Annotated in this window: 98 protein-coding genes, 1 tRNA gene and 1 pseudogene (2 of these 100 running past the window's edge); 38 read left to right on the forward strand and 62 right to left on the reverse strand. The window is 69.9% G+C overall.

The window, feature by feature from the left end; all coding sequences use genetic code 11:
* The 6 genes from TMZ1T_RS17170 to arsS form a co-directional block, all read right to left on the reverse strand.
* On the reverse strand, positions 1 to 879 hold the 5' portion of the coding sequence (locus TMZ1T_RS17170) for an ABC transporter permease (protein ID WP_004323227.1). Its footprint begins 105 nt before the window's first position; 879 of the gene's 984 nt are visible here — the first part of the coding sequence; its start codon is at positions 877 to 879; its stop codon lies beyond the left edge, outside the window.
* Between the two features lie 167 nt (positions 880 to 1046).
* Positions 1047 to 2642, reverse strand: coding sequence for an ABC transporter substrate-binding protein (locus TMZ1T_RS17175; RefSeq protein WP_004323225.1), 1596 nt, complete (start codon positions 2640 to 2642; stop codon positions 1047 to 1049).
* Between the two features lie 215 nt (positions 2643 to 2857).
* On the reverse strand, positions 2858 to 3319 hold the full coding sequence (locus TMZ1T_RS17180; RefSeq protein WP_004323223.1) for a CopD family protein: 462 nt from the start codon (positions 3317 to 3319) through the stop codon (positions 2858 to 2860).
* An 82-nt stretch (positions 3320 to 3401) separates the two neighbouring features.
* Entirely contained in the window at positions 3402 to 4034 is a 633-nt protein-coding gene (locus TMZ1T_RS17185) for a TIGR04282 family arsenosugar biosynthesis glycosyltransferase (protein ID WP_012586010.1), read from the reverse strand.
* Positions 4031 to 4735 carry a TIGR04283 family arsenosugar biosynthesis glycosyltransferase gene (locus tag TMZ1T_RS17190; protein WP_245537197.1) on the reverse strand — a complete coding sequence of 235 codons (705 nt, stop codon included), beginning with the start codon at positions 4733 to 4735 and terminating at the stop codon, positions 4031 to 4033. Before TMZ1T_RS17190 ends, TMZ1T_RS17185 begins: the two co-directional genes overlap by 4 nt.
* Positions 4732 to 5745 (reverse strand): arsenosugar biosynthesis radical SAM (seleno)protein ArsS, encoded by a 1014-nt coding sequence (gene arsS, locus TMZ1T_RS17195; protein WP_004327695.1) that lies wholly within the window; start codon positions 5743 to 5745, stop codon positions 4732 to 4734. Before arsS ends, TMZ1T_RS17190 begins: the two co-directional genes overlap by 4 nt.
* A gap of 176 nt (positions 5746 to 5921) precedes the next feature.
* Between arsS and TMZ1T_RS17200 the strand changes: the two genes are divergently transcribed.
* From TMZ1T_RS17200 to TMZ1T_RS17210, 3 genes are all read left to right on the forward strand, one after another.
* Positions 5922 to 7070, forward strand: a complete 1149-nt coding sequence (locus tag TMZ1T_RS17200; protein ID WP_012586011.1) for an FAD-dependent oxidoreductase — start codon at positions 5922 to 5924, stop codon at positions 7068 to 7070.
* 69 nt (positions 7071 to 7139) lie between these two features.
* Positions 7140 to 8249, forward strand: coding sequence for a methyltransferase domain-containing protein (locus TMZ1T_RS17205; RefSeq protein ID WP_012586012.1), 1110 nt, complete (start codon positions 7140 to 7142; stop codon positions 8247 to 8249).
* 46 nt (positions 8250 to 8295) lie between these two features.
* Complete coding sequence (locus TMZ1T_RS17210) at positions 8296 to 10464, forward strand: FAD-dependent oxidoreductase (protein ID WP_012586013.1); 2169 nt, start codon at positions 8296 to 8298, stop codon at positions 10462 to 10464.
* 13 nt (positions 10465 to 10477) lie between these two features.
* On the opposite strand, the gene TMZ1T_RS17215 is transcribed toward TMZ1T_RS17210, so the two are convergent.
* Positions 10478 to 11731: an MFS transporter gene (locus tag TMZ1T_RS17215; RefSeq protein WP_012586014.1), complete on the reverse strand. Its 1254-nt coding sequence runs from the start codon at positions 11729 to 11731 to the stop codon at positions 10478 to 10480.
* A gap of 156 nt (positions 11732 to 11887) precedes the next feature.
* On the opposite strand from TMZ1T_RS17215, the gene TMZ1T_RS17220 reads away from it, so the two are divergent.
* From TMZ1T_RS17220 to TMZ1T_RS17230, 3 genes are all read left to right on the forward strand, one after another.
* Positions 11888 to 12721, forward strand: coding sequence for a class I SAM-dependent methyltransferase (locus TMZ1T_RS17220; RefSeq protein WP_012586015.1), 834 nt, complete (start codon positions 11888 to 11890; stop codon positions 12719 to 12721).
* A gap of 157 nt (positions 12722 to 12878) precedes the next feature.
* Positions 12879 to 13874 carry an ankyrin repeat domain-containing protein gene (locus TMZ1T_RS17225; RefSeq protein ID WP_004326275.1) on the forward strand — a complete coding sequence of 332 codons (996 nt, stop codon included), beginning with the start codon at positions 12879 to 12881 and terminating at the stop codon, positions 13872 to 13874.
* Positions 13875 to 14147: 273 nt separating this feature from the next.
* The gene (locus tag TMZ1T_RS17230) at positions 14148 to 15326 is read left to right on the forward strand and encodes a multidrug effflux MFS transporter (protein ID WP_004326277.1); all 1179 of its coding nucleotides are present in this window, start codon (positions 14148 to 14150) and stop codon (positions 15324 to 15326) included.
* Between the two features lie 13 nt (positions 15327 to 15339).
* Here TMZ1T_RS17230 and TMZ1T_RS17235 read toward each other — a convergent pair whose 3' ends face one another.
* Positions 15340 to 18411, reverse strand: coding sequence for an ATP-binding protein (locus TMZ1T_RS17235; RefSeq protein WP_012586016.1), 3072 nt, complete (start codon positions 18409 to 18411; stop codon positions 15340 to 15342).
* A gap of 101 nt (positions 18412 to 18512) precedes the next feature.
* Positions 18513 to 19277: a peptidoglycan DD-metalloendopeptidase family protein gene (locus TMZ1T_RS17240; protein ID WP_261789038.1), complete on the reverse strand. Its 765-nt coding sequence runs from the start codon at positions 19275 to 19277 to the stop codon at positions 18513 to 18515.
* A gap of 319 nt (positions 19278 to 19596) precedes the next feature.
* On the opposite strand from TMZ1T_RS17240, the gene TMZ1T_RS17245 reads away from it, so the two are divergent.
* The 3 genes from TMZ1T_RS17245 to TMZ1T_RS21640 all read left to right on the forward strand — a co-directional run bounded on the left by TMZ1T_RS17245 (position 19597) and on the right by TMZ1T_RS21640 (position 21986).
* Positions 19597 to 21042, forward strand: a complete 1446-nt coding sequence (locus TMZ1T_RS17245; RefSeq protein WP_012586018.1) for an alanine/glycine:cation symporter family protein — start codon at positions 19597 to 19599, stop codon at positions 21040 to 21042.
* Between the two features lie 83 nt (positions 21043 to 21125).
* Positions 21126 to 21473 (forward strand): class I SAM-dependent methyltransferase, encoded by a 348-nt coding sequence (locus TMZ1T_RS21635; RefSeq protein ID WP_261789040.1) that lies wholly within the window; start codon positions 21126 to 21128, stop codon positions 21471 to 21473.
* A 6-nt stretch (positions 21474 to 21479) separates the two neighbouring features.
* Entirely contained in the window at positions 21480 to 21986 is a 507-nt protein-coding gene (locus TMZ1T_RS21640) for a spermine/spermidine synthase domain-containing protein (RefSeq protein ID WP_261789041.1), read from the forward strand.
* Positions 21987 to 22016: 30 nt separating this feature from the next.
* Here the strand turns inward: TMZ1T_RS21640 and TMZ1T_RS17255 are convergent, their stop codons facing one another.
* The 12 genes from TMZ1T_RS17255 to TMZ1T_RS17305 form a co-directional block, all read right to left on the reverse strand.
* Positions 22017 to 22292 (reverse strand): hypothetical protein, encoded by a 276-nt coding sequence (locus TMZ1T_RS17255; protein ID WP_004311276.1) that lies wholly within the window; start codon positions 22290 to 22292, stop codon positions 22017 to 22019.
* A 163-nt stretch (positions 22293 to 22455) separates the two neighbouring features.
* Complete coding sequence (locus TMZ1T_RS17260) at positions 22456 to 22731, reverse strand: hypothetical protein (protein ID WP_004311278.1); 276 nt, start codon at positions 22729 to 22731, stop codon at positions 22456 to 22458.
* A 146-nt stretch (positions 22732 to 22877) separates the two neighbouring features.
* Entirely contained in the window at positions 22878 to 23426 is a 549-nt protein-coding gene (locus tag TMZ1T_RS17265; RefSeq protein WP_004311279.1) for a DUF3617 domain-containing protein, read from the reverse strand.
* A 216-nt stretch (positions 23427 to 23642) separates the two neighbouring features.
* Positions 23643 to 24755 carry an ADP-ribosylglycohydrolase family protein gene (locus TMZ1T_RS17270; RefSeq protein ID WP_012586019.1) on the reverse strand — a complete coding sequence of 371 codons (1113 nt, stop codon included), beginning with the start codon at positions 24753 to 24755 and terminating at the stop codon, positions 23643 to 23645.
* Positions 24755 to 25483 (reverse strand): peptidoglycan recognition protein family protein, encoded by a 729-nt coding sequence (locus tag TMZ1T_RS17275; protein ID WP_004311283.1) that lies wholly within the window; start codon positions 25481 to 25483, stop codon positions 24755 to 24757. The genes TMZ1T_RS17270 and TMZ1T_RS17275 overlap by 1 nt, the downstream gene beginning before the upstream one ends.
* A gap of 97 nt (positions 25484 to 25580) precedes the next feature.
* A complete protein-coding gene (locus TMZ1T_RS21645) occupies positions 25581 to 25706 on the reverse strand; it encodes a hypothetical protein (RefSeq protein ID WP_004311285.1) in 126 nt (41 codons plus the stop codon).
* Between the two features lie 111 nt (positions 25707 to 25817).
* Entirely contained in the window at positions 25818 to 26441 is a 624-nt protein-coding gene (locus TMZ1T_RS17280) for a hypothetical protein (protein ID WP_012586021.1), read from the reverse strand.
* A 12-nt stretch (positions 26442 to 26453) separates the two neighbouring features.
* Positions 26454 to 27596 carry a chitosanase gene (locus tag TMZ1T_RS17285; RefSeq protein WP_004311289.1) on the reverse strand — a complete coding sequence of 381 codons (1143 nt, stop codon included), beginning with the start codon at positions 27594 to 27596 and terminating at the stop codon, positions 26454 to 26456.
* Between the two features lie 24 nt (positions 27597 to 27620).
* Entirely contained in the window at positions 27621 to 28541 is a 921-nt protein-coding gene (locus TMZ1T_RS17290; RefSeq protein WP_004311291.1) for a hypothetical protein, read from the reverse strand.
* On the reverse strand, positions 28538 to 28849 hold the full coding sequence (locus tag TMZ1T_RS17295) for a hypothetical protein (protein ID WP_004311293.1): 312 nt from the start codon (positions 28847 to 28849) through the stop codon (positions 28538 to 28540). The genes TMZ1T_RS17290 and TMZ1T_RS17295 overlap by 4 nt, the downstream gene beginning before the upstream one ends.
* A 178-nt stretch (positions 28850 to 29027) precedes the next feature.
* Positions 29028 to 31211, reverse strand: a complete 2184-nt coding sequence (ovoA, locus tag TMZ1T_RS17300; RefSeq protein WP_004311294.1) for a 5-histidylcysteine sulfoxide synthase — start codon at positions 31209 to 31211, stop codon at positions 29028 to 29030.
* A 335-nt stretch (positions 31212 to 31546) separates the two neighbouring features.
* The gene (locus tag TMZ1T_RS17305) at positions 31547 to 32845 is read right to left on the reverse strand and encodes an MFS transporter (RefSeq protein ID WP_004311296.1); all 1299 of its coding nucleotides are present in this window, start codon (positions 32843 to 32845) and stop codon (positions 31547 to 31549) included.
* Positions 32846 to 33129: 284 nt separating this feature from the next.
* Between TMZ1T_RS17305 and TMZ1T_RS20685 the strand changes: the two genes are divergently transcribed.
* The 4 genes from TMZ1T_RS20685 (at position 33130) to TMZ1T_RS17325 (ending at position 37632) form a co-directional block, all read left to right on the forward strand.
* Complete coding sequence (locus tag TMZ1T_RS20685; protein WP_012586022.1) at positions 33130 to 33309, forward strand: hypothetical protein; 180 nt, start codon at positions 33130 to 33132, stop codon at positions 33307 to 33309.
* 230 nt (positions 33310 to 33539) lie between these two features.
* Positions 33540 to 34412, forward strand: coding sequence for a hypothetical protein (locus tag TMZ1T_RS17315; RefSeq protein ID WP_012586023.1), 873 nt, complete (start codon positions 33540 to 33542; stop codon positions 34410 to 34412).
* 14 nt (positions 34413 to 34426) lie between these two features.
* Entirely contained in the window at positions 34427 to 35239 is an 813-nt protein-coding gene (locus tag TMZ1T_RS17320; RefSeq protein ID WP_012586024.1) for a hypothetical protein, read from the forward strand.
* Positions 35240 to 36999: 1760 nt separating this feature from the next.
* Complete coding sequence (locus TMZ1T_RS17325) at positions 37000 to 37632, forward strand: LysE family translocator (protein ID WP_012586025.1); 633 nt, start codon at positions 37000 to 37002, stop codon at positions 37630 to 37632.
* 77 nt (positions 37633 to 37709) lie between these two features.
* Here the strand turns inward: TMZ1T_RS17325 and TMZ1T_RS17330 are convergent, their stop codons facing one another.
* Entirely contained in the window at positions 37710 to 38612 is a 903-nt protein-coding gene (locus TMZ1T_RS17330) for a LysR family transcriptional regulator (RefSeq protein WP_012586026.1), read from the reverse strand.
* A gap of 117 nt (positions 38613 to 38729) precedes the next feature.
* Between TMZ1T_RS17330 and TMZ1T_RS17335 the strand changes: the two genes are divergently transcribed.
* The 3 genes from TMZ1T_RS17335 to pdxH all read left to right on the forward strand — a co-directional run bounded on the left by TMZ1T_RS17335 (position 38730) and on the right by pdxH (position 42251).
* Positions 38730 to 39968, forward strand: coding sequence for a benzoate/H(+) symporter BenE family transporter (locus TMZ1T_RS17335; protein WP_004313301.1), 1239 nt, complete (start codon positions 38730 to 38732; stop codon positions 39966 to 39968).
* A gap of 79 nt (positions 39969 to 40047) precedes the next feature.
* Complete coding sequence (locus tag TMZ1T_RS17340) at positions 40048 to 41466, forward strand: MATE family efflux transporter (protein ID WP_012586027.1); 1419 nt, start codon at positions 40048 to 40050, stop codon at positions 41464 to 41466.
* Positions 41467 to 41603: 137 nt separating this feature from the next.
* Complete coding sequence (gene pdxH / locus TMZ1T_RS17345) at positions 41604 to 42251, forward strand: pyridoxamine 5'-phosphate oxidase (RefSeq protein WP_004313303.1); 648 nt, start codon at positions 41604 to 41606, stop codon at positions 42249 to 42251.
* A 310-nt stretch (positions 42252 to 42561) separates the two neighbouring features.
* Here pdxH and TMZ1T_RS17350 read toward each other — a convergent pair whose 3' ends face one another.
* Genes TMZ1T_RS17350 through TMZ1T_RS17360 form a run of 3 tightly spaced genes read right to left on the reverse strand, consistent with a single transcriptional unit; the run spans position 42562 to position 45428 of the window.
* Positions 42562 to 43221: a LutC/YkgG family protein gene (locus TMZ1T_RS17350; RefSeq protein ID WP_004313305.1), complete on the reverse strand. Its 660-nt coding sequence runs from the start codon at positions 43219 to 43221 to the stop codon at positions 42562 to 42564.
* A complete protein-coding gene (locus TMZ1T_RS17355; RefSeq protein WP_004313307.1) occupies positions 43218 to 44627 on the reverse strand; it encodes a LutB/LldF family L-lactate oxidation iron-sulfur protein in 1410 nt (469 codons plus the stop codon). The genes TMZ1T_RS17350 and TMZ1T_RS17355 overlap by 4 nt, the downstream gene beginning before the upstream one ends.
* A gap of 3 nt (positions 44628 to 44630) precedes the next feature.
* Positions 44631 to 45428 carry a (Fe-S)-binding protein gene (locus tag TMZ1T_RS17360; protein WP_004313309.1) on the reverse strand — a complete coding sequence of 266 codons (798 nt, stop codon included), beginning with the start codon at positions 45426 to 45428 and terminating at the stop codon, positions 44631 to 44633.
* Positions 45429 to 45716: 288 nt separating this feature from the next.
* On the opposite strand from TMZ1T_RS17360, the gene fdhE reads away from it, so the two are divergent.
* Positions 45717 to 46628, forward strand: coding sequence for a formate dehydrogenase accessory protein FdhE (gene fdhE / locus TMZ1T_RS17365; RefSeq protein WP_012586028.1), 912 nt, complete (start codon positions 45717 to 45719; stop codon positions 46626 to 46628).
* 513 nt (positions 46629 to 47141) lie between these two features.
* Here the strand turns inward: fdhE and TMZ1T_RS17370 are convergent.
* The 16 genes from TMZ1T_RS17370 to glmU all read right to left on the reverse strand — a co-directional run bounded on the left by TMZ1T_RS17370 (position 47142) and on the right by glmU (position 68573).
* A complete protein-coding gene (locus TMZ1T_RS17370) occupies positions 47142 to 48179 on the reverse strand; it encodes an enoyl-CoA hydratase/isomerase family protein (RefSeq protein WP_012586029.1) in 1038 nt (345 codons plus the stop codon).
* A gap of 2 nt (positions 48180 to 48181) precedes the next feature.
* Entirely contained in the window at positions 48182 to 50386 is a 2205-nt protein-coding gene (locus tag TMZ1T_RS17375; protein WP_004313316.1) for an OsmC domain/YcaO domain-containing protein, read from the reverse strand.
* A 140-nt stretch (positions 50387 to 50526) separates the two neighbouring features.
* Positions 50527 to 51042, reverse strand: a complete 516-nt coding sequence (locus TMZ1T_RS17380; RefSeq protein WP_004313317.1) for a hypothetical protein — start codon at positions 51040 to 51042, stop codon at positions 50527 to 50529.
* Positions 51039 to 51284: a hypothetical protein gene (locus TMZ1T_RS21195; protein ID WP_144312179.1), complete on the reverse strand. Its 246-nt coding sequence runs from the start codon at positions 51282 to 51284 to the stop codon at positions 51039 to 51041. Before TMZ1T_RS21195 ends, TMZ1T_RS17380 begins: the two co-directional genes overlap by 4 nt.
* Before the next feature lie 338 nt (positions 51285 to 51622).
* On the reverse strand, positions 51623 to 52678 hold the full coding sequence (gene darG / locus TMZ1T_RS17385; RefSeq protein WP_004313320.1) for a type II toxin-antitoxin system antitoxin DNA ADP-ribosyl glycohydrolase DarG: 1056 nt from the start codon (positions 52676 to 52678) through the stop codon (positions 51623 to 51625).
* 12 nt (positions 52679 to 52690) lie between these two features.
* Entirely contained in the window at positions 52691 to 53365 is a 675-nt protein-coding gene (darT, locus tag TMZ1T_RS17390; RefSeq protein ID WP_004313322.1) for a type II toxin-antitoxin system toxin DNA ADP-ribosyl transferase DarT, read from the reverse strand.
* A 3-nt stretch (positions 53366 to 53368) separates the two neighbouring features.
* Positions 53369 to 54358 (reverse strand): DUF5655 domain-containing protein, encoded by a 990-nt coding sequence (locus TMZ1T_RS17395; protein WP_004313324.1) that lies wholly within the window; start codon positions 54356 to 54358, stop codon positions 53369 to 53371.
* Positions 54355 to 55218: a hypothetical protein gene (locus TMZ1T_RS17400; protein ID WP_012586030.1), complete on the reverse strand. Its 864-nt coding sequence runs from the start codon at positions 55216 to 55218 to the stop codon at positions 54355 to 54357. Before TMZ1T_RS17400 ends, TMZ1T_RS17395 begins: the two co-directional genes overlap by 4 nt.
* The gene (locus TMZ1T_RS17405; RefSeq protein ID WP_004299231.1) at positions 55215 to 56807 is read right to left on the reverse strand and encodes an AAA family ATPase; all 1593 of its coding nucleotides are present in this window, start codon (positions 56805 to 56807) and stop codon (positions 55215 to 55217) included. The genes TMZ1T_RS17400 and TMZ1T_RS17405 overlap by 4 nt, the downstream gene beginning before the upstream one ends.
* Positions 56794 to 58392 (reverse strand): restriction endonuclease subunit S, encoded by a 1599-nt coding sequence (locus TMZ1T_RS17410; RefSeq protein ID WP_012586031.1) that lies wholly within the window; start codon positions 58390 to 58392, stop codon positions 56794 to 56796. The genes TMZ1T_RS17405 and TMZ1T_RS17410 overlap by 14 nt, the downstream gene beginning before the upstream one ends.
* A complete protein-coding gene (locus tag TMZ1T_RS17415) occupies positions 58389 to 59981 on the reverse strand; it encodes a class I SAM-dependent DNA methyltransferase (protein WP_004299236.1) in 1593 nt (530 codons plus the stop codon). The genes TMZ1T_RS17410 and TMZ1T_RS17415 overlap by 4 nt, the downstream gene beginning before the upstream one ends.
* A 24-nt stretch (positions 59982 to 60005) precedes the next feature.
* Positions 60006 to 63419, reverse strand: coding sequence for a type I restriction-modification system endonuclease (gene hsdR, locus TMZ1T_RS17420; RefSeq protein ID WP_012586032.1), 3414 nt, complete (start codon positions 63417 to 63419; stop codon positions 60006 to 60008).
* Positions 63420 to 64358: 939 nt separating this feature from the next.
* Positions 64359 to 64814: an RES family NAD+ phosphorylase gene (locus tag TMZ1T_RS17430; protein ID WP_012586033.1), complete on the reverse strand. Its 456-nt coding sequence runs from the start codon at positions 64812 to 64814 to the stop codon at positions 64359 to 64361.
* Positions 64814 to 65242 carry an antitoxin Xre/MbcA/ParS toxin-binding domain-containing protein gene (locus TMZ1T_RS17435; RefSeq protein ID WP_004299248.1) on the reverse strand — a complete coding sequence of 143 codons (429 nt, stop codon included), beginning with the start codon at positions 65240 to 65242 and terminating at the stop codon, positions 64814 to 64816. Before TMZ1T_RS17435 ends, TMZ1T_RS17430 begins: the two co-directional genes overlap by 1 nt.
* 71 nt (positions 65243 to 65313) lie before the next feature.
* Positions 65314 to 67140, reverse strand: coding sequence for a glutamine--fructose-6-phosphate transaminase (isomerizing) (gene glmS, locus TMZ1T_RS17440; protein WP_012586034.1), 1827 nt, complete (start codon positions 67138 to 67140; stop codon positions 65314 to 65316).
* A 71-nt stretch (positions 67141 to 67211) separates the two neighbouring features.
* A complete protein-coding gene (glmU, locus tag TMZ1T_RS17445) occupies positions 67212 to 68573 on the reverse strand; it encodes a bifunctional UDP-N-acetylglucosamine diphosphorylase/glucosamine-1-phosphate N-acetyltransferase GlmU (RefSeq protein WP_004299296.1) in 1362 nt (453 codons plus the stop codon).
* Between the two features lie 278 nt (positions 68574 to 68851).
* Between glmU and TMZ1T_RS17450 the strand changes: the two genes are divergently transcribed.
* The 3 genes from TMZ1T_RS17450 to ggt all read left to right on the forward strand — a co-directional run bounded on the left by TMZ1T_RS17450 (position 68852) and on the right by ggt (position 73607).
* A complete protein-coding gene (locus TMZ1T_RS17450; protein WP_012586035.1) occupies positions 68852 to 70258 on the forward strand; it encodes a bifunctional enoyl-CoA hydratase/phosphate acetyltransferase in 1407 nt (468 codons plus the stop codon).
* A complete protein-coding gene (locus TMZ1T_RS17455; RefSeq protein ID WP_012586036.1) occupies positions 70255 to 71451 on the forward strand; it encodes an acetate/propionate family kinase in 1197 nt (398 codons plus the stop codon). The genes TMZ1T_RS17450 and TMZ1T_RS17455 overlap by 4 nt, the downstream gene beginning before the upstream one ends.
* Before the next feature lie 416 nt (positions 71452 to 71867).
* On the forward strand, positions 71868 to 73607 hold the full coding sequence (gene ggt / locus TMZ1T_RS17460) for a gamma-glutamyltransferase (RefSeq protein WP_012586037.1): 1740 nt from the start codon (positions 71868 to 71870) through the stop codon (positions 73605 to 73607).
* Between the two features lie 105 nt (positions 73608 to 73712).
* Here ggt and TMZ1T_RS17465 read toward each other — a convergent pair whose 3' ends face one another.
* The 7 genes from TMZ1T_RS17465 to ftsY all read right to left on the reverse strand — a co-directional run bounded on the left by TMZ1T_RS17465 (position 73713) and on the right by ftsY (position 83010).
* A complete protein-coding gene (locus TMZ1T_RS17465) occupies positions 73713 to 75464 on the reverse strand; it encodes a diguanylate cyclase domain-containing protein (protein ID WP_004299302.1) in 1752 nt (583 codons plus the stop codon).
* A gap of 67 nt (positions 75465 to 75531) precedes the next feature.
* A complete protein-coding gene (locus TMZ1T_RS17470) occupies positions 75532 to 77412 on the reverse strand; it encodes an ABC transporter ATP-binding protein (protein WP_004299304.1) in 1881 nt (626 codons plus the stop codon).
* A gap of 137 nt (positions 77413 to 77549) precedes the next feature.
* Complete coding sequence (ahpF, locus tag TMZ1T_RS17475) at positions 77550 to 79109, reverse strand: alkyl hydroperoxide reductase subunit F (protein ID WP_012586038.1); 1560 nt, start codon at positions 79107 to 79109, stop codon at positions 77550 to 77552.
* 131 nt (positions 79110 to 79240) lie between these two features.
* The gene (ahpC, locus tag TMZ1T_RS17480; RefSeq protein WP_004299307.1) at positions 79241 to 79804 is read right to left on the reverse strand and encodes an alkyl hydroperoxide reductase subunit C; all 564 of its coding nucleotides are present in this window, start codon (positions 79802 to 79804) and stop codon (positions 79241 to 79243) included.
* A gap of 232 nt (positions 79805 to 80036) precedes the next feature.
* A complete protein-coding gene (gene ftsX / locus TMZ1T_RS17485; RefSeq protein ID WP_004299309.1) occupies positions 80037 to 80933 on the reverse strand; it encodes a permease-like cell division protein FtsX in 897 nt (298 codons plus the stop codon).
* Positions 80930 to 81628 (reverse strand): cell division ATP-binding protein FtsE, encoded by a 699-nt coding sequence (locus TMZ1T_RS17490; protein WP_004299311.1) that lies wholly within the window; start codon positions 81626 to 81628, stop codon positions 80930 to 80932. The genes ftsX and TMZ1T_RS17490 overlap by 4 nt, the downstream gene beginning before the upstream one ends.
* Positions 81625 to 83010 carry a signal recognition particle-docking protein FtsY gene (ftsY, locus tag TMZ1T_RS17495; protein ID WP_012586039.1) on the reverse strand — a complete coding sequence of 462 codons (1386 nt, stop codon included), beginning with the start codon at positions 83008 to 83010 and terminating at the stop codon, positions 81625 to 81627. Before ftsY ends, TMZ1T_RS17490 begins: the two co-directional genes overlap by 4 nt.
* 164 nt (positions 83011 to 83174) lie before the next feature.
* Between ftsY and TMZ1T_RS17500 the strand changes: the two genes are divergently transcribed.
* The 5 genes from TMZ1T_RS17500 to TMZ1T_RS17520 are packed head-to-tail and all read left to right on the forward strand — an operon-like array spanning position 83175 to position 87309.
* A complete protein-coding gene (locus TMZ1T_RS17500) occupies positions 83175 to 84587 on the forward strand; it encodes a M16 family metallopeptidase (RefSeq protein ID WP_012586040.1) in 1413 nt (470 codons plus the stop codon).
* A gap of 26 nt (positions 84588 to 84613) precedes the next feature.
* Complete coding sequence (locus TMZ1T_RS17505; protein WP_012586041.1) at positions 84614 to 86017, forward strand: M16 family metallopeptidase; 1404 nt, start codon at positions 84614 to 84616, stop codon at positions 86015 to 86017.
* Positions 86014 to 86553: a 16S rRNA (guanine(966)-N(2))-methyltransferase RsmD gene (gene rsmD / locus TMZ1T_RS17510; RefSeq protein ID WP_012586042.1), complete on the forward strand. Its 540-nt coding sequence runs from the start codon at positions 86014 to 86016 to the stop codon at positions 86551 to 86553. Before TMZ1T_RS17505 ends, rsmD begins: the two co-directional genes overlap by 4 nt.
* Positions 86550 to 87038 carry a pantetheine-phosphate adenylyltransferase gene (gene coaD, locus TMZ1T_RS17515; protein ID WP_004308339.1) on the forward strand — a complete coding sequence of 163 codons (489 nt, stop codon included), beginning with the start codon at positions 86550 to 86552 and terminating at the stop codon, positions 87036 to 87038. The genes rsmD and coaD overlap by 4 nt, the downstream gene beginning before the upstream one ends.
* 19 nt (positions 87039 to 87057) lie before the next feature.
* The gene (locus TMZ1T_RS17520) at positions 87058 to 87309 is read left to right on the forward strand and encodes a YfhL family 4Fe-4S dicluster ferredoxin (protein WP_004308341.1); all 252 of its coding nucleotides are present in this window, start codon (positions 87058 to 87060) and stop codon (positions 87307 to 87309) included.
* A 90-nt stretch (positions 87310 to 87399) separates the two neighbouring features.
* Here the strand turns inward: TMZ1T_RS17520 and TMZ1T_RS17525 are convergent, their stop codons facing one another.
* Both TMZ1T_RS17525 and mutM read right to left on the reverse strand, forming a co-directional pair.
* Entirely contained in the window at positions 87400 to 89364 is a 1965-nt protein-coding gene (locus TMZ1T_RS17525; RefSeq protein WP_004308343.1) for a dynamin family protein, read from the reverse strand.
* 163 nt (positions 89365 to 89527) lie between these two features.
* Entirely contained in the window at positions 89528 to 90346 is an 819-nt protein-coding gene (gene mutM / locus TMZ1T_RS17530) for a bifunctional DNA-formamidopyrimidine glycosylase/DNA-(apurinic or apyrimidinic site) lyase (protein ID WP_004308346.1), read from the reverse strand.
* 199 nt (positions 90347 to 90545) lie between these two features.
* Here mutM and TMZ1T_RS17535 point away from each other — a divergent pair, with 199 nt between their 5' ends.
* From TMZ1T_RS17535 to pth, 7 genes are all read left to right on the forward strand, one after another.
* A complete protein-coding gene (locus TMZ1T_RS17535) occupies positions 90546 to 92261 on the forward strand; it encodes a tetratricopeptide repeat protein (RefSeq protein WP_012586043.1) in 1716 nt (571 codons plus the stop codon).
* Positions 92258 to 92860 (forward strand): lipoprotein insertase outer membrane protein LolB, encoded by a 603-nt coding sequence (gene lolB, locus TMZ1T_RS17540; RefSeq protein WP_012586044.1) that lies wholly within the window; start codon positions 92258 to 92260, stop codon positions 92858 to 92860. The genes TMZ1T_RS17535 and lolB overlap by 4 nt, the downstream gene beginning before the upstream one ends.
* Positions 92842 to 93729: a 4-(cytidine 5'-diphospho)-2-C-methyl-D-erythritol kinase gene (gene ispE, locus TMZ1T_RS17545; RefSeq protein ID WP_004308354.1), complete on the forward strand. Its 888-nt coding sequence runs from the start codon at positions 92842 to 92844 to the stop codon at positions 93727 to 93729. The genes lolB and ispE overlap by 19 nt, the downstream gene beginning before the upstream one ends.
* A gap of 39 nt (positions 93730 to 93768) precedes the next feature.
* Positions 93769 to 93845 (forward strand) — tRNA-Gln (locus tag TMZ1T_RS17550).
* Positions 93846 to 93936: 91 nt separating this feature from the next.
* Positions 93937 to 94887, forward strand: coding sequence for a ribose-phosphate pyrophosphokinase (locus TMZ1T_RS17555; RefSeq protein ID WP_004308356.1), 951 nt, complete (start codon positions 93937 to 93939; stop codon positions 94885 to 94887).
* 87 nt (positions 94888 to 94974) lie between these two features.
* Positions 94975 to 95577, forward strand: a complete 603-nt coding sequence (locus tag TMZ1T_RS17560) for a 50S ribosomal protein L25/general stress protein Ctc (protein ID WP_004308358.1) — start codon at positions 94975 to 94977, stop codon at positions 95575 to 95577.
* Positions 95578 to 95610: 33 nt separating this feature from the next.
* Positions 95611 to 96291: an aminoacyl-tRNA hydrolase gene (pth, locus tag TMZ1T_RS17565; protein WP_004308360.1), complete on the forward strand. Its 681-nt coding sequence runs from the start codon at positions 95611 to 95613 to the stop codon at positions 96289 to 96291.
* A gap of 6 nt (positions 96292 to 96297) precedes the next feature.
* On the opposite strand, the pseudogene TMZ1T_RS17570 reads toward pth, so the two are convergent.
* Positions 96298 to 97273, reverse strand: a pseudogene (locus TMZ1T_RS17570) (ATP adenylyltransferase family protein).
* Positions 97274 to 97694: 421 nt separating this feature from the next.
* On the opposite strand from TMZ1T_RS17570, the gene ychF reads away from it, so the two are divergent.
* Complete coding sequence (ychF, locus tag TMZ1T_RS17575; protein WP_004308362.1) at positions 97695 to 98786, forward strand: redox-regulated ATPase YchF; 1092 nt, start codon at positions 97695 to 97697, stop codon at positions 98784 to 98786.
* A gap of 143 nt (positions 98787 to 98929) precedes the next feature.
* On the opposite strand, the gene TMZ1T_RS17580 is transcribed toward ychF, so the two are convergent.
* The 6 genes from TMZ1T_RS17580 to TMZ1T_RS17605 form a co-directional block, all read right to left on the reverse strand.
* On the reverse strand, positions 98930 to 100273 hold the full coding sequence (locus TMZ1T_RS17580; protein WP_004308363.1) for a metal-dependent hydrolase family protein: 1344 nt from the start codon (positions 100271 to 100273) through the stop codon (positions 98930 to 98932).
* Positions 100274 to 100362: 89 nt separating this feature from the next.
* Entirely contained in the window at positions 100363 to 100887 is a 525-nt protein-coding gene (gene def, locus TMZ1T_RS17585; RefSeq protein ID WP_012586046.1) for a peptide deformylase, read from the reverse strand.
* Positions 100888 to 100908: 21 nt separating this feature from the next.
* Positions 100909 to 101814 carry a DMT family transporter gene (locus TMZ1T_RS17590; protein WP_004308366.1) on the reverse strand — a complete coding sequence of 302 codons (906 nt, stop codon included), beginning with the start codon at positions 101812 to 101814 and terminating at the stop codon, positions 100909 to 100911.
* On the reverse strand, positions 101811 to 102221 hold the full coding sequence (locus tag TMZ1T_RS17595) for a GtrA family protein (RefSeq protein ID WP_004308368.1): 411 nt from the start codon (positions 102219 to 102221) through the stop codon (positions 101811 to 101813). Before TMZ1T_RS17595 ends, TMZ1T_RS17590 begins: the two co-directional genes overlap by 4 nt.
* On the reverse strand, positions 102218 to 103858 hold the full coding sequence (locus TMZ1T_RS17600) for a glycosyltransferase family 39 protein (RefSeq protein WP_004308371.1): 1641 nt from the start codon (positions 103856 to 103858) through the stop codon (positions 102218 to 102220). The genes TMZ1T_RS17595 and TMZ1T_RS17600 overlap by 4 nt, the downstream gene beginning before the upstream one ends.
* A complete protein-coding gene (locus TMZ1T_RS17605) occupies positions 103855 to 104865 on the reverse strand; it encodes a glycosyltransferase family 2 protein (protein WP_012586047.1) in 1011 nt (336 codons plus the stop codon). The genes TMZ1T_RS17600 and TMZ1T_RS17605 overlap by 4 nt, the downstream gene beginning before the upstream one ends.
* A gap of 183 nt (positions 104866 to 105048) precedes the next feature.
* Between TMZ1T_RS17605 and TMZ1T_RS17610 the strand changes: the two genes are divergently transcribed.
* From TMZ1T_RS17610 to TMZ1T_RS17620, 3 genes are all read left to right on the forward strand, one after another.
* Complete coding sequence (locus TMZ1T_RS17610) at positions 105049 to 105963, forward strand: ChbG/HpnK family deacetylase (protein WP_012586048.1); 915 nt, start codon at positions 105049 to 105051, stop codon at positions 105961 to 105963.
* 159 nt (positions 105964 to 106122) lie between these two features.
* Positions 106123 to 107079, forward strand: a complete 957-nt coding sequence (gene gluQRS, locus TMZ1T_RS17615; protein ID WP_012586049.1) for a tRNA glutamyl-Q(34) synthetase GluQRS — start codon at positions 106123 to 106125, stop codon at positions 107077 to 107079.
* Positions 107080 to 107088: 9 nt separating this feature from the next.
* Complete coding sequence (locus TMZ1T_RS17620; RefSeq protein WP_004314432.1) at positions 107089 to 107511, forward strand: CoA-binding protein; 423 nt, start codon at positions 107089 to 107091, stop codon at positions 107509 to 107511.
* A gap of 46 nt (positions 107512 to 107557) precedes the next feature.
* On the opposite strand, the gene clsB is transcribed toward TMZ1T_RS17620, so the two are convergent.
* The 3 genes from clsB to TMZ1T_RS17635 form a co-directional block, all read right to left on the reverse strand.
* A complete protein-coding gene (gene clsB, locus TMZ1T_RS17625) occupies positions 107558 to 108712 on the reverse strand; it encodes a cardiolipin synthase ClsB (protein WP_004314433.1) in 1155 nt (384 codons plus the stop codon).
* A complete protein-coding gene (locus TMZ1T_RS17630; protein ID WP_004314434.1) occupies positions 108712 to 109461 on the reverse strand; it encodes an endonuclease/exonuclease/phosphatase family protein in 750 nt (249 codons plus the stop codon). The genes clsB and TMZ1T_RS17630 overlap by 1 nt, the downstream gene beginning before the upstream one ends.
* A 153-nt stretch (positions 109462 to 109614) precedes the next feature.
* Positions 109615 to 110544, reverse strand: coding sequence for a LysR family transcriptional regulator (locus TMZ1T_RS17635; protein ID WP_004314436.1), 930 nt, complete (start codon positions 110542 to 110544; stop codon positions 109615 to 109617).
* Between the two features lie 109 nt (positions 110545 to 110653).
* On the opposite strand from TMZ1T_RS17635, the gene TMZ1T_RS17640 reads away from it, so the two are divergent.
* The gene (locus TMZ1T_RS17640; RefSeq protein WP_004314437.1) at positions 110654 to 111085 is read left to right on the forward strand and encodes a PaaI family thioesterase; all 432 of its coding nucleotides are present in this window, start codon (positions 110654 to 110656) and stop codon (positions 111083 to 111085) included.
* Positions 111086 to 111169: 84 nt separating this feature from the next.
* Here TMZ1T_RS17640 and nadA read toward each other — a convergent pair whose 3' ends face one another.
* The gene (gene nadA / locus TMZ1T_RS17645; RefSeq protein ID WP_004314439.1) at positions 111170 to 112270 is read right to left on the reverse strand and encodes a quinolinate synthase NadA; all 1101 of its coding nucleotides are present in this window, start codon (positions 112268 to 112270) and stop codon (positions 111170 to 111172) included.
* A 117-nt stretch (positions 112271 to 112387) separates the two neighbouring features.
* Complete coding sequence (locus tag TMZ1T_RS17650) at positions 112388 to 112840, reverse strand: rhodanese-like domain-containing protein (protein ID WP_004314441.1); 453 nt, start codon at positions 112838 to 112840, stop codon at positions 112388 to 112390.
* Positions 112841 to 112899: 59 nt separating this feature from the next.
* Between TMZ1T_RS17650 and TMZ1T_RS17655 the strand changes: the two genes are divergently transcribed.
* Positions 112900 to 113631: the 5' portion of a cation diffusion facilitator family transporter gene (locus TMZ1T_RS17655; protein WP_012586050.1), read on the forward strand. Its footprint extends 456 nt past the window's final position; the window shows 732 of its 1188 coding nt (coding positions 1-732); it begins with the start codon at positions 112900 to 112902; its stop codon lies beyond the right edge, outside the window.

A 113631-nucleotide genomic window follows, 5' to 3' on the forward strand; every position in this document is an offset into this window, starting at 1 on the left:
CAGGTAGGCCGCCATCACCGGGATGTCGACGAACTGCACCGCGGTGATGAAGAGCAGGCCCACGCCCGGCCACTGGAATACCGTCTCGGTGATGATGGCGAAGGCGATGATCGAGCCGATCTGCAGCCCGGTGATGGTGATCACCGGCAGCAGGGTGTTGCGCAGCGCGTGGCCGAAATGCACCGTGCGGTCGGTGAGCCCGCGCGCGCGGGCGAACTTGATGTAGTCGGTGCGCAGCACCTCGAGCATCTCGGCGCGCACGAGGCGCATGATCAGCGTGAGCTGGTACAGGCCGAGCGTGATCGCCGGCATCACCAGCGACTTCAGCCCCGAGGTGGTCAGCAGCCCGGTTGTCCACCATCCCAGGTCCACCACCTCGCCGCGGCCGAAGGCGGGCAGCAGCTTCAATTCGACCGCGAACACGTAGATCAGCAAAATGCCGATCAGGAAGGTGGGCAGCGACACCCCCACCAGCGACAGGCTCATGATCGCGTGGCTCAGCCAGCCGTCGCGGCGCAGCGCGGTATACACGCCGAGCGCGATCCCCAGCGCGAGCGCGCCGAAGCCCGAGATCAGCGCCAGCTCCAGCGTCGCCGGCAGGCGCTCGGCGATCACGTCGGCCACCGGCCGCGCCATGCGGTAGGACACGCCGAACTCGCCCTGCGCCGCATTCACGACGAAGCGCAGGAACTGCACCGGCACCGGGTCGTCGAGGCCGAGCGACTCGCGCAGCGCCGCGCGCTCGGCCATGGTCGCCTCCTGACCGACCATGTTGTTCACCGGGTCGCCGATGAAGCGGAACAGCCCGAAGGAGACCAGCGCCACCGTCAGCATGACGAGGACGGACTGCAGCAGGCGGCGCAGGATGAAGGCGGGCATTCGGGGGAGCGGGAGTGAGGAGTTGGATGCGGGGTGCGAGGGAGGGGATGGGAGCGTGATCGCGGGCGGGGGAGCGGGGGATCGCGACTGGCGTCGCGCCTACAGGGCGGTCGTCGCGTCCGGTGAGCTTTCTGTAGGAGCGACGCAAGTCGCGATCCCGCGGGTCATCACTTCCTGTACTTCAACAGCTTGAAGTAGGGATAGTTCTCCGACTGCACCGGGAAGTCGATGTCGTCCTTCATCGCCCAGTTCAGCATCTGATGGTGGATCGGCAGGTAGACGACGTCGTCCTGCACCGTCTTCCACACTTCGGCGACCATGCCGGCGCGCTTGCCGAGGTCGATCTCGCGGTTCATCGCCTTGGTCAGCTCGTCCACCTTCGCGCTGGAATAGCCGGTCACGTTCCACGAGCCGCCCTTGTCGGTCCTGGTCTCGTAGAGGTAATGGAAGACGTAGTGCGAGTCCATGGTCGGCACACCCCAGCCGAGCATGTAGAGGTCGAGCTCGCCCTTGGGCAGCTCGGCGAAGTGGATGCTCTTGGGCCGTGCGTCCAGCCGCGCCTTGACGCCGATCTGGCCGAACATGCCGGTCACCGCCTGGCAGATGGCCTCGTCGTTCACATAGCGGTCGTTGGGGCAGGACAGCGTCACCGCGAAGCCGTTCGGGTAGCCGGCCTCGGCGAGCAGCGCCTTGGCGCGCGCGACGTCGGGCGCCGGCACGACGTCCATCGCCTTGTCGTAGCCGTCGATGAAGGGCGGCGCGACGATGCCGGCGGGCACCGACTGGCCGCGCATCACCACGCGCTTCACCGCGTCGCGGTTGATCGCGATGTTCATCGCCGCGCGCACGCGCTTGTCCGCGAAGGGGTTCCTGCCTTTCACGTCCGCGCTGCGCAGCTCCGCCGCGCCCTGGTTCATGCCGAGGAAGATCGTGCGGTTCTCCGGCCCGGAGCGCACCACGATACCCTTGGCCGCGGACAGGCGCTCGAGGTCCTGCACCGGCGGGTCGAGGAGGAAATCGACCTCGCCCGAGAGCAGCGCCGCGACCCGGGTGGCGGCCGAGCGCACCGGGGTGAACACCACCTTGGCCACCTCCATGGGATAGGTCCCCTTGCCCCAGTAGTCCTCGTTGCGTTCGAGTTCGGTGCGCACGTCGGGCTCGCGCTTCACGAGCCGGAAGGGACCGGTGCCGTTGGCATTGCGCACCGCGAAGGTCTCGTCGCCGGCCTTGTAGTTCTGCGGCAGCATGACCTTGTTCGCCTCGGACCACTCGCGGTCCATGATGAAGAGGTTGGTCAGGTTGTTGGGCAGCAGCGGGTTGGGGCCGTCGGTGCGCATGCGCACGGTGTGCTCGTCGACCTTCACCACCTCGACCACGCTGGTGAGCAGGCCCTTCATGTCCGAGTTCTCGTGCTTGGCACGCTGGATGGAGAACACCACGTCGTCGGCCGTGAAGGGGTTGCCGTTGTGGTACTTCACGCCCTCGCGCAGCTTGAACTCCCACACGTTGGGGTCCTCGGTGATCTTCCACGCGGTCGCCAGCCGCGGCGCCAGCTTCATGGCCTGGTCGCGGAACACCAGCGAGTCGTAGACCTGGTGGTTCATGACGTGGGTCGGGCCCTCGTTCTGAGAATGCGGGTCCATGGTCAGCGCGTCCCCGGCCGCCGCCCAGCGCACGGTCTGTGCAGCCGCGGGGGCGGCCGCCACGCTGGCGAGCGTCGCGAGGGCGAAAGGCAGGGCGAGGGCAAGTCGGGTCTTGTTCATTTTTCGATCTCCGTCGGGTGCTGCCGGGATTGAGGAACGGGTGGGCCGGGGGACTGCCGGGCCGGCTCGGCACCGAGCATGCCGGTCGATTGTTGCACCGGCCGGGCCGGCCGGCAAAGCACGCAGCGTCAGGATCAGGGTTCTCCCCGATCCGGCCGTTGCGACGAGCGGTGTGCATGGGTGGCCACCGCCCCGCCGCGAACGGGCGCTGCGGCTCAGCCCAGCCAGCGCCCGATCGTACCCATGGCGATGGTGAGGAAGCCGAGCGTCAGGTTCGTCCCCACCAGCTGCCGGATGCGCCCGAGCGCCGCACCGCCCGCCTTCCACTCCTCGGCCGCGACCGCCTTGCTCAGGGCTGCGTAGGGCACGGAATAGACGAACACATAGATCGCGATCATCACCAGGCCCATCAGCAACATGAGGTGCTGGTGCGGCGGCGCCGCCGCGAAGCCGATGCGCAGCAGCAACGCCAACCCGCTCGCCAGCACCGCAGCCACCGCAACCCACACCCAGGTGAAGAAGCGCGCCAGCACCCCGCGCCACAGCCGCAAGCGCGGCGGTGGCTCGAGCTGGCTGGCGGCCTCGGGACGCAGGCAGACGTAGGCGAAGAACATCCCGCCCACCCAGACGACGACGCCGGCGACGTGCACGAAAAGCAGCAGCGGATGGAAGTCCATGGGGATTCTCCTTCGTGGGATCGGGAACCCGATTGTGCCGCAAAAGCCGGCCCGCACCGGCGGATCCCGGCTTGCCCCGGCTTCATCCGGCGGATGGAAGATGGACGAGGTCGGCCGGGACGTCGATGTCTTGCAGCGCGGGCAACACCTGATACGACCACGCCAGCGCATCGAGGCGCACCCGGGTCGCCGCCGCGACCGTCGATGTACTCCAGGCGATGCCCTCGAACAGGCTCGGGTCGAAGCGGCGCAGGCCGAGAAGCACGTAGCCGCCGTCGAAGCTCGGCACGATCACCGCCTCGACCTCGTCGAGCGCCTCGGCCGCGGTGCGCAGGCAGGCTGCGTCGAGCGCCGGGCAGTCGGTGCCGATCAGCAGCACGCGCTCGCCGCCGGCAAGCACCCGCCGCGCCGCGCCCGCCATGCGTGCGCCGAGATCGCCCTCGCCCTGCGCGGACCAGCGCAGGCCTGCCGGGACCACGACGCCCTGCCAGGCCGGATCGCCCGGGGCGGGGCTGGCGCACAGCTCGACCACGCCGAGCGCTGGATCGGCGGTATCGGCAGCCCCGGCGGCCTCGAAAGCCACCGCCAGCGTGCACGCCAGCATGCGGGCAGCCAGCGCCGCGGCTCCTTCCGCACCGAGCGCCGGGATCAGGCGCGTCTTCACCCGCCCCGGCTGCGGCGCCTTGGCGATCACCACGATACGGGTCGTGCTCACCGGTAGGCCTCGGCGAGGCGCTCGGCCGGCACGCCGCGCCAGTAGGCCCAGCGCAGGCGCCACATCAGTACGATGGTGCGCCACACCCCGCGCTGCTCCCAGCGTCGCCCCGAGGTCCGCACCCGCGCCCGCAGGCAGGCCGGGCGCGACACGCGCAGCAGCCGGCGCGAGAGCTCGATGTCCTCCATCAGCGGCTGGTCCGGGAAACCGCCCACCGCCTCGAACACCTCCCGGCGCACGAAGATGGCCTGGTCGCCGGTGGCGATCCCGCTCGAGCGCGAGCGCAGGTTCATCAACGCTGCCACCACGCGCAGCATGCGCGGGCGCCCGTCGATGCGCACGTCGAAACGGCCCCAGGCACGGCCGGCCTGCACGGCCCGCAGCGTCGCGTCCGCATCTTCCGGCAGGCGCGTGTCCGCATGCAGGAACAACAGGATGTCTCCGCCGCACGCCGCCGCACCCGCGTTCATCTGCCTGGCGCGGCCACGCTCGGCGACCATCACGCGGAAGCCGGCTGCGCGCGCGATCGCCACCGAGTCGTCGCGGCTGCCGCCGTCCACCAGCACGATCTCGCAGCCGCGGTCGCGCCAAGCGGCGAGATGGGTGAGCAGTTCGGGCAGCGTGGCCGCCTCGTCCACCATCGGCACGACGATGGAGAGCGAAACCGGGCGCCCCTCCATGTCCGACACCGCCGCACTCACGCCTTCAGCGCCCCGCCGCAGCTCGAACCGCTGCCCGCGGTGCAGCCGAAGCAGTGATCGGCGACGCGGATCGGTGCGCCGGCGAGATCTCCCGCGAGCAGGTCGCGCAGATGCAGTCGTCCCGGGCGCGCCGCCGCGTCGCTGTCGTCGTGCCCCTGCGCGGACGTGAGCGCCCCTTCCGCCCCCAGCGGCAGTCCGAGCTGCTGGTTGAAGTCGCAGTCGTACAGCCGCCCCTGCCAGTCCACGCTGACCAAGGTGCGGCACATCACCCCGCCGAGATTCTCGTCGCGGTGGCTGGCCCGCAGCAGCGCCATGTAGGCGTTGAACTGCCCCTTTGAGATCAGCATCGAGCCGAAGCGCTGGATCGGCATGTTGGCGAGCGCGAACAACTGGTTGAAGACGATGCCGAACTGCGCCGCGAGCTCGCGCCGGTAGTCGGCCTCGAGCCGGGCCTGGTCGGGCGGCAGCACCGGCCCCTGCGGGTTGTACACCAGGTTCAGCACCCGGCCGCTGCCGGCCTGGCCATAGCCGAGCGCATTCAGGCGCAGCAGGCCGGCGATGCTGCGCTCGAACACGCCCTTGCCGCGCTGGCGGTCGACGTTGTCCGCGGCGTAGCAGGGCAGCGAGGCCACCACCTCGACGCCGTGCTCGGCGAGGAATTCGGCGAGATCCTCCTGCCCCGGCTCGGACAGGATGGTGAGGTTGCAGCGGTCGATCACGCGCACCCCGAGCGCCCGCGCCTCCCGCACCAGCGCACGGAAGCCCGGATGCAGCTCGGGCGCGCCGCCGGTGAGGTCGAGCGTTCCGATCGCGCGCGCGGCGAGCACGCGCGGGATCAGCGCCAGCGTGTCGGCGTCCATCATCTCGGTCCGGCCGGGGCCGGCGTTGACGTGGCAATGCACGCAGCTCTGGTTGCAGCGATAGCCGAGGTTCACCTGCAGCGTGGTGATCGCCTCGCGGCGCAGCGGCGGAAAGCGGTGCGATTCGAGCAGCGGGAGGGTGGCATGCATGCGGAGTGTCTCCATCGGGAAAGTCGATTCTTTCGGCACCTGCGGAATCCGCGGCAGCCGGCACGGTCTTTTGTCGTACCTGCCTCGGAAAAGCTTACGCTCGGGAAGTTCGAACCGTTCCCCTCGTCCGTCCCCCCCTCACCCCCCCATCCGCGCCTCCTTGTCCGCCCGAAACCATGAAGCGACTCCTCCTCGTCGGCGGCGGCCACGCCCAGCTCGCGGTCCTCCAGGCCCTCGCCCGACGGCGTCCGCACGGGGTGGAGGCGGTGCTGCTGACGCCCTCGCCCTGGCAATGGTACTCGGGGATGCTGCCCGGCTGGATGGCCGGCCATTACCGCGCCGAGGACTGTCGCATCGACCTGCGCGCGCTCGCCGACGCAGCCGGTGTGCGGCTCTGCCTCGCCTCCGCGATCGCGCTCGACGCAGAACGTCGCATGCTGCTGGACGACACCGGCACCACGCACGACTTCGACCTGCTCGCGCTCGACGTCGGCAGCCTCGTCGACACGCGCGCGCTCGACGCCCTGCCGACGGACGCCTTGCTGGCGGTGAAGCCGTTGGAAGCCTTCATCGCCGCCTGGCCGCAGCGGCTGGCCATGGCGCGCGCCGGGCAACTGCGCCGGCTCGCCGTGGTGGGCGGCGGCGCGGCGGGGGTGGAGCTCGTGCTCGCCGCCGCGGAGGCCTTTCGCCGCGCCGGCTGCGCGGTGGCGCTCGCGCTCGTCGCGCCACCCGGCGGGCTGCTCGCCGGCCATGCCGAAGGTGCGCGGTGGCGCGTGCTGCGCCGTCTGACCGCGGCCGGCATCGCGCTCCACCCGGCTCGTGCACGGGGCACGCCTGCGGGGCTCGAGCTTGTGGACGCCGGGTGCGACGCGCCGACAACGCTGCCCGCGGACTGCGTGATCGCCGCCACCGGCGCACACGCCCCGCCCTGGACGCAAAGCAGCGGCCTGGCCTGCGACGCCGCGGGCTGGGTCATGGTCGACGCCGGCCATCGCAGCGTCTCGCATCCTTTCATCCACGCCGCCGGCGACGTGTGCACCCGCGCGGACCCCGGCTTCGCGCGCTCGGGCGTGCACGCGGTCCATGCCGGCCCGGTGCTCGCCGCCAACCTGCTCGCCGCACTGGCGGGCGGCCCGGCGAGCGCGCCGGTGCGCAGCTACCGGCCGCGCCCGCGTTCGCTCTACCTGATCGCAAGCGGTCCGCGCCACGCCATCGCCTCGTGGGGACGCTGGTCCGCCGAGGGGCGCTGGGTGTGGCGCTGGAAGGACCGCATCGACCGAGGATTCATTGCACGTCACCGGCGCGCAGCTATCGTGCCGGTGTAAGAATCCGCGGAGCACATGCGACAAAGCCCGAAGCTCCCTTCTCACTCCCTTATTCCCCGGGGCCCCACCATGCACGAACTCGTCCAGGACTACTACGGCCGCACCCTGCAATCCTCCGCCGACCTCAGGACCTCGGCCTGCTGCGATGCCAGCGCCCCGCCGCCGGCGCTCAGGCCGGTGCTCGGGCGCATCCACCCCGAAGTGCTCGCGCGCTACTACGGCTGCGGCCTGGTGAGCCCGCCCCTGCTCGAAGGCTGCCGGGTGCTCGACCTCGGCTGCGGTTCGGGGCGCGACGTGTATGCGCTCGCCCAGCTCGTTGGCGAGCGTGGCGAGGTCGTCGGCGTGGACATGACCGCGGAGCAGCTCGCCGTCGCGCGCCGCCACGAGGACTACCACCGCGAGGCCTTCGGCTTCGCGCGCAGCAACGTGCGCTTCCTCGAGGGCTATATCGAGCGCCTGGGCGAGCTCGGCCTGGAGGACGCCAGCTTCGACGTGATCGTGTCGAACTGCGTGATCAACCTGTGCCCGGACAAGGCCGCGGTGCTGCGCGAGGTCTTCCGCCTGCTTCGCCGGGGTGGCGAGTTCTACTTCTCGGACGTGTATGCCGACCGCCGCGTGCCCGCCGCCGTGCGCGACGATCCGGTGCTGTACGGCGAATGCCTGGGCGGCGCGCTGTACTGGAACGACTTCCTCGCGCTCGCCCGCGCCGCAGGCTTCGCCGACCCGCGCCTCGTGGAGGACCGGCCGCTCGCGGCGACCGACCCCGCGCTGGCCGCGAAGCTGGGCGACGTCCGCTTCTTCTCGGCGACCTGGCGGCTGTTCCGGATAGACGGACTGGAGAGCGCCTGCGAGGACTTCGGCCAGGCGGTGGTGTATCGCGGCACGCTGCCCGAGCAAGCCACGCGCTTCGTGCTCGACAAGCGGCACGGCTTCGACGCCGGCCGGGTCGTACCGGTGAGCGGCAACACCTGGCGCATGCTGCATGACAGCCGGCTGCGGCCGCACTTCGACTTCATCGGCAGCTTCGAGCGCCATTACGGCCGCTTCACCGCAGAGGGCCCGGCGATGCCCTTCGACACGGCGGCGCGCGGCACCGTCACGGACAACCCGGCGCCGACGACAATGCCGGCGCCGGTCCCCGCGACCCTCGGCAGCGCGGCGCGCAAATCCTGCTGCTGATCGGGCCACGACGGCTCCGCACGGCTCACCCGCTCCCGGGACGAAGATGAAGAAACCCCTTCTGCTGCTGCTCGTGCTCGCGCTCGTCGCCGGCTTCTTCGCCAGCGGGCTGCACCGCCAGCTCGACCTCGACACCCTCAAGGCCGGCATGGCCGGGTTCGCTGCCTGGCGCGAGGCCTCGCCGGTCCTGGTCGCCGCCCTCTATTTCGCCGCCTACGTGGCGGTGACCGCGCTATCGCTGCCCGGCGCGGCGGTGATGACCCTGGCCGGCGGGGCACTGTTCGGGCTGGGCTGGGGGCTGCTGATCGTGTCCTTCGCGTCGACCATCGGCGCCACGCTCGCCTTCCTGGTCTCGCGCCACCTGCTGCGCGACAGCGTGCACGCGCGCTTCGGCGCGCGCCTGCGCGCGATCGACGAGGGCATCGCGCGCGACGGCGCGTTCTACCTGTTCTCGCTGCGCCTGGTGCCGGCCTTCCCCTTCTTCCTGATCAACCTGCTGATGGGGCTCACCCCGATCCGCACGCGCACCTTCTACTGGGTGAGCCAGCTCGGCATGCTGCCCGGCACGCTGGTGTATGTGAACGCGGGCACCGAGCTCGGCGCGGTGGACAGCCTGGCCGGCGTGCTGTCTCCGGGCCTCGTCGCCTCCTTCGTGCTGCTCGGCCTCTTCCCGCTGCTCGCACGCTGGATGGTCGAGCTCGTGCAGGCGCGCCGGGTGTATGCGGGGTGGACGCGGCCGAAGCGCTTCGAGCGCAACCTGGTGGTGATCGGCGCCGGCGCCGCCGGGCTGGTGACGTCCTACATCGCGGCGGCGGTGAAGGCGAAGGTGACCCTGGTCGAGGCCGGACGCATGGGCGGCGACTGCCTCAACACCGGCTGCGTGCCGAGCAAGGCGCTGATCCGCAGCGCCAGGCTGGCCCACCAGATCCGCCACGCCGACCGCTACGGCCTGGAGCCCGGCGAGCCGGAGATCGACTTCCGCAGGCTGATGGCGCGCGTGCGCGCGGTAATCCGCAAGATCGAGCCGCACGACAGCGTGGAGCGCTACAGCGCGCTCGGCGTCGAGGTGCTGCAGGGGCGCGCGCGCATCGTCGACCCATGGACGGTGGAGGTGGCGCTGAACGAGGGCGGCACGCGCCGGCTCAGCACCCGCAGCATCGTGATCGCCACCGGCGCCCGCCCGACCGTGCCCGACCTGCCCGGGCTGGAGGCGGTGGGCTACCTCACCAGCGACACGGTATGGGACGCCTTCGCCGCGCTCGACGCGCCGCCGCGCCGGCTGCTGGTGCTCGGCGGCGGGCCGATCGGCTGCGAGCTGGCGCAGGCGTGCGCGCGCCTCGGCTCGCAGGTGGTGCTGGTGGGGCGCGCGCCGCAGCTCCTGCCGCGCGAGGACGCCGATGTCGGCGCCTTCGCCCGCGCCGCGCTGGAGGCGGACGGTGTGGAGGTGCTGACCGGAGTCGCGGCATTGCGCTGCGAGCAGGAAACGGCAGCGGGCGGCACAGACAAATTCCTTGTCGTCGCCGACCCCGCCAGCGGCGGCGAGCGCCGCATCGCCTTCGACACCCTGCTGTGCGCGGTCGGCCGCAGCGCCCGCCTGGAGGGCTTCGGCCTGGAGGCGCTCGGCATCCCGACCGGCGCGACGGTGGCGACCGACGACTTCCTGCAGACGCGCTACCCCAACATCCTCGCCGCCGGCGACGTCGCCGGCCCCCTGCAATTCACCCACGTCGCCGCGCACCAGGCCTGGCACGCGGCGGTCAATGCGCTCTTCGGCCACCTGCGCCGTTTCCGCGTCGACTACCGCTGCGTGCCCCACACCACCTTCACCGACCCCGAGGTCGCCCGCGTCGGGCTCAACGAGACCGAGGCGCACGCACGCGGCATCGCGTTCGAGTTCACCCGCTACGATCTGGCCGAGCTCGACCGCGCAATCACCGATGGCGCCGACCGCGGCTTCGTCAAGGTGCTGACCGTGCCCGGCAAGGACCGCATCCTCGGCGCCACCATCGTCGGCGAGCACGCCGGCGAGTTGCTCGCCGAGTTCGTGCTGGCGATGAAGCACGGTCTGGGCCTGAACAAGCTCCTCGGCACGATCCACGCCTACCCGACCTTCGCCGAGGCCAACAAGTCGGTCGCCGGCGAATGGAAGCGCGCGCACGCGCCGCAGCGCGTGCTGCGCTGGCTGGAACGCCACCACGCCTGGCGGCGGGGCTGACGCGCCGCGCGCATCAGGCGCGCTGGTAGCGCGTCCGGCTCGACAGCACCAGGCCGACAAGGGAGGCGAGCCCGGTGATCACCCAGGTCCATTGCCAGCCGCCGACAGCGCCCGCCACCCAGGCCACCAGCGGCGGGCCGAGGAACTGGCCGGCCGAGGAGCACTGCTGCATCCAGCCCACGGTGGTCGACACCGTGTCGTCGTCGGGCGCCACATGCACCGCGAGCGCGAACAGGGTCGCCGGGATAAGCCCGCCGATCGCCGAGAACAGCACCACGGCCAGGTAACGCGCGACCGGCAACTCTGCCGCGAGCGGCGAGAAGGCGACGAAGGTGGTCGCCGCCATGGCGAGGAAGCCGGCGTACAGCAGGTGGCGCGCGCACACGCCGCGATGCAGCAGGCGGCCGGCGGCGACGTTGCCGGTGACGTTCGCGAGGCAGGCGAAGGCGGTCAGCAGCCCGGCCACCTGGCCCGACAGTCCGGCCTGGGCGTAGATCGACGGCAGGAAGCCGATCACCGCCAGCCACTGGCTGGAGTACATGGAGAAGGTGATCGCCACCCGCCACGGCCCCGCGCTGCCGAGCGTGGCGCGCAGGCGTGCGCCCCAGCGCGCACGTGCCGCGACCGCCGCCCCGACGGGGGTGCCCGCCGCGGCACGGCGCGCGTGGTCGGATGGCACGCGCACCGCCAGCCACGCCGCCACCGCAGCCGAGGCCATCGCCAGCAGCCCCCACAGCCCCTGCCAGCCCATCACCCCCATCAGCGCCGGCCCACCAGCCAGCACCAGCGAGGTTCCCGTGGCCATGTAGGTGCCCCACAGGCCCAGGTGCAGCGCCAGCCGGCTGGGGGGCACGAGCTGGCGGATCAGACTGGGCACCGGCAGCACCACGAGCAGGAAGCCCAGCCCCTCGATCGCGCGCAAGACCAGCAGCTCGCCGGGCTGGGTCGCCCACGCGCCGGCGAGGCTGGCGGAGGCGAGCACGCCCTGGCCGAGCAGCACGCTGCGGCGCAGGCCGAAGCCGTCTGCGGCCAGGCCGATGAAGACGCCGCCGAGCATGCCCGCCATCTGCACCATGGAGAGCAGGAAGCCGGCCTCGACCAGGCTCACGCCGAGCGCATCGCGCAGCACCGGGATCGCCGGCGGGATCTTGCCGATGTGCAGCGCGGCGACCATGCCGGCGATGATGACGACGAAGGCGGGCGGGACGCCCGCAGCCGCGGACGGCGCGTGCCCGCCCATGTTCCGGGAAGCTTCTGTGCGGCTCATGGTCTCCTCTCAGCCTCTCGATGGGCGACGAGAGCATAGCCGCGATCGCGCCGGCGTGCGCGCGGGCGAGCCCGCCGCGTTCGCGGCTTGGTGGTCCGCCCCCCGCCGTGTACATTTGCGCCCACCCCGCTTCCGCGCCCGCGCGCCCCGCCCGCCATGACCACCCCGCACCCCGAAATCCGCCCCGGCCAGTCGGTCGAGCTGCTCAAGCAGCTCCACATCCTGACCCGCGACGGCAAGCTCAACCAGGACAGCCGGCGCAAGCTCAAGCAGGTCTACCACCTCTACCAGTTCATCGAACCGCTGCTCGCCGAGGCCCTGGCCGAGCGCCCCGACATCGAGCTGGTCGACCACGGCGCCGGCAAGTCCTACCTGGGCTTCATCCTCTACGACCTGTTCTTCAAGGCGCACGCCCCCGGCGGCCGCATCCACGGCATCGAGACGCGCGACGAGCTGGTGACGAGCTCGCGCCGGCTCGCCGACAAGCTCGGCTTCTCGTCCGGGATGCGCTTCCAGAACCTCAGCGTGGCGGACTCGATCACCTCGGACCGCCTGCCCGGACGCATCGACGTCGTCACCGCGCTGCACGCCTGCAACACCGCCACCGACGACGCCATCCGCTTCGCGCTGAAGAAGGATGCCCGCGCGATCGTGCTGGTGCCGTGCTGCCAGGCCGAGGTCGCCGCGGTGCTGCGCCGGAACAAGCAACAGGCGCTGCGCGGCCCGATCGCCGAGCTGTGGCGCCACCCCATCCACACCCGCGAGTTCGGCAGCCACGTCACCAACGTGCTGCGCTGCCTGCAGCTCGAGGCCCACGGCTACGAGGTCACGGTCACCGAGCTCGTGGGCTGGGAGCACTCGATGAAGAACGAGCTGATCATCGCCCGCCGCCAGCCCGAGCGCCCGCGCCGGCGCGCGGCCGAACGCCTCGCCGCGCTGCTCGGGATGCTCGGGCTGGAAGAACTTTCCGCGCGTTTCTTCACGAGCTGACCTGTCCGCGCCGACACCGCCGATCCATGCCTTTGTGCTGCGATCGAACTGCTAGAATCGGGGAGTCCGCCACGCAAGGTGGACAGGAGACAGGGCGCCGCGCCCGGACGGAACCGGAAAGTCGAGGAGGACGGATGCGGGCGCATCCGGAACGGACATGGCCGAAATCGAATCACCGCTGGCATTCCTGCTGACCACGCCGTACGCGAGCCGCTATCCGCGCAAGCTCGTCGAGGGCTTTCCCCATGTCGCCCGCCGCATCGCGGAGCTCTGGGACGACAAGGACAAGCTGGGCGAATACTTCACCGAGCTCATGGTCTCGAAACGGCCGAACCGGCGCGGTTTCCCGCCCGAGGTGGGCGCAGAGATCGTTTATCTGAGCATGGCCTACGACCTCCACGGCCCGGTGCGTCCCACCCCGCAAGCGGCCCCCGAGCCCACGACGGCCGCGCGCGACGACGCCTGGGACTACGAGCGCGCGGTCGCCGAGCTCGAGCGCCTCGACATTCCGATCACGATGGCGCAGTTCGTGCGCGCGCTGGAGGCTGGCGACCAGCACCTGTGCTCGCTCTTCCTGCATGCCGGCTTCGACATCGACGGCCGCGACGCGCGCCAGTGGACGCCGCTGATGATCGCCTGCTTCCATGGCCGCGAGGCGCTCGCCCTCGAGCTGATCCGGCTCGGCGCCAGCGTGGATGCGACGGACGCCGACGGCTACACGCCGCTGCACTGGGCCTCGGTGAACGGCTACCAGAAGGTCGGCGAGGTGCTCGTGCGCCGCCAGGCCGAGGTCAATGCCACGAGCAACGCCGGCATCACGCCGCTGCTGCAGGCCGCGGCGCGCGGCCACCTGGGCGTCGTGCGCCTGCTGCTCGACCGCAAGGCCAAGGTCAATCTCGTCGCCGCGGACGGCTCCACGGCACTGCTCAAGGCGGTCGCCAACGGACACTGGGAGATCGTCAACACGCTGCTCGACGCCGGCGCCTCCACGCAGGCGACGATGAAGAACGGCACCACCCTGGTCGACATCGCCGCACGTTCGAAGGACGAGCGCATCCGCGAACGCATCGCCATCGCCGCGCGCATGGAGGCGCGCGGCGATGCGCCGATCCAGCGCGACGAGCCGCCACCGCTCACCGGCACGATCTACTGACGGCGGGGCGCGAACGCCGCCTTGCCGGGACCGTCCGTGCGATCCGTCCGCCCGCTCGCGACTCGCGTCGCGCCGGGGCGCTGCGGATACCGTGCCGGTTGATCGTGGGAGCGACGCGAGTCGCGATCGCTGCGGTGGATGAACGGCGGCGACGGCGCGGAGGCGGGATACAATCACGCTCCGCTGGACCGCCTCATTGCCGATGACGAAACATTCCACCCCGCCCGCGCCACCGGCCCTGCTCCCTTCGCTGCGGACGGATGCGGGCGGCCCATGGCGGTGATGCCCTCCGCAGCGCTGGCGGTGCTGGTGGTGGCGCTGACCTCGCTCGGGCCGCTCTCCACCGACTTCTACCTGCCCGCCCTGCCCGCGATCGCGCGTGCCCTGCACACCGACAGCGCCGGCGTGCAGCTCACCCTGTCGGTCTACCTGCTCGGCTTCGGCGCCGGGCAGTTGCTCGTCGGCCCACTCTCGGATCGCTGCGGACGGCGGCCGGTGATGCTGTGGGGCATGCTGGTGTTCCTGCTCTCCACGCTGGTGTGCGTGTTCGCGGAATCGCTCGCCGTGCTGGTGGGCGCGCGCCTGGTGCAGGCCCTCGGCGCCTGCGCAGGGCCGGTGCTCGGCCGTGCCGTGGTGCGCGACCTCTACGGCCCCGCCGAATCGGCGCGCGTACTCTCGCACGTGTCCACCGCCACCGCGCTCGCACCGCTGCTCGCGCCGCTGTTCGGCGGCTGGCTCACCGCCGCCTGGGGCTGGCGCGCGACCTTCGTCGCGCTCGCGATCTACGCCATGGTCCTGATGCTCGCCGTGGCCGCGCTGCTGAAGGAGACCAACCGCCACCCCGATGCCCATGCGATGCGCCCGGCCCGGATGCTGGCCAACTACCGTACGCTGCTCGCCGACCCCGCCTACCGCGGCGCGCTGCTGATCGGCTGCGGCGCCTTCGCCGCGCTGTTCGCCTTCATCTCCGGCTCGCCCTTCGTGTTCATCGAGCACTTCGGCATGTCGCCGCAGCAGATGGGCCTGGCCTTCGGGCTCAACGTCACCGGCTTCATGATCGGCTCGACGCTGTCGGCGCGGCACTCGCGCCGCCTCGGCCCGGCGCGCCTGATCCGCTACGGCGTGTGGATCGGCGCGGCGTGCGGCGTGCTGCTCGCCGCGCTCGCCTTCGCCAGCCCGCAGCACCCGGCGGCGGTGATGCTGCCGATGTGGGGCGTCACCGCGGCGATCGGGCTGATCCTGCCCAACGCCACCGCGCTCGGACTCGCCGGCTATCCCAAGATGGCCGGTGCCGCGGCCTCGCTGATGGGTTTCGTGCAGATGGGCCTGGGCGCCGGGGCGGGCATGCTGGTCGGGCACGGCGTGCAGCACGGCACCGCGGCGCTCGGTCTCACCGTCGCGGCCGGCATGCTGTTCGCCCTCGCCGCATGGAGCCGCTCACCCGCGCGCTGAACGCGGGCGGCGTTCACAAGAACGCACGGCCGGCCTCCACCAGCCCGGCGATGTCCGCCGCGAGTTCGTCCAGGCGCGCCGCCACGTCGGGCTCGTCCTGCGCGATTGCCTTCTCCAGCGCTGCGGCCGCCTGCATGATCGCGAGCGCGCAGATGAAGCCGGCGTTGCTGCGCAGCGTGTGCATGCGGCGCGCCGCCGATTCGCGCTCGCCGCGTGCGAGATCGGCGCGGGTCGCCGCCACCACCCCGGCGTTGTCCTCGATGAAGAGCCCGAGCAGGCCGATGAACATGTCGCGATCCTTGCCGAGGCGCTGCATCGCACGCTCGCGGTCGATGCCGGGCAGCGCGGGGAAATCGTCGCCAGCCGCGGCAGGCGGCGCTGCTGCGCTCTGCGCCGGCGACGCGGGCGGGGGCACGGGCGCGGCGGCCGGCATGGGTGCGGCAGCGACCGCGTGCGCAGGCCGATCACCCGCGCCGGCCGCGGGCGTCGCTTCGGCCAGGCCCGCAGCCGACTGCGGCATTACCCAGCGCATCAGCAGCTGCGTCATCTGCTCCAGGTCCATCGGCTTGGGCAGCACGTCGTCGGCGCCGGCGGCGCGCGCGGCGGCCTGCTGATCCTCGCCCACGCCGGCGGTGAAGGCGATCACGGGCAGCGCGGCGAGGCCGAGCTCGTCGCGGATGCGGCGGGTGGCGGAGAGGCCGTCGAGCACCGGCATCTGCACGTCCATCAGCACCGCGTCGAAGGCCTGCGGCCGGCCACGCAGCAACTCGATGGCCTGCTGGCCGTCGGCGGCGAGGGTGGCGCACGCGCCCTCCAGCGCCAGCGCGCCTTGCACCAGATCGCGGTTCATCGCGCTGTCGTCCACCACCAGCACCTGCATGCCGGCCAGCCGCGGCCCGGCCGCGCGATCGCCTTCCGGCGCCGCGACCACTCCGACGCTCGCCGGCTCGCCGCCGGCAACCCGCTCCAGCGGCAGCTCGAACCAGAAGGTGCTGCCCAGCCCGGGCTGGCTATGCACACCGATCGCGCCCCCCATCAGCTCGACCAGGCGCTTGCAGATCGACAGGCCCAGCCCGGTGCCGCCGAAGCGCCGCGCGATGCCGGCATCGGCCTGGGTGAAGGGGGCGAACAGGCGCGCCTGCGCCTCGGGCGCGATGCCGATGCCGGTGTCGCGCACCTCCGCACGCAGGCGCAGTCGCACATCCCCCACCTCGTCGGCGCGCACGCGCAGGGAAACCTCGCCACGCTCGGTGAACTTGATCGCGTTGCTGACCAGGTTGATGAGGATCTGCTCGATGCGCAGCCCATCGCCGCGCAGCTGCCCGGGCGGCAGCGCCGGCGGCTCGATGCGCAGCGCCAGCCCCTTCGCACGCGCGGCCTGGCCCATCAGGCTGTCGAGATTGGCGAGCAGCGCGCGCAGGTCGAAGGGCCGCGGCTCGATGCGCAGCTGGCCGGCCTCGATCTTGGAGAGGTCGAGCACGTCGTCGAGGATCGCCAGCAGCGAAGCGCCGGCGCCGCGGATGCGCCCGACCATGTCGCGCTGCGCAGGCGCGAGCGGCTCGCGCTCGAGGACCTGGGCGAGGCCGAGCACCGCGTTCATCGGCGTGCGGATCTCGTGGCTCATGTGGGCGAGGAACTCGCTCTTGGCGGCGTTGGCCGCGGCAGCCGCGGCCGAGGCCTCGCGCAGGCGCTCCTCCATCTCGATGCGCGCGGAGATGTCCTCGACGATGCCGAGGTAGCGCGGTGCGTCCTCCGAGGCCACCTGCACCGGCGCGAAGGCCAGGCTCACCCACACCGGCGTGCCGTCCGGGCGCAGGTAGCGCTTGTTGAGGCGGTAGCCGGCGATGCGCCCGGCGTCGAGGCGGCCGAGCTGGCGCAGGCTCTCGGCGACGTCATCCGGATGAGTGAGCGCGATCGGGTCGACGCCGACCAGCTCGCCGACGCTGCGGCCGACGATCGCGGCGAAGCGCGGGTTGGCCTCGGTGATCCGCCGTGTGCGCGGGTCGAGCAGCACCACGCCCAGCGGCGCCTGCTCGAAGATCACCCGAAAGCGCGCCTCGGCGATCTGGCGGGCCTGCAGGGTGGCGCGCTCGCGCTGCTCGCGGTCGCGCCGCCACACCAGGTAGCCGCCCGAGTACACCAGCATGAGGCCGAGCGCCATCACCACGCCCATGCCCCAGGTCAGCGTGCGGATGCCCGAGTAGGCCTCGCGCTCGTCGATCTCGGCGAGCATCAGCCAGGGCGTGCCCTCGACCGCGGCGGCGTAGGCCAGTACCGGCACGCCGCGGTAGTCGCGCCCGCCGGAGAGGATGCCGCGCTCGCCGAGCGCCGCGCGCGCGGCCGGCAGATCGGGAGTGGCGAGCGGGCGCTCGAGCGCGAGCGCCGCATCGGCCTGATGGCGCAGCGGGGTCAGGAAGCGCACGCCCTCGCCCTCGCGCCGCACCAGGTAAGTCTCGGCGCTGCGCGTGGGCACCGGCCAGGCCTCGACCATCGGATACAGCGCGGTCTCGGCCTCCCAGGTCAGGTAGGCCACACCGCGCGACGGCGCGCCCACCGGCGCGAGCACGCCGTAATGCGTGCGCCCCCGGGCGTCCTGGTGCAGGTCGACGAGCTCGACGCGCGGCTGCCGCAGCACGTCGGCGATCAGTTCGGCATGGGCCGAGAGGTCGGGGCTGCCGACCGCGAGCGTAGGCGCGCCGTCGGCGTCGAGCAGGGCGACGCCCTGCCAGCCGCGCAGGCGGGCGAGCTCCTCGACGAGCGCCCGCATGCGCGCGAACGCCGCATCGTCGCGGCGGCCGCCGTCCAGCCAGGCCTCGAACAAGGCCTCGAGCTGCGAATGGCCGGTGAAGACCATCCGCACATCCACGCGCGCCTCGGCGAGCCAGCCTTCGATGTGCTGGCGCTTCTGCTCGGCGATGACCGCCAGCGTGCGCTGGGTCTCGCGGCGGATCTCCTCGCTCAGCGAGCGGTAGCCGAAGGCACCCACGCCGCCCACCAGCACGGTGAGGGCGATGAGCGGAAAGGCGAGGCGCAGGCCGGCATGGCGGCCGCGGGTGGCGGCATCGGCGGCGGGAGCGTGGTTCATGGCGTGGAGGCGTGCGATCGCGGCCGGGCCGGTGCACGCAGACAGAAGAATGTCCGCATTGTTGCGCTGCGGCAAGCGCGCTGCAACCCGCTTCGAGGCGTCTAGCCGCCGCCGGGCAGAAAGAGCGCCGGGTCGACCATGCTGCGGTTGAGCATCACCGACCAGTGCAGGTGCGGGCCGGTGACGCGCCCGGTGGCGCCCACCGCGCCGATGCGTGCGCCGGCCTTCACCGTGTCGCCCGCCTTCACCGCGATCGAGGACAGGTGGCAATACATGGTGAGCAGGCCGCGGCCATGGTCGAGCCATACCGTGTTGCCGTTGAAGAAGTAGTCGCCGGTGTCGATCACCCGGCCCGCCGCGGCGGCCACCACCGGGGTGCCCGTGGGCGCGGCGATGTCCATGCCGCCATGCGGCTTGCGCGGCTGGTCGTTGAACACCCGGCGCAGCCCGAAGGAGCCCGAGCGCCGCCCCGGTACCGGCTGCAGCATGCGCAGGCTGCCGGGATCGAGCGTGCTCCAGGTGGCGACGATCTCGGCCGAGCGCAGGCGCTCGCGCTCGTGGCGGGCGAGGTCGGCGGGCGACAGGTCGACCTTGCCCGGCGCCACCTTCAGGCGCTGCTCGGCGTAGCGCACCGGCCCCACCGCGACCGGCACCCGGCGCGGCGGCTCGCCTTCCGCGCGCACCTCCAGGTCCACGCTGCCCGGCTCGGCTTCGAGCGCAATGCCCACCACCGCGGTCCACCCGCCCGGGCGCCCGGCGACCAGCACCGGCACGCCGTCCAGGCTGGCCTGGGGCGCGACCAGTGCGGGTCCGAGTTCGACCAGGGCGACCCCGCCCGCCACCGCGCGCTCGCGCGGCAGTTCCAACGCCGCGACCGGCAGGGCAACGCAGGCCGCCGCAGCGGCCAGAACGCGGGCAAGGCGAACGCGGGCAAGGCGTATACGCCACCCGCACGAAGGGAACGAGCGCATCATCGGATTCCTGGATTCGGGGGGCCGTGCCGGCGCGGTGCCACGCCTGCAGCATGAAGCTGCGGACGGTATCGCGACGACGACCGATGCCGCGATGATAGCGGCGAAAAGCGCGGAGATCGCCGATGCGCACGCTAGAATCGCGCCCTCGCTTTTTCCGCCCGCGATCCGGGCTTCATGACGAAACGCCGCCACCCGCGGCTGGAGACCAAACATGGAAGCATTCGCCAACCAGGTCGTCGACCTGCTCAACGGCCTGCTCTGGGGCAAGATCCTGATCTGGCTGCTGGTCGGCACCGGCATCTATTTCACCCTGCGCCTGGGCTTCATCCAGTTGCGCCACTTCGGCCACACCTTCACGGTGCTGCGCGGCAGCCGCCGGTCCGACGCCTCCGGCATCTCGTCCTTCCAGGCCCTGTGCACCTCGCTCGCTGCGCGCGTGGGCACCGGCAACATCGCCGGCGTGGCGGTGGCGATCACGCTCGGCGGCCCGGGCGCGATCTTCTGGATGTGGGTGATCGCGCTCGTGGGCATGGCCACCGGCTTCGCCGAGGCCACGCTCGCGCAGCTCTTCAAGCAGCGCGACGACAAGGGGCAGTTCCGCGGCGGCCCCGCCTACTACATGGAGAAAGGTCTCGGCCAGCGCTGGGCGGGCACGATGTTCTCGATCTTCCTGATCATCGCCTTCGGCTTCGCCTTCAACTCGGTGCAGTCGAACACGATCGCCGGCGCGATGGTCGGCGCCTTCGAGCTCGACATGGGCAGCTTCACGCTGGGCGGCAACGAGGTCGCCGTCGCGGCGCTGGTGGTCGGCGTGGCGGTCACCGTGCTCACCGCGGTGATCATCTTCGGCGGCCTGCGCTCGATCGCGCGCTTCTCCGAGCTCGCCGTGCCCTTCATGGCGGTCGGTTACCTGGTGGTGGCGGTCGGCATTCTCCTCGTCAACCTCGGCGAGGTGCCGGGCGTGCTGGCGATGATCGTCAAGAGCGCCTTCGGCTTCCACGAAGCCGCCGCCGGCGGCATCGGCGCGGCCATCCTCAACGGCTTCAAGCGCGGCCTGTTCTCCAACGAGGCCGGCATGGGCTCGGCGCCCAACGCCGCCGCCGCGGCCACGCCCTACCCGCCGCACCCGGCCTCGCAGGGCTACGTGCAGATGGCCGGCGTGTTCATCGACACGATCCTGATCTGCACCGCGTCCGCCGCCATCATCCTGCTCGCCGGTCCGGTCGAAGGCACCGGCGTCGGCCTGGTGCAGAACGCCCTGACCAGCGAAGTGGGCGGCTGGGGCAAGTACTTCCTCGCCGTCGTGGTGCTGTTCTTCGCCTTCACCTCGATCGTCGCCAACTACTTCTACGCCGAGAACTGCCTGGTGTTCATCGAGCACAACCACCCCGCGGGCCTGCTGATCTTCCGCCTGATCGTGCTGGCCATGGTGATGTTCGGCGCGATCGGCTCGCTGCCCTTCGTGTGGAACTTCGCCGACGTGGCGATGGGCCTGATGGCGATCACCAACCTCGTCGCCATCCTGTTGCTCTCGGGCCTGGTGGTGAAGCTGGCGAAGGACTACAACGCCCAGCGCGCCGCCGGCAAGCTGCCCACCTTCGACGCCCGCGCGTACCCCGAGATCCGCAGCAAGCTCACGCCGGGCATCTGGGACTGAGCCGGGCCACGCCCCGAGCGGCGCCACCCCGGCCGGATGCCAGGCGCGTCCCGGAGCGGGCGCGCCGCGCAGCCGCCGATCCGATGCACAGCCTCCTCGAGTTCCCCAGCCCCTTCCCCGCCGAGCCCGGCGTGGTGCGCCTGCTCGAGCCGCCCGGGAGCGACGCCGCCGCGCTCGCCGCCCGCCTCGTCGCAGGCGACTACGGCAAGCCCTTCGTGCTCGAGAATGGCGGCCTGCGCGCACTGCACTTCAGCCTCGGCTACGTGCAGAGCGTGATGGACATCGCCAATCCCAGCGCGCTCGTGCTCGCCTATGCACGCGCGATGATGGCCTTCCTGCTGTTCAATCCGCGCCCACGCCGGATCGGCATGATCGGCCTCGGCGGGGGCTCGCTGGCCAACTTCTGCCACCGCCATCTGGCGGCGGCCTAGCTGACCGTGGTGGAGATCGACGCCGACGTGATCGCCCTGCGCCGACACTTCGGCGTGCCCGCCGACGACGCGCGCTTTCGCGTCCTCCACGCCGACGGCGTGCGCTGGCTGGGCGAGACGCAGACGCGCAGCGACGTGCTGCTGATCGACGCCTTCGGCGCCGAGGGCGTCGCCCACACCCTGCTCGACACCGATTTCCACGCCAACGCCTTCCGTCACCTGGGCGGGCACGGTGTGCTGGCCATGAACCTCGCCGGCGCACGCGAATCCTTCGCCCCCCACGTCGCCCGCCTGCTCGAGATCTTCGACGAACGCGTGATCGCGATACCGGTGCGCGAGGACGGCAACCACATCCTGTTCGCCTTCCGCGATCCCGCCTTCACGCCGCGCTGGAACTGGATGCGCAGCCAAGCCCACGCCCTGCAGGCGCGCACCGGACTGGACTTTCCCAATCTCGCCCGCGCGCTCGAAGCCGGCGAACGTCAGGGCCATGCCTGGCGGCTCGCACGCTGAGCGGGCGGCTGCCGTCGGCTCGACGCCGACTCAGCGCCGGTTGTTGAACGGGTAGCCGTACAGGCGCAGCAGCTGGCGGAAGGCCTCCATGCTGACCGCGGGGTCGTAGCTGGCGAACAGCTTTTGCTGGCGCTCGTGCAGCGCCGCGGGCTGTGCCGACAGCAGCATCTCGCGCTCGTCGAGAATGTCGTCGCGCATCCGCGGACTCACGAACAGGAAGGGGATCGGCCGGTACAGGCCGTCGTCGGACGAAAGGTGATAACGGGGGTGGGCGATCTGGATGTTCTCGGCGAGATGACTCTTCATGGCTCCGTCGTACGGTCGAAATCGATGTCCGTCCCGCACCACGCGGGCTCGGAAAGCTGTCGACGCGGGCGACAGGCCGGCGCGTCCGTCTGAACGACCATGGAAGCGGAAAAAAGATCCCGCCGCACACGCTGCGTGCGCGGCGGCAGCGGCGTGGATCCGCTCAATGCGAGCCGGCGAAGGGGTAGCGATAGAGCTCGAGCAGCTCGGTGAAGCTGCGCGCCCCCGCCACCGGGTCGTAGCGATCGAAGAGCTTCTGCTGGCGTGCGCGCAGGGCCGGGGGCAGGGAAGCGACGAGCAGCGAGCGCTCGTTCAGGATGTCGTCGCGCATCCGCTCGGTCACGAACAGGAAGGCGATCGGTGCATAGAGTCCGTCGCGGGTGGGCAGGTGAAAACGCGGGCTGGCGATGCGGATGTCTTCGGCGAGATGACTTTTCATGGTTCCAGGCTCGCAGGCAGTGGGTCTCCGTCCTTCCTGGAATCATCCCTCATACGCCCCGCAACGCGTAGCATGAAAGCGCGGTGTGGCCGCAATCCATCACGCTCGCACGCAAAAGGCGAGCGCGGATTTCCGTCAGCAGCGCGCTAACGCGCCGGCTTCGGCGCGACCGCCGCCGCCCCGCAGCCCGCACCGAGCCAGCGCGCATCCGTCTCGAGATCGAGGTCGCCGCGCACCGAGGCGAGCTTCACGCGGGTCGTGAAATGCTCCGGGCCTTCGACGCGCGCGTGGAAATCGCCCTCGGCGTCCGGATCGGTGCAGCGCAGGCTGCCGCGGATGGTGTTGCCGCTACGCTCGACCCGCGTCAGCGTGCAGTTGCCCTCGACCTTGCCGGCGAAGACGTTGTCCTGGCGCGCCTGCGCGGGTGTGATGCAGCTGCGCACGCTGCCGTCCGCGCCCAGGCTCACCCCGCGCTGCTGCATCTGCTGCTCCAGCATGCGCCGGGTGTCGGCCGGCAGGCCCTTGATGTGTTGCTGCAGCATGCCCATCTGCGCCGCCATGTCGGGCAGGCCGGCCAAGCTCAGGCGGGTGGAGCGGAACTCCCACAGGCCGGGGCGGAGGTCGTCCAGCGCGTGCGCGGCCGGCACGGCGCAGGTCAGGACAAGAGCGAGCGCGGCAGCGCGGATCGGGGTCATCGGGGCGGTCCTCGTGGTTCGGCGTGCGGGCGCGGAAGCGCGCCCGACATCGACGCCTGCATTATCGCAGGCCGGGGGCGGGCGACGACGCCTCGCAGCCCCCCGGATCGTGAGCGGATTTTGCGGCGGCACGAAGGAGCGCGGTGCGGCGGACAGCGGCGGAGGAGCCCGGCGTGGCGGGTATCGGCACGCCATGCATCGCGACTTGCGTCGCGCCTACAGGACCCGGCCCGGCCCGATCCGTCCCGCCAGCGCAAGCAGCGCCGCGTGATCCACGAGCCCCTTCACGAAGCGCGTGGGGATCCCCGCCAGACCGACCTGCGCCCCCACCAGCGCACCGGTCAGCATGGTGCGCGCGAGGTTCTGCCCGCCGCCATTGAGCGCATGCAGCACCGCCGACTCGAAGTCGTCGGCGAAGCGCGCCGCGAGGTAATACGCCGCCGGAAACTGGTGATACACCGCGCAGGGCATGCCATACACCAGCGCGACCTTCCACGCCGGCTCGATGCGCACGTCCGGGTCGTGCGCCGCGCGCGCGATCGACGACTGCGTGAGCAGCGCATCCGGCGACGGGAAGCGGCCGGCGGTCGGGGCCTCGGCGGCACCGGGGCGCGGCGCCTGGAGGTTTCCCGCGGTCACGGTGTGAAAGGGCAGCGCGCCGGACTTCACCCGCGCCATCAGCTTGGCCGAGATCGCCGCGTCGAACTTGTGGCCCTCGACCAGCATGCCGAGCACCGCGCCGAAGGCGACGGTCATCGCCACCACGGTGCCGTCGGTCTGGGTCAGCACCGTGTTGCGGGTGACGGCGTCGGCGAGCGCGGCGGGGTCGAGGGCGTAGCGCACCGCGATCGCCAGCGTGCGCTCGGCGGCCTCGGTGGTGTCGGCGTTGCCGGCCACCCGGCCCCAGGGCAGGCCCTGCCGGATGCGCTTGCGCCAGGCCTCGCGGATCGACTGGCTGGTGTAGCCGCCGGGCCCCTGCATCGGCGTGCCGTCGAGTCGTGGAAAGAAATCCTCGTCCATGCGGCGGCAGAAGTCGGCCTCGTCGTAGCCGCCGCATTCGGCCAGCGACTCCATCGTGAGCCTCAGCAGCACGCCGGTCTGCGAGGATTCGCCCGCCTTCATGCCCGCATGGTAGTGGTCGGGCATGGGCGCGGTATAGCCGGTGATCCACGGCCCGTAGCGCGCGCGCAGCTCGTCGAGGTCGTAGTACCAGTGCGGGCCGAGCGCCAGCGCGTCGCCGATGAAGGCTCCGAGCAGGGCACCGAGGGCACGGTCCCGCAGGGCGGCGGGCCCGTCGATGCCCGCGACGGAAACCGGGTCGGCAGACATCAAGGGCCGATCGCCACGGTGTCGAGCGCCTTCCAGGTCCGCGGACCGACGATGCCGTCCGGCACCAGGCCGTGCGCGCGCTGGAAGCGCCGCATCGCCGCCTCGGTCAGGGGGCCGAAGGCGCCATCCACCTGCTGTGCGCCGAAGCCGAGCTTGCGCTGGACTTCCTTCACCAGAAAGATCGGATTGCCCGTCGCGCCGCGCCGGATGGTGGGTCGATCCTCCGCATCCTTGCGCGGGATCGAGGGCACGGGCGCAGCCGCGCCGCTCATGAGGGCCGCGACCTCGCTGCGGAAACGCTCCATGTCGAGCGTGTGCGGGTCGCTCTTGCGCCCTTTCGGCAGCGCATATTCCTTGTGACCGCAGCACATCCCGGCATCCTGGCCGAGATGCGCCAGGATGGCGGCCACGCCGCGACGATAGGCGTCGAGCTGCACCTCGGGCCAGGGTTCGAACCCGGGTTTGGTCGGATCACCGATTCCGGTGCTCTCGGCCTCGATGCCGATGAAGCTGCCGTTGCCGTCAGTGATGCCCTTCCACTCGCCCCGCCCCGCGTGATTGGCCCTTCCCGCGGCGATCACGTAGAACGTGCCGTCCCGCCCGAGACCGAGCTGCGCCAGCGGCCCCGCCAGATCGGCACGCCCGTTCTTGAGTACCCCGAGGCTGGGCATGTTTCCGCTCCGCGGACCGGCGGTGTGATGGCAGATCACGCCCTTGACGACACCCATTTCGCTCCGTCCGCGGTTCGGCCAGCCATCGACCTCCGCGACCTTCAAGCCGGCGTCCCTCAGAACGACCGGCAACCATGTCAGCTGGAATGGCATTTCAGGCTACCCCCCCTTCGGCGGCGGGAAGGTCTTCGTCGGGCGTCGCCTCGGTCTCCTGGACCGGGCGGTCGCACACGTCGATCTCCTGCTCATCGGGTTCGCGTTTTTCGGTCGTTCCGTTCATCTTGCAGCCCTCCTTCCTGTCCTGGGTGCGCCCGCAGGACGGTGACGCCCATGCGGGATACCCTTCACTATAGGCCGTCGATGCGCGCCGACAAGCGGATTCCAGGCCCGATCAGGTCGTCCATTGGTCGTGGATGACCCCCACCAGCAGCCAGCGTCCGTCCACCTGCTCGAAGACCAGGCGCAAGGCACTCCAGTCGAAGGCCGCGGCCCCGCCACCCGGCGCGGGCTCGACGTAGTACTCCACCCGTGTTCCCTGCGGATACGCTTGGGCAGCGTTGTCGGCAGTGTTGCCGCGCTGCTGGTCGACATTCACACCGATGCTGCCCGCCCCGCGATAGTCGCGGTCGAGCACGAAGCGCTCGACATACTGCGCGGCCGTCAAGGCGATCGGCTCGCCGCTGCCGTCGGCATGGCCCCACACGTGGACCGTGGCGTCGTCCCAGAAGTGGCGCAGCTGTGCGGGCAGGAAGACGCGATCCTCCTCGACATCGACGTAGGCATAGGGCGAGAAGCGCACGCCCTTGTGCGGATGCGCCCTGCCCGCGAGGCGTTCGCCGTCGCGTCGCGCAAAGGCCTCCACGACCTCGTTCGCGACCAGGACGATCTCCTCGACCGCAGTGCGGGCCGGAGCCGGCGCTGGCGCCGGCACGCCGCGCCTTTCGCCCGCGTACAGGCCGGCCACGAGCAGCAGCACGGCCAGCGCCACCATCCACAGCGTCTTCGCGCGCTTCATCGACCCGCCCCCTCAGGCCGTCAACTCGCCGATCAGGGCGGGGTCCGCGATGCCGGTGGCCGCCAGCCCGTGCTGCGCCTGCCAGGCCTTGAGCAGGTTGAAGCTGGTCCGCCCGAAGATGCCATCGGCGAGGATGTCCACGCCGCGGTCGGACAGGCCGAGCTGCAGCAGGCGGACATCCAGCCCGCGCGCCAGCGGGGTCGCCAGCGTCAAGGGGCGCGAACCCGGCTGCGGCCCGTCGTAGCAGCCGGGCGGCAAGGCGGCGAGCGTCACGCTCGAGATCTCCCTGCCGCGCACCACGAGCGGCATCTCGAGCCCCCAGAAGCCCTGGTCGATGAGGCGTCCGAACGCTTCCATGCGATACACCGTCTGGCGCAGGTCGGCGCGCGCGTGGCCCTCCAGCCAGGCTCGTCGCGTGCGCACATAGGCGTCGATCCAGGCCTGCTCGCCCACCGCCGCGGGCTCGCCGACCGCGCGCGTGGTGCGGTCGCGCATCGCCAGCCAGGAGCCGTGCACGGCGCTGTCGTACACCACCGCCACGCCGAGCGGGGTGTGCACGCCCAAGCTTGCGGCCGCGCGCAGCGCAGGCTCCCAGTAGGTCCGATCGAAAAACGCATCCTGCGTATCGCGCATCACCGGATCGTCGGCGGTCGCACGCAGCACGTTGTGCAGGCGGGGATCGTCGTCGAGGCTCTCGTCGATGGCCAGGAAGCGCGGCAGGTAGGACGCCAGCCGGCCGGCGAAGCGTGCCCCGGGGTTGGCGCAGTATTGCTGCAGCAGCTTGGCGAGGTTGCCAGAGCCGAGCGTGGTCTGCGATCGGCCGAAGGTCAGGTGGCCGGTATCGCCCGGGATCAGCGTCACCTTCCCGTACTGGCCCAGCACCTCCCCGGTCTCGAACAGGTTGACGATCGCCTTGGCGACCGCCGCCTGGGTGGCGGTGACGCCACCGGCGACCGCCCCCCTCCCCGCGCGCGCCGCTGCGGCGGGGGCTGCGAGGCTTGCCCCGGCCGCCGGCGTGGCGCTGCGATCCTCGAAGCGCAGCACGCAGAACCCGGGCCGCTCGGGATGGGGATCGCAGCTGGTGACCCGGAAGCCGAGCTGCTCGACGTCGAGCGTCTTCTCGGCGCAATCCGTGCAGGGAATGATGCGTTCCATGGCTCGCTCCTTCGGGTTCGGGGATCAACGCCCGGCAAGGCCGCACACGTACTGGCGGTGCAGGGACAGACGCGTCGTGGCGTCCGCGGAATCGGCGTCCAGCAGCGCCAGGTAGCGGGTATAGCGCTCGCGCGCGGCATCCGGGCCCAGGCTGGCGAACGCGCCGGCACCGGCTTCCTGGTCCAGGACCCCCAGCGCCTCGGCGTTCCGCCATACCGCGGGCAGCTTCGCATCGGGCAGCGCGGCCAGGCAGCCCAGCGTGACCAGGGCGTGCCGGGACTGCTGGCGTTCCTCGCTGCGATAGGCGTTCAGCGCGGCGTCGGCCTTGGTCAGGAAGACGTCCCGGACCTCCGGCCGCGCGGCGAGGGCGGTCGCGGCGGCGCCGGTCGCGAACAGCTGCCCGGCGCCGAAGCGCGAGTCGGTCGCGCTGCGGGCGTCGACATCGGTCTGCAGGGTCGCCAGCACCGAGGGGAAGCGGCCTGCGTTCACCGGGATCACCGACAGCTCCTTGCGCTTGTAGCCGAGGGTGAAGGTGGAGGTGCTGCCGCCGGCCTCGTAGCCGATCTTCAGGCCCACCGTGGTCGAGCTGCCGAAGAACATCGGCTTGAAGTCGCCCCCCTGCTCCGGATCGGACGGCAGCGGCGCCGCGGGCGCGAGCAACGCGCGGGCGGCGTCGCCGGTGGCATAGAGCTGCTTCACCTGGCGATCGAGCAGCTGCCCGTTGGTCATGAACACCGCCAACACGGGCGGCACCGCGCCGCTCTCGTAGCGCGGGCCGAAATAACCCTCGACGCGATCGTAGGCGATGCTGGCCGATGGCGGCGTCTGCTCGACGTCCACGCCGAGGGAGCTCTTGGTCACGAAGACCACGGTGTCCGGCCGACTCGCGCAGCCGGCGACCATCAGCGCGAGCGACAGGAGGATCGAAACGCGGCGAGTGCTCATCTGACGACCTCCGTTCGATCTGCAGCGGGCGCGAGGCAGGCGCCATCGCGCAGGAATCCGAGCGTGGTGTCCGCATAGCCCAGCACGAGCGCGCTGCCCGCCTCGGCACGAGTCCAGCCCAGGCCCAGGGTCTGCACGCGCAAGGTCTCCCCGGCGACCGCGCCTTGCGCCGGCGGGAGGGTCAGATGCATCCAGCCGAGCAAATGCCGCTGCCCCTCGGCATCGACCCACACGTGCGCGCACCCGCCTGCCAAGGCCAGCACGGCCAGCGCTCCACCTCGCAGGATCGAATCGACCAGGGGATTCATGTCAGGCTCGATGAACCACGCCGGCGGAAGCCACCGTGGGCGCTTCGCCCGGTGACGATCCCCGGCCCTCCGGGAGCACCGCCATGCGGGTCACGCTTCCAGCATAGCCCGCGGTCGTGGGCTTGCAAGCCGGCCGCGCCCCGCCGCATGGCACGACGGACGAGCGCGGCGGGGAGGCTCAGGAGCGCTTCCTCCAGACGGTCAGCTCCGACAGCGTGTGCTGGTGCTTGCGCCGTGTCTCGCGGATCACGAAGGGCACCGCCTGCGGCCCCTGCACCAGCTCGAAGTCGGTGGCGAGCAGGTCCTTGAGCCCGTCGAGGGTCGTGTACGACTCGCCATCCTTCTTGAAGCCGCCGATCCACTCCTCGCGCTTGGTGTGCTCTTCCAGCCAGGTGTAGGGCGAGGCGAGCAGCAGCAGGCCGCCGGGCTTGAGCCGCCGCGGCACGTCGGCGAGGAAGCGGCGCGGGCTGTACAGGCGGTCGATCAGGTTGGCGGCGAGGATGAGGTCGAAGCCGGTGAACACGTCCTTGAGGTTGCACGCGTCGCCTTGCCAGAACTCGACGCGGCCGGCGGTCCCGGCCAGCCCGAGGGCGTCGAGCCGGCGCTCGTGGTAGGTGACCAGCTCGCCCTCGTCGGGCATCGTGTAGCGCAGCACGCCGGTCTCGGCGAGCTTGACGCCAGCCTGGATGAAGCGCGCCGAGAAGTCGATGCCGACCACGCGCTCGAAGGCGCGCGCCAGCTCGAAGCTGGCGCGACCGGTGGCGCAGCCGAGGTCGAGCGCGCGGCCGAAGCGGCCCTTGCCGAAGCGGCGCTGGGCCGCGATCGCGATGTCGGCGAGCGCCTTCGGGAAGTTGGGCACGCCGAAGGCCTCGTCGCCGTAGTGGAACTCGGCGTACTGCGACAGCAGGGTGTCGGTCTCGTAGCTCGAGGCCGGGTTGATAACCGGCGCCTCGCTGACGACGTAGCGCAAGCCCGCGTGCTGGAAGAAATGGCGGCGGAAGGCGTAGCGCGAGGCGTGGCGCGACTCGTTGCCGGCGGAAATCCAGCTGCCGCCCTTGATGATGGCATGGCGGTCATCGAAGGTCGGCGTGGTGAAGTCGTCGTAGATCGGGTGCACGTCGAAGCCGTCGAAGGGATAGGTCGGGGTCTCGCACCATTGCCAGACGTTGCCGACCACGTCGAAGAGCTCGCCGTGGGCGAAGCGCGTCACCGGACAGCTCGAGGCCCAGTGGTCCAGATGCAGGTTGGCGTTGGCGGGGGCGTCGTGCGGCACATCGGCGAGGCCCGCGTGGTCGTGGATGCGGTTCCACTCGTCCTCGGTGGGCAGGCGCACCGGCTGGCCGGTCTCGCGCGCTTTCCAGCGGCAGAAGGCGCGCGCCTCCAGACAGTTGACCTCCACCGGCCAGTCCCAGCGCATCGGCACTTCCTCGGTCATCAGGCGCAGCTTCCAGCCCGCGGCGTCGGGGACCCAGAAGGTCGGATGCTCGGCGCGGGCGAACCTGCGCCAGCCCAGGCCCTCCTCGTCCCAGACGCTGTCGTCGGCGTAGCCGCCGGCCTCGACGAAGCCGAGGTATTCGCGATTGGTCACCAGATGGCGGGCGGCCTGGAAGGCCGGCACCTCGGCGCGGTGCGTGCCGTACTCGTTGTCCCAGCCGTAGATCGGCTCGTCGAAGCTGCGGCCGAGCGTGACCGTGCCCGCGGGGATGTCGACCAGGTCGTTGGCGGGCGGCTCGCCATGCTCGGCGCAGGGCTGCCAGGCGGGATGCGGCTTCACGTACTGCAGGGCGTGCTGGCGCATCAGCACCGAGGAGGTCTCGAGGTGGATGCGCTCGTGCTCGATGCCCATCACCACCGCCCAGAACGGGTCCTTCCAGCCGATCGGCAAGGTGAAGGGCGTGTCGCGGATCACGCGCTCGACCACCGCGCGCACCTTGCCCCGGTAGGCGGCCACTTCGGCCACGCTCGGCCAGTCGTAGCGCGCGTCGTCGAGGTCGTCCCAGCTCATCTCGTCGACGCCGACGGCGAACATGGATTCCAGGCGCGGGTCGATGCGCTGCTCGATCAGGCCGGCGAGCATGAACTTGTTGATGAAGAAGGTGGCGGTGTGGCCGAAGTAGAAGATCAGCGGGTGGCGCAGGCTGATCGGTTTCCGGTAGTAGGCCTCGTCGCAGGTGAGCACCTCGAACAGCGACTCGTAGCGGTCGAAGGTGGCGTGGAAGTAATGCAGCAGCTCGGCGCGCTTGGCCTCGACATCGGTGCCGGAGAGCAGCGGGGTGCGCGGGAAGAGGGGCGCAGGGCTGCCGGCGGAAGAGGAAGCGGGGGAAGGACGGTCGCCAGGGGTCGCTTGCGATGCGGGGTTCATTGCGGGGGTCCTCGTCATTGGGACGGATGGGCTGCATCTTTCCACGTTTCGGCGCGGGAATGTAGCGTGGGCCGGCATCCTGCGCAGCAGCGACACGAGCCGCGATCTCCGATCCTCCAGCCGGCGCCGTGCCTCAGCCCGCGCCGCGATCGCGACTCGCGTCGCTCCTACCGCTCACACCGGATGCGGTCGCATTTTCGAATCGCGACTTGCGTCGCGCCTACCGCTCGCACCGGATGCGGTGGTTTTGTGGGAGCGACGCAAGTCGCGATCAGGCCGCCCAGAACTTTCGCGCCCTCGCCGATCGAGCGCTGCGATCGCGACTCGCGTCGCTCCTACGGGGGGCCGCCGCGCTGGCGGAAGGCGGGCTCGCGGGCGAACAGCAGCGCGGCGACCAGCGCGTTGAGCAAGGCCGTGGCCAGGAAGAGCTGCGGCACCGCGAAGCCCGCGGCCAGCAGCCCGATGCCCATCGCCGCGGCGGCAACCATGAAGAGCGCGTTGAGGATGTTGTTGCCGGCGATCACGCGCGCGCGGTGCGCCGGCGCGGAGCGCTGCTGCACGAGCGCATACAGCGGCACGATGAAGAAGCCGCCGCACACCCCGATCATCACGAGGTCGAACACCACCCGCCACACCTCGGCGCGGGCAAACAGCGTATCCAGCCCCTGGCCGGGCGGGAAGGCGCCCGCCGCCGGGCTCGCCCACCACAGGTCGAGCGCGAACAGGCTCAGCCCGATCGCCCCCGGCAGCACCATGCGCGGCTCCACCCGCCCGCGCGACAGGCGCCCGCACAACAGCGAGCCCGCGCCGATGCCGACCGAGAACAGCGCCAGCAGCAGCGTCACCGCGCGCTCGTCGCCGCGGAGATGATCCGCGGCGAAGCCGGGAAACTGCGACAGGAACACGGCACCGTAGAACCAGAACCACGAGATGCCGACGATGGCGACGAAGACCGCGCGCGCCTCGAGCATGAAGCGCAGCATCTCGCGCGTCTGCGTCACCGGGTTCCAGTTCACCCGCAGCCCGGGGTCGGCCGCCGCCGCGGGCGGGATGGCGCGGCTGGACCACCAGCCGAGCAGCGCGATCGCGAGCACCGCGACCGCCACACGGCCGGGCCCGGCATCCCCCGCCACCAGCAGGCCGCCGACGATGGTGCCGGCGAGGATGGCGACGAAGGTCGCCGCCTCCACCAGCGCGTTGCCGCCCACCAGCTCGTCGTCGGCGAGCTGCTGCGGGATGATCGCGTACTTGACCGGCCCGAACAGTGCCGACTGCGCCCCCATCAGGAACAGCACGACGAGCAGCAGCGGCAGCGACATCAGGGCGAAGCCGACCACCGCAAGCGCCATCACGGCGATCTCGAGCAGCTTGGTGGCGCGGATCAGGCGGCTCTTCTCGTACTTGTCGGCGAGCTGGCCGGCGGTGGCCGAGAACAGGAAGAAGGGCAGGATGAAGACACCCGCGGCGAGGTTCACCAGCACCCCGGGCGAGTCCGCCCCCAGACGCGCGGCCTGGAAGGTGATCAGCACCACCAGCGCGTTCTTGTAGACGTTGTCGTTGAAGGCGCCGAGGAACTGGGTCAGGAAGAAGGGCAGGAAGCGGCGCTCCCGCAGCAGGCGGAACTGGCCGCTCATCGTGCGGCCTCGCGGAAATGGGCAAGCGCCGTGCGGCCGCTCGCGGAGATGGGATTGGCGGGAGTCTTCATCGCCCGGCAAGGTAATCGGAAATGGGCCCGGTCGCCACCGCCGCCGCGTCACCTGCCCCGGGGCGACGCGGGATGCATCCTTGCCGAAGGAGCGGCGCATTCGCGATCTTCGGCGCCGAATCCGCCGAGCCGGGGCGGCGCGGACCGGGCGGGGGGGACAATGCCCCACCTCCTGGCCTACAATGTCGCCTCTTTCCACCGATCGAGCGCCGCATGACCCTGCCCGCCCGCCTTCGTTCCGCCCATCGTCGCGCCGCGTTGCGCGCGGGCGTGCGTGTGCGTGCGCGCGGCATCGTGTCGCCGCTGCGCGATCTCGCGACCCAGCTCGCATTCAAGGTCACAGGGTCTCCCGCCGTGCTTTCCCAGGCCGTGCGGGGCCACCAAAGGGGCTGAGCCCCACCCCCGCACGGCACCTTGCCCGGGACGCGCACGCCGCGCCTCCCGTTCAACGTGCAGCCGCCGCGGGTCTTTCTCCAGCTTCCCGCCCATCGACCGCTCATCGACCAGGCTGGCGGTCCGGCCGCGGTCCATCCGGATCCTCCCGGCCATCGGCACTGCCCCACGGGGCTGCACCCGGAACGCCACGCCCGCCGCGTGGCGATGCGATGCACGAGGGTGATGCGATGGTTCTCACAAGAAGTTTCGTCAGGGCGAAGCGGCCCTGTACCGATGGATTCCGCTGGTTCGTCCGCCAGTTCGGCGAAGGCGGCGACTACCAGGCCATGCTCGACGAGATGGTCGCCGCCGGCCGCGTCGGCGACGCCTGCTGGCTGCTCGAGCAGTTCGGCCCCACCGACGAGTTGCGCGTGGTCGACGCGATCGAGGCCGACGCGATCGTGTTCGCCGGCACCCTCGAGGTGCGCGGCGGCGTGGACGTCGACGGTGTGCTGCGTGTCGGCCGCTCGCTGCAGGCCGGTGCCGGGGTGCGCGCGGGTGGCGAAGTCCACATCGGCGCCGACCTGCGTGTGGAAGGCAGCGTGCGCGCCGAGGCCGGCCTCCAGATCGGCGGCGACCTGCGCGTGGGCTGGGGCGTGGACTGCGCGGGCGAGCTGCGCTGCGACGGCGATCTGCGCACCGGCTGGGACCTGCGCTGCGGCGGGCGCATGCGCGTCGCCGGCAACGCGTACGTCGGCCTCGACCTGCAGGCCGAAGAGGGCGTGCGCTGCGCCAAGGGCCTGCAGGCGGGCGGCGACATCCAGGTCGAGAACACCTTGCGCGCCGCACAGGGCATCGCCGCGGGCGGCTCGATCCGTTCCGGCATGCACCTCGAGGCCGGCTGGGGCATCAAGGCCGGCGGCGTGATCGCCGCTGCGGGCGCGATCCGTGCCGGCGAGAGCCTGGCGGCGGGCGAGGCGATCCGTGCCGGCACCGGCTATGGCGTATTCGCCGGTCTCGACGTGCAGATGGAAGCCTGGGAGGCGAGCGCGCGAGTGAGCGCGCCGCAGCGCCCCGAGGGCCTGATGAGCGGCTGGTGGGCCGGCCCCTCGCCGTGCTGAACGGAGGACGCGTCATGAACACTCTCGCCCTGCACCTGCGCGGCCTGCCCGCCCGCCACACCCCGCTCTCCCACCGCGCCAGCCTCTCACCGCGCTCGGTGCTGGCCTTCCCGCAGCCGCCGCCGTTCGTTGCCGGGCCGGCCGTGGCCTTGCGCACCGCACTCGGCACTGCGCTCGCTACCGTCCTGCGTCGCATGCTGCGGCCGCCGCGCATGGAATTGCGCATCGACGTGAGCCCGCCCGACACTGCCATCGAGGCCGAACTCGACACCCTCCACGGCCGGCTCCACACCCCCGGCGACGCCCTGCACGCCTGCACCCGCCTGCCCACGCTGCTGCCCGACCTGGTCTTCCACCACCGCGAGGCCGACGGCGAGCACTACGTCTATGTGGAAGACGTCGCGCGTGGGTGCCTCGCCGGCTACACGGTGTTCAACCGCCTGATCGAGGTCGACCGCCGCACCGACCGCCACGTGCGCTCACCGCACTCCAAGTACGCCCCCGCCTACCAGGGCCGCGGCATCGCCAGCGCGGTGTATGACTGGGCGCTCGGGCGCGGCTTCTGTCTGGTCAGCGGCGCCCGCCAGTCCGCCGGCGCGCACGCGCTGTGGCACGCCCTCGCCCGCCGCCACCCCCTGCGCTGGGTCGCGCTGCGCACCAAGCGCATGCACGACCTCGGCGCCAGCGTCGCCCCGACGCGTGCAGCCGAACTCGACACCCGCATGATCCTGCTCGGCCACGGCTGGAGCGCCGCGCGCCTGCGCAGCCTCGGCCTGCTCCATCCGGCCGCCGAGGCCGCCAACGAGACGATGCGCCGGCGCGCGTGAAACCTCGCGCCCCGCCGCACCCGGCGCGCCCGATCGCGACTTGCGTCGCTCCTACGACGCGGGCCCGGCAGCGCGGCGGGTCTTGCGGGAGCGACGCGAGTCGCGATCGCGGCGCGGCACCGCAGGCGTGACGGTTTCCGTGGGAGCGACGCAAGTCGCGATTGCGGCCGCTCCGGGAGCGCCCACGCAATTCGACCGCCCGATCGCGACTTGCGTCGCTCCTACGACGCGGGCCCGGCGGCGCGGCGGGTCTTGCGGGAGCGGCGCGAGTCGCGATCGCGGCGCGGCACCGCAGGCGTGACGGCTTCCGTGGGAGCGACGCAAGTCGCGATTGCGACCGCTCCGGAGGCGCCCGCGCAATTCGACCGCCCGATCGCGACTTGCGTCGCTCCTACGACGCGGGCTGGGCAGCGCGGCGGGTCTTGCGGGAGCGGCGCGAGTCGCGATCGCGGCGCGGCACCGCAGGCGTGACGGTTTCCGTGGGAGCGACGCAAGTCGCGATTGCGGCCGCTCCGGAAGCGCCGCGCAATTCGACCGCCCGATCGCGACTTGCGTCGCTCCTACGACGCGGGCCCGGCGGCGCGGCGGGTCTTGCGGAAGCGGCGCGAGTCGCGATCGCGGCGCGGCACCGCAGGCGTGACGGTTTCCGTGGGAGCGACGCAAGTCGCGATTGCGGCCGCTCCGGAAGCGCCGCGCAATTCGACCGCCCGATCGCGACTTGCGTCGCTACTACGACGCGGGCCCGGCGGCGCGGCGGGTTTTGCGGGAGCGGCGCGAGTCGCGATCGCGGCGCGGCACCGCAGGCGTGACGGTTTCCGTGGGAGCGACGCAAGTCGCGATTGCGGCCGCTCCGGAAGCGCCGCGCAATTCGACCGCCCGATCGCGACTTGCGTCGCTCCTACGACGCGGGCCCGGCGGCGCGGCGGGTCTTGCGGAAGCGGCGCGAGTCGCGATCGCGGCGCGGCGCGGCGCGGCACCGCAGGCGTGACGGCTTCCGTGGGAGCGACGCAAGTCGCGATTGCGACCGCTCCGGGAGCGCCCGCGCAATTCGACCACCCGATCGCGACTTGCGTCGCTCCTACGACGCGGGCCCGGCAGCGCGGCGGGTCTTGCGGAAGCGGCGCGAGTCGCGATCGCGGCGCGGCACCGCAGGCGTGACGGTTTCCGTGGGAGCGACGCAAGTCGCGATTGCGGCCGCTCCGGGAGCGCCCACGCAATTCGACCGCCCGATCGCGACTTGCGTCGCTCCTACGACGCGGGCCCGGCGGCGCGGCGGGTCTTGCGGGAGCGGCGCAAGTCGCGATCGCGGCGCGGCACCGCAGGCGTGACGGCTTCCGTGGGAGCGACGCAAGTCGCGATTGCGACCGCTCCGGGAGCGCCCACGCAATTCGACCGCCCGATCGCGACTTGCGTCGCTCCTACGACGCGGGCCCGGCAGCGCGGCGGGTCTTGCGGGAGCGACGCGAGTCGCGATCGCGGCGCGGCACCGCAGGCGTGACGGTTTCCGTGGGAGCGACGCAAGTCGCGATTGCGACCGCTCCGGGAGCGCCCGGCAATTCGACCGCCCGATCGCGACTTGCGTCGCTCCTGCAGACTGCGCGCGGGGGAGGAGGCTTGCGGATGGGGTGGGTTGTCGGGACGGTGGGGATACAATCGCACGTCTTGGCGCGATCTGCGCCGCAACCCGCAATCCTCCGCCCGCTGCGCGCTGCCGCCCCCGTCCACGGCCCGCCCCGCGTCTTGTCGCACGGATCCCCCCGATGACCGTCACCCAGAGCCTGCTCGCCTTTTCGCTCGCCGCGGCGCTGCTCGCCGCCACGCCGGGCGTAGACACCGCCCTCGTCCTGCGCACCGCGATCGCCGGCGACCCCCGCCGCGCCGCCGGCGCCGCGCTCGGCATCGCCGCGGGCTGCCTGATCTGGGGCGGCGCGGTCGCGCTCGGGCTGGCCGCGCTGATCACCACCTCGACCCTGCTCTTCGACGCGCTGCGCTGGATCGGCGCGCTCTACCTCGGCTGGCTCGGCGCCCGCCTGCTGCTCGCCCCGCGCCGGGCGGAGGCCGATCCCGGCGCCGCGGGCGACGGCGGCGGCACGCCGGGCGCGGCCTTCGCCGCCGGCTTCCTCACCAATCTGCTCAACCCCAAGGTCGGCATCTTCTACCTGACCCTGCTGCCACAGTTCGTGCCGGCCGGAGTGCAGGTGGCGAGCTTCATCTTCCTGCTCGCCACCATCCACGTGCTCATGTCCCTGCTCTGGTTCGCCCTCCTGATCGCACTCGCGCGCCGCATCGCCCCGGTGCTGCGCCGTCCGGCGGTGATCGCCGGTCTGGATCGGCTCACCGGGCTGGTCTTCGTCGGCTTCGGCGTGCGCCTCGCGGTGACGCAGCCGGGCTGATCGGGCGGCAGGTCCTCCGCGGACGCGAACGCGGCGAACGGGCACTCGCGCACGACAGGGCGGACGCGCCCGGCTCATCAGCCTGCCGCCACTCCGCCGAAACGCTCCGCCAGCCAGTCGATGAACACCCGCACACGCGCGGACAAGGGCCGGTCCGCCGGGTAGAGCGCGTGCACCGGCAGCACGGGCGGCGGGAACGCGGGCAGGATCTCGACGAAGCGACCCTGCTCCAGCGGCTCGCGCACGTGGTAGTCGGGCACCTGGACGATACCGAAGCCGGCCGCACAGGCGGCCACGTAGGCACCGCCGTTGTTCACCGCCAGCCGCGAGCGCAGGCTGCGCAGCTCGATGCGGCCCTCCACCTCGAACTCCAGCGGCAGCGACTTCGCGGTGGAGGCGGAGACGTAATCCACCATCCAGTGCGCCTCCAGGTCCTCGAGGCCCTGCGGCAGCGGATGCTGCGCGAGGTAGCCCGCGCTCGCGCACGTCACCTGGCGCAGGCGTCCGAGCCGGCGCGCGTGCAGCGGCACGTCGCCGAGCTCGCCGATGCGCAGCACGCAGTCCACGCCCTCGCGGATCAGGTCGATCTGGCGGTCGCCGACGCTGATCTCGATGCGGACCAGCGGATAGCGCGTGTAAAAGTCGGGCAGGGCCGGGATCAGCAGCAGCCGGCAGAAGGAGTCGGGCAGGTCGATGCGGATGCGCCCCTGCGGGTGATGCGCGGCCTGCGAGAACTCGGCCTCGGCGTCGTCGAGGTCGGCGAGGATGCGCAGGCAGCGCCGGTAGTAGCCCGCGCCGTCCACGGTCGGGGTGACCTGCCGCGTGGTGCGCGCGAGCAGGCGCACGCCGAGGCGGGCCTCGAGCTGCTGGATGATCTGCGTCGCCGACGCGCGCGGCAGGCCGAGCTGCTCGGCGGCGCGGCTGAAGCTGCCGAGCTCGACGATGCGGGTGAAGAGGCGCATGGCCTGCAGACGATCCATGGCGGCGATTATTCGTATAAACCAAATAGTGTAGTTGTTTTATGCGTCTTTATCTGTCGATAGCAAACAGCGATCATCCACAGCCCGACACCCTCGACCCCAGCCCCCTCGAACGCCATGCTCGCCCACCTCGAACGCCCCGCCGGCCCCGCCCCGGGGCTGCGCCGCATCCTCGACGACTTCGGCCTGACCTATTTCGCCAACGGCCTGATCGCCTTCATCTTTTCGGCGACCGGTCCGCTCGCCGTGATCCTGTCCGTGGGGACCCGCGGCGGCCTCAGCCAGGCCGAGCTGGCCTCCTGGGTGTTCGGCGTGTTCTTCGTGAATGGCCTGGTCACGCTCACGATGAGCCTGCGCTACCGGATGCCGCTCGGCTTTGCGTGGACGATCCCCGGCACCGTGCTGGTCGGTCCCGCGCTGCAGCACCTGAGCTTCGCCGAAGTGATCGGCGCCTTCTACGCGACCAGCCTGCTGGTGCTGGTGATGGGCGCCAGCGGCTGGGTCAAGCGGGTGATGTCGGCGCTGCCGATGCCGATCGTGATGGGCATGGTGGCGGGGGTGTTCCTGCGCTTCGGGCTGGACATCGTGCGCGCGCTCGACAGCGACGTGGCGATCGCCGCGCCGATGATCATCGCCTTCCTGCTGCTGTCGGCGAGTCCGGCGTGGGCGAAGCGCATGCCGCCGGTGATCGGCGCCTTACTGATCGGCGCGCTGCTGATCGGTGCGCTCGGTCGTGTCGACACCTCGACGCTCGGCAGCCTCGCCTTCGCCCAGCCGGTGGTGCAGGCCCCGGTATGGTCGCTGGGGGCGCTGGTCGAGCTGGTCGTGCCGCTGGCGATCACCGTGCTCGTGGTGCAGAACGGCCAGGGGACCGCGGTGCTGAGGGGCGCCCAGCATGAGCCGCCGGTCAATGCGATTGCCGTCGCGTGCGGCGTCGGGGCGTTCTTCAGCGCGATGGTCGGCGCGGTCAGCACCTGCCTGACCGGCCCCAGCAATGCGCTGATGACCTCCTCGGGCAGGATGGACCGCCAGTACACCGCCGCGCTCACCTTCGGGCTCTTCGGCGTCCTGTTCGGCCTGCTGGCGCCGACCTTCACCGGCCTGATGCTGGCCGCTCCCAAGGAGTTCATCATGGTGCTCGGCGGCCTGGCCATGCTGCGGGTGCTGCAGGCCGCCTTCCTGGGCTCGTTCGGCGGCGGCAAGTTCACGCTCGGCGCGCTGGTGAGCCTGATCGTCACCGTCGCCGACATCGGCATGTTCAACATCGGCGCCGCCTTCTGGGGCCTGGTCGCCGGCTTCGGCGTATCCTGGCTGATGGAAAAGCACGACTTCACCGCGCTCGCCAACCGCGCCTGAGCCGCCGCGGCAGGCCTGCCCCCACCTGCATTCCGGTGCGGCGAGCCCCTCTCCGGGGGCCCGCCGGCGCCACCCCTCCATGCCCCCCTCCACCTCCGCCTCCCCCACCGGCACCCGTGCCATCGTCGGGCAGCTGCTCCACCTGGCGTGGCCGATCCTGATCGCCCAGCTGCTGTCGATGACGATGATGGTGGCGGACACCGTGATCGCCGGGCGCTACGGCACCGCGGACCTCGCCGGCGTCGCCATCGGCAGCAGCTACTACATCTCGGTGGTGATGCTGCTCACCGGCACCCTGCAGGCGATCTCGCCGACGATCGCACACCACGTCGGCGCCGGCCGCCAGGAGGCGATCGCCCCCGCGCTGCAGCAGGGCTTCTGGCTCGCGCTGCTGCTCGCCGGCCCCGGCATCGCACTGCTGCTCAACCCGGGCTTCCTGCTCGAGGCGGCGAGCGTGCCGCCCGCGGTCGCCGCCAAGGCCGCCGACTACCTCGCCGCGACCGCCTTCGGCCTGCCCGCACTGCTGCTTTACCGCAGCTTCTACGCCTTCAACAACGCGGTCGGGCGCCCGCGCGTGCTGATGGCGATCAGCGCGATCACCATGTCTGTCCACATCCCGCTCGCCTGGGCGCTCACCAACGGCGCGCTCGGCTTCGCGCCGATGGGCGGCACCGGCTGCGGCGTATCGACCGCGACGGTGCACTGGATCGCGCTCAGCTGCGGCTTCGCCTACCTGGTCTTCAACCCGGCCTACAAACCCTATCGCCTCTTCCACGCCTGGCAGGCGCCGCGCGCGCAGGCGCTCGGCCAGCTGCTGCGGCTCGGCCTGCCGATGGGGGTGTCGACCTTCATCGACATCAGCTCCTTCACCCTGATCGCCATCCTCGCCGCCCGCCTCGGCACCGAGACGGTGGCCGGGCACCGCGTCATCGCCAACTTCACCGGCATGATCTACATGCTGCCGCTGTCGCTGTCGATCGCCACCATGGTGCTGGTGGGGCAGTCGGCCGGCGCGCAGGACTGGCGCCGCGCGCGCCGCACCGCGCGGCTGGGGATGAGCCTCGCGCTCGGCTTCTCGCTGCTGGTGGGTGCGTTGCTGTGGATGCTGCGCGAGCCGCTGGTGGCGTTCTCGTCCGCCGACCCGGCGGTGCAGGCGGTCGCGCTCGGGCTGGTGGTATGGCTGCTGCTCTACCAGTGCTTCGACGCCCTGCAGACCGTCGCCGCCCACGCCCTGCGCGGCTACAAGGTCACGCTGCTGCCGATGCTGGTGCACAGCCTGTGCTTCTGGGGCATCGGGCTGGCGGGCGGCTACTGGCTCAGCTTCCACGCCCCCTGGCGCGCCAGCGCGCCGACGGTGGCCGGCTTCTGGGAAGCCTGCGTCCTGGCGACGCTGGCCGCCACCCTGCTCTTCGGCGCCCTGCTGCGCGCGGTCTCCCGCCGCCACGTGCGCGAAGCAGCCGTGCAGGAGCGCCGCGAGGCGCGAATGCGGCGGTGGTGATTGCGACGTGCGTCGATTGGCGAACCGCCGTGTTCGCGGCTTGCGCCGCTCCTGCATGGGAGAATCCTGACGCGCGGGGGGACGATTTGGCGACAATGGAGCCTGGTGACTTCCCCCGGCATCCCCTGGAAAGAACGATGAGCAAGCACACTCCCCTGTCCGATCTGCGCAAGAGCTACGAACAAGGCACGCTGGAAGAGCACGACTCGGCGAGCGAGCCCTCGAGGCAGTTCGAGGCCTGGCTGTCGCAGGCGCTCGAGCGCGGGCTGCCCGAACCCAACGCGATGACCGTGGCCACCGTCGGCGAGGATGGCCGGCCGTCGACCCGGCCGGTGCTGATCAAGGGCTGCGACGCGCGCGGCATCGTGTGGTACTCGAACTATCACAGCCGCAAAGGGCGCGAGCTCGAGGTACACCCCTTCGCCGCGCTGCAGTTCCACTGGGTGGAGATGGAGCGCGTGGTGCGCATCGAGGGCCGCGTCGAGAAGGTGTCGGCGGAGGAGTCCGACGCGTACTTCGCCAGCCGTCCGCTCGCCCACCGCATCGGCGCCTGGGCCTCGCCGCAGAGCGAGGTCATCGACGGGCGTAGCACGATCGTCTCGCGCGCCGCCGAGTACGGCCTCAAGTTCGGTCTCAACCCGCCGCGCCCGCCGCACTGGGGCGGCTACCGCCTGGTGCCGGACTACTGGGAGTTCTGGCAGGGCCGCAGTTCGCGCCTGCACGACCGCATCGCCTACCGCCTGCAGGCCGACGGCAGCTGGACGCGGCAACGCCTGGCACCGTAGCAGGACATCGGAGCGTGTCGTGGAAGGGCGCGAGCCGCGATCGGGCCTGGCAAGCACGGTGCGGGGATCGGATGCAGTATCGCGACTTGCGTCGCTCCCACGGGCCAGCCGAAGCCGAGTCGCTTCCCGCAGGCGCGACGCGAGTCGCGATCACGGCGGATGAGCCAGCGCGGCGCGGGGTGCGGGCGCTGTATCGCGACTTGCGTCGCTCCTACCGGCCAGCCGAAGCCGCGTCGCTTCCCGCAGGAGCGACGCGAGTCGCGATCACGGCGGATGAGCCGGCGCGGCGCGGAATCCGGGCGCGGCGCACTCAAGCGGCGGGCAGATCCTCCACGACCACCACATGCAGATACCGCGGCCCGTGCGCGCCGAGCACCAGGCTGCCCTCGATGTCGGTGGTGCCGCTCGCGCCGGTGATGATGTTGACGTTGCGCGGCGGGCGCTGGCCGGCGGTGGCCTTCGCGTAGTCGTCGAGGTAGGCGAGCACCGTGCTTGCGCGCACCATCACCAGGTGGTGCAGGGGCAGGAAGTTGGCGAGGATCGGCGTCTCGGCATCCGAATGGAAGACCAGCGAGCCGGTCTCGGCGATGCCCCAGCGCGCGCAGCCCACCGCCAGGGTCTCGTCGGGCGCGACGCGCTCGTGCAACTCGAAGCCCGACCAGTCGAGCGCCTGCAGCACCGCCGCCGGCTGCAGCGCGATCGCCGCGGGCAGGCCGCGCGCCTCGAGATAGCGCGCCACCGCGGCCGGCAGCTCGCGCGCGTCGGCGATGCGCTCGGCGGTGGCCGCGACCTTGGGGGTGACCAGGCGCGCGATGAAGGCCTCCACCAGATCGTCGGCGAGCAGGCCGGGGCGGATCGCCGGCAGGTCCTCGAGCAGGGCGTCGGCCTCGCGGCGCCGCGCCGCGGGGTCGACCGTGCGGTGACCGAGGCCGCCGCGCACGGCGTTGAGAATGGCTTCGCGCGCGCTCATCGTGTGTTCTCCTGATCCTTGACCATCTCCATGAAGGTGCGCTTCGCCGGCGCGGGGAACTCGCGGTACGCGGTCCACGCGCCCAGCCCGGGCATGCCGCGCACGAGCCCGCCGCGGCTGAAGAGCCGCATCACCCGCACGGCGATCGCCGTGCCCAGGCGGTACAGCCGCGGGTGGCTGGCGACGAAGGTGTGGATGCCCAGGCCGAAGCGCACCACCGCGGGCTCCAGCCCCTCGCGCCACGAGCGGTCGCGCCAGCCGCGCAGCAGGGTGGGCAGCGGGATCGCCACCGGGCACACCTCCTGGCACTTGCCGTTCATCGTGCACGCGTGCGGCAGGTCGCGGGACTTCTCCAGGCCGTCGAACACCGGCGTCAGCACCGCGCCCATCGGGCCCGGGTAGGTACCGCCATAGACGTGACCGCCGAGCTGGCGGAACACCACACAGTGGTTCATGCAGGCGCCGCAGCGGATGCAGCGCAGCATCTCCTTCATGCCCTCGCGCAGCATGCGGCTGCGGCCGTTGTCGACCAGCACGATGTGGAATTCTTCCGGCCCGTCGCGATCGCCCGCCTGCTTCGGCCCGCAGTGGAAGGTGGTGTATTGGGTGACGTCCGCGCCGGTGGCCGAGCGCACCAGCAGGCGCAGCATGGCGATCGCGTGGCCCATGCTGGGGACGAGCTTCTCGATGCCCGCGGTGACGATATGCACCCGCGGCGGCGTGGTGGTGAGCTCGGCGTTGCCCTCGTTGGTGACGGTGCAGGTGGCGCCGGTGTCGGCGAGCAGGAAATTGGCGCCCGAGATGGCGACGTCCGCCGACAGGAACTTGTCGCGCAGCTCGCGCCGGGCGCTGTCGACCATGGCCTCGATGGTCTCCTCCTGGTGCGGCGCGCGGTGCAGGCGCTTGAACATCTCCGAGACCTGCTCGCGCGTGCGGTGCATCGACGGCCACACGATGTGCGAGGGACGGTCGCCACCCAACTGCACGATGTGCTCGGCGAGGTCGGTCTCGACGCGCTCGATGCCGGCTTCATCCAGCGCGTGCGGCAGGCCGATCTCCTCGCCCAGCATCGACTTGACGCGCGTCACGCGCTTCGCGCCCGCCTCCTTGCACAGGCGCACGACGATCTGCGAGGCCTCCTCGGCGGTCGCGGCCCAGTACACCTTGGCGCCCGAGGCGATGGCGTTGCGCTCGAACTCGAGCAGGTAGTGGTCGAGGTTGGCGATCACGTGATCCTTGATGCGCTTGCCGCGCTCGCGCGCCGCCTCGAACTGCGGGAACTGGCTCATCGCCACCGCGCGCTTGCGCTCGGCGGTGCCGGTGGTACGGTCGATGGCGATCTTGAGCGTGGGGTCGGCGAGCGCACGCTCGGCGCGCGCCTTGAAGGAGAGCGTGGCCTCTTCCATGACTCAGCCCTCCTCGCCGATGGCCGGACCGCCGCCCATGCCGGCGAGCACCTCGGCGGCGTGGAAGGCGCGCACGTTCGAGCCCTTGCGCTTGAGCTTGCCCGCCATGTTCATCAGGCAGCCAAGGTCACCGCCGAGCAGCAGCTGCGCGCCGCTGCGCTCGATGGCCTCGGCCTTCTCGCCGACGACCGCGTTGGAGATCGCCGCATATTTGACGCAGAAGGTGCCGCCGAAGCCGCAGCACACGTCGTTGCCTTCGAGCGGCTTCAGGGTGAGCCCGGCGACCTGACCGAGCAGCGCACGCGGCTGGTCGTGCACGCCGAGCTCGCGCAGGCCCGAGCAGCTGTCGTGGTAGGTGAAGCTGGTGTCGAGCTTCACGTCGGCGGGCGCGTAGCCCATCACGTCGACCAGGAAGCTCATCAGCTCGAAGCTGCGCTCGCCCAGGCGGCGTGCGCGCTCGGCCCAGGCCGGGTCGTCGGCGAGCGCCTCGGCGTAGTGCACCTTGGTCATGCCGATACAGGAGCCGGAGGGCGCGACCACGTAGTCGTAGCCCTCGAAGGTCTCGATGAAATGGCGTGCCAGCGTGGCCGCGTGCGCGGTGTCGCCGCTGTTGAAGGCGGGCTGGCCGCAGCAGGTCTGCGCCTGCGGCACCTCGACCCGGCAGCCGGCATCGCGCAGCAGCTTGAGCGCGGCGAAGCCGACGCTGGGGCGCATCGCGTCCACCAGGCAAGTGGCGAACAGCGCGACGCGCGGCGAGACCGGGCGCGAATCGGAGCGCGAGACGCTTGGGGGCGCGTTCATGGGGGTCTTCCTCCAGGTTGTCCGGGCGATCGTCCGCGGGCGTTCGGCACGCCGCGAAGGGGCCAGGCCCCGGCAGCACCGCCTCCTCGCCACGTCGGACAGAATACGATTGTTTTTCGTGGTGCGGCGCGGATTCGGGACCGATCTACGGGCAAACCCTGAAGGGCCCCGGCGTCACGCCTGCAACGCCGTCGCGACCTCCAGCGAGGGGTGGTTTCTGCATGTCCGGCTTGCATTCGGCACGCTACTGCGCCGATCATCGCGTGCGCTTTTCCATCCAGAGACAACATGAACACCCAAGCCATCGAACTGCCGCCCTCGGGCGAAGCCGCCGCCGTCCTCCTGCCCGATCCGGGCACCGTCTTCCTCGCGCGTGCCGAGCGTTTCGACGCCCTCGCGCTGCACCACGGCCTGGGCGAGTGGCTCGCCTTCCTCGGCAGGCTGTCGCATGCCCAGCATGCGGCGCTGCAAGCCTCGGCACAGGACATCACGCCCCCGGCGGAAGACGTCCTCGAACGCGCAGCCAAGCACCGCATGCCGCCGATCAGCGTGGCCTCGTACCAGCGCCCCGCGGTGTGGCGCGAGATCCTGCGCAACCTCGTCGGCGACCTGCTGGAGAACGCGCCAGTGGGCGCGCGCGAGACGCTCGACGGGCTGCTCGTCACCAGCGCCGAGGAGCTCGACAAGCTGGGCGAGAAGCTGCTCAACGGCGAACCCGAGGGCGCCGACATGGCCCGTCTGCCCTACGTCGCGGCGGCGATGCAGGTGGTGTTCACCGCGCTCGCCAGCAAGCTCGACGCCGGCGCGCTGCCGCTGATGGAAGCCCACAGCACCTGCCCGGTGTGCGGCAGCCACCCGGTGGTCAGCGTGATCCGCAGCGACGGCCCGACCGCCGGCCTGCGCTACGTGCATTGCACGCTGTGCAACACCGAGTGGCACGTCCCGCACGCCACCTGCGTGAGCTGCGGCGACCGCGACAAGATCACCCTGCACGAGATCGACGGCGACGACGGCATCGCGCGCGCGGAGTCCTGCGGGTCCTGCGAGAGCTACACCAAGCTCATCGTCCAGCCGAAGAACGTGCGCGTCGACCCGATCGCCGACGACCTCGCCTCGGTGGCGCTGGACATGCTGGTCGACGACGCGGGTTTCGTCCGCAGCGGGCCGAATTACCTGCTCATCGGCGCCGGGGAGTCGTAACAACGCCAAGGCAGTGCGGGGGCGGCGGCGCGGGTTTCGGGCGTGGAGGATCGCGACTTGCGTCGCTCCTACCGCTAGGGCCGACCGCCAGCCGCGGCGGTTTTGCAGGAGCGACGCGAGTCGCGATTGCGGCGGTACGGCGACGATGGCGCGGGTTTCCGGCGCGGAGGATCGCGACTTGCGTCGCTCCTACCGCTGGGGCCGACCGCCAGCCGCGGCGGTGCTGTAGGAGCGACGCGAGTCGCGATTGCGGCGGTACGGCGGCGATGGCGCGGGTTTCGGGCGCGGAGGATCGCGACTTGCGTCGCTCCTACCGCTGGGACCGACCGCCCGCCGCAGCGGTCTTGCAGGAGCGACGCGAGTCGCGATTGCGGGGGTGCGGCGGCGATGGCGCGGGTTTCGGGCGCGGAGGATCGCGACTTGCGTCGCTCCTACCGCTGGTGCCGACCGCCAGCTGCGGCGGTACTGTAGGAGCGACGCGAGTCGCGATTGCGGCTGCGGCGAGTCTGCCCTTCAGCCGAAGAAGGCCTCCACCTCTTCGCGGCCGACCTCCGCCACCGTGCGATGCCGCCAGCGCGGGTTGCGGTCCTTGTCGATCAGCAGCGCGCGAATGCCTTCCATGGTGTCGCCGTGCGCGAAGCTGTACTCCATCATCGTCCGCTCCATGCGGAAGCAGTCCTCCAGGCCCAGCCGGCGTCCGCGCTGCAGCTGCGCGAAGGTCACGCACAGCATCAGCGGCGAACGCTGCGCCAGCAGCCCCTGCGTGCGCTCCACCCACGGCCGCAGCAGCGGATCGGTCTCGCCGGCGAGCGAGGCGAGGATCTCTTCCACGCTGCCATGGCCGAAGTGGCGCTCCACCGCGGCGAGCACCGGCGCGGTCAGCAGCGAGGGGATCTTCGTCTGCGTCGGCGCCGCCGGCCAGGCCTCGGCATCGATCGCGGCGATCAGCGCCCGGAGGTCGGCGAACAAGGCGCTCGGCACCAGGCGGTCGGCGAGGCCGCTCGCCACCGCGTCGGCGCCGCTCAGGGTGTCGCCGACCACCCCGATGTAGACGCCCAGCGCCGGCGGCAGGCGCGACAGGAAGTAGCTCGCGCCCACGTCGGGAAAGATCCCGATCGCCGTCTCCGGCATCGCCATGCGCGTGCGCTCGGTGACCAGGCGGTGCGTGCAGCCCTGCGAGATCCCCATGCCGCCGCCCATCACCACGCCGTCCATGAGGGCGATGGTGGGCTTGGGGTAGCGGTGGATGCGGCAGTCGAGCGCGTATTCCTCGTCGAAGTAGCACACCAGCTCCGGCGCACCCTGGCGCTGCAGCTCGTACAACGCGCGCACGTCGCCACCGGCGCAGAACGCACGCTCGCCGCTGCCGCGCAGCAGCACCGCGCGTATCGCCGGGTCGTGCGCCCAGGCGTCGAGCTGGCGGGTGAGCGCGCGCACGGTGGCGAGATCGAGCGCGTTGAGCACGGCGGGACGATTCAGGGTGAGCACGCCGACGCCGTCGATGAGGTCGACCAGGACGTTGGCGGGCGACGCGGTCTCGGGGAGCAGCATGTCTACGCGGACACGCCGGCCGCGCGTGCCCGCGCCCGGTGCAGCTTGCGGTAGCTGTCGATCAGGCGCTGGTGGCGGTCGAGCCCTTCGAGCTTCATGCTCGTCGGCGTCAGGCCATGGAAGCGCACGCGGCCCTCCACCGAGCCGATCACCGCGTCCATGCGCGCGTCGCCGAACATGCGGCGGAAGTTGGCCTCGTAGTCTTCCAGCGCCAGCTCGTCGTCCAGCATCACCTCCAGCACCACGTTCAGGGCCTGGTAGAACAGCACGCGATCGACCGTGTTGTCGTTGTATTGCAGGAAGGCCTCGACGCGCTCCTTCGCCTCTTCCAATTGCTGCAGGGCGAGATGGATCAGCAGCTTCAGCTCCAGGATCGTGAGCTGACCCCACACCGTGTTTTCGTCGAACTCGATGCCGATCAGCTCGATGATGTCGGTGTAATCGTCGAGCTCGCTTTCTTCCAGGCGCTCGAGCAGGGCTTCGAGGGCCTCATCGTCGAGGCGATGCAGGTTGAGGATGTCGGCGCGGAAGGCCAGCGCCTTGTTGGTGTTGTTCCAGATCAGGTCATCCACCGGATAGACCTCGGAATACCCCGGCACGACGATGCGGCAGACGGTGGCGCCGAGCTGGTCGAACACCGCCATGTACACTTCCTTGCCCATGTCCTCGAGGATGCCGAACAGGGTCGCGGCTTCCTCGGCGTTGGACCTTTCACCGTGGGAAGAGAAATCCCATTCGACGAACGGGTAATCGGCCTTGGCGCTGAAGAAGCGCCACGACACCACGCCGCTCGAATCGATGAAGTGCTCGACGAAATTATTCGGCTCGGTGACCGCGTTGCTCTCGAAGGTGGGCGCGGGCAGGTCGTTGAGGCCCTCGAAGCTGCGCCCCTGCAGCAGCTCGGTCAGGCTGCGCTCCAGCGCCACCTCCAGGCTCGGGTGCGCCCCGAACGAGGCGAACACGCCGCCCGTGCGCGGGTTCATCAGGGTCACGCACATCACCGGATACTTGCCGCCCAGCGACGCATCCTTCACCAGCACCGGAAAGCCCTGCGCCTCCAGCCCCTGGATGCCGGCCACGATGCCGGGATACTTCGCCAGCACCTGCGGCGGCACGTCGGGCAGCGCCATCTCGCCTTCGATGATCTCGCGCTTGACCGCGCGCTCGAAGATCTCCGACAGGCACTGCACCTGCGCCTCGGGCAGCGTGTTGCCGGCGCTCATGCCGTTGCTGAGGTAGAGGTTGTCGATCAGGTTGGTGGGGAAATACACCACCTCGCCGTCCGACTGGCGCACGTAGGGCAGCGCGCAGATGCCGCGCGCCACGTTGCCGGAGTTGGTGTCGTACAGATGCGAGGCGCGCAGCTCGCCCTCGGGGTCGTAGATCTCCAGGCAATACTCGTCGAGCAGCCCGGCCGGCAGCGCATCCTTGCGGCCGGGCTTGAACCAGCGCTCGTTGGGGTAATGCACGAACGCCGCGTCGGCGATGTCCTCGCCCCAGAACTGGTCGTTGTAGAAGTGGTTGCAGTTGAGGCGCTCGATGTATTCGCCCAGCGCCGACGCCAAGGCGCTCTCCTTGCTCGCCCCCTTGCCGTTGGTGAAGCACATCGGCGAATGCGCATCGCGGATGTGCAGCGACCACACGTTGGGCACGAGGTTGCGCCACGACGCGATCTCGATCTTGATGCCGAGGTCCGCCAGCAGCTTCGACATGTTGGCGATCGTCTGCTCCAGCGGCAGATCCTTGCCGAGGATGTAGGTGTGGGCGTCCGGATCCGGATTCAGCGTCAGCAGGGCCTGCGCATCGGCGTCCAGGTTCTCCACCTCCTCGATGACGAACTCCGGCCCGGTCTGCACCACCTTCTTCACGGTGCAGCGCTCGATCGAGCGCAGGATGCCCTGGCGGTCCTTGGCGGAGAGGTCCTCCGGCAGCTCGACCTGGATCTTGAAGATCTGCTTGTAGCGGTTCTCGGGGTCGACGATGTTGTTCTGCGACAGGCGGATGTTGTCGGTGGGGAGGTTGCGGGTGTCGCAGTACAGCTTCACGAAGTAGGCCGCGCACAAGGCCGACGAGGCCAGGAAATAGTCGAACGGCCCCGGCGCCGAGCCGTCGCCCTTGTAACGGATCGGCTGATCGGCGATCACCGTGAAGTCGTCGAACCTGGCTTCGAGGCGAAGCTTGTCGAGGAAGTTGACCTTGATTTCCATGAGGGGGAAGGAATCCTGAAAGGGCGTGAACACGCGTCGGGCGGCATTATCGCCGGTTTCGCGGGGGCGGACGGGGTTCGGGGCGGGCTGCGGCTCCTGCAGGAGCGCCGCAAGGCGCGAACGCGGCCGCGCCGAGACGCCTACGTGGGCTTCGTGCGCTTCGACTGTGGCAGCTCGACGAAGGCGATGCAGTTCACCAGGTTCCACACCGCCAGCATCGCGTACTTGTCGGACTCGTCGGCCGCGATCTCGCCCAGCCACTTCGACGTATCGCTCGCCACGTAGGCTGCCAGCCCCTTCTCGGGGTGCGCGGCGATATAGCGCCGAAGCGCGCGACTGCGCAGCGACGGGGCGATGTCCTCGCCGAGGCGCGTCGCCGCCACGAAACGCGCGAGCTGGCGCTCCTGCTCGTCCTCCGTGATGACCGGCCAGGCCAGCCCGGACGCCTTCATCGCCTGGAAGCAGACCAGCAGCACCCCGACGGCGAACTCGACCCTCTCCATCGGCACCCCGAGCCGGGGCAGCGCCAGGATCGAGCCCAGCATGTTCGGCTGCATGCGGAAGATCTCGTCGGCGAGACGCTCTTTCTGCGCGCGGTCCATCGCCTGAACGGCATCGACGGCCTTCGCCACCGACTCGGTCGACAACCGGCTCATTCGACACCTCCGCGCGATCCGCACGCAAACCGCTCACCAGACCCACCGCATGCTCGGCCGCGGCCGCCCACACGCGCTCGGCGCCAGCCGGCAAGGGCGACGGCTGCCTGTGCGCGGACGACGCGGAGGATCATCCGCCGGTGTTCAGCGTCGAGAGGCTGCGCGCAGAACGCGTCGGTCAGCGCGGCGATGGCGGCAAACTTCTCCGTCATGGCCTTGGAAATCCGCTCGGTGGTTGTCATCGGCAAAAAGGCAGTGGATGGGGCTCGGCATTGTCGCAGAGCCGCAAGGTCGGCAGGGCTGCGGGTGGAGGACTGGGTTAGTGCGATGAACGCCTGATTTGCGGGTGGCGGCGTTACGGACTCGTCGACATCCTTTGCTGGCGCAACGGCAATCGTCGTTCGAGCGGAGCGGCTCGTGGTCGGCCGGAGCTGCCGGCCGGCTTGCTTAGATTGAACGGCGCCAATCTCGTCGAAACTTGCCGCACGATGCTCAGCGTGGGCGAACGACAGGTCCTCTATCCCGCGAAAACGGCCTGGGTTAGGCACAGACGTTGGGCGATGCCTACGGTGCATCTCTGCTACGGAAAAGCGCTAGACGAAAGCCAGCCTTCCTCAGCAAGCCGATGCCAAGCAAACTTAACGTGATCGGGCTGCATGAGCAGCTTCTTCCGATCGTTCCAGCCGTGCACCGCCGTAATCGCTTCATCGACCGAGCGTACGCCGGGCTCGTGTGCCGCGACCCAGTGAACCGAGGCCAACAGTTCCATGCCATACGACGATTGGTAGCCATCGATAAGCCGCCCCACGCGCTCAACACGGGCTGAGAGCGCCGAATGGCCTTCGTTTGCGATGAACGCCTCGGCTTCGGCAAGTGCGTCTTCCGTGGGCTCGATTTCGGCTTCGACAACACCATCGCCCAGGCCGCGAATGAAGTGCCCTTCCATCGTGTTCAGCGCGTGGCGTAGCGTGTCGGAGTACGGACCGTAGTGGTGCTTCACAAACTGAAGCTGCAGCGGCTCGCCGGCCTCCTGCAGAAAGTACGCAAGCTTCTGAACCTCGATCTTGGATAGCCCGTAGTTCAGCTCACCGTACGTGCTCAAGACCTTGACGATTGCTGCCCGGCCGGGCGTCATGCGGGGACGCTTGGTCCGAACTTCCATCGTCTTTGGATTGGGCGCACCCCCAGGTTCGAAGAGTCGCACTTCAACATCGGGAAGCGCTTCGAATGAAGCTTCGATCAAAGGCCGCACTTGGGTCCAGTCTAGCCCACCGTTCCCGCAACCTAGCGGCGGGATGGCAATTGACCGAATGCCGAGGCGCCGCACCTGCGTCACTAGGTCGATCAAACCGTCGCGGATGAACGCCATCCTAGAGGCGCCGCGCCAATGGTCCTTGGTCGGGAAGTTGATGATGTAGTTCGGCTTGACTAGGCCGCCTGAGTCGTGGATGAACATTCGGCCCGGACGCACTTGCCCCGCCTTGCAAGCTGCCGCGTACTCAGCAAAATTGTCCGGCCACTTGTTCTTGAATTGCAGCGCGATGCCCTTGCCCATCACGCCGACACAGTTCACCGTGTTCACGATGGCGTCGACATCGTCCTGCTTCAGCAGATCACCTTGCGTGAGCTTGATCATGATGGGCTATCCTCAGAAGTACCAGGCCGGCATGATGTCGACCGTCAATGCTACGCCGGCCTGGGCCAGCAACGCCAGTACCTGCGCTTGCCGCGCGGCGTCGATCACGCCCAAGCGAGTCATGCAGTCAAGGGGAACATTGTCCCTCACCAGAAACTCGGCCTGCCGACGCTCCATCCGGTCGGCGTACCGTGCAACGGCCGGATTGTTCTGCCAGAACTTGCAATAGCCGTCGAGCTGCGGCGCTTCGGTCATCAAGTCCCAGGCAACGGCCGTGTCCAGGTGGGCGAGATCGGTGTACGGGGTGCTGAAAGCCAGCGTTGCGTTGCGGTCATAGAAGACGAACGGGCGGCCTCTGGCCACCAAGCACTGCACGGTAGTCTCGAAGTGAACGATGTCAGTCTGCCGCCACTGACATCCCGCGACCCGGCCGCCGTTGATGGCGAACAGCATCGGCGACCGCGGCGCGAAGTAGAACGGCACGAAGTCGTGCACCAACCCGCCCGGCGGATTGGGCACAGCACGCACGGCCCGCGCTCCCTGGGCGCCTGCATGAGCGATGTTCTGGTAGTTGATGCCTGCCGCAGCGCCACCGTTCTTCGACAGCAGCGCCCCGGCAGCGAAGATTGCCGGCAAGTTGGCGATCGCAGTGATGTGGAACAGTCGCGTTGGGTACGGTGCTGGCATCGATCAGCTCCCGTACCCGGAGGCGGACGTTGCCGCTACCGCGCGCCCCTCATACGCCATCAGGATCAGCGGTTTCACGGCATCGAGATCCGCCTGAGACGCCAGAGCCAGTTCCAGGTCGCCGGTCCCCCAATGCCCTTGCTGCCGAACATCCCGCCCATTCGACGGCAGCGGCTGCACTTGATCGGGGTCGACGTGCAGGTAAAGGAGCGACCGAGCCCTTTGCGGCACCACCGTGGCGAAGTTCTTCAGGCGCTTGAAGGCCACGTAGAGCTTGAGCTCCTTGCGCTGCACGTCGTCGCCCAGCGACAAGACGTGCCCCTCCAGCGATGCCACCAGCTCGCAGAGGTGCGGCGGCAACAGCGGAAGCCAGTCGGCGTAGGAACGGTCGCCGCCCGCACCTTTGGCGCTGGTGGGCTCTGCCGCTGGCGCAGGCGCTGCCTTGGCTGGCTTCACGGCCTTGGTTGTCGTCGCCTTGCCCGCATTGGCGCTGGCCGCGTTGGCCAGCTCCAGCAGCAGCAACTCGTCGCCGAAGCGCCGGTAGCGAATCAGCTCGATGTTGCGGTTGATCTGCTGAACCGCATGCCCGTCGTACTTGGTGAAGTCGGCCGCGATGCACACCAGCCGCGGCGCGGTCCAGTCGATGGCATCGGCCGCGGGCTTGCCCAACTGGTCCATCACCAGCAGCTTGAACTCGGCCTGGTGGTCCATCAGCCAGTCCAGGTAGAACAGGCCCTGGTTGATGACGTTCTCGCCGACCGAGCGCTTGTATTCCAGGATGACGGGGCAGTTGTTCTCGTCCAGGCCCAGCGAGTCGATCCGGCCTGCGTGGGTCTTGCCGGTGGAGTATTCGGTGGCCAGGAAACGGATGCCGAGCAGGGTGTCGAGGTTGGCCTCGATCAGCGTCTGCAGCGGCTTCTCAAGGTCGGAGGCGTCACCTTGGAGTTCTAACGCCTTGCCGGACTGCAGGCGAAAAAGCTTGATGTCACTCATGCTGCCTCCTGGCCTTGTTCGAGCCGGAGGCACAAGTCTTCGTACCCCATCAACTTGAGCTGAGCTCGCGCGGCCGACGCGAACGGGCGGTCCGGCTTGGTCAGACGCTGAAGCATGTCCAGCTGACTATCAGCGCGCAGGTGCAGCGACACGAATGCAGACGCTGCCGCGCTCAATTCTGCTGCCGTCTTGTTCTGCACAACGAGCTCGACGATCTCTTGAACTAAGCGCATGGCGCCTTGCCGCGCGGAGACGAGACCTGGAAGGTCCAGCCCCAGGAGTCTGACCGTGTCATGCACACGGGTTCTCTCGTACTCGCCCAAACAGAACCGGGTCGGTCCCATCCTTCCGGTGGCGGTGACCTCGATGAGTCTCACGTCTGCCAGCTTGGCTGGATCCAGCAACACGGGGCGTTCATCTTCAATGCACCGGTCATCCCATGTTGCACGCCTACTGCCTTGCATTAGCGGGAACCAAGCACCTTTGCCCACCGTTTCGTCGGTTGCGTCATCGTGATTGATCTGGTTCGCTCGCTGAGCCGAGAGCCTGAAGTTGTCCCAAGAGAATGCGAGCCAAGGGTAGCCGTCGTCGCTATCGGTGTCGGAGCGCTTGGCCTGCTTTTTCGGACGATAGTGGTCAACGTCCATGAAGGAGTGGACGCAGTCACTCTCGGAGTACCAGCACTTGCCGTAGGACATCTTGGACAGGTAGCGAGCGAACGCACGCCAGATGCGCTTCTTCTTCTCAATGAATGCAGCACGTTGTTCAGCAGGCAACGCCTCCAGCTCCGCTTGTGCTCGCTCGGCGACGCGCAACACCTTCTCCGGAATGAGTTTCGGGTCTCGGCGCACGAAGATCACGACTTCGCCTCCGACACCATTAGTTGCTGAATTAGTGTCTTCATTGCGCGCTGCCGCGCTTCAATGTCAGCCGCGGTGAGCGGCGGCCGGTCGGCGTAGCGCACGTCGTGCCAGGCCCGCAGGAAGTCTTGGTAAAGCGGCTCACGATCCTCATTCAAGAAGCCCAGGCGCGCCAGTTGATCGTTCAGCTCAATCAGCCTTCGCTGCTGACCATCGTCCCGCTTGGGCGCTTGCACAAGCTCATTGCGCTCGTCCACCAGGCGCTGAGTTTCGACGTCTAGGCTGGTCGCCAGACCGAAGATCTCGGTCAGCGTGGCCGTGAAGCCCATGCCTCGCGGGTCGGCGTAGGGCGCGGCTGCGGTCACGCGGCCATCGTCGGTTTGGGCAATCACTCGCACCTCGTCTCGCGACAACGCCGAGATCGTCAGCGGGTTGTGGGAGGTCAGCACGATGTGGCAGTGGTCCTTCTCGGCCGCGATGCCCGTCCAGTCCTCGATCAGCTTCAGATAGCTGTGCTGCCAGTGTGGGTTGAGGTGCGTGTCGGGCTCGTCCAGCAGGAAAAGCGCGCGCTTGCCGCGTGAGACGCGGATGAGGCCCAGAACCATTAGCAGCTGCCGTTCGCCGTCGGACAGGTCGGCAAAGCCCACGTCGCCGCTGGTGTCGTTGCTGCGCGTAACCCAAACCTGGATCTCGCGCACCAGGTCGGAGATGTCCATCGCCTCCAGAGCGTAAAACATCTCGCGCTCGTTCTTGAATTGCTCGGCCAGCTGCTGCAGCCGCGCCAGCGATGGCAGGAAGGCAGCGAACTGTGGCTCCACCTGCTTCTTGTCGCGGTAGTCGTCCACTGCGTTGCCTTCCAGCGCAAACGGGTGAAAGGCCAGTTCCTTGAAGCGGCGCGCGGCGCGGCCAGCGGGTCCGCCGGCGCCCCACAGGTCGTCGGCGCTGGTCTTCCGGCCCTTGGCGAACCAGGGTTCGCGGAACAGTGCCAGCAGCGAGTGAAAGCCGGTGATGCCCAGGCGACCGGCCAGCTCGGCGGTGACCTTGGGGTCTGGAAAGGCGAACAGCGCCAGCATTGCCAGCACGCCATGGATGGGTCGGCAGTAGAAGAGGCGTCGGGCTTCCTGTGCCTTGGCGACCTTCGCTTCGTTGTCCTCGAGCTTGATGTCGTCGTAGTAGCGCCGCTGGTGGCTGTCGAACAACGCCTCCAGTCGGCGGCTGCCGCCGGAGTAGTAGCCGAACACCAGGTCCGGAAACCACTCCGTCTTGCGCTTCTCGAACTCGGTGCGCTTAACCTCCTGCCCGTTGACCCGAATCGCGGGTTCGTCGGGAAAGTTGCTCAGGCACACGCTGGGCGGATTCGGGACCGCCGGCCCCTGCGGCTGGATGCGGTAGGTCACCCGGTAGTGAAAGCGCGGCTCGTTGCGCCGCAGGTCCACCCAGCGGAAGACCTGGGTGATGGCCTCGATGAGGTTGGACTTGCCGGCGCCGTTCTGGCCGATCAGCACCGTGGTGAGCTGGCGCTCATCGAAGTCCAGCTCCAGCCCGCGAAGGTTCTTGAAGCCGTCGATGCTGACCTTATCCAGCCGCATGCCCGGGCTCCAGCGTGGTCTGGTTGTCCTTCACGTGGCCTTGCGCCACCTCCCAAGCGAGTTGCTTGTAGAAGTCGGCGACGGGCAACTCGGCCACCTTGAACAGTGCTTCGGCGCTGGCGGGCGTGCCGATGCGGTGCAGGTGCGCGGCCAGGTAGGGCTGACCCGTCACGTCGTCGTCCTGGCGGCTCTTGGTCATGGCGGCGGTTTCCTTCGGGGCACGGGGTGGGCGGCCGCGGCGCGGTGTGGTTGCCGAGGCGGCATGCGGGGGCGCTGCGCGTTGGGCGGCAATACGGGCCAGCAAGACGCTGGCCGGCTCGTCGGTGGGATCTTGCGGAACCAAGTCGCCGCGGAAGGCTTTGGCGAGAGTGAGCGAGGGAAGCTTCCGTGTCTTGCCTGTTGCCGCAGCGACGCGAGAATCGATGGTGTCGGCAAAAGCGAACAGTTCTCCAACTCGATGAACGATCTGAGCTTGTTCGGGCCCTTCTGGCAGGCGTAGTGGAATTCCGCGCACCTTGGACAAGTTCAGATTTGGCTGCGCGCCGCCTTCCGCAAGCGCGCGCGTTTGCTCGTACTGCGACAAGAGTGCAAGCTTGACGAAGGCGGCGTTGGCTTGCTGCTCATCGACAGTTATCGCAGCGCAGGCCTGATTGATGGTCGCGTCAATTCGAAGCTCGCTGACTTGCCCACGAGTCTTCCCTTCACCGTACATAGCAATGATCAGTGTCCCGGGGCGGTAGACCCTGAGCCTGTGTGCATCGATTGCCGCTTTAGTCACGTACTGGTCGGCAGAGTCGATGTAAGGGCGACTCGTGGCCGCGCTTGTCACCCAAGGGGTCCCGGTCTCTGCGTAGAAGTTGCTGTTTGATCGAAGAGGGGTGGATCCAGTCCCAACTTCCGCGACGTCAGCAATCGTCCTCGCCGACCAAGTATCTAAGCCCACTCCTTGTTCGGCCCGCCAGACTTCAGTCAGGTCGCCAGAAAGCGCAGACGAGAGAACCAGCTTTCGAAACCGCTTGAGCAACGCCGGAATGGCCTCCAGGCGGTCCTGACAGGCCTGGATACGCGCCAGCAGGGCCTCGAGTTGGTCGGCGATGCGGGCCTGTTCTGCCAGCGGCGCAACGAGGACAGGATACTTGGCTACGCGACTTGGCTGGGCGCGGGTCAGGGAGCCGCCTACGCCGGAGACCTCGCTGCACAAGAGCGACCGGAATGACGGTTCGCTGAAGTAGTGCTTCGCGAACCGCGGCACCATGGCGTCAGATCGGAACCCGATCCACTCTGACGAGGCAATTTGCTCGTGATCGCGACGGGTACCGACTGTCCAAACACGATTAATGCGGGGGTTGATCTTGCAGACCAGGACGTCACCAGGCCTGACGGTCTGCTTCGTCGAGCCGATCGCACGTCCCGGTAGCTGCTCGGGGTGCTTTGTTGGGAAGCTCGGCACGCTGTAGAGCTCAAAGACTTCGTCTGGCCGTGTCGCGGGGTTTACCGTGCTGCCGCTAAACGAGTTGAGTTCACCGAATGACGCGACGTCCCAGCCTGCGGGAAGATCGCTGGCCTGTGGAGCGGAATCGATCATGCGATTGCCCCTTCGCCATCTTCCGCCGAATCATCTGCAACTACGGCCTCCAAAACTGCGTCCGGGTCCTCGCCCAGCTCCTCAAGCAGTGAGCGCAACTCAGAGACCGCGGCGTTCAGCTCTTTGAGCGCAAGGCCAGCTAAGAGCGAGGGGTCGTCTCGCGACTGGTCTGTTGAGGCAGCGCCGCTGTCCTTCAGCCAACTGATATCCAGGCTGTCGCCCCGCTGTGCGATCTGCTCGCGCGTGAAGCGGCGCCAGCGCCCGGCCTCGCCGGTATCCTGGCGCGCGGCCAGCGCCGCCGGTCCGCCGCGCGGGTCGCTGCCGAACACATCTTCGAACTTGTCCCGCGGCTGGCTGGCCGGGACATCGGGCGGCGTGCGGAAGTAGTCGCGCGTGAAGGGCGTGCGCTTGCCGAAGGCGGGCATGTTGGCCCGCATGTCATACACCCACACTTCCTTGGTGTTGCCCTTGTCGGTATCGCCGCGGGTGAAGAACAGCACGTTGGTCTTCACGCCCTGGGCGTAGAAGATGCCGGTGGGCAGGCGCAGGATGGTGTGCAGGTTGCACTTGTCCATCAGGTCGCGCCGGATGTCGGCGCCGATGTTGCTCTCGAACAGCACGTTGTCGGGCAGCACCACGGCGGCCCGGCCGCCAGGCTTGAGGGCGCGGTAGATGTGCTGCAGGAAGGCGAACTGCTTGTTGCTGGTCTCGAAGGTGAGGTCGCCGCGCGTGGGCAGACCGCCGCCCTTCTTTGTGCCGAAGGGCGGATTGCTGAGGATGAGCGTGGCCGGAGGCAGGCCTTTGTGGTCATCGCTCAGTGTGTCGCCATAGGTCACGCCGCCTTCGATGCCATGCAGCAGCATGTTCATCAGCGCCAGGCGGTGCGTGTCCTGCACCAGCTCCATGCCGTGGAAGGTCTGGTGCCGGTACTTGCGCTGCGCCTCGTCGCTGAGGCTGTCGAAGTCGTTGTGCTGGCGCAGGTAGTTGTTGGCCGCGATCAGAAAGCCGCAGGTGCCGGCTGCAGGGTCCTGGATCACGTCGCCCAGCTGCGGCTTCATCACGCTGACGATGCTGTCGATCAGGTGGCGCGGGGTGAAGTACTGGCCGGCGCCGCTCTTCTTCTCGCCGGCGTTGCGCTCCAGAAGGTCTTCGTACAGGTCGCCCAGGTCGTCGCGGTCGACGCTGTACCAGTCCAGGCGGTCGATGTCGGTCACCAGCTTGCTCAGCGTGGCCGGCTTGGTGATGAAGGTGTTGGCGTTGGCGTAGATCTCCTGCACGGCACCGCGGCCATGCAAGCCGTAGTCCAGCAGCATCTCTTTGTAGAGGTCGAGCCGGTCCGGCGCCGAGGCACCGAGCAGATCGTCCCAGCGGGTGCCGGCTTGCTCTTCCTTGGGGGAGCCCTGCTTCTTGTCTTTGGCCTTCCAGATCCTGAGCCGCTCCTCCTGGCCTGTCTCCTTCATCATCTTCAGGAACAGCAGGTAGGTCAGCTCGCTCAGGTACTGGTGGTAGGTGACGCCGTCGTCGCGCAGCACGTGGCAAAGCGACCAGAGCTTGGCGCCGATGTCGAGTGCGGCAGTGGGGTTGGACATGGATCGAGAGTTCAAGAAGGAGGGTCAGCGGTTGGCAGCTTCGGGCGGCAAGGCCCAGAGCGCGTCGTTGAAGGCGTCGAGCACGGGCTGAAGTTGGCCGTTGAAGACCTTGTCCAGCCGGTTAAAGCCTCCACCTTCGCGCTTGAAGATCAAGTCGGGGTCGTCGATGGCGGAGCGGTCCACCAGCACATTGGCCTTGGTCTGCGCAGCGATGCGCTTGAGCCAGTCGCGCTGCGGTGTGCTCCAGGGCTTGCCTGCAGGCGGATGCGCCAGCAGATGCTGCAAGGCCCGGTCGACGCGCTCCACATAGGGGACCAGGGCATCGCCGATGGCTGCCTGGCGGATGTAGCCCACGATGCGCGCCGCGATGTCCTGGTTGGTCAGCTCGCGCCAGGCCGAGGCGAGGCTGGTTTCGGTGAAGCCGGCCTGGTCCAGCGCCAAGACCAGTTCGCGCAGCTGCGCGCGGGTCAACTCGCGTGGCCGTGTCAGCACGGTCACCAGCGCCGGAATCTGGTTGCCCTGCGTCTTGATGAACTCGCTGAAGGCGCGGATGTAGTCGTCGGGCTTCTTGCCCTTGCCGTAGCCGCGCTCGGCACGGTCGAAGGCATCGGTGTGCTCTGAAATGAACATCTCGCGCTCGGGGCCATCGCTTCGGCGGTCGAGCAGCTCGCCCAGTTCCGGGTTCTGCACGAACCACGCCGCCACATCGGCCAGTGGCATCGCCTTCAGCTTCTGGACGAAGGCCTGCACCGACATACCCGCCTTGGCCTCGAAGTCCTGCCGGTTCTTGTCGGTGAGGTGGCGCTTCTTGGCCTGCAGCTTGGCCAGGAACTGGTCGCGCACCAGTTCGGTGGCCGATTCATCCTTCAGTGTGGCCAGCTCCTGCGAAAGCTGAGTGAAGGTGATCTTCGGGTTTACGACGACGGGTTTCATGGCCGTCATGTCGCCAATGGCCTCGAAGATGCGGACCGCATCGAACACGCGGAAAGCGTCCTTCACGTCGGTGCCGCCAAAGTTACAGAGCCGCGTCGCGCGGCCCAGCATCTGGTCGAACAGGATGCGGCTGTTCACTTGGCGCAGGAACACCAGGTTGCAGATCTCGGGCACATCGACGCCCGTGGTCAGCAGGTCGACGGTGACAGCGACATTCGGCAGGCGCTCGTTCTTGTAGCGGCGGATCAGCTGCAAGGGCTTGTCGGCCGCGCCGGTGATCTTGATGACGGCGTCGTCCTCGACCGCGCCGTACTGCGCGGCGAAGGCCTTCTTCAACAAGTCCACCACCATGTCGGCGTGGCTGTCGCTGACGCAGAAGATCAAGGTCTTGCGGCGGGAGGCCGGGTCCAGTTCTTGTGCCAGGTAGGTGCAGACCACCTCGTTGAAGGGACGCGTGATGACCTTGCGGTTGAAGTCATCGACCTTGAGCTTGATCTCGTCGGGCGTCTTGAACAGCTCGATCTGCTGGCGGGCGGTGTTGTAGACCTTGACCTCTTCGCCGGCCTTCCACGCAATGCCCTGCCCGGAGAGCAGGGTATGCACCTGGATTGGTGGCTCGTAGTCCACCAGATAGCCGTCGACCACGGCTTCGCGGTAGCCGTAGGCGAAGACGGGCGTACCGAAGATTTGCGTGGTGTGAAGGGCGGGTGTGGCGGTGAGGCCGACCTTCACCGCGTCGAAGTAGTCCAGCACACGTCGGTACTTGGACACGTAGTCGTCGTAGCCACGGAAGCTCAGCTCGGTGTCTGACAGCTCACGGTCCAGCAGGTAGCCGCGGTGGCACTCGTCGACGATGATGCAGTCGTACTGGTCGATGGGCGGCGGCGGCGTGCCGTCGCTGGGGTACAGCACACGCTGCACCATGCCTTGCACGGTGGCCAGGTGCACGGCGGTGTCGTCGTCGGGCGCCTGGACCTCCAGCTCCTTGATGCCGAAGATGTCGGCAAAGGTCTGCAGGCGTTCCATGCGCGTGTCCTTGAACGCGTTGGCGGCCTGCTCGCCCAGGGCCGAGCGGTCGACGAGGAACAGGATGCGCCTGAAGCGTTTGGCCTTGAGCAGGCGGTAGATCAGTGCGATGCAGGTCTTGGTCTTGCCGGTGCCCGTGGCCATGGCCAGCAGGATGGCGCGCTGCCCATCGCGGATGCTGGCTTCGGTGGCCAGGATGGCGCGCTGCTGGTAGGGCCGAAGCGGGAAGCCGAAATCAAACGGCGCATTGGCGAGTTCGGTGTGCGCGCGGTCGTCGTCACGCTGTAGCAGGGCGTTGAGGCCTTCCGGCGTGTACCAGCCGTCGAGGGCGTGACCCAGGTTCGCGGGCCGACGCAGGTCGCAAAACCAGACGCCGCTTCGCTCCGCGAGCTGCCGCAAGTACGGGCGGCCGTTGGACGAAAACACAAAGGGAACTCGAAATTCCGCGTTGGCCCCAAAATTGCTCAGGGGCAGTTCCACCTCGGGCGATACCCGGAAGCCGCGGCTGTAGCGCTTGGCCTGCTGCAATGCGGCTGATACATCGATGTTCTTGCGCTTGGCCTCCACGATGGCCACCGGCATGAGGTCGATGAACAACGCATAGTCGGCTGGCCCGGTCTCGGTGGGCCATTCGGCGATGGCGAGGTTTTGACCGCGTTGGGGACGTATCCCCCTGGCAAATGTGATGCGAGCCGAATCGACCGTCCAGCCTGCGAGGGCAAGCTGTTGGTCGATGAGCCTGCGAGTGTCGCCTTCGCTGATCTGGATGACAGCGGCCGCCGAATCTGCTGCTGCCACGAACTTGGCAATGACTTGGGGCGGCGCGGCTGCAGCTTGGGCTTGGAGTACCTCCAGCCGCTGGAGCAGTTCGGCCTTTGCCGCTTCGGCCTCGGCAGCCATGGTTTCCCAGACAGCGCTGTCGTCCTCGGCTTGTCGGATCTGGACTTGAATCTGATCAAGCGCCTGAGCCGCATCTTTCTGTGCGGCGCGATACTGGCTCAGCTCGGCGCGAAGTGCATCGAGCTCGGTTTTCAGTTCTGCACTCTCGTTTGCCGGGGGCGCTGGCGGCTGGAACGGGCCTGACTTGAAGGCCGGGTCTTTGAAGGTCCGATGGAACCACACGCCGAGTTGCCAGCTAAGCCGAAGGCCCAGCAACGCCGTGCGATGGTCGCCACTCAAGCAATGGTTCGCGTCGTTACCTGCCTTGCGCACCTCGGCGAACAAGGCCCCAACTTCGCGTGGAACGATTCCCTTGTCCTGCAATCTCCGGAGCAGGTCGACCTGCTTCTCGTCAGGCGACGTATAGATTCCCACCTTCGACGCTGCGAGCTGCGCGAGCAGCTCCGTCAGTTGGCGAAGCTTCAGGAGGCAAGTGTTCGGGTCATCAGAAAAATAGCGCTCGGCGAGCATCCCTAGGCGCACCAATTGCTGGTCGTGCACCTTGAGATGTCCGAAATTCGATGGCATGTCGCCAAACATCGGTAGCCTTTCTCGGAGGCTGGCGTTACCTGCGAGATGCCGAGGAATGGCGCTGTCCGGGGGACGTGACCGGCGGCGTAACGATGCCGTGATCACGACAATAGCTGAGCACCATGACCTCCAACATAGACGCAACGCTGCGCCTCTCGACCTCCGCGGCCGTCGACAGCGCGGCTTTGACATCGGGCGGGACTCGGGCGCTGACCACCTCGGTCTTACTCACTGCCACGGCGGAACTCCTGTGTGAAAAACGCTAGCAGATTGCAAGGATAACCTATCCCCTTTCGCGATCGGCCCTGGGGTGTCCTGCTGCCCGTTTCATCGCCGGCGTCCCGAAGGGACTCAAATCCTCCAGCGAGGTCTTTCCAAGAATGACTATGCGCTGCATGGAAGCACATTCACGTCTTCGTGGCCGACTGCGGTCTTTGATAGGACAAGCCTGGTCGACGTCTTCCACGTCTGTTGCTCTCGTTCATCGGGTAGGTAGGCTGCCTTCGAGTCGCCAAACGGCTGAACGGGCGGTCACCGGCGTATTGTCGCCTGTTCCGACACGGCCCATCCGCTGCCGTGATGGGGGCGCTTCCAGTCGCCCCCATCACCACGTCCGAGTCACCACCCTCGCCGATAAGAATCGGGTTACTTGCTTACGCCACCAACCGCGGCGACGCCAGATTTCTACGAAAACTGAACGCCGCTAACAGCCCGATTGGGCGCGGCAGGCCGACGACAGCAACGGCCAAACAACCGCCATCCCGAGACCGCGCCGACCAGACCGGTCAACCTGGACGCCCGCGAGAATGAATGCCACGGATCGAACTCCGTCCTGACCTTCGTACCCTTCACCACCGTGATCAACACGAACGCCGGACCCGCGTCGCGTCACAAACATCCGCCTCGCCCCCGGGCGTTCTACGGCCGTGGTCTTGTGAGGCTAACCCCTCACCCGAACAGCCGCCGATCCCACACCACCGCCTCCGGCGCACCCACCCTCACCCTGGAAAAATCCGGGTGCGCCGGGTTCACGACCGCATTGAACTCCAGCCGCGCCACCACCGACGGCACCACCAGCACCAGGCTTCGCCTCGACGCCAGCCAGTCGTCGCCGAACTGCCGCGCCGCGCCGCTATCTTCTGCATCCCAGCCGTCGGGCAAGCTCGCCTGCTCATGCCGCTCGACCAGCGCATCCTCGTCGGGCACCTCGGCGATCACGATCTGCTGCGTGCCGGGAATGCGTCCGATGCCGGCATGGGCGAGGATCTCGAGCATCGCGCAGGCGGAACTCAAAGAACCATAGATGGCGGGATGCCCCGGGCTGTTCCAGCGCCCGCCCAGCAGCGCGGCGCCGGTTCCGTCCCAGATCGGGTGACGCCGGTCGGCGATGCGGTAGACGCGCATCAGGCGGCGATGCCGTAGAAGAACCTCCACAGCAGGGTCTCGACCCGGCGCGCGCCCAGCTCGGTCATCGCGACCTCGAGCGGAGGCTGCCCGCCCAGCATCGCGTGCGGTGCGTGCAGGAAGGCGAGCGCGTCCTCGTCCGAGTTCCAGACGTGGCGGGCGGTGGCATAGACGCGGGCGAGGCGCTCGATCTTTTCGGATTCGGTGGGGCTGAGACGGTCGCGGCGGCGCTTGAAGGTGGCTTCGGGAACGACGCGGTGGAGCAGGATGCGGCGCTCGTCGGGGTTGCGCCCCAGGCGCTCGACGCCTGCCTTGAGGGCGGCCTTGGGGAGGCCTTCGGCGACTTGCTCGTCGAGTTCGGCAAACGAGTGCGGCGCCGGCGCGAGCGCCATCACTGCGGCGATCTGCTCAGGGGTGACGAGTTGCACGGCGGCGGCTCCGGTATCACATGACGACCTGAATATGGATCATGTGATACCGGATATCAAGTACTACGTCTTCACTCGACAGTGACCGACTTCGCGAGGTTGCGGGGCTTATCCACGTCCGTCCCCTTCACCAGCGCCGCGTGGTACGACAGCAGCTGCAGCGGGATCACGTGCAGCACCGGCGACAGCATGCCGTAGTGCTCGGGCATGTGCAGGATGTGCACGCCTTCCGACTCGGGGATCTCGCTGCCCGCGTCGGCGAAGACGTAGAGCTCGCCGCCGCGCGCGCGGACTTCCTGCAGGTTGGACTTGAGCTTTTCGAGCAGCTCGTCGGCCGGGGACACGGCGATCACCGGCATGTCCTTGTCCACCAGGGCGAGCGGGCCGTGCTTGAGCTCGCCGGCGGCGTAGGCTTCGGCGTGGATGTAGGAGATCTCCTTGAGCTTGAGCGCGCCTTCCATGGCGATCGGCCAGTGGCTGCCGCGGCCCAGGAAGAGCGCGTGCTCCTTGCCGGCGAAGCGCTGCGCCCACTGCTCGATCTCGGGCTCGAGCTCGAGCACCTTCTGCACCGCGACCGGCAGGTGGCGCAGCGCGGCGAGGCGGCGCTCCTCGTCTTCGGCGGACAGGCGGCCGTTGATCTTGGCGAGCGCGAGCGTGAGCAGCGCGAAGGCGGCGAGCTGGGTGGTGAAGGCCTTGGTGGAGGCGACGCCGATCTCGGGGCCGGCGCGGGTGATGAAGCGCAGCGCGGTCTCGCGCACGATGGCGGATTCGGGCACGTTGCAGATCGCCAGCGTGCGCTGCATGCCGAGCGCCTTGGCGTGCTTGAGCGCGGCCAGGGTGTCGGCGGTCTCGCCCGACTGCGAGATGACCACGACCAGGGTGTCGGGGTCGGGGACGGACTCGCGGTAGCGGTATTCGCTGGCGATCTCGACGGTGACCGGCAGCTTGGCGATGGATTCGATCCAGTAGCGCGCGACCAGGCCGGCGTGGTAGCTGGTGCCGCAGGCGAGCACGAGCACGCGGCGCACACCGTCGAAGACTTCGCCCGCGCGCGCGCCGAAGTGCTGCGGGGTGATGCCGGCACCGCCGGCGATCAGCTCCAGCGTCTGCGCCAGGGCCTGCGGCTGCTCGAAGATTTCCTTCTGCATGTAGTGGCGGAACTTGCCGAGTTCGACCGCGTCGGCCGACAGGCTGGAGATGTGCACCTCGCGCTCGACCGGGCTGCCGTCGGAGCGGATCACGATGTAGCTGTCGCGGCGCAGCTCGGCGAGGTCGCCGTCTTCCAGATAGACGATCTTGCGCGTGACCTGCAGCAGCGCGGCGGTGTCGGAGGCGGCGTACATGCCGTCCTCGCCGATGCCGAGCAGCAGCGGCGAGCCGCGGCGCGCGACGATGACGCGGAAGGGGTCGGCCTCGGCGACCACGCCGATGGCGTAGGCGCCGACGAGCTCGTTGGTGGCCTGGCGCACGGCCTCGAAGAGGTCGGTGTTGGCCTGCAGCTTGTAGTGGACCAGGTGGGCGATGGCCTCGGTGTCGGTCTCGGACTCGAAGACGTAGCCCTTGCCCTGCAGGTCGGCCTTGATGGATTCGAAGTTCTCGATGATGCCGTTATGCACCACGGCGAGGCCGCCCGAGATGTGCGGGTGGGCGTTGCGCTCGGAGGGCACGCCGTGGGTGGCCCAGCGCGTGTGCGCGATGCCGATGTGGGCGGAGAGCTGGCGCGCATCGGCGAGCGCGGCGAGCTCGGCCACGCGGCCGCAGGAGCGCAGGCGGGTGAGCTCGCCGGCGAGCACGGCGAGGCCGGCCGAGTCGTAGCCGCGGTACTCGAGCTTGCGCAGGCCCTCGAGCAGGACCGGGACGACGTTGTTGGTTGCGATTGCGGTGACGATGCCACACATGGCGGGGCTTCCTTGTCGGTCTTTGGATTCGGTGCGGAGGGCGGGGCGGGCGGATCGGCTGGCGGAGGGGCTCAGCGCGGCTGCTTGACCGGGCGCTTCCAGTGTTCGAGGCTGATCTGCTTGCTGCGCGACACGGTGAGCTGTCCGGCGGGGGCGTCCTTGGTGAGCGTGGTGCCGGCGCCCAGGGTGGCGCCGCGGCCCACGCGCACCGGCGCGACGAGCTGGGTGTCGGAGCCGATGAAGACCTCGTCCTCGATGATGGTGCGGTGCTTGTTGGCGCCGTCGTAGTTGCAGGTGATGGTGCCGGCGCCGATGTTGACCTTGCTGCCGACGTCGGCGTCGCCCACGTAGGCGAGGTGGTTGGCCTTGGAGTGGTCGGCGATGACGCTGTTCTTGATCTCGACGAAGTTGCCCAGGTGCACGTCGGTGCCGAGCACGGTGCCGGGGCGGGTGCGGGCGTAGGGCCCGATCACGCAGGCCTGGCCCATGGTGGTGCTGTCGACGTGGCTGAAGGGCTCGAGCCGGGTACCGGCGCCGATGCGGGCGTCGCGGACGACGCAGTTGGCACCGATGCGTACGCCGTCGCCGAGCTCGACCTCGCCTTCGAAGACGCAATTGACGTCGATCTCGACGTCGCGCCCGACCGTGAGCGTGCCGCGCACGTCGATGCGCGCCGGGTCGATCAGGGTGACGCCCTCTTCCATCAGGCGGCGGGCGATGTTGCCCTGGTGGATGCGCTCGAGCTCGGCGAGCTGCATCTTGTTGTTGACGCCCAGCGTCTCGGCGAAGGCGTCGGGCTGCACGGTCGTCACCTCGACGCCGTCGGCCACGGCCAGCCCGATGATGTCGGTGAGGTAGTACTCGCCCTGGGCGTTGTCGTTGCCGATGCGGCCGAGCCAGGCGCGCAGGTGGCGGACCGGGGCGACCAGGATGCCGGTGTTGACCTCGCGCACCTTGCGCTCCGCGTCGGAGGCGTCCTTCTCCTCGACGATGCGCACCACCTTGCCGGCGGCGTCGCGCAGGATGCGGCCGTAGCCGGTCGGGTTGTCCATCTCGACGGTGAGCAGCGCCAGGCGCGCGTCGCCGGCGGCGGCGACCAGGCGGCGCAGCGTGGGCACGCCGATCAGCGGCACGTCGCCGTACAGCACCAGGGCCACGTGCTCGTCGTCGAGGTGGGGCAGCGCCTGCTGCACCGCATGACCGGTACCGAGCTGCGGCTCCTGCCGCGCCCAGGCCAGGTCGACGGCATCGAGGCGCTCGCGCACCACTTCACCCCCATGGCCGTACACCACGCAGACGCGCTGGGCGTCGAGCGTGCGGGCGGCATCGAGCACGTGGGCCAGCATCGGCTTGCCGGCGATGGGTTGGAGGACCTTGGGCAGGACCGAGCGCATGCGCTTGCCCTGGCCGGCAGCGAGAACGACGACTTGCATGGTTGATTCCGTGGCGAAATGGGGAAATTCGACCGCTTCCGGGTGCGCGACCGACCGCATCCGCGCCCGCGCAGTTCCGAAAACGCGCGGAGTCTAGCACGCGACCACGACGGTCGATCGTGAGCAAACGCATGGTGCGGGCATGAAAGATCACCCCCGCCGCGACAAAACGCGCGCCTGATTGACGCATTGCACAATTCGATCGTTTTAGCGCATGTTTCAGTCACATACAAGGTCTAGAATCGCGTGTTGCAATGCACCCAAGAACGAGAGTTGCCATGAAAGCTCCTGCCGCACAAGCGATGATCCAGAACCGCACCTTCGACGAGATCCAGGTGGGCGACTTCGCCCAGCTGGTGCGTACGCTGCGCCCCGAGGACATCCACCTCTTCGCCGCCATGTCCGGCGAAGTCAACCCGACCCACGTCGATCTCGAATACGCACGCTCCAGCCAGTTCCGCGAGGTCGTCGGCCACAGCATGTGGGGCAGCACGCTCATCTCCACCGTGCTCGGCACCGAGTTCCCCGGCCCCGGCACGGTGTACGTGTCGCAGGGGCTGAACTTCTGGCGCCCGATCACGATCGGCGACACGCTGACGATCACGGTCACCTGCAAGGAAAAGTTCGAGCACAACCACCACATCATCTTCGACTGCCTGGCGGTGAACCAGGACGGTCTCAAGGTGATCGACGGCATCGCCGAGGTGATGGCGCCGACCGAGAAGATCTCGCGCGCACGCGTCGTGCTGCCCGAGGTCACCGTGTCCGACCGCGAGCTGCGCTACCGCCACCTGCTGTCGGTGTCGGCCGGCCTGTCGCCGATCCCGATCGCGGTGGCCCACCCCTGCGACCGCGAATCCCTGCTCGGCCCGGTCCAGGCGGCACGCGCCGGCCTGGTCGAGCCGATCCTGGTCGGCCCCGAGTCGCGCATCCGCGCCGTGGCCGAAGAACATGAGATCGACATCAAGGGCCTGCGCATCGTCGACACCGAACACAGCCACGCCTCGGCCGAGGTTGCCGTCGCCCTGTGCCGCGACGGCGGCGCCGAGGCGCTGATGAAGGGCTCGCTGCACACCGACGAGATGATGAGCCAGGTGATCAAGCACCTGCGCACCGGCCGCCGCATCAGCCACGTCTTCCTCGCCGACGTGCCGACCTACCCGCACCCGCTGATGATCACCGACGCGGCGATCATGATCGAGCCCACGCTCGAGGATAAGGTCGACATCATCCAGAACGCGATCGAGCTCGCCCACATCCTCGGCCTGCCCGAACCCAAGGTGGCGATCCTGTCGGCGGTCGAGACCGTGACCTCGAAGATCCGCTCGACGATCGACGCCGCCGCGCTGTGCAAGATGGCCGACCGCGGCCAGATCAAGGGTGGCCTGCTCGACGGCCCGCTCGCCTTCGACAACGCGGTGTCGCTGGTCGCCGCCAAGACCAAGGGCATCAAGTCGGTCGTGGCCGGCAACGCCGACATCCTGGTGGTGCCCGACCTCGAGTCCGGCAACATGGTCGCCAAGCAGCTCGAGTACCTCGCCAACGCGCTGATGGCCGGCGTGGTGCTGGGCGCGCGCGTGCCGATCGTGCTGACCAGCCGTGCCGACACCGCCGAGACGCGCACCGCGTCGTGCGCCGTGGTGCAGCTGATGGCCCACAAGAAGCGCGAGGCCCTGAAGGCATGAAGGCCGTCCTCGTCCTCAACGCGGGCTCGTCGAGCCTGAAGTTCGCCCTCTATCCGCTCGAGGCCTCCAACAGCGGGCGCGTCGCCGCCGCGCCGGCGGTGTCCGGCCAGGTCGAGGGCATCGGCGCCAGGCCCGAAGTCAGCTTCAAGACCGCCACCGGCGAGCGCATCCAGGAGCCCGTCGTCACCGGCGGCAGTCAGGCTGAGCAGCACCGCGACGCGCTCGAGCACGTCTTCGCGCTGCTCGCGCGCCACAACCCGACGGTCGACATCGTCGCCGCAGGCCACCGTATCGTGCATGGGGGCGAGCACTACAGCGCGCCGACCCGGCTCGAGGAGTCGGTGCTGCGCACGCTCGACGCCTTCGTGCCGCTCGCCCCGCTGCACCAGCCGCACAACCTGCGCGCGGTGCGCGCGGTCGCCGGGCTGATGCCCCAGGTGCCGCAGGTGGGCTGCTTCGACACCGCCTTCCACCGCACCCAGCCGGCGGTCGCGCAGGCCTTCGCGCTGCCGCGCAGGCTGTCGGCCGAGGGCATCAAGCGCTACGGCTTCCACGGCCTGTCCTACGACTACGTCGCGCGCCAGCTGCCGGAAGTGGTCGGCGAGCGCGCCCGCGGCGCGGTGGTGATCGCCCACCTCGGCAACGGCGCGTCGATGTGCGCGCTGCGCGACGGTCGCAGCGTCGCGTCGACGATGGGCTTCACCGCGGTCGAGGGCCTGATGATGGGCACCCGCACCGGCAGCCTCGACCCCGGCGTGATGCTCTACCTGATGGAGCAGAAGGGCATGGACGCCAAGGCGCTCACCAGCCTGCTGTACAAGGAATCGGGCCTGCTCGGCGTGTCGGGCATCAGCCAGGACATGCGCACCCTGCTCGCCTCCGACGCCCCCGAGGCCAAGGAAGCGGTGGACCTGTTCTGCTACCGCATCGCGCGCGAGCTCGGCTCGCTGGCTGCGGCGGCGGGCGGGCTGGACGCGCTGGTGTTCACCGGCGGCATCGGCGAGCACGCCGCGCCGGTGCGCGAGAAGGTGGCCGCGCTGGCGGCGTGGATGGGCATCGAGGTCGACCCCGCCGCCAACGCCGACCACGCCCGCCGCATCGACACCGCGGCCAGCCGCGTCGCGGTCGCCGTGGTGCCGACCAACGAAGAGCGCATGATCGCGCGCTACACGGCGGAGACGCTGGGGCTGTAGGCGGCGCGGGCGGCGCGCATCGGCCAGCGCCGGCGCGCCGCGCTTCATCCATCGGCCGGATCGCGACTTGCGTCGCTCCCACAAGACCCTCGCCGGATCGCGACTCGCGTCGCTCCTACAAGACCCTCGCCGGATCGCGACTCGCGTCGCTCCTACAAGACCCCGCCGGATCGCGACTCGCGTCGCTCCTACAAGACCCCGCCGGATCGCGACTTGCGTCGCTCCTACGCCCCGCATGCGGGTACGGGGGTCGGGGGCGCTGTGGGAGCGACGCAAGTCGCGATCGCGGCCTCTCGGCCCGCGCAGTCCGCCCTCCCCGCGCGATCCTTTCGCCCCAATCCACCCGGGTATTCCCGCCTTGGGCATACCCTGCGCCCGGTGCTACCGTCATGCTCCCCAGCACGACGGAGCACACCATGAAAAGGCAAACCCTCCTCGCCACCGCGCTCATGATGGCGGCGTTCGGCGCCCTGGCGAAGCAGCCGGTCGACACCGGCCACGGCGGCGCGGTCGCCACCATCTCGCACGAGGCCAGCCTGGCCGCGATGCAGATCCTCGACGCCGGCGGCAACGCCATCGACGCCGCGGTGGCCGCGGCGGCCGCGCTCGGCGTCACCGACCCGTTCAGCTGCGGCATCGGCGGCGGCGGCTTCATGCTGATCTACTCCGCGAAAGACCGGCGCGTGATCGCCATCGACCACCGCGAGGTGGCCCCGGCGAGCTTCCACCCCGGCGTCTTCCTCGACGCCGAGGGCAAGGAGCTGGACTGGAAGGCCACCGTGCCCAACGGCATCTCGGTCGGGGTGCCCGGCACCGTGCGCGGCTGGCACGAAGCGCTGACGCGCTACGGCACGATGGGCTTCGACAAGGTGCTCGCGCCCGCCATCCGCGTGGCCGAAGAAGGCTTCGCGGTCGGCCCCAACTTCCACCGCATCAACAAGATCAACGAGGCCAAGTTCGCGCGCTTCTCCACCGCCTCGGCGCTCTACCTGCAGGATGGCAAGGCGCTGCCGGTGGGCACGCGTTTCCGCAACCCCGAGCTCGCGCAGACCTACCGCGACATCGCGCGCGGCGGGGTGAAGGCCTTCTACGAGGGCGCGATCGCGGCGAGCATGGTGGCGGCGGTGAACCACCCGCCGGTCACGCCCGGCACGAGCGTGATCGCCGGCGGCCTCACCATGGCCGACCTCAAGGACTACGAGGCGCGCATCCGTCCGCCGATACGTTCGACCTATCGCGGCTACGAGATCCACGGCATGCCCGCGCCCTCGAGCGGCGGCATCGCGATCGCGCAGGCACTCAACCTGCTCGAGACCTTCGACCTCGCCGGCAAGCCGCGCGCCGAGATCGAGCACCTCTACCTCGAGGCCTCGCGCCTGGCCTTCGCCGACCGCAACGCCTACGTGGCCGACGAGGAGTTCGTGGATGTGCCCAGGGACGGCCTGCTGTCCAAGGCCTACGCGCGCGAGCGTGCGAAACAGATCGGCGCCGGCGCGGCGCCGGGCAAGGTCGCGGCGGGCGATCCCTACCCCTTCGAGGACGACCGCTCGGTGCCGCTGCGCCCGCAGCCGAAGCCGCTCGCGCAGGAGTCGATGCATACCACCCACCTCACGGTGTCCGACCGCGAGGGCAACGTGGTCGCCTACACCTTCACCATCGAGGACTGGGGCGGCAGCGGCATCGTGGTGCCGGGGCGCGGCTTCCTGCTCAACAACGAGCTCACCGACTTCGACTTCAGCGGCCCCCACCCCAACCTGCCCGAGGCCTTCAAGCGCCCGCGCTCGAGCATGAGCCCGACCATCGTGCTGAAGGACGGTGCGCCCGCGTTCACGATCGGCTCGCCCGGCGGCTCGACCATCATCACCACCGCGCTGCAGACCATCGTCAATCACGTCGACCTGGGCATGAGCCTGGCCGACGCGCTCGCCGCCCCGCGCATGAGCCAGCGCAACGGCGAGACGACCCTGGTCGAGACCCTGCTTGGCTTCCCGGGCAGCGAGCAGGCCAAGGCGCTGGAGGCGAAGGGCCACAAGTGGCGCGAGACCGACCAGATCGGCGCCGCCAACGCCATCCGCTTCAACCCCGACGGCACGGTGACCGCGGTCAGCGAGCCGCTGCGCCACGGCGGCGGCAGCGCGATCGTGCAGAAGCAGTGAGGCGGGCACCGGCCCGGGCGCGAAGACCAGGCCGCGCGGCGCGAATCGCGGCCGCGGCCTGCCGGGGGCGCCTGCAGGGCCGGCGTCCTTGTCGAAACCGAACCTTCAGGCCGGCTCGCCGTGGAAGCGGAAGCCGCCGCGGCCATCGTGCTTGACGGCATAGAGCGCGGCGTCCGCGCGGCGCTGCAGTTCCCCGGCGTCGGCGTCGTCCTGCGGACCGAGGGCGATGCCGACCGAGGCGCCGATGTGCGCGACGCCCTCGCCGAGCTCGAAGGGCAAGGCCATGGCGGCGCAGATGCGCTCGGCCACCTCGGCGGCATCCTCGCGGCCGCCGACCTCGCCGAGGATCACCGCGAACTCGTCGCCGCCCAGGCGCGCCACCGTGTCGGAGGCGCGCACGCACAGTTCCAGGCGGCGGCCGACCTCGACCAGCAGCGCGTCGCCGGCGAGGTGGCCGAAGCGGTCATTGACGCCCTTGAAGTGGTCGAGGTCGACCAGCATCAGCGCGAAACGCTCGCCATGGCGTAGCGCGCTGGCGATCGCCGACTGCAGCCGATCCTCGAACAGGCGGCGGTTGGGCAGGCCGGTGAGCGCGTCGTGGTTGGCGCGGAAGCGCAGCTTCTCCTCGGTCTGCTTGCGCGAGGTGATGTCGGTCATCGTGGCGACGAAGCCCTCGGGCGCGTCGGCCTCGCCGATCCGCACCGCCGACATCCACTGCACGTACAGGTCGCCGTCCTTGCGCCGGTTCCATACCTCGCCCTGCCAGCGTCCGGCGGCGGCCAGCGTGGCGAGGAGCTCGCGGAAGAAGGCCCGGTCGTGGCGCCCCGAGCCGAGCATGGACGGCTTGCGGCCGAGGACTTCTTCGGCCGCGTAGCCGGTGATTTCGCAGAAGGCGGGGTTCACCTGGACGATGCGCAGCGCGGCGTCGAGCAGCATGATGCCCTCGGCGGCACTGTCGAAGATCGCGCGGTAGCGCGACTCGCTCGCCGCCAGGCGCTGCTCGCTGCGCCGGTGCAGGTCGACCTCCCCGGCGAGGCGGCGGTTGGCCTCGGCGAGTTCGACGGTGCGCCGCTCGATCAGACGCTCCTGCTCGGCGTTGATCCGCCGCACCTGGACGACATGGCGCCGGTTGGCACGCAGCAGGCCGTGCATCAGGCCGGCGGCGAGCAGCCCGGCGAGCAGATAGACGAAGACCGCGCGCATGCGCAGCTGATCGCGCCGGGCGATCAGCACCTCGGCAGGCATCGTCACCGAGATGCCGCCGCGGATGTCTCCCACCTGGTAACCCTGCTCTGCATGACACTGCAGGCAGGGCTCGCGCACCAGCAAGGGTGCCATGTAGCGATGCGCCGGGCCGCTTCCGCCCTCGCCGCCGCCCTCCACCAGCGCCAGCACCTCGGTCTCGCCGGCCTCGAATCGCGCGAGCGCCATCGCCTCCCAGGCGTCGGGACGGTTCTCGGGTCGGATCGGCTTGAGGCTGGTGAGGTGCAGGCGCGCGCCCTCCGCGTGCAGGGCGAGGTCGGCGATCTGCCGCGTCATGTAGGCCGGGTTGACCATGGTCAGGCGCACGCCGTCGGTGGTCTGCAGGTCGCGCGCCGGGTGCTTCAGCCAAGGGTTCGGCTGGGTGCTCTCGTCCACCACGACATACACCCCGCCATGCCTGGCGTTCCACTCGCGGGTGGTCTGGATCAGCGAGAACAGCGCCGCACCGCGTTCGCGGGCGATCGCGACGACGCTGCGGTCGATCAGCCGCCATTCGAGCACCAGCAACGTTCCGAACAGCAGCGCGCCGCAGAGGTAGATGAGCGCGACGACGCGCAGGGGATGCGCATCGCCGGATGCGGACTCCGACGCCATGTCATCGCCTCCGGTGGTCATGCTTCATTCTATGGAGAAAGCGCGCATGGAAGCGTGACACCTTTCCTCACGCCGGGCAGGCGGGATGAAGCGGCGTGCCGTCCTCGGCCTCCTCGCCGAGGAAGCCGCCGCTCTGGTGCGCCCACAGCCGCGCATAGAGGCCGCCGCGGGCGAGCAGGCTGTGGTGGTCGCCCTCCTCCACGATGCGGCCCTTGTCCATCACCACCAGGCGATCCATCGCCGCGATGGTGGACAAGCGGTGCGCGATCGCCACCACGGTCTTGCCTTCCATCAGGCGATACAGGCTGGCCTGGATGGCGGCCTCGACCTCGGAGTCGAGCGCGCTGGTGGCCTCGTCGAGCAGCAGGATGGGCGCGTCCTTCAGCATCACGCGCGCGATCGCGATGCGCTGGCGCTGGCCGCCGGAGAGCTTCACGCCGCGCTCGCCGACGTGGGCGTCGTAGCCGCTGCGACCCTTGGGGTCGGTAAGGCCGAGGATGAACTCGTGCGCCTCGGCCCGCTTCGCGGCGGCGATCATGTCGGCGTCGGTGGCGTCGGGGCGGCCGTAGAGGATGTTGTCGCGCACCGAGCGGTGCAGCAGCGAGGTGTCCTGGGTGACCATGCCGATCTGCGCGCGCAGGCTGTCCTGCGTCACGCCGGCGATGTCCTGGCCGTCGATCAGGATGCGGCCCTGCTCGAGATCGTAGAAGCGCAGCAGCAGGTTCACCAGGGTCGACTTGCCCGCGCCCGAGCGCCCGACCACGCCGATCTTCTCGCCCGGACGGATGGTCAGCGTGAAGTCGTCGATCACCCGCCGCGCCTGCGGCCCGGTGGCGCCGTAGGCGAACACGAGCCGCTCGAAGCGCACCTCGCCGCGGCTCACCACCAGCGCCTTGGCGTCGCTGCGGTCGACCACCGCATGCGGGCGCGACAAGGTGTTGATGCCGTCCTGCACGGTGCCGACGTTCTCGAACAGCGAGGCCATCTCCCACATCACCCAGTGCGACATGCCGTTCAGGCGCAGCGCCATCGCGGTCGCCGCCGCCACCGCGCCGACCCCGACCTCGCCCTGGCTCCACAGCCACAGCGTCGTGCCGCCGGTGGCGAGGATCAGCCCCATCGACAGGCTGTGATTGACGATCTCGATGCCGCTCACCAGGCGCATCTGCGCATGCACGGTGCCGAGGAACTCCTGCATCGCGCCGCGCGCGTAGCCGGCCTCGCGGCCGGCGTGGGAGAACAGCTTGACGGTGGCGATGTTGGTGTAGGCGTCGGTGATGCGCCCGGTCATCAGCGCGCGCGCGTCGGCCTGGGCGCGCGACACCTTCGACAGGCGCGGCACGAACCAGCGCAGCGCCAGCACATAGAGCGCCAGCCAGCCGAGGAAGGGTGCGAGCAGCCAGGCGTCGAAGCTCGCCACCACCGCGGTCATGGTGAAGAAGTAGATGCTCACGAACACCAGGATGTCGGTAAGGATCAGGCAGGTGTCGCGCACCGCGAGCGCGGTCTGCATGACCTTGGCCGACACCCGGCCGGCGAACTCGTCCTGGTAGAAGCTCATGCTCTGGCCGAGCATCAGGCGGTGGAAGCGCCAGCGCAGCCGCATCGGGAAGTTGCCCGCCAGGCTCTGGTGCTTGAGCAGGGTCTGCACCGCCACCAGCACGATGCTGCCGAGGATGATGGCCGCGAGCAGCAGCAGGGTGCCGCCCTCGTCCGCCCACAGGCGCGCGGGCTCGACCGCGGCCAGCCAGTCGACCACGCGGCCGAGCATGGCGAACAGCAGGGCCTCGAAGGCGCCGATGGTCGCGGTGAGCAGCATCATGCCGAGGATGAAGGGCCGCATGCCCTCGGTGCCCGCCCACAGGAAGGCGAAGAAGCCGCGCGGCGCGGGGCCGGGGGCGGCTTCGGGATAGGGGTCGACGCGGCGTTCGAACCAGCTGAAAGGCACGGCGGCTCTCCGTGATGGGTCCGGCCTGTGACCGGCCGGATGGGCCGCGGGTGCCCGCGGCAAAGCAAAAAGCCCCGCGCGTGGCGGGGCGGGGTTCGCGGCTGCCGCCACCCGCGCAGGAGGGCGGCGGGCCGGGCTTACATGGTCGGCGCGCTGCTGCGGATCAGGTGGTCGAAGGCGGACAGCGAAGCCTTGGCACCTTCGCCCATGGCGATGATGATCTGCTTGTACGGCACCGTGGTGCAGTCGCCGGCGGCGAAGATGCCCGGCACCGAGGTCTGGCCCTTGGCGTCCACGATCACCTCGCCGAAGCGCGACAGTTCGAGCGTGCCCCTGAGGAAGTCGGTGTTGGGCAGCAGGCCGATCTGCACGAAGATGCCTTCGAGCTCGAGACGGTGCTCGGCGTTGGTCTTGCGATCCTTGTACACCAGGCCATTCACCTTGTCGGCACCGGTGACCTCGGTGGTCTGCGCGCTCTTGATCACGCTGACGTTGGGCAGGCTGTAGAGCTTCTTCTGCAGCACGGCGTCGGCGCGCAGGTCGTCGGCGAACTCGAGCAGGGTCACGTGGGCGACCACGCCGGCGAGGTCGATCGCGGCCTCGACGCCGGAGTTGCCGCCGCCGATCACCGCCACGCGCTTGCCCTTGAACAGCGGGCCGTCGCAGTGCGGGCAGTAGGCCACGCCCTTGCCGCGGAACTCCTTCTCGCCGGGCACGTTCATCTCGCGCCAGCGCGCACCGGTGGCGACGATCACGGTCTTGGCCTTGAGGCTGGCGCCGTTCTCCATCTTCACCTCGTGCAGGTTCTCGCCCGGCACCACGCCGGCAACGCGCTGCAGGTTCATGACGTCGACTTCGTATTCCTTGACGTGCTCCTCCAGGCTGGCGACCAGCTTGGGGCCTTCGGTGTACTTCACCGAGATGAAGTTCTCGATCGCCAGCGTGTCCATGACCTGGCCGCCGAAGCGCTCGGCCACCACGCCGGTGCGGATGCCCTTGCGCGCGGCGTAGATCGCCGCCGCCGCGCCGGCCGGTCCGCCCCCCACGACGAGCACGTCGAAGGCCGGCTTCTCGGAGAGCTTCCTGGCGTCGCGCGCCGCGGCGCCGGTGTCGACCTTGGCGAGGATCTGGCCGAGCTCGAGGCGGCCCTGGTCGAACTCCTCGCCGTTCAGGTACACCGTCGGCACCGCCATGATCTGGCGCTCCTCGACTTCCTTCTGGAACAGCGCGCCATCGATCATGGTGTGGCGGATCTTCGGGTTGAGCACCGCCATCAGGTTGAGCGCCTGCACCACGTCCGGGCAGTTGTGGCAGGACAGCGAGATGTAGGTCTCGAAGTTCAGCTCGACGTCGAGGTTCCTGATCTGCTCGATCACCTCGGCCTCGACCTTGGGCGGGTAGCCGCCGGCCTGCAGCAGGGCGAGGATCAGCGAGGTGAACTCGTGGCCCATGGGCAGGCCTGCGAAGCGCACGCGCGCCTCGCCGCCGCGCGGTCCGACCGAGAACGAGGGCTTGCGTTCGTCGTCATCGCGACGCTCGACCAGGGTGATCAGCTTCGACTGCTCGGTGACGTCGTGCAGCAGCTCGAGCAGTTCCTTCGACTTCGGACCATCATCCAGCGACGCCACGATCTCGATCGGCTGCGTCACCCGCTCCAGGTAGGCTTTCAGTTGAGTCTTGATGTTGGCGTCCAGCATGATGGTCACTCCCCTTCTGTTTTGCGACCGCCGCTGTTTACGGCAGTCCGGATACGACGCAGCCGGCGCGTGGCCGGCTGCGGAGCTTGCGCCCCGGACCACGGCGGTCCGGGGAAAGGTGCAGCAGTGCCTTAGATCTTGCCGACCAGGTCGATCGACGGGGCCAGCGTGGCTTCGCCTTCCTTCCACTTCGCCGGGCACACTTCGTTCGGGTGCGAGGCGACGTACTGGGCGGCCTTGAGCTTGCGCACGGTCTCGGTCACGTCACGGGCGATGGCGTTGTCGTGCACTTCCATCGTCTTGATGACGCCTTCCGGGTCGATCACGAAGGTGCCGCGCAGGGCCAGGCCGGCTTCCTCGATATGCACGCCGAAGGCGCGGGTCAGCTGGTGGGTCGGATCGCCGACCAGGGGGAACTTGGCCTTGCCGACGGCCGGCGAAGTCTCGTGCCAGACCTTGTGCGAGAAGTGGGTGTCGGTGGTGACGATGTAGACCTCTGCGCCGGCCTTCTGGAACTCGGCGTAGTGCTCGGCCGCGTCCTCGATCTCGGTCGGGCAGTTGAAGGTGAAGGCGGCCGGCATGAAGATCACCACGGACCACTTGCCCTTCATGCTCGCATCGGAGACTTCGACGAACTTGCCGTTGTGGAAGGCCTGGGCTTTGAACGGTTGAACCTGGGTGTTGATCAGCGACATCTGTAATCCTCCAGAAGGGTTGTTGGAACGGTTCGGTGCAACTCGATGGAGCAAAGTTTAGACCGGTTCCTTGAATTGCTCTAATTGATTATGGAGATCCAGTCGATTGGAGGTCCCTATGGACTCGCGATTACCGGAGTGCATCGTCGATCGCGCCGCCACCGCCCGGGACAACGTCCGCGGGCAGCGTGCAAACGACGATCGAGTGTAATTGGGGACGGATGACGAAAGTTCAAGTGCCGGCGAGATGCCGCCGCACCGAGATCGCCGCGCCCAGCCAGCCGAGGAAGGCCGCGAAGGCGACGATCGCCAGGCTGGCCTCGGGCTCGGGCCCGCTCAGCGCGAAGACGGCGCCGTAGGTCTCGGCGAGCCGCGCCACCGGGGCGGCGAGCGCCTCGATGCCGAGCGCCATGGTGCCGAGCGCGACGAGACCGCCGAGGGCGCCCTGCAGGCCGCCGAACCAGTAGAAGGGGCGGCGGATGAAGGGATCGGTGGCGCCGAGCAGCCGGCTCACCGCGATCTCCTGGCGCTGGGTGAGGATCTGCAGGCGAATGGTGTTGAAGGTGACCACCACCAGCGCGAAGCCGAGCAGGCCGGCGAGCATCAGCACCGCCGAACGTCCAAGCCCGAGCAGCGCATGCAGGCGCTCGACCCAGGCCGAGTCGAGCTGCACGTGCGCCACCTTGGGCCAGGAGCGCATGCGCTCGGCCATGCGCTCGAACAGCGCCGGATCCTCGCGGCGCGGCGCGAGCACGAAGGCGTCGGGCAGCGGGTTGGCCTTGAGCCCGCCGAGCACGTCGCCCAGGCCTGCAGCCTCGAGCTGGCGCAAGCCCTCGTCGCGTGGCACGAAGCGGTAGCTGGCGAGTTCGCTCTCGCCTTTCAGGCGCTGCTCGATCGCGGCGACCTCGGCCGCGCCGGCGTTCATGTCCAGGAACAGGCTGATCTCGGGCGTGCCGGAGACGCCGCGCGCCAGCGAGCCGAGGTTGTCGAGGAGCAGGTAGCCGCCGCCCGGCAGCGACAGCGCGATGCCGACCACCAGTGCCGACAGCAGGGTGCCTACGGGCTGCGACACCAGCCGGTGCAGTGCGTGACGGATCGCACGCAGGTGCAGGTAGAACCAGTTGATCACGCCGCAACCTCCTCCTGCGCCGGCCGTCCGCCCGGGCGCGAGTCCTCGACCAGCTGCCCCTTGGCCAGCACGAGCCGGCGCGGCCGGCTGGCGGCGAACAGGCTGGCGTCGTGGGTGGACACGAGCACGGTGACGCCGGCCTGGTTGAAGGAGCGGAACAGTGCCGCGATGTCGGCGGCGTAGGCGGGGTCGAGGTGGGCGGTGGGCTCGTCGGCGATGAGGATCGACGGCCGGTTGACGATCGCGCGCGCGATCGCCACGCGCTGCTGCTCGCCGCCCGACAGACCCGCCGGCATCTCCTTGCCACGCCCGTCCAGGCCCACGCGCTCGAGCGCGGCCGCCACCCGCTTCGCGGCGTCGGCCGCGGGGTGGCCGGTGATCACCAGCGGCAGCATCACGTTGTCGTAGACGTTGCGGTCGAACAGCAGCCGGCTCTCCTGCAGCACCAGGCCGAGGTTGCGGCGCAGGTAGGGGATGGCCGTGCGCGGCAGGTGCGACACGTCCTGACCGTTGATCAGCACACGACCGGCGGTCGGGCGCTCGATGACCGGGATGAGCTTGAACAGCGTGCTCTTGCCCGCGCCGGAATGGCCGGAGAGCACGACCAGCTCGCCATGGCGGATCTCGAAGCTGACGCCCGCCAGCGCCGTGTAGCCGCCCGCATAGCGCTTGGCCACGTCCTCGAAGACGATCATCTGCGCGCTTCCGCTCCCGCCTTGACCGCACCGGCACCCGGCTCGAAGAGCGCATCGACGAACTCGCGCGCCTTGAACGGCTGCAGGTCGTCGATGCCCTCGCCGACGCCGATGAAGCGCAGCGGCTTGGGGCACTGGCGCGCGATCGCCGCCAGCACGCCGCCCTTGGCGGTGCCGTCGAGCTTGGTGACCACCAGGCCGGTGACGCCGATCGCCTTGTCGAAGGCCTTCACCTGGGCGAGCGCGTTCTGGCCGATGTTGGCGTCGAGCACCAGCAGCACCTCGTGCGGCCCGCTCGGGTCGGCCTTGGCGATCACCCGGCGCACCTTGGCGATCTCTTCCATGAGGTGGAGCTGGGTGGGCAGGCGGCCGGCGGTGTCGGCGAGCACGACGTCGATCTTGCGCGCACGTGCGGCGTTGATGGCGTCGAAGATCACCGCCGCGGCGTCGCCGCTGTCCTGCGCCACCACGGTGACGTTGTTGCGCTCGCCCCAGGTCATCAGCTGCTCGCGCGCGGCGGCGCGGAAGGTGTCGCCCGCGGCGAGCAGCACGCTCTTGCCATGGGCCTGGAAGTACTTGGCCAGCTTGCCGATCGAGGTCGTCTTCCCGGAGCCGTTGACGCCCGCGATCATGATGATGAAGGGGCGATGACCTGCGACCTCGAGCGGCGCTTCGAGCGGCGCGATGATCTCGTGCAGGCCGTCGGCGAGCGCCTTCTGCAGCTGGTCGGCGGTCTCCAGGCGGTCGCGCTTCCAGCGCCGGCGCAGGTCGTCGATCAGGTGCTGGGTGGCGTCGACGCCGCAGTCGGCCATCAGCAGGGTGGATTCGAGCTCCTCGAGCAGGTCCTCGTCGATCTTGCGCAGGCCGAACAGGCTCGCCAGCCCTCCGCCGATCTGGTTCCGAGTGCGCGCGAGGCCGGCCTTGAGGCGCTCGGTCCACGACTTCTTCGCGACCGCGGCGGCGGCGGACGGCTCCGGCTCCGGCTCCGGCTCGGCTTCGGGTTCGGCTTCGATCGCCGGCTCGACCGCGACGGGGGCTTCGGGCGTCGACTCGCCCGGGGGTTCCGGCTGCGGCTCGGGCACGGCTTCGGCTGGCGCCTGCGCAGCGGGCTCCGGCTCGGCAAGGGCCGCCGCCTCGGCGGCCGGCTGCGCAGGGGATTCGGGCAGCGCAGCGGGCTCGACGGGCTCTGCGGTCGCGTCGATCTCCGCCGCGTCGCGACGCGCAGCCTCGGCCACCGAGGCCTCCGCGGGCGCTTGCGGCGCCGGCGCGCCGGCGAGGTCTTCGGCGCGGACCTCGGAGGCGGTCTGCTCCTCGGCAGCCTGCTCGGCGGGCCTGGCCTCGTCGACAGACTTGCCGAACTTCTTCTTCAGGAAACCAAACATGAAACGCTCGGGTCAGAGGGGACGTTTTGCGTCGGCGCACGCGGCCCGGCAAGCATGGGCGCGCACCGCCGATCACGCTAAGATGCGGCTCCCCGGCACTGGCTGCGCCATGCGCAGCGGGCCTCGCGGAGTGCCGCGGATTCTAACAGATGCAGGACAACTCCATGTTTCGCCTCCCCCCCGCCCTCCGCCTCGCCCGCCTGCCCGGAAGCCGCCTCGCACGCGGGCTCCTCCTCGGCGCGACGCTCTCCGCCGCGCTCGCCCCGCCCGTCCTCGCCAACCCCTTCGAGACCACGCTCGCCAACGGCATGAAGCTGATCGTCAAGGAGGACCGCCGCGCCCCCTCGGTGGTGCACATGGTGTGGTACCGCACGGGTGCGATGGACGAGCCGGACGGCGTCTCGGGCGTGGCCCATGTGCTCGAGCACATGATGTTCAAGGGCACGAGGGAGGTCGGCCCGGGCGAGTTCAACCGCCGCGTGGCCGCCGTCGGCGGGCGCGACAACGCCTTCACCGGCAAGGACTACACGGCCTACTTCCAGCAGGTGCCGCCCGCCCACCTGCCGGCGATGATGGCGCTCGAGGCCGACCGCATGAAAAACCTCGTGCTCACCGACGAGGAGTTCGCGCGCGAGATCGAGGTGGTCAAGGAGGAGCGCCGCCTGCGCACCGACGACCAGCCGCGCGCGCTCGTGTTCGAGCAGCTGATGGCCACCGCCTACCAGGCCCACCCCTACCGCCGCCCGGTGATCGGCTGGATGCCCGACCTCGAGGCCATGCGGCCGGAAGACGCGCGCACCTGGTACCGGCGCTGGTACGCGCCCAACAACGCGTACCTGGTGGTCGTGGGCGACGTCGACCACCGCGAGGTGTTCCGCCACGCCGAGCAGACCTACGGCGCCCTCCCCGCCGGCGAGCTGCCCGCCCGCCGCATCTCCCCCGAACCGGCGCAACGCGGCCCGCGCGCCTCGACGGTGAAGGCCCCCGCCGAACTGCCCTATCTCGCCATGGCCTGGCACGTGCCCGCGCTGCGCGATCCCGCCAACGACCGCGAGGCCTTCGCGCTCGACGTGCTCGCCGCCGTGCTCGACGGCTACGACGGCGCCCGCCTCACCCGCGGCCTGGTGCGCGACCAGCGCATCGCGGTCAGCGTCGGTGCCAGCTACGACACCGGCAACCGCGGCCCGGCGCTGTTCTACCTGCACGGCGTGCCCGCCGCCGGCACCAGCCCGGAGGCGCTCGCCGAGGCCTTGCGCGCCGAGCTGCGCCGTATCGCCGACGAAGGCATCAGCGCCGCGGAGCTCGCGCGCGTGAAGACGCAGGCGATCGCCGCCCAGGTGTACAAGCGCGACTCGCTGATGGGCCAGGCGATGGAGATCGGCCACCTCGAATCCGCGGGCCTGTCCTGGCGCGACGAGGACAAGCTGCTCGATGGCCTGCGCGCGGTCACCGCCGAGGAGGTGCAGGCGGTAGCGAAGCGTTACTTCGACGACGCCAGCCTCAACACCGCCCGCCTCGATCCGCAGCCGCTCGGCGACAAGCGCCCGCGCTCGTCCTTCGCCGCCCCGCGCCACTGAAGCGCAACGCCCACGAAATACCCGCCATGACCGCAGAAACCCCCAGCCTCGAGCGCTCCCCCACCCGCCCCCGCCGCCTCCATCTCCTGCGCACCGCCGCGTTCGTACTTGGTGCCGGCGCGGCGGCCGGCGCGCTCGCCGCCCCCGAGATCGTCGAATGGACCGCGCCCACCGGCGCGCGGGTGCACTTCGTCGAGAGCCGCGCGCTGCCGCTGGTCGACATCCAGATCTCCTTCGCTGCCGGCGGCGCGCTCGACCCCGAAGGCAAGGCCGGGCTGGCGAGCATGACCCAGGCCCTGCTCGACGCCGGCGCCGGCGGGCTCGACGAGCAGACCATCGCCGACCGCAAGGCCGATCTCGGCATCGAGCTCTCCGGCGGCACCGACAACGACCGCGCCAGCATGGCGCTGCGCAGCCTGTCCTCGCCCGCCGAGCTCGACGCCGCAGTCGAGCTCGCCGCCACCCTGCTCGCCCGCCCCGACTTTCCCGCCGCGGTGCTCGAGCGCGAGCGCAGCCGCGCGATCGCCGGCCTGCGCGAGGCGCTGACCAAGCCCGCCACGCTCGCCGCGCGCCAGTTCAACGCCGCGCTCTACGCCGGCCACCCTTATGGCCACGACAGCACGCCGGAGTCGCTCGCCGCGATCGGGCGCGAGGACCTGGTCGCCTTCCACCGCCTGCACTACGGCGCCAAGCGCGCCGCGGTGGCGATCGTCGGCGACGTGGACCGCGCCGCCGCCGAGCGCATCGCGATCCGCCTCACCGAAGGCTTGCCCGCAACCGACGCCGCCGCGCCGCTGCCGACACCCGCGCCGACGACGGCGCAGGTCTTCCGCATCCCGCACCCCTCGGCGCAGGCCCACATCCTCGTCGGCCAGCCCGGCATGGCGCGCGAGGACGCCGACTACTTCCCCTTGCTGGTGGGCAACTACGTGCTCGGCGGTGGCGGCTTCGTGTCGCGGCTGACCGCCGAGGTACGCGAGAAGCGCGGTTTTGCCTACAGCGTGTACAGCGCGCTGTCGCCACAGCAGGTCGCCGGCCCCTTCCAGATCGGCCTGCAGACGCGCGGAAGCCAGGCCGAGGAAGCGCTCGCGGTGGTGCGGGCGACGCTCGCGGGCTTCCTCGCCGACGGCCCCAGCGCCGAGGAGTTGCAGGCCGCCAAGGACAACCTGATCAATGGCTTCGGCCTGCGTCTCGACTCCAACGCCAAGCTGCTCGACTACGTGTCGATGATCGGCTTCTACCGCCTGCCGCTCGACTGGCTGGAGCGCTACCCGCAGCAGGTCGCCGCGGTTGACGTCGCCGCGGTGCGCGCGGCCTGGCAACGCCGCATCCGCCCGGAACAGCTCGTCACCGTGATCGCCGGCGGCGACGGCGACCGTCCCGCGGCGGCGGGTGCGTCCACCACGCCCCCCGCGGAAGCCGCGCAGTGAGCCGGGTCCGCATCGTCGGCGGACAGTGGCGCTCGCGCCTGCTCGACGTGGCCTCGGTGCCAGGCCTGCGCCCGACGCCCGACCGCGTGCGCGAGACCCTGTTCAACTGGCTGGGCCAGGACCTCGACGGCCACGCCTGCCTGGACCTCTTCGCCGGCACCGGCATCCTCGGCTTCGAGGCCGCCTCACGCGGCGCCGCCCGCGTCGTCCTGGTCGAGCACGACGCGCGCGCGCTCGACGCACTGCACAAGGCGGCAAAGACCCTACAGGCGGCGCAAGTAGAGATCGTGCGCGGCGATGCGGTAAGATTCGCGCAATCCACGCCGCAGCGTTTCGACGGCGTGTTCCTCGATCCGCCCTACAAGCAGGGCTGGATCGAGCGGGTGTCGCCTTGGCTGGACCGGCTGGTCCGTCCCGAGGGATGGCTCTATGTCGAATCCGAAGTCGCCGTGGACAGCCTCGGCGCATGGCGCGCGGTCAAGCAGGGCCGCGCCGGGCAGGTCCATTTCCATCTCATGCGCAGGAGCGAGGAATGAAGGAAGCGATCGCGGTCTATCCGGGCACCTTCGACCCGTTCACCCGCGGCCACGAGGATCTCGTGCGGCGCGCCTCGATCCTGTTCGAGAAGGTCGTCGTCGCGGTCGCGCGCAGCAACAGCAAGAACCCGATCTTCGGACTGGAGGACCGGGTCGACATCGCACGCGATGCCGTCTCAGCCTTTCCCAACGTCGAAGTGGTCGGCTTCGACTGCCTGCTGATGGAGTTCCTCCAGCAGCAGGATGCGCGCGTGATCATCCGCGGGCTGCGTGCGGTATCCGACTTCGAATACGAATTCCAGATGGCAGGGATGAACCGCAAGCTTTATCCGGACGTCGAGACGGTGTTCCTGACGCCCGGTGAAGAATTCATGTTCATCTCCGCCACGATGGTGCGGGAGATCGCCCGCCTCGGCGGCGACGTGAGCAAGTTCGTGCAGCCCAGGGTGCTCGCACGGCTGCAGGAAAGACTCAAATCAAAGTAAACGCAAGGAAGCGAAGACCATGGCTCTGATGATTACCGACGAATGCATCAACTGCGACGTCTGCGAACCGGAGTGCCCCAACGGCGCCATCTACCAGGGCGAAGAGATCTATGAGATCGACCCCAACAAGTGCACCGAGTGCGTCGGCCACTTCGACGAGCCGCAGTGCCAGCAGGTGTGCCCGGTGGACTGTATCCCGCTCGACCCCAAGCGCGAGGAGACCAAGGACCAGCTGATGGCCAAGTTCCTCAAGCTGACCGGCAAGGCCTGATCACACCCGGCGGGAGCCCATCCCGCCGCACGAGACGACGGGGGCGGCCATCGGCGCGCCCCCGTCCGCTTTATTGCATGCGCGCGCCGCTCAGGCGGCCGCACGCACGCCCGTCACAGGCGTGTTGGCGGGCACGTCGAGCGCGTCGGCGACCGCGGCCTCGAGGTTGTCGAGCTCGTCCAGCAGCGCGCGCAGCGCCTCCTCGCCCTGCATCAACTCCTCCACGCGGCTCTCCAGCGTGTCGGTGGCCTCGTGGATGCGCTTGACGCTCTCGAGCCGGCGCTTGAGCTGGATCTGGTACTCGCGCACCTGGGTCTCCAGCGGCGACATCACCGCGCGCAGCCACTGCTCGACGTCGCGGTTGGCGAGCTCGAAGGTCTGGCGCGCCTGCACCGCGACGGTCTCGAAGAACTTCTGCGTGAGCGCGTGCTTCTCGGTGGTGACCAGGGTCAGCGCGGTGTTGATCTGGCGGTTGAAGGCCGTCTCCAGGCGCTCGAGCTCCTTCTCGTAGCGCAGCGTCGAGAAGCCTTCGGGTGCGGTGAGCTTGAGGCCGTGCTCGACGCTGAAGCGCTTGTACATGGCGTCGAGCATGCGGGTGATCTCGCCGATCTCCTCGGTCGAGCGCTGCAGGTTGCCACGCAGGCTGCGGAAATAGCCCTGCATGGCGTTGCGCAGCCCGCGCGTGAAGCTGGATTCGAGCATCGCCTCGCGCGTGCGCCGCGTCTCGTCGCGCACCGCGTCCAGGCCCATGTGCGCGAACAGGTTGTTGGCGAGGTCGGTGAACACCGTACGCACCGCGTAGTACTTCTGCAGACCCTGCTCGAACTCCTCCTTCTCGCTGCGGATCTTGCGCATCATGTATTCGATGACGCTCTGGTTCTTGCCGCGCAGGTCGGTAAGTTCCTGGAGCTGTTCGCGCAAGCCGGCCAGGCGCGCCTCGAGCAGGCTGCGCGTGGCGGCGGCGACCTCGGCGGACTCGGCGAGGATGTCCTCGCGCACGATCTCCTGCTTGGCGGGCAGCAGGCCCTCGGCGAGCGCACGCTCGAGCTGTGGCACACGGCTGCGCGCGAGCAGGGCCTCGTCGCCCTGGATGCGCGCCACCAGGCCCTTCTGCGCCGACACCGGGAACACCGCGGCGGGCTCGACGCCGAGGGTCGCGGCGACCGAGTCGACCTGGCGGCCGATCTCGGCTTCGATGCGCGCTTCGTCGCGCAGCCCGTCCCACAGCCCGTCGATCTTGTTGAGCACGACCAGGCGCCCGCGCTGGCGCTCGCTGCCAGCCTGCACGTAGTTGCGCCACACCGCGAGATCGCTCTGGGTGACGCCGGTGTCGGCGGCGAGGATGAACAGCACCGCGTGCGCATTCGGCAGCATCGACAGGGTGAGCTCGGGCTCGGCGCCGATCGCATTGAGGCCCGGCGTGTCGAGCACCACCAGGCCCTGCTCGAGCAGGGGATGCGGGAACTGGATCACGGCATGGCGCCAGCGCGGGATCTCGATGCGACCCTCGGCATCGGGACGGATGCCGTCGTCCCCTGCGGCATCGACGCGGAAGCCGAGCGCCTGCGCTTCGGCGACCTCGACCCGCTCGGTCTCGCCCACGCGCGCGAGCGCGGCCTGCAGGCCGGGGGCGTCGACCGCGTCGAGCGCGATCACGGTCCATTCTTCTGGATAGCGCTTGAGCTCGCTCACCGGCGTCTGGCGCGCGCGGCTGCGGATCGGCAGCAGACGCAGCTCGGGCTGCGCCCCCTTCTGCCACTGCAGCTCGGTCGGGCACATCGTGGTGCGGCCCGCGCTGGAGGGCAGGATGCGGTCGCCGTGGTCGGCGAAGAAAATCGCGTTGATGAGCTCGGATTTGCCACGCGAGAACTCGGCGACGAAGGCCACCGTGAGCTTGTCGTCGCGCAGGCGGTCGAGCAGGTATTGCAGGCGCATGTCCGCCTGGGCGTTGCCCACGTCGTTGCGCGCCAGCCACGCGCGCAGGCGGGCCACCGCGTCGCTGGCGTGGCCGCGCCAGCGGCTGTAGGCGGAAAACTGTTCGGTGAGATCGGTCATCGGCGTGCTCGTCCGGCAGGCGGGGGGGCGTCGGGCGCGCGCGAGGGCAAGGCCTCGCCGGCCCGCAGCGCAGAACATTATTCACCATAACCCGCTTCGCGGTTCGCGAGCGTGCCAAATTGCACGCCGCCTGCATGCCCCCCACCGGGGCATCGCCGTCCTTTCAGCTGCGGCGCTGGCAGCGCGGACAGAAGAAGCTCGCGCGTTGGGCGCTGACGATGCGCCGCACCGGCGTGCCGCACACCCGGCAGGACTCCCCGTCGCGACCATAGACGAAGTACTGCTGCTGGAAATAGCCTGGCCGGCCGTCGCCGCCGACAAAGTCGCGCAGCGTGCTGCCGCCGGCCGCGATCGCGGCGGCGAGCGTCTCGCGCACACAATCGACCAGGCGCGCGCAGCGTCGCGGCCCGAGCCGGCCGGCGGGCTCGAGCGGATGGATGCGGGCGCGGAAGAGGCTCTCGGAGGCGTAGATGTTGCCCACGCCGACGAGCTTGCGGCTGTCCATCAGCACATGCTTGATCGGCGCGCGCAGACCGCGCGTGATGCGCAGCAGCCAGTCGGCGTCGAAGCCGTCGCCGAGCGGTTCCGGCCCCAGGCCGGCGAGCAGCGGATGCGCCGCCACGTCGCCGGGCTGCCACACCACCATGCCGAAGCGGCGTGGGTCGCGCAGACGCAGCGCGCACTCGCCGAAGACAAAATCGACGTGGTCGTGCGCGCCCGCCGGCTCGGCCGCCGCGACCACGCGCAGGCTGCCCGACATCCCGAGATGCACGATCACCGTGCCCGCGGGAAAACGCAGCAGCAGGTACTTGGCACGCCGGTCGACCGCCTCGAGCCTGGCGCCCTCGATGTGCGCGGGCAGGTCGGCGGGCACCGCCACGCGCAGGCGCGGATTGCGCACCACCAGCCGGCTCAGGCTGCGGCCCTGGACGTGCGGCCGGATTCCACGGCAGGTGGTCTCGACTTCGGGCAGTTCGGGCATCGGGAAAGGAATCCGTGGGCTGCCCGCGCGCGGGCGCACACGGGGAACGGGTTGCGGCAGGGGCGGCGATCTGCCTACCATGGCATGAACCGAATTGTAGCCGAGCACTCGAAGCTTTCGCGGCACCCCCCGGCGGGTGCCAGGCGTTTCTTGCGCCGCGGCTCTGGCGCAACCCATCGAAGGTCCCGGAATTCCTCCCATGAAAACCCAGCTCGCCCGCATCGCCCGCTCCCTCTGCCTGGCCTTCGCGCTCGGCGCCGGCGGGGTCGCGACGGCGGCCAGCGGCGAGGCCGGCGAGGGCAACCTGCCCGCGCAGGAACTCACTCCGCGCACGCTGTACCACTTCCTGCTCGCCGAGATCGCCGGCGCGCGCGGCCAGATCGGCCTGTCGGCACAGCTCTATCTCGACCTCGCGCGCAGCACGCGCGACCCGCGCATCGCCCGCCGCGCCACCGAGATCGCGATGTACTCGCGCAACCTCGTGATGGCGCGCGGCGCCGCGGAGATCTGGACCGAGGTCGCCCCCGACTCGGACGAGGCGCGCCGGGTACTCGCCGGGCTGAGCGGCGCCGGCCGCGGCGAGGACATCAACCTCGAGGCCATCCAGTTCCAGCTCGCGCGCGTGCTCGCGCAATCGAACGGCCGCCTCGCGCAGAACCTGCTGAGCCTCGGCCATACCCTCGCCCGCGTACCCGACAAACAGGCGGTGCGCGGCATCGTGATGCGCCTGACCGAACCCTACGTCGACATGCCCGAGGCGCACATCGCCCGCGCGCAGGCGGCACAGGCGGTCGAGGACAGGATGGGCGCGCTCGCTGCGGTGGATCGCGCCCTCGAGCTGCGCAGCGGCTGGGAACCCGCGGTGCTGCTGAAGGTGCAGATCCTCCAGCAGGCAGGCGCGCACACGGAGGCCCTGCGCGTGCTCGAGGCCGAGGCCGCGCGCGCGCCGGCGAGCCGGTCGCTGCGCCTGGCGAAGGCGCGTGCGCTGGTGAGCGCGCAGCGCTTCGGCGAGGCACGCGCGGCCTTCAACCAGTTGCTCGAAGCCTCGCCGCAGGATCCCGAACTGCTCTATGCGGTGGGCCTGCTGTCGATGCAGCTCGAGGACTTCGCCGCGGCCGAGCTGCACTTCGCACGCGCGCTCGCCGCGGAGCACCCGCAACCCGACCTCATCCGCCTTCACCTGGGCCAGATCGCCGCCGACCGCGGCGAGGGCGAGCGCGCACGCAAGTGGTTCGGCGAGATCGAGAGCGAGGACCTCCGTCCCGAGGCGGACATCCGCAGCGCCCTGAGCCTCGCGCACGAAGGACGCATCGAGGAGGCGCGCGCCCTGTTACGCAACGACGTCGAGGATCCCGACCTCGCCCGCCGCTACCTGCTCGCCGAGGCGCAGATCCTGCGCGACGCCGAGCGTCCGACCGAGGCCCTCGCGCTGCTCGATGCCGCCCTGCGCGAGAACCCCGAAGACACCGGCCTGCTCTACGAGGCCGCCATGCTCGCCGAGCGCATCGGTCGCATGGACCTGCTCGAAGCGCGCCTGCGCCGCGTGCTCGAGCTGCAGCCCGATCATGCGCATGCGCTCAACGCGCTCGGTTATTCGCTCGCCGACCGCGGCCTGCGCCTGGACGAAGCCGAGGCGCTGATCGCACGCGCGCATGCGCTCATGCCGCAAGACCCCTTCATTCTCGACAGCCTCGGCTGGGTGCGCTTCCGCCGCGGCGATCAGGTCGGCGCGCTCGTCCACCTGGAGCGCGCCTATGGCATGCGCAAGGACGCCGAGATCGCCGCCCACCTCGGCGAGGTGCTATGGACACTCGGCCGTCGGGACGAGGCCCGACGGATCTTCGCCGAGGCGCTCGCAGCCCACCCCGACAACCGTCTGCTGACGGACACCGGCCGCCGACTGGGCATCCAGTGAGCCGACGCCCCCCGCATCGCTCGCAAGGCCTGCGCCGGACCCTGCTGGGCGGCGCCTGCGCACTGCTGCTTGCGGCATGCACGCCGACGCTGGTGCGCGACGGCGCTCAGCCCGCCGCGCGTCCCTTCCTGCCCGCGTTCGCGGTCGAGGGGCGGCTGTCGGCCACCGACGGCCGTAATGCGGCGAGCGGGCGCTTCGAATGGGTGCATGACGACGAGCAGGACCGCCTCACCTTGTTCAGCCCCCTCGGCCAGGTCGTCGCCCTGCTCGAGGGCGATCCTGCGGGCGCCAGCCTGGAGGCTGCCGACGGCAGCCGGCGCGAGGCCGCCGACGTGGACGCGCTGCTGCCCGAGGCGCTCGGCGTCGACCTGCCCGCCGCGCGTCTGCCGCGCTGGATCCAGGCCGCCCCGGCGGCCGACGCCGAGGTGCGCACCCTCGACGACGCCGGTCGTCCGCAGCTTGTCTTCGACCAGGGCTGGCGCATCGACTACGCCGGCTATGCCGACGACACCGCCGCGGCCGCGCCGCAACGCCTCGAAATCTCGCGCGGCGATGCCCGCGTGCGTCTGATCATCGATTCATGGACCGCCCTGCCCTGAACACCCTGCACACCCCCGACTGCAGCGATCCCGCGCGACTGGCCGCCTGCCCCGCGCCGGCCAAGCTCAACCTCTTCCTCCACGTCGTCGGCCGCCGCGCCGACGGCTACCACCTGCTGCAGACCGCATTCCGCCTGCTCGACTGGGGCGACACGATCGACTTCGCCGTACGCACGGACGGCGCGATCCACCGCCGCAACGAGGTGCCCGGCGTACCCGAGGCCGCGGACCTGGTGGTGCGCGCCGCCCGCCTGCTGCAGGCGCACACCGGCTGCGCGCTCGGCGCCGACATCACGGTGCACAAGGTGCTGCCGATGGGCGGCGGGATCGGGGGCGGCAGTTCGGACGCGGCGACCACGCTGATCGCGCTCAACCGCCTTTGGGGCACCGGGCTGTCACGCGCGCAACTCCAGGCGCTCGGGCTGCAGCTCGGCGCCGACGTGCCGGTGTTCGTCTACGGCCGCGACGCCTTCGCCGAAGGCGTGGGCGAGGCGCTGCAGGCGCTCGAACTGGCGCCGGCCTGGTACGTGGTGATCTCGCCCGGGGTCCAGGTGCCGACCGCCGAAATTTTTTCGGCGAGGGACTTGACGAGAAATACGCCCCCCATCAGAATGGCGGACTTCGCAGCAAGCACTACGCGAAACGACCTGCAGCCGGTTGCGTGCAGTCGCTACCCCGAAGTCTTGCGTGTGATCGAGTGGCTGGATGTGCATGCACCAGCCCGCATGACAGGCTCGGGCGCCTGCGTGTTCGCGGAAGTCTCCTCGGAAGAAGAGGCCGACCGCATCACAAAAGATTGTCCGCCACGCTGGAAGGCTTGGAAAGCGCGCAGCATCGCTCGCCATCCGCTTTACGAGTGGTTACAATAGCGCCCGCGCAGCACTCGACGCGCAGCGAAAAAGGTTTATTGGGGAGTCGCCAAGTCGGTTAAGGCACCGGATTTTGATTCCGGCATTCGAGGGTTCGAATCCTTCCTCCCCAGCCATACAACGACGGGCAGACCATGGGTCTGCCCGAGTCGTTTTTACGCGCCGAATATTCGCTCGTCGTTCCTTACGGCACTCGGAGTAGCAGAAATGCCCCACGGCAGCCTGATGGTCTTCACCGGCAACGCCAACCCCAAGCTTGGCGCCGACGTGACGCGACGCCTGGGGATCTCCCTCGGCTCGGCCACCGTCGGCCGCTTCTCGGACGGCGAGGTCAATGTCGAACTGCTCGAGAACGTGCGCGGCAAGGACGTCTTCGTCCTGCAGCCCACCTGCTCCCCGACCAACGACAACCTGATGGAACTGCTGGTGCTGGTCGACGCCCTCAAGCGCGCCTCCGCCGGCCGCATCACCGCCGCCATCCCCTATTTCGGCTACGCCCGCCAGGATCGCCGCCCGCGCTCGGCGCGCGTGCCGATCACCGCCAAGGTGGTCGCCAACATGCTGCAGGCGGTGGGCGTCCAGCGCCTGCTGACCATGGACCTTCACGCCGACCAGATCCAGGGCTTCTTCGACATCGCGGTCGACAACGTGTACGCCGCGCCGGTGCTGCTCGCCGACCTCGACAAGCAGAAGTACGACGACCTGCTCGTCGTCTCGCCCGACGTCGGCGGCGTGGTGCGCGCGCGCGCCTTCGCCAAGCGCATGGAGTGCGACCTGGCGATCATCGACAAGCGCCGCCCCAAGGCCAACGTCTCCGAGGTGATGAACATCATCGGCGAGGTCGAGGGCCGCACCTGCGTGATCATGGACGACATCGTCGACACCGCCGGCACCCTGTGCAAGGCTGCCGCCGCGCTCAAGAAGCACGGCGCCAAGCGTGTGCTGTCCTACTGCACCCACGCGGTGCTGTCGGGCGCGGCGGTCTCGCGCATCAACGAGTCCGAGCTCGACGAGCTGGTCGTCACCGACACCATCCCGCTGCGCGACGACGCCAAGGCGTGCCCGCGCATCCGCCAGATCTCGGTGGCCTCGCTGCTCGCCGACACCATCCTGCGCATCAGCAACGAGGAGTCGGTCTCCTCGCTGTTCATGGAATAAGGCTTTCGCCCTTCCGACCCCGCGTCGGACGGGCATCCACCGTCTCCGCCTGGTCGCGGGCGGGGACAACCCACTCAGGAGCATCACATGCAAATCGAATTCAAGGCCACCAAGCGTGACGCGCAGGGTACGGGTGCGAGCCGCCGCCTGCGTCGCGCCGGCCGGATCCCGGGCATCCTCTACGGCGGTGCGGGCGAAACCCAGCCGGTGTCGATGGACCACAACGAGCTCTACCACCTGCTGCGCAAGGAAGCCTTCCACGCTTCCGTGCTCTCGATCGAGGTCGATGGCGCCAAGCAGAACGCCGTGCTGCGCGACGTGCAATGGCACCCGTTCAAGCAACAGGTGCTGCACCTCGACTTCCAGCGCATCGCCGCGGGCGAGAAGATGCACCTGAAGGTGCCGCTGCACTTCGTCGGCGCCGACGTCGCCCCCGCCGTCAAGCTCGGCGGCTGCATGATCTCGCACACCATCAACGAACTCGACGTGCAGTGCCTGCCCACGGACCTGCCCGAGTTCATCGAGGTCGACCTGTCGGCGCTGGAAGCCGGCCAGTCGGTGCACGTCTCGCAGATCAAGCTGCCGGCCGGCGTCGAGCTGGTGCAGCACGGCGAAGGCGACCCGGTGGTCGCGACCGCGCTGCAGGTGAAGGGTGCCGCCGAAGCCGAAGGCGAAGGCGAGCAGGCCTGATCGCCCGGCCCGGATGCAGGAGACCGACGACCGATGAGCAACGCCGCCGCGCGTCCGCCCCGTCTGATCGTCGGCCTCGGCAATCCGGGCGCCGAATACTCCGAAACCCGGCACAACGCCGGGTTTTGGTTTTGCGAGCGGCTCGCCGACCAGCTCGGCGCGCGCTACTCGTTCGAATCGCGTTTCCATGGCCTGGTGGCCAACGCGCGTGAAGCGGGCATGTGGCTGCTGATGCCGCAGACCTTCATGAACCGCTCCGGCCAGGCGATCGGTGCGCTCGCGCGCTTCTACCGCATCGAACCAGCCGAGATCCTCGTCGTGCACGACGAGCTCGACATCCCCCCCGGCCAGCTGCGCCTCAAGTTCGGCGGCGGCCTCGGCGGCCACAACGGCCTCAAGGACACCTCCGCCCACCTCGGCACCAACGACTACTGGCGCCTGCGCATCGGCATCGGCCATCCGGGCGACCGCAACGAGGTGGTGAACTTCGTGCTCAAGCCCGCGCGGCGCGAAGAACAGCAGCAGATCGACGAAGCGCTCGACAAGGCGCTCGCGGTCTGGCCGCAGATCGTGCGCGGCGAGCTCAATGCCGCGGCGACCCGGCTCAACGTACGTCCCGCGCCGCCCAAGCCCCCGAAGCCTCCCAAGACCCCCAGGCCCGCGCAACCCGACGCCGGCACGGAACCGCCCGCGACGGACGGCTCCGCCGCCTGATCCCGCTCAGCAGCCCACCGCCGCCAGCGCGCGCAGCGGCCCGACCGCGCGGATCGCCTCGATCTGCTCGCGATGGCGTGTGTACAGCGTGCCACCGAAGCACACCGCGCTCATCGAGATCCCCTCGAAGTGCTCCCGGCTGCGCGGAATCGCCAGCAGCCAGCCATCGCCCGCGAGCAGGTTGAAGGGTGGCAGCAGCCCGTCCTCCCCCACTCCCAGGCCGAGCTCGGCACACGCACGCTCGAAGCCGGCCTGCAGGCTGTCGGCCGCCGTCTCCACCGCCTCGCCGCGACCGCAGCGCACGCGCACGAAGCAATGCCGCATCGGCAGCGCCGGATGCGTCGCCATCCCCTGCTCCGCCAGCCCTGCGGGCAGCCCGGGCGCGAACAGCCGCAGGCTGGCGTTGCCGGCATCGTCGGGCATCCACTGCACGTGCTTGTGGCGCTGGCTCGCCCCCGCAGCGGTGCCGCCGTTGTAGAGCCCGATCCCGCCCGCCTCGCCCATCAGCTCGGCGAGCGCGGCAAAGTCGCTGCGCGCGAGCGGCCGCAGCTGCTCCTCGAACTCCCGCCGCGCCAGCACCAGGTGGCGCGCGCACAGGGGGAACTTGTTCAGGATCGCCACATGGGCATCACCCACCCGTCCGACGGTGAGCGCCGGGTCGGGATTCAGGAAAGGATTGAAGTTCGGATCGCGCGGCCCGCCGGGGATCGCCACCGTCCTGTCGTCCTTGGTCACCTTGTCATTGACCACCCCACCTTGCACGCCTTCGGCCTTGCCCGCCCTGTCGCCAGCGGCGTCGGCCTGCGCCGGCGCGGCGCTCCTGCTCGCATCCTTGGCCGCGAGCGAGGACACCCAGCGCACGATGAAGCGCATGCCCGCGTCTTCCATTTCGACCTGCTCGGCCTGCACCGGCACCAGCGCCCCCCGACGCCAGCGCCGCGTTGCTGCACGCATCGATCGCCTCGATCCAGTTGATGCTCATCCCTTCTCCTCCGGTGTGTTTTTGGGCAAATGCAGGATGGGCGATTGTAGGCCGGCAGCGAACCGAATGGCTCCTGGCCGGAAATGGCGAGGATGGCCGCAGGAGCCGCGACGACGCGGTCGGCCAGGCCACGGTGGATGCGGAGGTGGCGATCGCGACTCGCGTCGCTCCTACGGAAACCGGCACGGCTGCGGAAATGCACGAAGAGATCGTGCCCCGCCCCGGCCCCGCGGTCGGATCGAAGCCGCACCCAACCACGGCACCCCACCGCCTCCCTACCCCGCAGTCCGCGCACGGCGCGACCCCGCGCCCGCTTTGGAGCCCTACCCCGCGACACGGTACAATCCCCGGCTTTCCATACCGGATCAAGGCCGTAGCCCCCGATGCGGCGACGCAGCCCCCGGAACGATCAAGGATTCACATGAGCCTGAAATGCGGAATCGTCGGCCTGCCCAACGTCGGCAAGTCGACCCTCTTCAACGCGCTGACCAAGGCCGGCATCCAGGCCGAGAACTACCCCTTCTGCACCATCGAGCCCAACGTCGGCATCGTCGAGGTGCCGGATCCGCGCCTGGCCGCGCTGTCCGAGATCGTCAAGCCGCAGAAGATCCAGCCCGCCATCGTCGAGTTCGTCGACATCGCCGGCCTGGTTGCCGGCGCCTCCAAGGGAGAAGGCCTGGGCAACCAGTTCCTCGCCAACATCCGCGAGACCGACGCCATCGTGCACGTCGTGCGCTGCTTCGCGGACGACAACGTGATCCACGTCTCCGGCAGTGTCGACCCGATCCGCGACATCGAGGTCATCGACACCGAGCTCGCCCTCGCCGACATGGCCACCGTGGAGAAGGCGCTCAACCGCTACAAGCGCCCTGCCGCCTCGGGTGACAAGGAGGCCAAGATCCTCGTCGCCGTGCTCGAGAAGTGCTTCGCCCAGCTCGACCAGGGCAAGGCCGTGCGCGCGCTCGACCTGTCGAAGGAAGAATGGGCCAGCCTCAAGCCCTTCTGCCTGATCACCGCCAAGCCGGTGCTCTACGCCGCCAACGTCGCCGAGGACGGCTTCGAAAACAACCCGCACCTCGACGCCGTGCGCGCCCACGCCGCCGCCGAGGGCGCCGAAGTGGTCGCGCTGTGCGCCGCGATCGAGGCCGAGATCGCCGACCTCGAGGACGCCGACAAGAAGGAATTCCTCGAGACCATGGGCCTGGAAGAACCCGGCCTCGACCGCCTGATCCGCGCCGGCTACAAGCTGCTCGGCCTGCAGACCTACTTCACCGCCGGCGTCAAGGAAGTGCGCGCGTGGACCATCCACGTCGGCGACACCGCCCCGCAGGCCGCCGGCGTCATCCACACCGACTTCGAGCGCGGCTTCATCCGCGCCCAGACCATCGCCTACGACGACTTCATCCAGTACAAGGGTGAGGCCGGCGCCAAGGAAGCGGGCAAGATGCGCGCGGAAGGCAAGGAATACGTGGTCAAGGACGGCGACGTGCTGAACTTCCTGTTCAACGTCTGACCGGCGCCCCCTTCGGCGTCGAGGAAGTCGGCGGAGGCTGGCGGCTGTGCGCCCGCCGTCGGCGGCAGCGCAATGGTGACCGGCGCCACCATGCCGGCACGGATGAGCAAACTCGAACGCATGGGGGGCAGCGAAGGCGCCGCTCAGGGCAGCAGGTTCTTGTAGATGCGCCCGTTCTTCATGATGAGGACGAAGCTCGACTCGGGACGCTTGATGAGCGACAGGTCCGCCGTCGGGTCGCCATCGACCAGCAACAGGTCGGCGAGCGCGCCCTCGGCGACGACCCCGAGCGGCTTGCGATACGGGTTGCGCTCGCCGGTAAGCTCGAGCAGGGCGCCGTTGTTGCCGGTCGCGATCTGCAGCACCTCGCCGGGGGGATACCAGCGCTCGAGCGAGACCAGGCGTGCGTTCTGCACCTCTCCGTTGTCCCCCGAGAACAGGATGTCGGTGCCGAAGGCCACCTTCACCGCGTGCTTGCGCGCCAGTGCGTAGGCGCGATCGGTGCCGGCCGCCACCATCAGTTGCTTGACCCGGTTGGCCCCGGCCTGCGGGTTGGCGAGCTCGTTGTCGAGGAAGGGCTGGAGCGACCACCAGATCCCCTTCTGCGCCATCAGCCTGACCGTCTCCTCATCGACCAGCTGGCCGTGCTCCACCGCCTTGACCCCGGCCTCGATGGCGACCTGAACCGCACGGCTGGTGTAGGCGTGCACCGTAACGTAAGTGCCCCAGTTCTCTGCCGCAGCCACTGCGGCGCGGATCTCGTCCTGGGTGTATTGGGTGGCGTCGATCGGGTCGTAGATCGACGTCACCCCACCGCCAGCCATCAGCTTGATCTGCGTCGCGCCGAGCATCAGCTGTTCGCGGGTGCGCCGCAGCACCTCGTCGGCGCCATCGGCAATGGCGGCGGTGCGGGTAAGTTCGGTATGACTGAGACCCTGGCTGGCGGCGCGCGGCACCTCGTGCGGCAGACGGAAATCGCCATGGCCGCCGGTCTGCGAGATCATCGCGCCCGACGGGAAGATGCGCGGCCCGGGGAAACGCCCCTCCTCGATCGCACGCCGCAGGCCCTGCACCGGCCCGCCCATGTCGCGCACCGTGGTGAAGCCGCGCATGAGCGTCGCCTCGGCGACCTGCGCCGCACGCAGATTGGTATAGCCGACGTCGCTGGTCATCGCATCGACCAGCTTCTGGCCGATCAGCATCGAGTGCCAGTGCGCATCGATCAGGCCGGGCATCAGCGTGCGGCCCCCGCCGGCGACACGCGTCAGGTCGGCGTCCGCGGGCGGCGCGATCGGCGCCGCCGAGATGGTCTGGATGGTGTCGCCCACCACCAGCACGTTGACCGGCGAGCGGCCCCGCTCGCTGCTCCTGCCGTCGAAGACGAAGACATTCTCGAACAGGACGGCCTTGTCCGCCGCATGCGCCAGCGACAGCCACAGCGATGCGAGCACGACGACCCCGCAACCGAGACAGGTTTTCAGCCTCATCGGACGACCCCTCTGGACGTGATCGAAACAATCATCAGGATAGCAGTCCGGGCCGCCACCCCCGTCCTGGGGATAAAGCCAGGCCTTGGCTATCCCTGCAGCTCCGGAAACAGCACGTCCGTAAACCCGAAGCGGCGGAAATCCCGCACCCGCATCGGATACAGCACGCCGGCGAGGTGGTCGCACTCGTGCTGCACCACGCGCGCATGGAAGCCCTCGGCGAAGCGCTCGATCGGCTCGCCCGCGGGCGTGTAGCCGGTGTAGCGGATGCGCGTGGCGCGCGGCACCATGCCGCGCAGCCCGGGCACCGACAGGCAGCCCTCCCAGCCCTCCTCGCGCTCTTCCGTGAGCGGAACGATCACCGGGTTCAGCAGGATGGTGCGCGGCACCGGCGCGGCGTCCGGGTAGCGCTCGCTGCGCTCGAAGCCGAAGATCACCACCTGCAGGCCGACGCCGATCTGCGGCGCGGCCAGGCCCACACCGCCGTGCGCGGCCATGGTGTCGAACAGGTCCTCGATGAGCGCGGCGAGCGCAGGCGTGCCGAATTCGCCGACCGGCGCGGCCGGCTGCAGAAGGCGCGCATCACCCATGCGCAGAAGGGTACGGACAGCCATGGAATCTCTCTCCCCGATCGTTCAGCCGCGCCCGCCGAAGAGGCCGCGGATCCACGCCCAGCGGCTCACCACGAGGGCAAGGAAGATCAGCCCGCAGCCGGCGAGTTGCAGCGTGCTCATGGTCTCGGCGAACCACCACGCCGCGGCGAGCGCGGTCCACACCGGCTCGAGCATCATGATCAGCGCCGCGTGGCTGGGCGTGGTCAGGCTCTGGCCGTGGAGCTGGAGCAGGAAGCGCAGCGTGGTGGCGAGCAGCGCGCTCGCGAGCAGCCAGCCGAGCACCGGCGCGCTCCAGGCCTGCGGCCAGGTCTCGATCAGCAAGGCCGGCGGCAGCACCAGCACGCCGACGGCGAGCATCTGCACCACGCTGAGCGCGCGTACCGGCACGTTGCGTACGATGTGCGAGTTGACGTTGAACATGAGCGCGAACACCAGCGCCGCGCCGAGGAAGAACCACTGCCCGAGCTCGACCTCGAAGCCGCCGTCGAGCGACAGGCAGGCGAAGCCGGCGAGTGCGAGCGGCAGCGCGAACCAGGTGCTCGCCGGCGGACGATCGCCGAAGAACAGGCGCGCGAACACCGGCACCATGACGATGCCCATGCTGGAGATGAACGAGGCTTCGCCGAGGTGGCTGCTGTGCGACAGGCCGAGGATCCACAGCACCATGCCGCCGGCGAACAGCGCGCCGACGAGCAGGCTGTTGCGCAGTCCGCGCCGATCGAGCGCGCGCAGCTGCGGCAGCGAGAACAGTGCCAGCACCAGCCCGGCGATGGCGAAGCGCAGGCCGATGAAGATCAGCGGCGGCATGCCGGTGAGCGCCTCCTTGGAGAAGATCCAGCCCGCCGCGGCGATCAACGTGGTGAGCACGAGCAGGAGGTCGGCCTCGAGGCGGTGCGGCGGCGTACCGGCGGGAGCCTGTGCGCTCATCGGCTCTCCGTGTCGCGCCGGCCGCGGCGGAAGGTCCACAGGGCGTTGCCGGCGTAGTGCCACAGCAGCAGCAGCGCGGTCGTCAGCACCTGGGCGAGCAGGTAGTGCAGGCCGAGCAGCTCCATGAAGAAACTCATCAGCAGCGCCGTCCACGCCAGCCCGGCCAGCGCCACGGCGAAGAAGCGCGGCAGGGCCTGGGCGTGGCTGCGCGTGGACGCGAACACCAGCCGGCGCGCGAGGGCGTAGTTGACCAGCGCGCCGAGCATGAATCCGGCGATGGCCCCCGCCAGCGGCGGCGCATCCGCGCCCTCCACCAGCGCGAGCAACAGCGCGTAGTGGGCGAGCGTACCCACCGCCCCCACCGCGGCAAAGCGCAGGAAACGCGCGCATCCGCCGGACGGGCTCATCGGGGCCGCCGCTCCTCGCCAACCAGCGCGCGCCGATCCTTGACCACCGCCAGCACCAGCCCCGCACGCTCGACCTGCGCCACCACGCGGCCCCGCATGGCCTCGTCGCAACCCATGTGGGTGGGGGAGAGGTAGAAGTCCGCCCCCCACCAGTCGCGCGTCGCGCGCAACCCGGGCGCGAGCCACACCTGGGCTTGCAGCGGCTCGGCGCACACGGCCACGGAATAGTGTCGCCCTGCCCCCCCCTCGCGCGCGACCAGGGCGTTGAGGGCGTGCACCGCCTCGCGCAGGCTGCTCGCCCAGTAGTCCTGCTCCCAGCGCCCGACCGCCCCCTGCACGCCGCCCGCGAGGCGGTTGTAGGCGAGGTACTCGTAGGGATGCAGGCGGGCGAGCTGGCCGAGTTGGCCGAGGACCGCCAGGGCGCACGCGCCCAGCACGGCGCGGCGCAGCAGCGGCGGACGGACGCTCAGGCCGTGCCACGCGCGCACGAGCCCCATGCCCGCCAGCACCGCCAGTGGCGGCAGCACGAAGCTGAAATGGCGCAGCCCGTTGTACAGCGGCGGCGCCGCAAGCAGGGTGTAGACGAGCGGGAACAGCGCTGCCAGCACCACCGGCAGCCACGGCAGGGCCGCGCGCAGGGCCTGCTCGCCAGCGAGCGCCGGCACGGCGCGCACGCCGAGCAGCAGCGCGAGCGCGAGCCCGGCGAGGAAAAGCTCCGGCAGGCGCACCAGCAGGTAGGCCGCGAGGTAATGCCCCGGGACCTCGCCGACGTTCATCACGCGCCCGGCCAGCACGGTGTCGAGCTCGAAGCTGAAATGCGAGAACGCGCGCATCGCCGTGAGCACGTTACCCGGCTCCATCGCCGCCCACGGCCAGAACAGCGCGCCCAGCGCCAGCGCGATCGCCGCCGCCGGCAGCAGCGCCAGCACGCCGCGAAGCAGGAAACGCACCCGCCCGCCCGGCTGCAAGGCCGTCGCCGCGAGCACGCCGACGCCAAGGTAGAACACCGCGAACACCGCACCGATGCGCAGGCCGAAGGCGCAGCCGAGCGCCACACCCAGCCCCGCGAGCACGCGCCACGGCGGCGCGGGAAGCGTGTCGAGCACGCGCACGCTGAAGTACAGCGCCCACAGCATCGTAGTGGCGAAGGGGATGTCCTTGGTGTGGGTGAACATCGCGCCCGACCACGAGCCGGTGATCGACAACAGCACGAGCGCCGCCAGCCCCGCCCACTCGCCCGCGAGCCGGCGCGCGAGCAGCCAGGTGCCGGCCAGCCCGAGGAGACCGAAGACGGCCGAGATCAGGTGGCGCAGGTCCCACAGCGCCGGCCCTTCGGCCACCCCGGCGCGGTCGAAGGCCGCCGCGAGGAGGTCGAAGAAGCCCCCGTAAAGATAGAGGTTCTTGTATTCGAAGGCCTGGCGGTCGGCGAAGCTGGAGGCGTAGAAGTCGAGCAGCAGGCGGCCGTAGACATGCTGGACCTCCTCGTCGTTGCTGATGCCGTGCTGGTCGAAGGTGAGCAGCACGAACACCCCGGCCAGCGCCAGCACGGCGAGGGCGAGCCCGCGCGCGATCGCGCCATGCGCCCCGACGGATGCCGCCGCGGCCGGCGCACCCGCCGTCCCGCCTGGCGGGATCATCGATCGCGCTCCGGCCTGCGTTCGAAGCCGAGCCGTTCCGACACCAGGAACAGCGGCCGGCCCTTGACCTCGGTGAAGATGCGCCCCACGTACTCGCCGAGCACCCCCAGGCTGATGAGCTGGATGCCGGACATGAACAGCCCCGACACCATCAGCGACACGTAGCCGGGCAGGTCGATGCCGAACAGCATCGTGCGCAGCACGAGGAAAAGTCCGTACAAGCCCGAGAGCCCCGCCATCATCAGGCCGATCACCGACCAGACCCGCAGCGGCAGGGTGCTGAAGGCGGACAGGCCGTCGATCGCATAGCGCAGCAGGCGCAGCATCGACCACCCGGAGACGCCGCCGGCGCGCTGCGCGGGCTCGAACTCGACCACCTCCTGGCGGAAGCCCACCCAGCTCGTGATCCCCTTCATGAAGCGGGTGCGCTCGGGCAGGCTGTTGATCGCGTCGACCACCGCGCGGTCGAAGACGCGGAAGTCGCCCCCGCCCTCGGCGAGCTCGACCTCGGAGACCTTGCTGAAGAAGGCGTAGAAGCCGCGAGTCAGCTTGCGCCGCAGCCAGGGATCGGTGACGCGCGAGCGCCGCACTGCGGTGACCATCATCGCCCCGCCACGCCAGCGCGCGAGCATCTCGGGGATCAGCTCGGGCGGATGCTGCAGGTCGCCGTCCATCAGCACGATCACGTCGCCCCCAGCCGCCTGCAGCCCGGCGGCCATCGCCGCCTCCTTGCCGAAGTTGCGCGCGAAGCGGATCGCCTTGAGGTGGGGGTCACCCGCGCACAGGGCGGCCACGCGGGCATAGGTGTCGTCGCGGCTGCCGTCATCGACGCAGACGATCTCCCAGTCGGACAGCTCCAGCGCCGCAAGCACCTGCGACAGGCGCCGATGCAGCGCCTCCACCGTTTCGCCCTCGTTGTAGAGCGGGACCACGACCGAGAGTCGGGGGTGTGCCGAGGAGGCGGGCGGCACATGGGGGTGGGCATCGAGCGAGTCGGAGTGCGACACGATGGAACAACCGGCGAGTGGGCTCCGCAGCCGGAGCGAAGGCGTCCACGATAAACCATTCGCGCCCTGCCCGGCGCGCCCGGAGCACGGCTGGCTCGCAGGGACGGGCACCGCCGCACGGACTGCACCGCGGGAGGACCGGGTGCGGGATACTGCGGGCTTTCCGCCCGCAGCGCCGATCACATGCAAGCCCCCTCCCGCCCTGCCGCTCCAGGCACCCGTCCGATCGTGGTGTGCGCCGACGACTACGGCCTCGCCCCCGGTGTCAGCGAAGCCATCGCCGCGCTCGTCGAGACCGGCCGGCTGTCGGCCACGAGCTGCATGAGCGCGCTGCCCGACTGGCGCCGCGCCGCGCCGCCGTTGCGCGCACTGATGACACGCGCGCCGGCCGACGTCGGCCTGCACCTGACCCTGACCGACCAGCCTCCGCTCAGCGCCGCGGCACGGCGGGCCTGGGGCGAGCGCCTGCCGCCGCTCGGCCGCCTGCTCGCCGCCGCCCTCGCCCGCCGCCTGCCGGCGGACGCCGTGGCGGACGAGATCCGCGCCCAGTTCGACGCCTTCGAGGACGCCTGGGGCGACGCACCCGACCATGTGGACGGCCACCAGCACGTGCATGTGCTGCCTGGCGTGCGCGAAGCGCTGATCGCCGAGCTGCTGCGCCGCCACCCGCGCGGCCGCGTGTGGGTGCGCGACTGCGTCGAGCCGCCGCTGCGCTGCCTGCGACGCCGCGAGGCGGTGGACAAGGCCTGGTTCATCTCCGCCCTCGGGCGCGGGCTCCACCGCCGCCTGCGCGAGGCCGGCCTGCCCTGCAACGCGGGCTTCAGCGGCCTGCATGATTTTTCCACGGAGCGCCCGTTCGCGCCGAAGATGCGCCGCTTCCTCGCCGCCACCGGCCCGCGCCCGCTGGTGCACGTACACCCCGGCCGGGTGGACGCCGCGCTGCGCGCCTGCGATCCGCTCACCACCCCGCGCGAGGCCGAGCTCGCCTACCTCGCCTCCACCGAGTACCTCGCCGACCTCGCCGCCGCCGGCCTGCATCCTGCGCGCTTCGCGGCGTTCGATGCACTCGATGGCGGGACGACCACTCCGCCCCCCTGACGCAATCCACCGCAGCCGGGGCTTAGGCTCCGGATACCGCGCCGCAGCCACCCTTGGCGCGAGACGCCGCCGAACGGGTCGGCGGCCTCGAATGTCGGTCCCGCGAATCTGGCCGCCGCGCGTTGCACAAGCGCCCGCCCGGTCGATACGATCCTCGCCATGCAGCAGCCCCTCCCTTCCCCCTGCCCCGGTACAGGCCACCCCGCCGCCCCCTGCGTCGGTCGCTACGTCGGCCGCTTCGCCCCCTCGCCCAGCGGCGCGCTGCACTTCGGCTCGCTGGTCGCCGCGGTCGGCAGCATCCTGGATGCGCGCGCCCACGGCGGACGCTGGCTGCTGCGGATCGAGGATGTCGATACCCCGCGCACGGTCCCCGGCGCTGCCGAGGGCATCCTCGCCACGCTGGAACGCTTCGGCTTCGAATGGGACGGCGCGGTCGTGCGCCAGAGCGAACGCGGCGACGCCTACGCGGCCGCGCTCGCGCGCCTGTGCGCCGCCGGCCTCGCCTATCCCTGCGCCTGCACCCGACGCGAACTCGCCGACCAGCCGCTCGCGCGCGACGGCTCGCGCCGCTACCCGGGCACCTGCCGCGGCGGCCTGCCGCCGGGGCGCGCGGGCCGCGCCTGGCGCGTGCGTGCGGAAGGGGTGGTGCGTTTTTGCGACGCGGTACAGGGCGAGCAGGAGATCGACCTCGCCGCCGACGCCGGCGACTACGTGGTCAAGCGCGCCGACGGGCTCTTCGCCTATCAGCTCGCCGTGGTGGTGGACGACGCCGAGGCGGGCGTGACCCACGTCGTGCGCGGCGCCGACCTGCTCGATTCGACCGCGCGTCAGATCCACCTGCTCGGCCTCCTCGGCCAGCCGGTGCCCGCCTACGCCCACCTGCCGCTGGCCACCAACGCCGCGGGCGAGAAGCTCTCCAAGCAGACCCTGGCGCGCGCGATCGACGCGCATCCGCCGCAGGTCGCCCTGATGGCCGCGCTGCGCTTTCTCGGCCACAATCCACCCGACATGCTCGCCACCGCGCCGCTTGCCGAAACGTGGGCGTGGGCGCGGGCCCACTGGTCGCTCGCCGCCGTGCCGCGCCGCCGCCAGGCGGTGGCCGACGGCTTCTCCTGAGGAAACCCCATGCATCCGAACGACATCAGCACGCAACCCGAGGCCATCCGCGGCCTGCTGCAGCAGGCGCGCACGATCGCCGTGGTCGGCATCTCGGCCAAGCCGGATCGCCCCAGTCACGAGGTCGCGCACTACCTGCAGCGCGCCGGTTACACCATCGTCCCGGTCAACCCGGCCTACGGGGAGGTGCTTGGTCAGAAGTGCTATCCCAGCCTGCACGAGGTGCCGGGCAAGATCGACATCGTCGACGTGTTCCGCAAGCCGGCAGACGTGATGGCGGTGGTGGACGAGGCCATCGCCGTGGGCGCCGGCAGCGTGTGGCTGCAGCTCGGGGTGATCGCGCCCGCAGCCGCGGACAAGGCTGCCGCTGCCGGATTGAAAGTGGTGAGCGACCGCTGCACCAAGATCGAGCACCGCCGCCTGATCGGCTGAAGCCGCGCACTCCGCGCCCGGCATTCGTGCCGGCGTCGTCGCGAGCTCAGTGCGCGCCGCCGTAGCCGGCGATGCCGATCGCCAGGCGCACGAGCTGGTAGGCGAGCCAGCTCAGCCCGCGGCGCAGCAAGGGCAGGCGCCGCCAGTCCGAACGCCGGAGTTCACGCGCGCCGGCGCACAGCGCCGTCTCCAGGCTCGCGCGCAGTTCCGCCGCGAAACCGCGATCGTCCACGAAGACGTTGGCCTCGCGCGCAAGCAGCAGGCTGAAGGCGTCGATGTTGCTCGAACCGACGGTGGCCCACTGGTGGTCGATGACCGCCACCTTGGCGTGCAGATGGCTGCGGTGGTATTCGAACAGGCGGATGCCGGCGTCGAGGAAGATCGGATACAGCGCGCGCGTCGCATACACCTGCATCGGGTGATCGGACACGCCCTGCAGCAGCAGGGTCACCCGCACGCCGCGCCGCGCAGAGTCGATCAGCGCCTGGCGGAAGCGCCGCCCCGGGAAGAAGTACGCATTGGCGAGCACGATCTCCTCGCGCGCGCCGGCAATCGCATCGAGATAGGCCTCCTCGATCGCATGGCGGTGGCGCAGGTTGTCGCGCACGACGAAAGCGGCGCGGATCGAGCCCGCCGCGTCGGTCAGCGGCGGCGCCAGCAGCGGCTGGGCGGCGCGCCTGCGAAAGCTCGCCCAGGCCACCAGCCGCCACAGGCGCTGCGCCGAGGCCACCACCGGCGCGAGCACCGGCCCCTCGACGCGCACCGCGTAGTCGTAGCGCGGGTGCGGCAGCGCGCCCGCATCGAAGTCGTCCACCACGTTGATGCCACCGACGAAGGCCACGCGGCCGTCGATCGCCACCACCTTGCGGTGCAGCCGGCGCAGGCGATGGCGGCGCAGCGACAGGGTACGCAGCTCGCGGCGGTAGATCAGCACCTGCACGCCGGCCTCGCGCAGGCGCGGCATCAGCCGCGAGACGAAGCTGCGCCCGCCGAAGCCGTCCACCATCACCCGCACCGCGACCCCGCGGCCCGCCGCGCGTGCGAGTGCAGCGGCGATGCGCGCGCCGGTACCGTCGTCCTCGAAGATGTAGCTCTGCAGGAAGATCTCGCGCTCGGCACGGTCGATCTCGGCTTCCAGCGCCGGGAAGTACTGCTCGCCGTTCTCCAGCAACGCGACCGCGTTGCCCGCGAGGAACTGCATCAGCCCACCGGCTCCAGGTCGGCGGTCAGTGCCGCATGGTCGGAGATGCGCGCCCACGGCGCGCCGTAATGCACCTGCGCCTGGCGCACGCGGAAGCCGCGCACGTAGATGCGGTCGAGGCGGAAAAAGGGCAGCGTGCTCGGGTAGCTGCGCGCCGGTCGCCCGCGTCCGCTGCCGAAGGCCTCGGCAAGCCCGAGCCGGCGCCCGAGCAGGTCGTCGGCGCGGTTGCGCCAGTCGTTGAAGTCGCCGGCGATGATCAGCGGCGCGTTGCCCGGGGCGAGCTCTTCCATGCGCTCGGCGAGCGCCTCCATCTGGCGCCGCCGGCTGCCCGCCATCAGGCCCAGATGCACGCACACGCAATGCACCGGCACGTCGAACTCGGGCAGCTGCACCTCGCAGTGAAGCAGGCCGCGGCGCTCGAAGCGATGGTCAGAGACGTCCTGGTTGGCAGTGCTGAGGATGAGGTGGCGACTCAGGATCGCGTTGCCGTGGTGGCCATGGTCGTAGATCGCGTTGCCGCCATAGGCGATCTGCTGCCAGGCGTCCTCGGCGAGGAACTCGTGCTGCGGCAGCGCGGGCCAGTCGGGGTGGCGTGCCGGATGGCCCAGGTGCAGGCCCTGCACCTCCTGCAGAAAGACGAGGTCGGCATCCAGGCTGCGCAGGCGGTCGCGCAGCTCATGCACCACCATGCGGCGGTTGAACTGCGAGAAACCCTTGTGGATGTTGTAGGAGCAGATACGCAGGGGCATGAGCGGAGGCGACTCCGGCCGGGGTGAAGACCACGCGACATCATATGCGGGCGGGAAGCGGATGTTAAAGCCTCCGGCGCACGATCGACGGCACGGATTCGTCGGCCGCCCGCCCCGGCTCGCCACCGTTCGCCGAGGCTTTCACCGCCTTTCTCATCCGCCCACACCCGCGGCGCAGGCCCACGACGGCAGCGGCTGCAGCCGCTGCTGCAACGCATCCATGAAGACGCGCACCTTGGATACCCCCACCCTGCCCGGTGTGTAGCAGGCGTACAGGTCGCGGCCGGCGTCGAACGCGGGCTCCCAGCCGTCGAGCACGGTGCGCAGGCTGCCGGCCTGCAGCGCCGGCTCGCACAGGTAGGCGGGCAGGATGGCGATGCCGTGGCCGGCGAGGACCGTGTCGAGCGTGCAATCGAGGCTGTCGAAACGGACGCGGCTGCGCACCGCAACGCGGGCCGGCGCGCCAGCCGCGGCGACCAATCCCCAGGGGGCGGCGCCGATCGCGGGGTGGCCGATGCACGCATGCTGCGCCAGCTCGGCCGGCTCGCGCGGGCTGCCGTGGCGCTCGACATAGGCGCTCGCCGCGCAGAGCACCCAGCGCAGGCGCAGCAGGTGGCGCGCGACCGCATCCTCCGGCGGCCGCGCGGTCATGCGCAGCGCGAGGTCGATGCGGTCGTCCACCAGGTCGACCAGGCGGTCGGTGAGCACCAGCTCGATCTCCAGCCCGGGGTTCGCCGCCGTGACGACGGGCAGCAGGGGCGCGACGAAGTGACGCCCGAAGGCGAGCGTCGCGCTCACCCGCAGCGTGCCGCTCGGGCGCTCGCCGAGGTTGCGCACCGCGATCTCGCTGCTGTCCACGGCCTCCAGTGCGCGCGCCGCGTGGCGCAGGAACACCTCCCCGGCGGGGGTGAGGACGAGCCGCCGGGTGGAGCGCTCGAAGAGGGCGGCGCCGAGGCGGCGTTCGAGCTCGGCGACCTGCTTGCTGACCTGGGCGCGCGTGCAGCCGAGCGTGCGCGCCGCAGCCGCCATGCTGCCGCCCTCGACCACGCGGACGAAGCTCTCCCAGGCCGGTAACCAGCTCATGTCAATGATCCGTTGACGCAACGAACAAGATTATCGGCTTATCCGGAAGCAATAAGAAGACTATCCTCATCAACGTTTTCCATTGCGAATCTTCATGAAGGAGCCCCAGATGAGCGCACTGCGTCCCGAAGTCAGCATCCACACCCTGAACGAGGCCGGCGGCGAGTACCTGCCCGGCTACCTCGGCATCGAGATGCTGGCGCTCGACGAGCGCCGGCTGAACAGCCGGATGCCGGTAAAGAAGCTGCACGCGGCACCGAACGAGTTCCTCCACGCCGCAAGCGTCGTCGCGCTGGCCGACACCACCTGCGGCTACGCGACCATCGCCCACCTGCCCGCGGGCGCGGACTCCTTCACCACCATCGAGCTCAAGAGCAACCACCTGGGGACGGTGCGCGAGGGCGCGATCGCATGCAGCGCGACCGCCCAGCACCTCGGACGCACCACCCAGGTGTGGGACGCGACCGTCACCGACGAGGCCAGCGGACGGGTGATCGCGCTCTTCCGCTGCACGCAGATGGTCCTCTGGCCGCGCGGCTGAGACGACTTCGGCGCCCGGTGGACGCAACGGGGGCGCCCCCCTCGCGGGAGACGCCCCCGATTCTTGCGAGCGCGGATCGCGTGTTCAGGACACCGCGAGCATGCGGTCGAGCGCGATGCGCGCGAGCTCGGCCTCGTGCGCGGGCACCTTGATCTGATTCACCACCTTGCCCTCGGCGAGGTTCTCCAGCGTCCACGCCAGGTGTTGCGGGTCGATGCGCTGCATGGTCGAGCACATGCACACCGTGGGCGCCATGAACTGCACCACCTTGCCCTGCGGCTTCATCTCCTCGGCGAGGCGGCTCACCAGGTTGAGCTCGGTGCCCACCAGCCAGTGCGTGCCGGGCGGCGCCTGGGTGATGGTGTTGAGGATGAACTCGGTGGAGCCGACGTAATCGGACTTCTGGCACACCTCGAGCATGCTCTCGGGGTGGGAAATGACGAAGCCGTGCGGGTGCTTCTCGCGCCAGCGGTCGATGTGCACCGGCTGGAACATCTGGTGCACCGAACAGTGCCCCTTCCACAGCAGGATCTTCGCCTTGCGGATCTGCTCGGGGGTGAGGCCGCCGTACTCGAGGTCGGGGTCCCACACCACCATCTCGTCGAGCGGGATGCCCTTCTTGAAGCCGGTCCAGCGCCCGAGGTGCTGGTCGGGGAAGAACAGCACCTTCTCGCGCTTGGAGAAGGCCCAGTCGAGGATGACCGGCGCGTTGGTCGAGGTGCACACGATGCCGCCGTGCTCGCCGCAGAAGGCCTTGAGGTCGGCCGCCGAGTTGATGTAGGTGACCGGGGTGATGAGCTCGTCGGGCTTTCCGAGCACCTCGGCGAGCTCGCGCCAGCAGCGCTCGACCTTGGCCAGGCTCGCCATGTCGGCCATCGAGCAGCCGGCGGCGAGGTCGGGCAGGATGGCGATCTGGCTGGGCTTGGAAAGGATGTCGGCGACCTCGGCCATGAAGTGCACGCCGCAGAACACGATGTACTCGGCATCGGTCTGCGAGGCCAGGCGCGCGAGCTTGAGCGAGTCGCCGGTGAGGTCGGCGTGCTGGTACACGTCGGCGCGCTGGTAGTGGTGGCAGAGCAGCACCGCCCGCTCGCCGAGGCGTGCGCGGGCGGCGCGGATGCGCTCCTGCGCCTCGTTGTCGGCGAGCACGTTGAAGCGGTCGAAGCTGATGGTGGAGACTTGCATTGTTTCGGGTTCCGGATCCGTTGGGAGGGGGCAATCCCGGGGTTGCGGGCGTCGGACCCCGCATGCCGCCGCGGGTTCGACCGCGGCGGGCGGGGCCGGGTAAGGATTTGTTGCCGCTCAGCCCTGGTACCAGGGCAGGCCGGCGAGGCGCCAGCCGCCAATGCGGTTGCGCTGGTTGTTGGCGTCCTTGTCGCCTTCGAAGCCTTCGAGCACGTTGTAGCAGTTGGCGTAGCCGTTGGCGCCGGCGAGCCGCGCGGCGGAGTCCGAGCGCACGGCGGAACGGCACAGGAACAGCACCAGCGCCTCGGGGTCGACCTGGTGCTTCAACTGGGCGAGGAAGTTGGGGTTCTCCTGCATCGAGGGATAGCTCTTCCACTCGATCTCGATCGCGCCGGGCACGCGCCCCACCCAGTCGAGCTCGGCGCGCGTGCGCACATCGACCAGCTTGGCACCGGGGGCGAGCTGCATCACCTGCCAGGTTTCGGCGGGGGTGAGCGCGCCCTGGTAGGGCAGCCCGAGGCTTTCGGCGCGCTCGTGGGCGAGCGTCAACAGTTCCGACAGGGTTCCCATGCGAACATCCGTCTAAAATGAGGGCGGTCGAAGTATAGCGCGTCCGCCGCGCCCCCCTCATGCACTCCCGCCAAGCCTCCTCCCCGGTTGCGCGTCCCTCTGCGGGCGCGGACGACCTCGCCCGCAGCCGTGGCATCCAGCGTGCCACCCTGGTGGCCATCGTGACCAACACGGTGCTCACCATCGGCCAGGTCGTCATCGGCCTATTCGCCGGCGCGTTCAGCCTGGTGGCCGACGCCGCCCACACCCTCTCCGACCTCATCACCGACCTGCTGGTGCTGCTCGCCGGCCGCCACAGCGCCGATCCGGCCGACACCAACCATCCATACGGACACGGCCGCATCGAGACCGTCACCACGCTGGTGCTCGGCTCCGTCCTGGCGGCGGTGGGCGTCGGCTTCCTGTGGAGTTCGGGGATCCGCCTGCAGAACATCGGGGCCTTGCCGGTACTGCATCCGGCGGCCCTGGGAATGGCACTGCTGACCCTCGCCGCGAAGGAAGGCCTGTTCCGCTTCTCGCTCGCCGCCGCACGCCGCCTCAACGCGCCGATGCTCGAGGCCAACGCCTGGCATGCACGCTCGGACGCGGCGTCCTCGCTGGTCGTGGCCGCCGGCATCGGCGGCAGCCTTGCCGGCTACCCCTTCCTGGAGCCGCTCGCCGCGGCGGTGGTCGGCTTCCTGATCCTGCACATGGGCATCCGCCTGGCGTTGAAGTCGGTGCGCGAACTGATCGACACCGGCCTGCCGGAGGAGGAGCTCGAGCGCCTGCGCACGACGATCCGCGAGACGCCG

The sequence above is a fragment of the Thauera aminoaromatica genome (genome assembly GCF_000021765.1).
Classification (GTDB): domain Bacteria; phylum Pseudomonadota; class Gammaproteobacteria; order Burkholderiales; family Rhodocyclaceae; genus Thauera; species Thauera aminoaromatica.

Coding starts and splice junctions, on each gene's coding strand:
- TMZ1T_RS17175 (WP_004323225.1), bottom strand. CDS start 2,642: ATGAACAAGACCCGACTTGCCCTCGCCCTGCCTTTCGCCCTCGCGACG.
- TMZ1T_RS17180 (WP_004323223.1), bottom strand. CDS start 3,319: ATGGACTTCCATCCGCTGCTGCTTTTCGTGCACGTCGCCGGCGTCGTC.
- arsS (WP_004327695.1), bottom strand. CDS start 5,745: ATGCATGCCACCCTCCCGCTGCTCGAATCGCACCGCTTTCCGCCGCTG.
- TMZ1T_RS17200 (WP_012586011.1), top strand. CDS start 5,922: ATGAAGCGACTCCTCCTCGTCGGCGGCGGCCACGCCCAGCTCGCGGTC.
- TMZ1T_RS17205 (WP_012586012.1), top strand. CDS start 7,140: ATGCACGAACTCGTCCAGGACTACTACGGCCGCACCCTGCAATCCTCC.
- TMZ1T_RS17210 (WP_012586013.1), top strand. CDS start 8,296: ATGAAGAAACCCCTTCTGCTGCTGCTCGTGCTCGCGCTCGTCGCCGGC.
- TMZ1T_RS17215 (WP_012586014.1), bottom strand. CDS start 11,731: ATGAGCCGCACAGAAGCTTCCCGGAACATGGGCGGGCACGCGCCGTCC.
- TMZ1T_RS17220 (WP_012586015.1), top strand. CDS start 11,888: ATGACCACCCCGCACCCCGAAATCCGCCCCGGCCAGTCGGTCGAGCTG.
- TMZ1T_RS17225 (WP_004326275.1), top strand. CDS start 12,879: ATGGCCGAAATCGAATCACCGCTGGCATTCCTGCTGACCACGCCGTAC.
- TMZ1T_RS17230 (WP_004326277.1), top strand. CDS start 14,148: ATGGCGGTGATGCCCTCCGCAGCGCTGGCGGTGCTGGTGGTGGCGCTG.
- TMZ1T_RS17235 (WP_012586016.1), bottom strand. CDS start 18,411: ATGAACCACGCTCCCGCCGCCGATGCCGCCACCCGCGGCCGCCATGCC.
- TMZ1T_RS17245 (WP_012586018.1), top strand. CDS start 19,597: ATGGAAGCATTCGCCAACCAGGTCGTCGACCTGCTCAACGGCCTGCTC.
- TMZ1T_RS21635 (WP_261789040.1), top strand. CDS start 21,126: ATGCACAGCCTCCTCGAGTTCCCCAGCCCCTTCCCCGCCGAGCCCGGC.
- TMZ1T_RS17255 (WP_004311276.1), bottom strand. CDS start 22,292: ATGAAGAGTCATCTCGCCGAGAACATCCAGATCGCCCACCCCCGTTAT.
- TMZ1T_RS17260 (WP_004311278.1), bottom strand. CDS start 22,731: ATGAAAAGTCATCTCGCCGAAGACATCCGCATCGCCAGCCCGCGTTTT.
- TMZ1T_RS17265 (WP_004311279.1), bottom strand. CDS start 23,426: ATGACCCCGATCCGCGCTGCCGCGCTCGCTCTTGTCCTGACCTGCGCC.
- TMZ1T_RS17270 (WP_012586019.1), bottom strand. CDS start 24,755: ATGTCTGCCGACCCGGTTTCCGTCGCGGGCATCGACGGGCCCGCCGCC.
- TMZ1T_RS17275 (WP_004311283.1), bottom strand. CDS start 25,483: ATGGGTGTCGTCAAGGGCGTGATCTGCCATCACACCGCCGGTCCGCGG.
- TMZ1T_RS21645 (WP_004311285.1), bottom strand. CDS start 25,706: ATGAACGGAACGACCGAAAAACGCGAACCCGATGAGCAGGAGATCGAC.
- TMZ1T_RS17280 (WP_012586021.1), bottom strand. CDS start 26,441: ATGAAGCGCGCGAAGACGCTGTGGATGGTGGCGCTGGCCGTGCTGCTG.
- TMZ1T_RS17285 (WP_004311289.1), bottom strand. CDS start 27,596: ATGGAACGCATCATTCCCTGCACGGATTGCGCCGAGAAGACGCTCGAC.
- TMZ1T_RS17290 (WP_004311291.1), bottom strand. CDS start 28,541: ATGAGCACTCGCCGCGTTTCGATCCTCCTGTCGCTCGCGCTGATGGTC.
- TMZ1T_RS17295 (WP_004311293.1), bottom strand. CDS start 28,849: ATGAATCCCCTGGTCGATTCGATCCTGCGAGGTGGAGCGCTGGCCGTG.
- ovoA (WP_004311294.1), bottom strand. CDS start 31,211: ATGAACCCCGCATCGCAAGCGACCCCTGGCGACCGTCCTTCCCCCGCT.
- TMZ1T_RS17305 (WP_004311296.1), bottom strand. CDS start 32,845: ATGAGCGGCCAGTTCCGCCTGCTGCGGGAGCGCCGCTTCCTGCCCTTC.
- TMZ1T_RS20685 (WP_012586022.1), top strand. CDS start 33,130: ATGACCCTGCCCGCCCGCCTTCGTTCCGCCCATCGTCGCGCCGCGTTG.
- TMZ1T_RS17315 (WP_012586023.1), top strand. CDS start 33,540: ATGGTTCTCACAAGAAGTTTCGTCAGGGCGAAGCGGCCCTGTACCGAT.
- TMZ1T_RS17320 (WP_012586024.1), top strand. CDS start 34,427: ATGAACACTCTCGCCCTGCACCTGCGCGGCCTGCCCGCCCGCCACACC.
- TMZ1T_RS17325 (WP_012586025.1), top strand. CDS start 37,000: ATGACCGTCACCCAGAGCCTGCTCGCCTTTTCGCTCGCCGCGGCGCTG.
- TMZ1T_RS17330 (WP_012586026.1), bottom strand. CDS start 38,612: ATGGATCGTCTGCAGGCCATGCGCCTCTTCACCCGCATCGTCGAGCTC.
- TMZ1T_RS17335 (WP_004313301.1), top strand. CDS start 38,730: ATGCTCGCCCACCTCGAACGCCCCGCCGGCCCCGCCCCGGGGCTGCGC.
- TMZ1T_RS17340 (WP_012586027.1), top strand. CDS start 40,048: ATGCCCCCCTCCACCTCCGCCTCCCCCACCGGCACCCGTGCCATCGTC.
- pdxH (WP_004313303.1), top strand. CDS start 41,604: ATGAGCAAGCACACTCCCCTGTCCGATCTGCGCAAGAGCTACGAACAA.
- TMZ1T_RS17350 (WP_004313305.1), bottom strand. CDS start 43,221: ATGAGCGCGCGCGAAGCCATTCTCAACGCCGTGCGCGGCGGCCTCGGT.
- TMZ1T_RS17355 (WP_004313307.1), bottom strand. CDS start 44,627: ATGGAAGAGGCCACGCTCTCCTTCAAGGCGCGCGCCGAGCGTGCGCTC.
- TMZ1T_RS17360 (WP_004313309.1), bottom strand. CDS start 45,428: ATGAACGCGCCCCCAAGCGTCTCGCGCTCCGATTCGCGCCCGGTCTCG.
- fdhE (WP_012586028.1), top strand. CDS start 45,717: ATGAACACCCAAGCCATCGAACTGCCGCCCTCGGGCGAAGCCGCCGCC.
- TMZ1T_RS17370 (WP_012586029.1), bottom strand. CDS start 48,179: ATGCTGCTCCCCGAGACCGCGTCGCCCGCCAACGTCCTGGTCGACCTC.
- TMZ1T_RS17375 (WP_004313316.1), bottom strand. CDS start 50,386: ATGGAAATCAAGGTCAACTTCCTCGACAAGCTTCGCCTCGAAGCCAGG.
- TMZ1T_RS17380 (WP_004313317.1), bottom strand. CDS start 51,042: ATGAGCCGGTTGTCGACCGAGTCGGTGGCGAAGGCCGTCGATGCCGTT.
- TMZ1T_RS21195 (WP_144312179.1), bottom strand. CDS start 51,284: ATGACAACCACCGAGCGGATTTCCAAGGCCATGACGGAGAAGTTTGCC.
- darG (WP_004313320.1), bottom strand. CDS start 52,678: ATGATCAAGCTCACGCAAGGTGATCTGCTGAAGCAGGACGATGTCGAC.
- darT (WP_004313322.1), bottom strand. CDS start 53,365: ATGCCAGCACCGTACCCAACGCGACTGTTCCACATCACTGCGATCGCC.
- TMZ1T_RS17395 (WP_004313324.1), bottom strand. CDS start 54,358: ATGAGTGACATCAAGCTTTTTCGCCTGCAGTCCGGCAAGGCGTTAGAA.
- TMZ1T_RS17405 (WP_004299231.1), bottom strand. CDS start 56,807: ATGCGGCTGGATAAGGTCAGCATCGACGGCTTCAAGAACCTTCGCGGG.
- TMZ1T_RS17410 (WP_012586031.1), bottom strand. CDS start 58,392: ATGATCGATTCCGCTCCACAGGCCAGCGATCTTCCCGCAGGCTGGGAC.
- TMZ1T_RS17415 (WP_004299236.1), bottom strand. CDS start 59,981: ATGTCCAACCCCACTGCCGCACTCGACATCGGCGCCAAGCTCTGGTCG.
- hsdR (WP_012586032.1), bottom strand. CDS start 63,419: ATGTTTGGCGACATGCCATCGAATTTCGGACATCTCAAGGTGCACGAC.
- TMZ1T_RS17430 (WP_012586033.1), bottom strand. CDS start 64,814: ATGCGCGTCTACCGCATCGCCGACCGGCGTCACCCGATCTGGGACGGA.
- glmS (WP_012586034.1), bottom strand. CDS start 67,140: ATGTGTGGCATCGTCACCGCAATCGCAACCAACAACGTCGTCCCGGTC.
- glmU (WP_004299296.1), bottom strand. CDS start 68,573: ATGCAAGTCGTCGTTCTCGCTGCCGGCCAGGGCAAGCGCATGCGCTCG.
- TMZ1T_RS17450 (WP_012586035.1), top strand. CDS start 68,852: ATGAAAGCTCCTGCCGCACAAGCGATGATCCAGAACCGCACCTTCGAC.
- TMZ1T_RS17455 (WP_012586036.1), top strand. CDS start 70,255: ATGAAGGCCGTCCTCGTCCTCAACGCGGGCTCGTCGAGCCTGAAGTTC.
- ggt (WP_012586037.1), top strand. CDS start 71,868: ATGAAAAGGCAAACCCTCCTCGCCACCGCGCTCATGATGGCGGCGTTC.
- TMZ1T_RS17465 (WP_004299302.1), bottom strand. CDS start 75,464: ATGGCGTCGGAGTCCGCATCCGGCGATGCGCATCCCCTGCGCGTCGTC.
- ahpF (WP_012586038.1), bottom strand. CDS start 79,109: ATGCTGGACGCCAACATCAAGACTCAACTGAAAGCCTACCTGGAGCGG.
- ahpC (WP_004299307.1), bottom strand. CDS start 79,804: ATGTCGCTGATCAACACCCAGGTTCAACCGTTCAAAGCCCAGGCCTTC.
- TMZ1T_RS17490 (WP_004299311.1), bottom strand. CDS start 81,628: ATGATCGTCTTCGAGGACGTGGCCAAGCGCTATGCGGGCGGCTACACG.
- ftsY (WP_012586039.1), bottom strand. CDS start 83,010: ATGTTTGGTTTCCTGAAGAAGAAGTTCGGCAAGTCTGTCGACGAGGCC.
- TMZ1T_RS17500 (WP_012586040.1), top strand. CDS start 83,175: ATGTTTCGCCTCCCCCCCGCCCTCCGCCTCGCCCGCCTGCCCGGAAGC.
- TMZ1T_RS17505 (WP_012586041.1), top strand. CDS start 84,614: ATGACCGCAGAAACCCCCAGCCTCGAGCGCTCCCCCACCCGCCCCCGC.
- coaD (WP_004308339.1), top strand. CDS start 86,550: ATGAAGGAAGCGATCGCGGTCTATCCGGGCACCTTCGACCCGTTCACC.
- TMZ1T_RS17520 (WP_004308341.1), top strand. CDS start 87,058: ATGGCTCTGATGATTACCGACGAATGCATCAACTGCGACGTCTGCGAA.
- TMZ1T_RS17525 (WP_004308343.1), bottom strand. CDS start 89,364: ATGACCGATCTCACCGAACAGTTTTCCGCCTACAGCCGCTGGCGCGGC.
- mutM (WP_004308346.1), bottom strand. CDS start 90,346: ATGCCCGAACTGCCCGAAGTCGAGACCACCTGCCGTGGAATCCGGCCG.
- TMZ1T_RS17535 (WP_012586043.1), top strand. CDS start 90,546: ATGAAAACCCAGCTCGCCCGCATCGCCCGCTCCCTCTGCCTGGCCTTC.
- ispE (WP_004308354.1), top strand. CDS start 92,842: ATGGACCGCCCTGCCCTGAACACCCTGCACACCCCCGACTGCAGCGAT.
- TMZ1T_RS17555 (WP_004308356.1), top strand. CDS start 93,937: ATGCCCCACGGCAGCCTGATGGTCTTCACCGGCAACGCCAACCCCAAG.
- TMZ1T_RS17560 (WP_004308358.1), top strand. CDS start 94,975: ATGCAAATCGAATTCAAGGCCACCAAGCGTGACGCGCAGGGTACGGGT.
- pth (WP_004308360.1), top strand. CDS start 95,611: ATGAGCAACGCCGCCGCGCGTCCGCCCCGTCTGATCGTCGGCCTCGGC.
- ychF (WP_004308362.1), top strand. CDS start 97,695: ATGAGCCTGAAATGCGGAATCGTCGGCCTGCCCAACGTCGGCAAGTCG.
- TMZ1T_RS17580 (WP_004308363.1), bottom strand. CDS start 100,273: ATGAGGCTGAAAACCTGTCTCGGTTGCGGGGTCGTCGTGCTCGCATCG.
- def (WP_012586046.1), bottom strand. CDS start 100,887: ATGGCTGTCCGTACCCTTCTGCGCATGGGTGATGCGCGCCTTCTGCAG.
- TMZ1T_RS17590 (WP_004308366.1), bottom strand. CDS start 101,814: ATGAGCGCACAGGCTCCCGCCGGTACGCCGCCGCACCGCCTCGAGGCC.
- TMZ1T_RS17595 (WP_004308368.1), bottom strand. CDS start 102,221: ATGAGCCCGTCCGGCGGATGCGCGCGTTTCCTGCGCTTTGCCGCGGTG.
- TMZ1T_RS17600 (WP_004308371.1), bottom strand. CDS start 103,858: ATGATCCCGCCAGGCGGGACGGCGGGTGCGCCGGCCGCGGCGGCATCC.
- TMZ1T_RS17610 (WP_012586048.1), top strand. CDS start 105,049: ATGCAAGCCCCCTCCCGCCCTGCCGCTCCAGGCACCCGTCCGATCGTG.
- gluQRS (WP_012586049.1), top strand. CDS start 106,123: ATGCAGCAGCCCCTCCCTTCCCCCTGCCCCGGTACAGGCCACCCCGCC.
- TMZ1T_RS17620 (WP_004314432.1), top strand. CDS start 107,089: ATGCATCCGAACGACATCAGCACGCAACCCGAGGCCATCCGCGGCCTG.
- clsB (WP_004314433.1), bottom strand. CDS start 108,712: ATGCAGTTCCTCGCGGGCAACGCGGTCGCGTTGCTGGAGAACGGCGAG.
- TMZ1T_RS17630 (WP_004314434.1), bottom strand. CDS start 109,461: ATGCCCCTGCGTATCTGCTCCTACAACATCCACAAGGGTTTCTCGCAG.
- TMZ1T_RS17635 (WP_004314436.1), bottom strand. CDS start 110,544: ATGAGCTGGTTACCGGCCTGGGAGAGCTTCGTCCGCGTGGTCGAGGGC.
- TMZ1T_RS17640 (WP_004314437.1), top strand. CDS start 110,654: ATGAGCGCACTGCGTCCCGAAGTCAGCATCCACACCCTGAACGAGGCC.
- nadA (WP_004314439.1), bottom strand. CDS start 112,270: ATGCAAGTCTCCACCATCAGCTTCGACCGCTTCAACGTGCTCGCCGAC.
- TMZ1T_RS17650 (WP_004314441.1), bottom strand. CDS start 112,840: ATGGGAACCCTGTCGGAACTGTTGACGCTCGCCCACGAGCGCGCCGAA.